At 65.9% G+C, this 113,753-nt stretch carries 112 protein-coding genes and 1 pseudogene (2 of these 113 cut by a window edge); 62 read left to right on the plus strand and 51 right to left on the minus strand.

The window, feature by feature from the left end; all coding sequences use genetic code 11:
* Positions 1-324: the 3' end of a helix-turn-helix domain-containing protein gene (locus ACQPYR_RS26050; RefSeq protein WP_433621562.1), read on the plus strand. Its footprint begins 543 nt before the window's first position; 324 of the gene's 867 nt are visible here — the last part of the coding sequence; its start codon lies off the left edge, out of view; it ends in the stop codon at positions 322-324.
* A 1-nt stretch (position 325) separates the two neighbouring features.
* On the opposite strand, the gene ACQPYR_RS26055 is transcribed toward ACQPYR_RS26050, so the two are convergent.
* The 8 genes from ACQPYR_RS26055 to ACQPYR_RS26090 form a co-directional block, all read right to left on the minus strand.
* On the minus strand, positions 326-1,321 hold the full coding sequence (locus ACQPYR_RS26055) for a TAXI family TRAP transporter solute-binding subunit (RefSeq protein WP_433621563.1): 996 nt from the start codon (positions 1,319-1,321) through the stop codon (positions 326-328).
* A complete protein-coding gene (locus ACQPYR_RS26060) occupies positions 1,318-3,381 on the minus strand; it encodes a TRAP transporter permease (RefSeq protein ID WP_433621564.1) in 2,064 nt (687 codons plus the stop codon). Before ACQPYR_RS26060 ends, ACQPYR_RS26055 begins: the two co-directional genes overlap by 4 nt.
* Before the next feature lie 86 nt (positions 3,382-3,467).
* Positions 3,468-3,884, minus strand: coding sequence for a nuclear transport factor 2 family protein (locus ACQPYR_RS26065; protein ID WP_433621565.1), 417 nt, complete (start codon positions 3,882-3,884; stop codon positions 3,468-3,470).
* An 81-nt stretch (positions 3,885-3,965) separates the two neighbouring features.
* Entirely contained in the window at positions 3,966-4,484 is a 519-nt protein-coding gene (locus tag ACQPYR_RS26070) for a hypothetical protein (RefSeq protein ID WP_433621566.1), read from the minus strand.
* 93 nt (positions 4,485-4,577) lie between these two features.
* The gene (locus ACQPYR_RS26075; protein ID WP_433621568.1) at positions 4,578-4,925 is read right to left on the minus strand and encodes a VOC family protein; all 348 of its coding nucleotides are present in this window, start codon (positions 4,923-4,925) and stop codon (positions 4,578-4,580) included.
* Complete coding sequence (locus ACQPYR_RS26080) at positions 4,922-5,869, minus strand: alpha/beta hydrolase (RefSeq protein ID WP_433621569.1); 948 nt, start codon at positions 5,867-5,869, stop codon at positions 4,922-4,924. Before ACQPYR_RS26080 ends, ACQPYR_RS26075 begins: the two co-directional genes overlap by 4 nt.
* A 2-nt stretch (positions 5,870-5,871) precedes the next feature.
* Positions 5,872-6,657, minus strand: coding sequence for a glucose 1-dehydrogenase (locus ACQPYR_RS26085; protein ID WP_433621570.1), 786 nt, complete (start codon positions 6,655-6,657; stop codon positions 5,872-5,874).
* Between the two features lies 1 nt (position 6,658).
* Positions 6,659-7,855 carry an LLM class flavin-dependent oxidoreductase gene (locus tag ACQPYR_RS26090; RefSeq protein WP_433621571.1) on the minus strand — a complete coding sequence of 399 codons (1,197 nt, stop codon included), beginning with the start codon at positions 7,853-7,855 and terminating at the stop codon, positions 6,659-6,661.
* A gap of 171 nt (positions 7,856-8,026) precedes the next feature.
* Here ACQPYR_RS26090 and ACQPYR_RS26095 point away from each other — a divergent pair, with 171 nt between their 5' ends.
* Genes ACQPYR_RS26095 through ACQPYR_RS26110 form a run of 4 tightly spaced genes read left to right on the plus strand, consistent with a single transcriptional unit; the run spans position 8,027 to position 12,010 of the window.
* Entirely contained in the window at positions 8,027-8,764 is a 738-nt protein-coding gene (locus tag ACQPYR_RS26095) for a glucose 1-dehydrogenase (RefSeq protein ID WP_433621572.1), read from the plus strand.
* Between the two features lie 14 nt (positions 8,765-8,778).
* On the plus strand, positions 8,779-10,446 hold the full coding sequence (kstD, locus tag ACQPYR_RS26100) for a 3-oxosteroid 1-dehydrogenase (RefSeq protein WP_433621573.1): 1,668 nt from the start codon (positions 8,779-8,781) through the stop codon (positions 10,444-10,446).
* 1 nt (position 10,447) lies between these two features.
* The gene (locus ACQPYR_RS26105; protein WP_433621574.1) at positions 10,448-11,179 is read left to right on the plus strand and encodes a glucose 1-dehydrogenase; all 732 of its coding nucleotides are present in this window, start codon (positions 10,448-10,450) and stop codon (positions 11,177-11,179) included.
* 15 nt (positions 11,180-11,194) lie between these two features.
* On the plus strand, positions 11,195-12,010 hold the full coding sequence (locus tag ACQPYR_RS26110; RefSeq protein ID WP_433621575.1) for an SDR family NAD(P)-dependent oxidoreductase: 816 nt from the start codon (positions 11,195-11,197) through the stop codon (positions 12,008-12,010).
* 446 nt (positions 12,011-12,456) lie between these two features.
* On the opposite strand, the gene ACQPYR_RS26115 is transcribed toward ACQPYR_RS26110, so the two are convergent.
* A complete protein-coding gene (locus ACQPYR_RS26115) occupies positions 12,457-13,434 on the minus strand; it encodes a helix-turn-helix transcriptional regulator (protein ID WP_433621576.1) in 978 nt (325 codons plus the stop codon).
* A 62-nt stretch (positions 13,435-13,496) separates the two neighbouring features.
* Between ACQPYR_RS26115 and ACQPYR_RS26120 the strand changes: the two genes are divergently transcribed.
* Complete coding sequence (locus ACQPYR_RS26120) at positions 13,497-15,773, plus strand: ATP-binding cassette domain-containing protein (protein WP_433621578.1); 2,277 nt, start codon at positions 13,497-13,499, stop codon at positions 15,771-15,773.
* Here the strand turns inward: ACQPYR_RS26120 and ACQPYR_RS26125 are convergent.
* On the minus strand, positions 15,717-16,112 hold the full coding sequence (locus ACQPYR_RS26125; protein ID WP_433621579.1) for a hypothetical protein: 396 nt from the start codon (positions 16,110-16,112) through the stop codon (positions 15,717-15,719). The two genes, ACQPYR_RS26120 and ACQPYR_RS26125, sit on opposite strands and share 57 nt — an antisense overlap.
* A gap of 42 nt (positions 16,113-16,154) precedes the next feature.
* A complete protein-coding gene (locus ACQPYR_RS26130) occupies positions 16,155-16,826 on the minus strand; it encodes an AraC family transcriptional regulator (RefSeq protein WP_433621580.1) in 672 nt (223 codons plus the stop codon).
* Between the two features lie 231 nt (positions 16,827-17,057).
* Here ACQPYR_RS26130 and ACQPYR_RS26135 point away from each other — a divergent pair, with 231 nt between their 5' ends.
* The 9 genes from ACQPYR_RS26135 (at position 17,058) to ACQPYR_RS26175 (ending at position 28,095) form a co-directional block, all read left to right on the plus strand.
* On the plus strand, positions 17,058-18,047 hold the full coding sequence (locus ACQPYR_RS26135) for a zinc-binding dehydrogenase (protein WP_433621581.1): 990 nt from the start codon (positions 17,058-17,060) through the stop codon (positions 18,045-18,047).
* A 216-nt stretch (positions 18,048-18,263) separates the two neighbouring features.
* The gene (locus ACQPYR_RS26140) at positions 18,264-20,468 is read left to right on the plus strand and encodes a pyruvate, phosphate dikinase (RefSeq protein ID WP_433621582.1); all 2,205 of its coding nucleotides are present in this window, start codon (positions 18,264-18,266) and stop codon (positions 20,466-20,468) included.
* A 4-nt stretch (positions 20,469-20,472) separates the two neighbouring features.
* The gene (locus tag ACQPYR_RS26145; protein WP_433621584.1) at positions 20,473-21,243 is read left to right on the plus strand and encodes a tyrosine-protein phosphatase; all 771 of its coding nucleotides are present in this window, start codon (positions 20,473-20,475) and stop codon (positions 21,241-21,243) included.
* A gap of 60 nt (positions 21,244-21,303) precedes the next feature.
* Positions 21,304-22,239: a hypothetical protein gene (locus tag ACQPYR_RS26150; protein WP_433621585.1), complete on the plus strand. Its 936-nt coding sequence runs from the start codon at positions 21,304-21,306 to the stop codon at positions 22,237-22,239.
* A 285-nt stretch (positions 22,240-22,524) separates the two neighbouring features.
* Positions 22,525-23,406 carry a glycosyl hydrolase family 32 gene (locus ACQPYR_RS26155; protein ID WP_433621586.1) on the plus strand — a complete coding sequence of 294 codons (882 nt, stop codon included), beginning with the start codon at positions 22,525-22,527 and terminating at the stop codon, positions 23,404-23,406.
* A 255-nt stretch (positions 23,407-23,661) separates the two neighbouring features.
* Positions 23,662-25,074: an L-fucose/L-arabinose isomerase family protein gene (locus ACQPYR_RS26160; RefSeq protein WP_433621587.1), complete on the plus strand. Its 1,413-nt coding sequence runs from the start codon at positions 23,662-23,664 to the stop codon at positions 25,072-25,074.
* The gene (locus ACQPYR_RS26165) at positions 25,071-26,555 is read left to right on the plus strand and encodes an FGGY-family carbohydrate kinase (protein WP_433621588.1); all 1,485 of its coding nucleotides are present in this window, start codon (positions 25,071-25,073) and stop codon (positions 26,553-26,555) included. The genes ACQPYR_RS26160 and ACQPYR_RS26165 overlap by 4 nt, the downstream gene beginning before the upstream one ends.
* A 59-nt stretch (positions 26,556-26,614) precedes the next feature.
* Positions 26,615-27,079, plus strand: a complete 465-nt coding sequence (locus ACQPYR_RS26170; RefSeq protein ID WP_433621589.1) for a thioredoxin family protein — start codon at positions 26,615-26,617, stop codon at positions 27,077-27,079.
* A complete protein-coding gene (locus tag ACQPYR_RS26175) occupies positions 27,076-28,095 on the plus strand; it encodes a glycoside hydrolase family 172 protein (RefSeq protein ID WP_433621590.1) in 1,020 nt (339 codons plus the stop codon). Before ACQPYR_RS26170 ends, ACQPYR_RS26175 begins: the two co-directional genes overlap by 4 nt.
* Here the strand turns inward: ACQPYR_RS26175 and ACQPYR_RS26180 are convergent.
* Positions 28,081-28,596 carry a hypothetical protein gene (locus tag ACQPYR_RS26180; protein ID WP_433621592.1) on the minus strand — a complete coding sequence of 172 codons (516 nt, stop codon included), beginning with the start codon at positions 28,594-28,596 and terminating at the stop codon, positions 28,081-28,083. The genes ACQPYR_RS26175 and ACQPYR_RS26180 overlap by 15 nt on opposite strands.
* Positions 28,597-28,664: 68 nt before the next feature.
* Here ACQPYR_RS26180 and ACQPYR_RS26185 point away from each other — a divergent pair, with 68 nt between their 5' ends.
* The 4 genes from ACQPYR_RS26185 (at position 28,665) to ACQPYR_RS26200 (ending at position 33,394) form a co-directional block, all read left to right on the plus strand.
* Positions 28,665-29,663: a zinc-dependent alcohol dehydrogenase family protein gene (locus ACQPYR_RS26185; RefSeq protein WP_433621593.1), complete on the plus strand. Its 999-nt coding sequence runs from the start codon at positions 28,665-28,667 to the stop codon at positions 29,661-29,663.
* Entirely contained in the window at positions 29,663-31,075 is a 1,413-nt protein-coding gene (gene xylB, locus ACQPYR_RS26190) for a xylulokinase (RefSeq protein ID WP_433621594.1), read from the plus strand. The genes ACQPYR_RS26185 and xylB overlap by 1 nt, the downstream gene beginning before the upstream one ends.
* Positions 31,076-31,230: 155 nt before the next feature.
* Positions 31,231-31,578, plus strand: coding sequence for a hypothetical protein (locus ACQPYR_RS26195; RefSeq protein ID WP_433621595.1), 348 nt, complete (start codon positions 31,231-31,233; stop codon positions 31,576-31,578).
* A gap of 88 nt (positions 31,579-31,666) precedes the next feature.
* Positions 31,667-33,394, plus strand: a complete 1,728-nt coding sequence (locus ACQPYR_RS26200) for an N-acyl-D-amino-acid deacylase family protein (protein ID WP_433621596.1) — start codon at positions 31,667-31,669, stop codon at positions 33,392-33,394.
* 134 nt (positions 33,395-33,528) lie between these two features.
* On the opposite strand, the gene ACQPYR_RS26205 is transcribed toward ACQPYR_RS26200, so the two are convergent.
* The gene (locus tag ACQPYR_RS26205) at positions 33,529-35,016 is read right to left on the minus strand and encodes an FAD-dependent oxidoreductase (protein WP_433621597.1); all 1,488 of its coding nucleotides are present in this window, start codon (positions 35,014-35,016) and stop codon (positions 33,529-33,531) included.
* Positions 35,017-35,185: 169 nt separating this feature from the next.
* Here ACQPYR_RS26205 and ACQPYR_RS26210 point away from each other — a divergent pair, with 169 nt between their 5' ends.
* Together ACQPYR_RS26210 and ACQPYR_RS26215 are read left to right on the plus strand one after the other, a co-directional pair.
* Positions 35,186-37,603 carry a PEP-utilizing enzyme gene (locus tag ACQPYR_RS26210; protein WP_433621598.1) on the plus strand — a complete coding sequence of 806 codons (2,418 nt, stop codon included), beginning with the start codon at positions 35,186-35,188 and terminating at the stop codon, positions 37,601-37,603.
* A 48-nt stretch (positions 37,604-37,651) separates the two neighbouring features.
* The gene (locus ACQPYR_RS26215; protein WP_433621599.1) at positions 37,652-38,584 is read left to right on the plus strand and encodes a tyrosine-protein phosphatase; all 933 of its coding nucleotides are present in this window, start codon (positions 37,652-37,654) and stop codon (positions 38,582-38,584) included.
* A 19-nt stretch (positions 38,585-38,603) separates the two neighbouring features.
* Here ACQPYR_RS26215 and ACQPYR_RS26220 read toward each other — a convergent pair whose 3' ends face one another.
* On the minus strand, positions 38,604-38,780 hold the full coding sequence (locus ACQPYR_RS26220; protein ID WP_433621600.1) for a hypothetical protein: 177 nt from the start codon (positions 38,778-38,780) through the stop codon (positions 38,604-38,606).
* 279 nt (positions 38,781-39,059) lie between these two features.
* On the opposite strand from ACQPYR_RS26220, the gene ACQPYR_RS26225 reads away from it, so the two are divergent.
* From ACQPYR_RS26225 to ACQPYR_RS26240, 4 genes are all read left to right on the plus strand, one after another.
* On the plus strand, positions 39,060-39,764 hold the full coding sequence (locus tag ACQPYR_RS26225) for a response regulator transcription factor (protein WP_433621601.1): 705 nt from the start codon (positions 39,060-39,062) through the stop codon (positions 39,762-39,764).
* 120 nt (positions 39,765-39,884) lie between these two features.
* Positions 39,885-41,105 carry a 3-hydroxy-9,10-secoandrosta-1,3,5(10)-triene-9,17-dione monooxygenase oxygenase subunit gene (hsaA, locus tag ACQPYR_RS26230; RefSeq protein ID WP_433621602.1) on the plus strand — a complete coding sequence of 407 codons (1,221 nt, stop codon included), beginning with the start codon at positions 39,885-39,887 and terminating at the stop codon, positions 41,103-41,105.
* The gene (locus tag ACQPYR_RS26235; protein WP_433621603.1) at positions 41,105-41,953 is read left to right on the plus strand and encodes an alpha/beta fold hydrolase; all 849 of its coding nucleotides are present in this window, start codon (positions 41,105-41,107) and stop codon (positions 41,951-41,953) included. The genes hsaA and ACQPYR_RS26235 overlap by 1 nt, the downstream gene beginning before the upstream one ends.
* An 88-nt stretch (positions 41,954-42,041) precedes the next feature.
* Entirely contained in the window at positions 42,042-42,557 is a 516-nt protein-coding gene (locus ACQPYR_RS26240) for a DinB family protein (RefSeq protein WP_433621604.1), read from the plus strand.
* 4 nt (positions 42,558-42,561) lie between these two features.
* On the opposite strand, the gene ACQPYR_RS26245 is transcribed toward ACQPYR_RS26240, so the two are convergent.
* Positions 42,562-44,835 (minus strand): helix-turn-helix transcriptional regulator, encoded by a 2,274-nt coding sequence (locus ACQPYR_RS26245; RefSeq protein ID WP_433621605.1) that lies wholly within the window; start codon positions 44,833-44,835, stop codon positions 42,562-42,564.
* A 79-nt stretch (positions 44,836-44,914) separates the two neighbouring features.
* The gene (locus ACQPYR_RS26250; protein ID WP_433635248.1) at positions 44,915-46,582 is read right to left on the minus strand and encodes a 2-isopropylmalate synthase; all 1,668 of its coding nucleotides are present in this window, start codon (positions 46,580-46,582) and stop codon (positions 44,915-44,917) included.
* Between the two features lie 240 nt (positions 46,583-46,822).
* Here ACQPYR_RS26250 and ACQPYR_RS26255 point away from each other — a divergent pair, with 240 nt between their 5' ends.
* From ACQPYR_RS26255 to ACQPYR_RS26270, 4 genes are all read left to right on the plus strand, one after another.
* Positions 46,823-47,494, plus strand: coding sequence for a FadR/GntR family transcriptional regulator (locus ACQPYR_RS26255; RefSeq protein WP_433621606.1), 672 nt, complete (start codon positions 46,823-46,825; stop codon positions 47,492-47,494).
* The gene (locus ACQPYR_RS26260) at positions 47,494-48,318 is read left to right on the plus strand and encodes an ABC transporter ATP-binding protein (protein WP_433621607.1); all 825 of its coding nucleotides are present in this window, start codon (positions 47,494-47,496) and stop codon (positions 48,316-48,318) included. Before ACQPYR_RS26255 ends, ACQPYR_RS26260 begins: the two co-directional genes overlap by 1 nt.
* Before the next feature lie 110 nt (positions 48,319-48,428).
* Positions 48,429-48,776: a YciI family protein gene (locus tag ACQPYR_RS26265; protein ID WP_387292548.1), complete on the plus strand. Its 348-nt coding sequence runs from the start codon at positions 48,429-48,431 to the stop codon at positions 48,774-48,776.
* Between the two features lie 8 nt (positions 48,777-48,784).
* A complete protein-coding gene (locus ACQPYR_RS26270; protein ID WP_433621608.1) occupies positions 48,785-50,041 on the plus strand; it encodes an RNA polymerase sigma factor in 1,257 nt (418 codons plus the stop codon).
* 60 nt (positions 50,042-50,101) lie between these two features.
* Here the strand turns inward: ACQPYR_RS26270 and ACQPYR_RS26275 are convergent, their stop codons facing one another.
* Positions 50,102-50,590 carry a hypothetical protein gene (locus ACQPYR_RS26275; protein ID WP_433621609.1) on the minus strand — a complete coding sequence of 163 codons (489 nt, stop codon included), beginning with the start codon at positions 50,588-50,590 and terminating at the stop codon, positions 50,102-50,104.
* Entirely contained in the window at positions 50,587-50,955 is a 369-nt protein-coding gene (locus tag ACQPYR_RS26280; RefSeq protein WP_433621610.1) for a hypothetical protein, read from the minus strand. The genes ACQPYR_RS26275 and ACQPYR_RS26280 overlap by 4 nt, the downstream gene beginning before the upstream one ends.
* A 21-nt stretch (positions 50,956-50,976) precedes the next feature.
* Between ACQPYR_RS26280 and ACQPYR_RS26285 the strand changes: the two genes are divergently transcribed.
* A complete protein-coding gene (locus ACQPYR_RS26285; RefSeq protein ID WP_433621611.1) occupies positions 50,977-51,570 on the plus strand; it encodes a TetR/AcrR family transcriptional regulator in 594 nt (197 codons plus the stop codon).
* 31 nt (positions 51,571-51,601) lie between these two features.
* Here the strand turns inward: ACQPYR_RS26285 and ACQPYR_RS26290 are convergent, their stop codons facing one another.
* On the minus strand, positions 51,602-52,255 hold the full coding sequence (locus ACQPYR_RS26290) for an HAD family hydrolase (RefSeq protein ID WP_433621612.1): 654 nt from the start codon (positions 52,253-52,255) through the stop codon (positions 51,602-51,604).
* A gap of 245 nt (positions 52,256-52,500) precedes the next feature.
* Here ACQPYR_RS26290 and ACQPYR_RS26295 point away from each other — a divergent pair, with 245 nt between their 5' ends.
* Positions 52,501-53,166, plus strand: a complete 666-nt coding sequence (locus tag ACQPYR_RS26295; protein WP_433621613.1) for a PaaI family thioesterase — start codon at positions 52,501-52,503, stop codon at positions 53,164-53,166.
* A 39-nt stretch (positions 53,167-53,205) separates the two neighbouring features.
* Here ACQPYR_RS26295 and ACQPYR_RS26300 read toward each other — a convergent pair whose 3' ends face one another.
* Genes ACQPYR_RS26300 through ACQPYR_RS26310 form a run of 3 tightly spaced genes read right to left on the minus strand, consistent with a single transcriptional unit; the run spans position 53,206 to position 56,318 of the window.
* Positions 53,206-54,369 carry a sulfotransferase family protein gene (locus ACQPYR_RS26300; RefSeq protein WP_433621614.1) on the minus strand — a complete coding sequence of 388 codons (1,164 nt, stop codon included), beginning with the start codon at positions 54,367-54,369 and terminating at the stop codon, positions 53,206-53,208.
* 9 nt (positions 54,370-54,378) lie between these two features.
* Positions 54,379-55,155: an SDR family oxidoreductase gene (locus tag ACQPYR_RS26305; RefSeq protein ID WP_433621615.1), complete on the minus strand. Its 777-nt coding sequence runs from the start codon at positions 55,153-55,155 to the stop codon at positions 54,379-54,381.
* Positions 55,155-56,318 (minus strand): hypothetical protein, encoded by a 1,164-nt coding sequence (locus tag ACQPYR_RS26310; RefSeq protein WP_433621616.1) that lies wholly within the window; start codon positions 56,316-56,318, stop codon positions 55,155-55,157. Before ACQPYR_RS26310 ends, ACQPYR_RS26305 begins: the two co-directional genes overlap by 1 nt.
* Positions 56,319-56,407: 89 nt before the next feature.
* On the opposite strand from ACQPYR_RS26310, the gene ACQPYR_RS26315 reads away from it, so the two are divergent.
* From ACQPYR_RS26315 to cysC, 3 genes are read left to right on the plus strand one after another with little or no spacing between them, the layout of a single operon-like run.
* Positions 56,408-57,295 carry a helix-turn-helix domain-containing protein gene (locus tag ACQPYR_RS26315; RefSeq protein ID WP_433621617.1) on the plus strand — a complete coding sequence of 296 codons (888 nt, stop codon included), beginning with the start codon at positions 56,408-56,410 and terminating at the stop codon, positions 57,293-57,295.
* A gap of 32 nt (positions 57,296-57,327) precedes the next feature.
* On the plus strand, positions 57,328-58,260 hold the full coding sequence (gene cysD, locus ACQPYR_RS26320; RefSeq protein ID WP_433621618.1) for a sulfate adenylyltransferase subunit CysD: 933 nt from the start codon (positions 57,328-57,330) through the stop codon (positions 58,258-58,260).
* Positions 58,260-60,098: an adenylyl-sulfate kinase gene (gene cysC, locus ACQPYR_RS26325; protein WP_433621619.1), complete on the plus strand. Its 1,839-nt coding sequence runs from the start codon at positions 58,260-58,262 to the stop codon at positions 60,096-60,098. The genes cysD and cysC overlap by 1 nt, the downstream gene beginning before the upstream one ends.
* Here cysC and ACQPYR_RS26330 read toward each other — a convergent pair.
* Together ACQPYR_RS26330 and ACQPYR_RS26335 are read right to left on the minus strand one after the other, a co-directional pair.
* Positions 60,095-61,024 (minus strand): MerR family transcriptional regulator, encoded by a 930-nt coding sequence (locus ACQPYR_RS26330; RefSeq protein ID WP_433621620.1) that lies wholly within the window; start codon positions 61,022-61,024, stop codon positions 60,095-60,097. The genes cysC and ACQPYR_RS26330 overlap by 4 nt on opposite strands.
* A gap of 58 nt (positions 61,025-61,082) precedes the next feature.
* Positions 61,083-62,240: an epoxide hydrolase family protein gene (locus tag ACQPYR_RS26335; RefSeq protein WP_433621621.1), complete on the minus strand. Its 1,158-nt coding sequence runs from the start codon at positions 62,238-62,240 to the stop codon at positions 61,083-61,085.
* Positions 62,241-62,352: 112 nt separating this feature from the next.
* Here ACQPYR_RS26335 and ACQPYR_RS26340 point away from each other — a divergent pair, with 112 nt between their 5' ends.
* From ACQPYR_RS26340 to ACQPYR_RS26350, 3 genes are all read left to right on the plus strand, one after another.
* Positions 62,353-65,175, plus strand: coding sequence for a helix-turn-helix transcriptional regulator (locus ACQPYR_RS26340; RefSeq protein ID WP_433621622.1), 2,823 nt, complete (start codon positions 62,353-62,355; stop codon positions 65,173-65,175).
* 67 nt (positions 65,176-65,242) lie between these two features.
* Positions 65,243-65,764, plus strand: a complete 522-nt coding sequence (locus ACQPYR_RS26345) for an AAA family ATPase (RefSeq protein ID WP_433621623.1) — start codon at positions 65,243-65,245, stop codon at positions 65,762-65,764.
* Positions 65,765-65,774: 10 nt separating this feature from the next.
* Entirely contained in the window at positions 65,775-65,981 is a 207-nt protein-coding gene (locus ACQPYR_RS26350) for a hypothetical protein (RefSeq protein ID WP_433621624.1), read from the plus strand.
* Positions 65,982-66,166: 185 nt separating this feature from the next.
* Here ACQPYR_RS26350 and ACQPYR_RS26355 read toward each other — a convergent pair whose 3' ends face one another.
* The 5 genes from ACQPYR_RS26355 to ACQPYR_RS26375 all read right to left on the minus strand — a co-directional run bounded on the left by ACQPYR_RS26355 (position 66,167) and on the right by ACQPYR_RS26375 (position 68,358).
* A complete protein-coding gene (locus tag ACQPYR_RS26355) occupies positions 66,167-66,379 on the minus strand; it encodes a hypothetical protein (protein ID WP_157110378.1) in 213 nt (70 codons plus the stop codon).
* 11 nt (positions 66,380-66,390) lie between these two features.
* Entirely contained in the window at positions 66,391-66,834 is a 444-nt protein-coding gene (locus ACQPYR_RS26360; protein ID WP_433621625.1) for a hypothetical protein, read from the minus strand.
* A gap of 134 nt (positions 66,835-66,968) precedes the next feature.
* Complete coding sequence (locus ACQPYR_RS26365) at positions 66,969-67,307, minus strand: hypothetical protein (protein ID WP_433621626.1); 339 nt, start codon at positions 67,305-67,307, stop codon at positions 66,969-66,971.
* Positions 67,308-67,768: 461 nt separating this feature from the next.
* Positions 67,769-68,026: a hypothetical protein gene (locus tag ACQPYR_RS26370; protein WP_433621627.1), complete on the minus strand. Its 258-nt coding sequence runs from the start codon at positions 68,024-68,026 to the stop codon at positions 67,769-67,771.
* A gap of 5 nt (positions 68,027-68,031) precedes the next feature.
* Positions 68,032-68,358, minus strand: coding sequence for a hypothetical protein (locus ACQPYR_RS26375; RefSeq protein WP_433621628.1), 327 nt, complete (start codon positions 68,356-68,358; stop codon positions 68,032-68,034).
* A 186-nt stretch (positions 68,359-68,544) separates the two neighbouring features.
* Here ACQPYR_RS26375 and ACQPYR_RS26380 point away from each other — a divergent pair, with 186 nt between their 5' ends.
* Positions 68,545-69,882 (plus strand): helix-turn-helix domain-containing protein, encoded by a 1,338-nt coding sequence (locus tag ACQPYR_RS26380; protein WP_433621629.1) that lies wholly within the window; start codon positions 68,545-68,547, stop codon positions 69,880-69,882.
* Here ACQPYR_RS26380 and ACQPYR_RS26385 read toward each other — a convergent pair.
* On the minus strand, positions 69,833-70,432 hold the full coding sequence (locus tag ACQPYR_RS26385) for a GNAT family N-acetyltransferase (RefSeq protein ID WP_433621630.1): 600 nt from the start codon (positions 70,430-70,432) through the stop codon (positions 69,833-69,835). The two genes, ACQPYR_RS26380 and ACQPYR_RS26385, sit on opposite strands and share 50 nt — an antisense overlap.
* Positions 70,433-70,582: 150 nt before the next feature.
* Between ACQPYR_RS26385 and ACQPYR_RS26390 the strand changes: the two genes are divergently transcribed.
* Positions 70,583-71,575, plus strand: a complete 993-nt coding sequence (locus ACQPYR_RS26390) for a 1-aminocyclopropane-1-carboxylate deaminase/D-cysteine desulfhydrase (RefSeq protein ID WP_433621631.1) — start codon at positions 70,583-70,585, stop codon at positions 71,573-71,575.
* Here ACQPYR_RS26390 and ACQPYR_RS26395 read toward each other — a convergent pair.
* Entirely contained in the window at positions 71,560-72,168 is a 609-nt protein-coding gene (locus tag ACQPYR_RS26395) for a QsdR family transcriptional regulator (RefSeq protein WP_364472630.1), read from the minus strand. The two genes, ACQPYR_RS26390 and ACQPYR_RS26395, sit on opposite strands and share 16 nt — an antisense overlap.
* A gap of 109 nt (positions 72,169-72,277) precedes the next feature.
* Between ACQPYR_RS26395 and ACQPYR_RS26400 the strand changes: the two genes are divergently transcribed.
* Positions 72,278-74,074 carry an acyl-CoA dehydrogenase gene (locus ACQPYR_RS26400; RefSeq protein ID WP_433621632.1) on the plus strand — a complete coding sequence of 599 codons (1,797 nt, stop codon included), beginning with the start codon at positions 72,278-72,280 and terminating at the stop codon, positions 74,072-74,074.
* A 3-nt stretch (positions 74,075-74,077) separates the two neighbouring features.
* Here ACQPYR_RS26400 and ACQPYR_RS26405 read toward each other — a convergent pair whose 3' ends face one another.
* The 4 genes from ACQPYR_RS26405 to ACQPYR_RS26420 are packed head-to-tail and all read right to left on the minus strand — an operon-like array spanning position 74,078 to position 77,802.
* Positions 74,078-74,623 carry a hypothetical protein gene (locus tag ACQPYR_RS26405; protein ID WP_433621633.1) on the minus strand — a complete coding sequence of 182 codons (546 nt, stop codon included), beginning with the start codon at positions 74,621-74,623 and terminating at the stop codon, positions 74,078-74,080.
* Entirely contained in the window at positions 74,623-75,741 is a 1,119-nt protein-coding gene (locus ACQPYR_RS26410; RefSeq protein ID WP_433621634.1) for a hypothetical protein, read from the minus strand. Before ACQPYR_RS26410 ends, ACQPYR_RS26405 begins: the two co-directional genes overlap by 1 nt.
* A 31-nt stretch (positions 75,742-75,772) precedes the next feature.
* Complete coding sequence (locus ACQPYR_RS26415) at positions 75,773-76,150, minus strand: hypothetical protein (RefSeq protein WP_433621635.1); 378 nt, start codon at positions 76,148-76,150, stop codon at positions 75,773-75,775.
* A gap of 59 nt (positions 76,151-76,209) precedes the next feature.
* Entirely contained in the window at positions 76,210-77,802 is a 1,593-nt protein-coding gene (locus tag ACQPYR_RS26420) for a hypothetical protein (protein ID WP_433621636.1), read from the minus strand.
* A gap of 476 nt (positions 77,803-78,278) precedes the next feature.
* Between ACQPYR_RS26420 and ACQPYR_RS26425 the strand changes: the two genes are divergently transcribed.
* The 6 genes from ACQPYR_RS26425 to ACQPYR_RS26450 are packed head-to-tail and all read left to right on the plus strand — an operon-like array spanning position 78,279 to position 85,043.
* The gene (locus tag ACQPYR_RS26425; protein WP_387292496.1) at positions 78,279-79,064 is read left to right on the plus strand and encodes a GntR family transcriptional regulator; all 786 of its coding nucleotides are present in this window, start codon (positions 78,279-78,281) and stop codon (positions 79,062-79,064) included.
* Positions 79,064-79,291 (plus strand): 4Fe-4S dicluster domain-containing protein, encoded by a 228-nt coding sequence (locus tag ACQPYR_RS26430; protein WP_040689749.1) that lies wholly within the window; start codon positions 79,064-79,066, stop codon positions 79,289-79,291. The genes ACQPYR_RS26425 and ACQPYR_RS26430 overlap by 1 nt, the downstream gene beginning before the upstream one ends.
* 16 nt (positions 79,292-79,307) lie before the next feature.
* Positions 79,308-80,735: an ABC transporter substrate-binding protein gene (locus tag ACQPYR_RS26435; protein WP_433621637.1), complete on the plus strand. Its 1,428-nt coding sequence runs from the start codon at positions 79,308-79,310 to the stop codon at positions 80,733-80,735.
* Positions 80,732-81,616, plus strand: a complete 885-nt coding sequence (locus ACQPYR_RS26440) for an ABC transporter permease (RefSeq protein ID WP_433621638.1) — start codon at positions 80,732-80,734, stop codon at positions 81,614-81,616. The genes ACQPYR_RS26435 and ACQPYR_RS26440 overlap by 4 nt, the downstream gene beginning before the upstream one ends.
* Complete coding sequence (locus ACQPYR_RS26445; RefSeq protein WP_433621639.1) at positions 81,613-82,359, plus strand: ABC transporter ATP-binding protein; 747 nt, start codon at positions 81,613-81,615, stop codon at positions 82,357-82,359. Before ACQPYR_RS26440 ends, ACQPYR_RS26445 begins: the two co-directional genes overlap by 4 nt.
* Entirely contained in the window at positions 82,356-85,043 is a 2,688-nt protein-coding gene (locus ACQPYR_RS26450) for a fumarate reductase/succinate dehydrogenase flavoprotein subunit (protein WP_433621640.1), read from the plus strand. The genes ACQPYR_RS26445 and ACQPYR_RS26450 overlap by 4 nt, the downstream gene beginning before the upstream one ends.
* A gap of 15 nt (positions 85,044-85,058) precedes the next feature.
* On the opposite strand, the gene ACQPYR_RS26455 is transcribed toward ACQPYR_RS26450, so the two are convergent.
* The 3 genes from ACQPYR_RS26455 to ACQPYR_RS26465 form a co-directional block, all read right to left on the minus strand.
* Positions 85,059-85,130, minus strand: coding sequence for a DUF6924 domain-containing protein (locus tag ACQPYR_RS26455; RefSeq protein ID WP_433635249.1), 72 nt, complete (start codon positions 85,128-85,130; stop codon positions 85,059-85,061).
* A 242-nt stretch (positions 85,131-85,372) separates the two neighbouring features.
* A complete protein-coding gene (locus ACQPYR_RS26460) occupies positions 85,373-85,738 on the minus strand; it encodes a hypothetical protein (RefSeq protein WP_433621641.1) in 366 nt (121 codons plus the stop codon).
* Positions 85,739-85,845: 107 nt separating this feature from the next.
* Positions 85,846-86,430 carry an NAD-dependent epimerase/dehydratase family protein gene (locus ACQPYR_RS26465; protein WP_433621642.1) on the minus strand — a complete coding sequence of 195 codons (585 nt, stop codon included), beginning with the start codon at positions 86,428-86,430 and terminating at the stop codon, positions 85,846-85,848.
* A 97-nt stretch (positions 86,431-86,527) separates the two neighbouring features.
* Here ACQPYR_RS26465 and ACQPYR_RS26470 point away from each other — a divergent pair, with 97 nt between their 5' ends.
* Positions 86,528-87,022, plus strand: a complete 495-nt coding sequence (locus tag ACQPYR_RS26470) for a phosphoribosyltransferase (RefSeq protein ID WP_433621643.1) — start codon at positions 86,528-86,530, stop codon at positions 87,020-87,022.
* A 25-nt stretch (positions 87,023-87,047) separates the two neighbouring features.
* Here ACQPYR_RS26470 and ACQPYR_RS26475 read toward each other — a convergent pair whose 3' ends face one another.
* Both ACQPYR_RS26475 and ACQPYR_RS26480 read right to left on the minus strand, forming a co-directional pair.
* Positions 87,048-87,587: a MarR family winged helix-turn-helix transcriptional regulator gene (locus ACQPYR_RS26475; protein ID WP_433621644.1), complete on the minus strand. Its 540-nt coding sequence runs from the start codon at positions 87,585-87,587 to the stop codon at positions 87,048-87,050.
* Between the two features lie 370 nt (positions 87,588-87,957).
* Positions 87,958-89,229, minus strand: a complete 1,272-nt coding sequence (locus ACQPYR_RS26480; RefSeq protein WP_433621645.1) for a wax ester/triacylglycerol synthase domain-containing protein — start codon at positions 89,227-89,229, stop codon at positions 87,958-87,960.
* Positions 89,230-89,920: 691 nt separating this feature from the next.
* Between ACQPYR_RS26480 and ACQPYR_RS26485 the strand changes: the two genes are divergently transcribed.
* Complete coding sequence (locus tag ACQPYR_RS26485; protein WP_433621646.1) at positions 89,921-91,117, plus strand: cytochrome P450; 1,197 nt, start codon at positions 89,921-89,923, stop codon at positions 91,115-91,117.
* A gap of 37 nt (positions 91,118-91,154) precedes the next feature.
* Here ACQPYR_RS26485 and ACQPYR_RS26490 read toward each other — a convergent pair whose 3' ends face one another.
* The 6 genes and pseudogenes from ACQPYR_RS26490 to ACQPYR_RS26515 all read right to left on the minus strand — a co-directional run bounded on the left by ACQPYR_RS26490 (position 91,155) and on the right by ACQPYR_RS26515 (position 96,086).
* Entirely contained in the window at positions 91,155-91,556 is a 402-nt protein-coding gene (locus tag ACQPYR_RS26490; RefSeq protein WP_433621647.1) for a hypothetical protein, read from the minus strand.
* A gap of 4 nt (positions 91,557-91,560) precedes the next feature.
* A complete protein-coding gene (locus tag ACQPYR_RS26495; protein ID WP_433621648.1) occupies positions 91,561-92,214 on the minus strand; it encodes a hypothetical protein in 654 nt (217 codons plus the stop codon).
* Between the two features lie 186 nt (positions 92,215-92,400).
* Positions 92,401-92,676: pseudogene (locus tag ACQPYR_RS26500) on the minus strand (polyphosphate kinase 2); the annotation flags it as partial.
* A 13-nt stretch (positions 92,677-92,689) separates the two neighbouring features.
* The gene (locus tag ACQPYR_RS26505; protein ID WP_433621649.1) at positions 92,690-93,022 is read right to left on the minus strand and encodes a hypothetical protein; all 333 of its coding nucleotides are present in this window, start codon (positions 93,020-93,022) and stop codon (positions 92,690-92,692) included.
* 261 nt (positions 93,023-93,283) lie between these two features.
* Positions 93,284-94,555, minus strand: coding sequence for a glycosyltransferase family 87 protein (locus ACQPYR_RS26510; RefSeq protein ID WP_433621650.1), 1,272 nt, complete (start codon positions 94,553-94,555; stop codon positions 93,284-93,286).
* Between the two features lie 391 nt (positions 94,556-94,946).
* Positions 94,947-96,086, minus strand: coding sequence for an acyl-CoA dehydrogenase family protein (locus tag ACQPYR_RS26515; RefSeq protein WP_433621651.1), 1,140 nt, complete (start codon positions 96,084-96,086; stop codon positions 94,947-94,949).
* A 96-nt stretch (positions 96,087-96,182) separates the two neighbouring features.
* On the opposite strand from ACQPYR_RS26515, the gene ACQPYR_RS26520 reads away from it, so the two are divergent.
* Complete coding sequence (locus ACQPYR_RS26520) at positions 96,183-96,767, plus strand: TetR/AcrR family transcriptional regulator (RefSeq protein WP_433621652.1); 585 nt, start codon at positions 96,183-96,185, stop codon at positions 96,765-96,767.
* A gap of 282 nt (positions 96,768-97,049) precedes the next feature.
* Entirely contained in the window at positions 97,050-97,652 is a 603-nt protein-coding gene (locus ACQPYR_RS26525; RefSeq protein WP_433621653.1) for a DUF3558 family protein, read from the plus strand.
* Positions 97,653-97,825: 173 nt separating this feature from the next.
* On the opposite strand, the gene ACQPYR_RS26530 is transcribed toward ACQPYR_RS26525, so the two are convergent.
* Positions 97,826-98,596, minus strand: a complete 771-nt coding sequence (locus ACQPYR_RS26530; protein WP_433621654.1) for a TetR/AcrR family transcriptional regulator — start codon at positions 98,594-98,596, stop codon at positions 97,826-97,828.
* On the opposite strand from ACQPYR_RS26530, the gene ACQPYR_RS26535 reads away from it, so the two are divergent.
* The 8 genes from ACQPYR_RS26535 to ACQPYR_RS26570 are packed head-to-tail and all read left to right on the plus strand — an operon-like array spanning position 98,546 to position 107,592.
* Positions 98,546-99,439 carry a metal-dependent hydrolase gene (locus tag ACQPYR_RS26535; protein ID WP_433621655.1) on the plus strand — a complete coding sequence of 298 codons (894 nt, stop codon included), beginning with the start codon at positions 98,546-98,548 and terminating at the stop codon, positions 99,437-99,439. The two genes, ACQPYR_RS26530 and ACQPYR_RS26535, sit on opposite strands and share 51 nt — an antisense overlap.
* Complete coding sequence (locus ACQPYR_RS26540; RefSeq protein ID WP_433621656.1) at positions 99,439-100,479, plus strand: PDR/VanB family oxidoreductase; 1,041 nt, start codon at positions 99,439-99,441, stop codon at positions 100,477-100,479. Before ACQPYR_RS26535 ends, ACQPYR_RS26540 begins: the two co-directional genes overlap by 1 nt.
* Before the next feature lie 18 nt (positions 100,480-100,497).
* The gene (locus ACQPYR_RS26545; protein WP_433621657.1) at positions 100,498-101,991 is read left to right on the plus strand and encodes an aldehyde dehydrogenase family protein; all 1,494 of its coding nucleotides are present in this window, start codon (positions 100,498-100,500) and stop codon (positions 101,989-101,991) included.
* The gene (locus ACQPYR_RS26550; protein WP_433621658.1) at positions 101,992-103,449 is read left to right on the plus strand and encodes a flavin-containing monooxygenase; all 1,458 of its coding nucleotides are present in this window, start codon (positions 101,992-101,994) and stop codon (positions 103,447-103,449) included. It begins immediately after the preceding gene.
* Complete coding sequence (locus tag ACQPYR_RS26555) at positions 103,446-104,309, plus strand: short-chain dehydrogenase/reductase (protein WP_433621659.1); 864 nt, start codon at positions 103,446-103,448, stop codon at positions 104,307-104,309. The genes ACQPYR_RS26550 and ACQPYR_RS26555 overlap by 4 nt, the downstream gene beginning before the upstream one ends.
* Complete coding sequence (locus ACQPYR_RS26560; RefSeq protein WP_433621660.1) at positions 104,306-105,280, plus strand: alpha/beta hydrolase; 975 nt, start codon at positions 104,306-104,308, stop codon at positions 105,278-105,280. Before ACQPYR_RS26555 ends, ACQPYR_RS26560 begins: the two co-directional genes overlap by 4 nt.
* Positions 105,281-105,292: 12 nt before the next feature.
* Positions 105,293-107,104: a fatty acid--CoA ligase FadD11 gene (fadD11, locus tag ACQPYR_RS26565; protein ID WP_433621661.1), complete on the plus strand. Its 1,812-nt coding sequence runs from the start codon at positions 105,293-105,295 to the stop codon at positions 107,102-107,104.
* On the plus strand, positions 107,101-107,592 hold the full coding sequence (locus ACQPYR_RS26570; protein ID WP_433621662.1) for an SRPBCC family protein: 492 nt from the start codon (positions 107,101-107,103) through the stop codon (positions 107,590-107,592). Before fadD11 ends, ACQPYR_RS26570 begins: the two co-directional genes overlap by 4 nt.
* Positions 107,593-107,692: 100 nt before the next feature.
* Here the strand turns inward: ACQPYR_RS26570 and ACQPYR_RS26575 are convergent, their stop codons facing one another.
* From ACQPYR_RS26575 to ACQPYR_RS26585, 3 genes are all read right to left on the minus strand, one after another.
* The gene (locus tag ACQPYR_RS26575; RefSeq protein WP_433621663.1) at positions 107,693-108,157 is read right to left on the minus strand and encodes a hypothetical protein; all 465 of its coding nucleotides are present in this window, start codon (positions 108,155-108,157) and stop codon (positions 107,693-107,695) included.
* Between the two features lie 521 nt (positions 108,158-108,678).
* On the minus strand, positions 108,679-109,674 hold the full coding sequence (locus ACQPYR_RS26580; protein WP_433621664.1) for a pyridoxal phosphate-dependent aminotransferase: 996 nt from the start codon (positions 109,672-109,674) through the stop codon (positions 108,679-108,681).
* An 86-nt stretch (positions 109,675-109,760) separates the two neighbouring features.
* Positions 109,761-110,036: a hypothetical protein gene (locus ACQPYR_RS26585; protein ID WP_433635250.1), complete on the minus strand. Its 276-nt coding sequence runs from the start codon at positions 110,034-110,036 to the stop codon at positions 109,761-109,763.
* A gap of 279 nt (positions 110,037-110,315) precedes the next feature.
* On the opposite strand from ACQPYR_RS26585, the gene ACQPYR_RS26590 reads away from it, so the two are divergent.
* The 4 genes from ACQPYR_RS26590 (at position 110,316) to ACQPYR_RS26605 (ending at position 112,540) form a co-directional block, all read left to right on the plus strand.
* Positions 110,316-111,164 carry an SAM-dependent methyltransferase gene (locus ACQPYR_RS26590; protein ID WP_433621665.1) on the plus strand — a complete coding sequence of 283 codons (849 nt, stop codon included), beginning with the start codon at positions 110,316-110,318 and terminating at the stop codon, positions 111,162-111,164.
* 48 nt (positions 111,165-111,212) lie between these two features.
* Positions 111,213-111,572, plus strand: a complete 360-nt coding sequence (locus tag ACQPYR_RS26595; protein ID WP_433621666.1) for a hypothetical protein — start codon at positions 111,213-111,215, stop codon at positions 111,570-111,572.
* Between the two features lie 93 nt (positions 111,573-111,665).
* A complete protein-coding gene (locus tag ACQPYR_RS26600) occupies positions 111,666-112,100 on the plus strand; it encodes a MarR family winged helix-turn-helix transcriptional regulator (RefSeq protein WP_433602661.1) in 435 nt (144 codons plus the stop codon).
* A 17-nt stretch (positions 112,101-112,117) separates the two neighbouring features.
* The gene (locus tag ACQPYR_RS26605; RefSeq protein WP_433520949.1) at positions 112,118-112,540 is read left to right on the plus strand and encodes an organic hydroperoxide resistance protein; all 423 of its coding nucleotides are present in this window, start codon (positions 112,118-112,120) and stop codon (positions 112,538-112,540) included.
* Between the two features lie 23 nt (positions 112,541-112,563).
* On the opposite strand, the gene ACQPYR_RS26610 is transcribed toward ACQPYR_RS26605, so the two are convergent.
* Positions 112,564-113,753 carry the 3' portion of an IS110 family transposase gene (locus ACQPYR_RS26610; protein WP_433621482.1) on the minus strand. 25 nt of this gene lie beyond the right edge of the window, so 1,190 of the gene's 1,215 nt are visible here — the last part of the coding sequence; its start codon lies beyond the right edge, outside the window; its stop codon occupies positions 112,564-112,566.

Raw genomic sequence — 113,753 nt, forward strand, 5'->3', positions numbered from 1 at the left:
ACCGATGATGCGGGCACGGTCGAACTCCTCGCCGACCTACTGAGCGCGATGGGGACCGAACTCGTGCAGCCGCACCTGCGCACCCGGGCTCTGCGCCGCCTCGCATTTCTCACTTCGCGGCCGTTCACCAAGGCAGAGCTCGACTCCGATGCCGAACTCCCGCTCAGTTACCTCGCCGCACCGGTTTTCGATGCGAAAGGTACGGCCGCGTACGAAGTCCAATCGGGACCGCTGCGGGCATCGACCACGAAATCCGAGCGCGACGAATTCATTACCGCCACAGTCGATATCGCTCGGGCGTTGACCGAAGCGTTGGCTTCCTGAGCTATTTCGTCAACGCATGCACCGCACCCCGGTGCAGGGGCACCGGTGCGGTAATCGTCGCGGAATCGCGGCTGATCCCTTTCGCGGCCGAATTGGCCTGTTCCAGTTGGGTTTTGCGGTCGAACAGCGTCTTGGTGAGTATGCACGCCAGGTTCGCGTCCAGATCCTCGCGCACCAGCAACAGGTTCGGCACGACGATGGTCTTCACATCGGCGGACAGTCCATAGACGGTGCCCGGAATCGTGCCTTCCTCGTAGACGGGGTTGACCGCGTGCATACTGCCGGTGAGTTCGGAGATATCGAGGAAACGCACCTTGCCCTTGTCGGAGGTCAACAGATCGGTGATACCGGGTGTCGGCAGGCCACCGGAGAAGAACATGGCGTCGATGGAACCGTCCTTCATGCCGTCCACCGTTTTGGTGAGATCCAGGCGCTGGGCCACGATATCGTTGTCCGGGTTCAACCCCGCTGCCTGCAGTATCCGCTGGGCGATCACTTCGGTGCCGGATTTCGGCGAGCCGGTGGAGACCCGCTTACCGCGCAGATCGGCGACCGATTCGATATCGGCGCCTGCGCGCGCGATCACCTGGGTGTAATTCGGATAGAGCCGCGAAAGCGCCTGCACCGGTTGCTTTTTGCCATCGAAACCGGCATTGCCGAGCACCGCGTCGGCGGCGGTATCGGCGAGCGAGAATGCGACCTGATAGGTGCCTGCCACCAATTGCTGGATATTCTGCACCGACGCACCGGTTTCGGCCGCCGTCGCTTTCACCTTGCCGCCGGTCGCCTGCGAAATCTGATCGGCGTAGGCATTGCCGAGCGCGAAGTACACGCCGGTCGAATTGCCCGTCGCGATGCCGACGCGGGTCTCGCTTTTCACTTCGCAGGTGACCTCGCCGCCGACGTCGGACTGCGGTGTGTCGCGGCGGCCCCCACATCCGGTCAGCAATCCGGCCGACACCACGGCGACGGCGAATCCTATGGCAACTCTTCTCAAGTCGTCCTCCTTCGTGAGAGCAGCGTTAGCCCGACGGCCGCGGTCAGCGCGGCCAGACCGACGACGAGCGCGCCGGGTTCCAGGTACAGCAGCGCTAGCCCGCCCACCGCGGCGAGCAGCCGGGCCGGGAGTACGGCCGGGCCGATGCCGAGGATCCAGCCGCCGGTCGCGGCGGCCAGTGCCGCAACGCCGACACCGGCCGCGACCGTGGTCCACAGCACACCGAGCACCGGCCCGTGCCCGAGCAGATATTCCCCGGGTCCGCTGAGCACGAACACGATCGGCACCAGGAAGGCGGGCAGCGCGTACTTCAATGCCTGCCACATCGTCGGCACCGCGCGCGCACCGGTGATGGCCGCCGCGCCCACGGCGGCCAGTGCGGTCGGTGGCGTCACCTCGGACAGCACCGAGTAGTAGAAGACGAACATGGCGGAGGCGGGCGGGGATACGTCGAGCGCGAGCAGCGCGGGACCGATGATCGCCCAGCCGATAATGAACGATGCGGTCACCGGAACCGCGAGCCCGAGCAGCGCGAGCGCGATCGCGGCGAGCACCACGGTGCACGCCAATACGACGGTGTGGTTGTCCGACAACGCCTTTCCCGCACTCACCAGCAGCGATGCCAGCTGCGCGCCGAGTCCCGTCTTGGTGGCGATCGCGGTGATCACGCCCGCCGACGTGCACACCGCGACCACCGGGAGCGCCGAACGCACACCGCTGCCGAGCATCTGGAAGATCCGTCGCGGTGAGCGGGCCTCGGCGCGGATGCGCGCATCGAGGAAGGCGAGCACGAAGGCCAGTGCGGTGGCGTACACCACGGCGCGCGCGGCGCTCACGCCGATCAGCAGCAGCACCACGATCGCGATCAAAGACAGGAAGTGGTAACCGAATCGGGCCAGCAGTCGCCACACCGAGGTGGTGCTGATCTCGACCGACTCCGCGCCCAGTCGGCGTGCATCGATCTCGACCGCGAGCAGAATTCCCAAGTAGTACAGCAGCGTCGGGATCATTGCCCACCCGAGCACCGTCACATAGGAGACATCGAGATATTCGGCGACGATGAAGGCGGCCACACCCAGCGTCGGCGGTGACAGGATCGCGCCGACACCCGCCGCCGCGAGCATACCCGCCGCATGCTCCGGCGGATATCCGGCGCGACGCAGGATCGGCCAGGTGACCGCGCCGACCGTGACCGCGGTCGCGGTGCCCGATCCGGAGACGGTGCCGAGCAGGAATCCGGATACCACGGTGGTGCGTCCGGCCGCGCCGCGCGAGCGGCGGAAGGCCGCGACCGATAGATCGACGAAGAACTGTGCCGCACCGGAGAATTCGAGTACGGCGCCGTAGAGGGTGAACAGCACGATGTAGCTGGCCGCGACATCCAGTGGCGTGCCGTAGAACCCGCTGCCGGAGTTGTAGAGCGCATCGATGATCTGCCCGAAGTCGAGTCCGGCGTGCGCGATGGTCCAGTGCTGTGGCAGGTATCCGCCGTAGTAGCCGTAGGCGATGAACACCAGGCACACCGCGGGCAATACCCAGCCCGTAGTGCGCCGACAGGCCTCCAGCACCAACACCACGAGCACGGTGCCCATGGCGATATCGACCGGATCGAACAAACCCTGCCGATCCAGGAATGCGTTGTACCCGCCCCCGCCGGACCCGATCACCATCGGCAGCACCGGATACAAGCACACCACCAGCGCGACTACGGCCGACAACCAGTCGAACGGCCCAGGACCGTCCCGTCGATCGAACCATCGCAACCCGGGCCGATAGGCAAGGAACACCACTGGCAAGGTCCCGGCCAGGAAGATCACCAGGTAGTACTGGCTCCCCTGCGCCAACGGCCGAAAAACCTGCCACAGCACCAGCAACGCGACCGCGAACGCGGCCGTCGCCACCACCCACTCGGCCCGTCCGCGCAATATCCGCGCGGGCTTCTCCTCGTCGTCGACCTCTACCCTGTCCGGTATTGCCCGCTCCGGATCAACCCCGGGCCGCACGACCGGGCGGTCGGTGGGAGGCTCGGCTTCGAGATGAGCGTCCCGCATATCCGACATTGCGCGACACTATCAACGCACGACCGTCCACATAGGGCTAACAAATATGTCGCCGAGAAAAGTGGAAAAGCGGTCGGTTTGTCACCCTAAGCCGACCTGGTCGCTCGCCCACCCAGCGGCAGCTTGTGCGCGATCACCCGCCGATACGAGATGCGCCAACCGGTTGCCACACGTACGACCGTATCGTCGTATTCGATGCTGCCGCAGGTCCCATCCGCATAGATCCCGATCCCCTTGGACCGCACCCGAACCGCGCCGTCCACCTCGGCGATGACCACATTCGTAATGTGATGCCCGACCGGATTCCCATTGCCGAGCGCGACCGCGGCCTCCTGCAGCGCCGGAATACCGTGTAGCTCACCGGCACCGAAATCACTGAGGTCGTAGGTGATTTCCGTGGTGAACAGCTCATCCATCCGGTCGAGCTCGCCCGCGTCCATCAGATGACCGTGCAGCGCGATCAGGTCACCGATTTCGAACCGATCCTGCGCCGACAATGCCATGGAAGCCTCCTGCCGCCCCACTCTCCTGCCGAAGATGAGGCCTAGTCCGGTTATCCGCGACAGTAACGGACGAGCGACTGGTCACGCCGCTGCTTTATCCGGGGTCCGTGCCGATGGGCGGCGCTTCATGATCCAGCGCAGGAAGTCGACCCACGGCGATGGGCGGGCCGGGGTGACGGGCGGGTGGCCGAGAGAGACCGCGGTCCGGTCGAGCAGCGCCTCGATCATCGCGTCGTGGATCCAGCGGATGGCAAGGGGCCACAACAGGTGGCCGATTCCGCGCAGGCGGCAGTCGATCTGGTGGCGCAGGATGCTGCTCTCCGGCCACGGGCCGTCGAGCACGTCGAGGCTGTGCGTGCCGACCAGGAAGGATCCGGGGGCGACGGTGAACTCCACACGGCGGCCCGGCACCCATTCGGTGCACTGATACCGGATGACGCCGTGTCCGCCGTCGGCCCCGACACCGAGTGGCCGGTCGAGGACCAGCGCGGGCCAGCCGGGCGGCCACACCGGACTGTCCGGCTCGGCGGCCCTGGCGAGCAGTGCGCCGAGCTGATCCGCGGGCACCGGGTACTCCCGCTGGTGGATATTTCGAACCATGACCCAACCCTCCATTCGGTCCCGTATGGAACACTGTCCATACGGTAGCGTATGGAGGGCGGCTCGCGAAGTTATCCGAACCACACCGACCGTTTATCCGGCGGAGGCGGGCTCGTACAGGACTATCGCCCACGGGGATTCGCGGGACGGGCGGACCGAGGTGCGTCGTTCGTGCGGTCCGGTGACCGGATCGTCGACCGGAAATCCGGCGGTGCGCAGGCGCGCGAGGGTCGCGTCCAGGTCGCCGACCTTGACGGCCAGGGAGGGGATATCGCGTTCGCCGGCACCGGCGAGCATGACTCGGGTGGGTCCGATATCGAATTGCGCCCACCGATCACCGTCCACGAACGTTGCGGTCGTGCCGAGTACCGCGGTGAGCAGATCTATTGCGGCGGTGAGGTTGTCGACCGGGAAGATGGTGCCGAGACGTTCGACGGTCATGACTTCTCCATCGCTCGGCGAATGGCCGAAAAGGCTTTGGCGGCAGCGGCTTCGGCATCTGACAGGTGGTCGGCCATGCTGAAGAAGCCGTGGAATTGGCCGTCGTAGCGAATCGTGACGGCCTCGACATCGGCATCCCGCAGCCGCCGACCGTAGGCCTCGCCCTCATCGCGAAGTGGGTCGAATTCGGCGGTGATGATGCAGGCGGGCGGGAGGCCGGACAGGTCGGCCGCGCGCGAGGGTGCGGCGTACGGGTTGTCGGCATCGGCGGCCGAGGCGAGATATTGCTCCCAATACCAGCGCAAATGGTCATCGGTGACGAAGTAGCCGTGGGCATTCTCCCGATAGGAGATGGTGTCACGGGCCGGATCGAGCATCGGGTAGACCAGCAGTTGATGGGTGATGGCCGGGCCACGGCGATCCCGGGCCAGCAGTGCGGTGACGGCGGCCAGGTTGCCGCCGGCGCTGTCACCGGCCACCCCGATGCGGGCCGGATCGCCACCGAAGGAACTCGCCTGAGCCGCAATCCATTTCAACACCGCGTACGCATCCTCCGCGGCTGCCGGGAACCGATGTTCGGGGGCCTGCCGGTAGTCGACCGAAACCACGATCGCACCGACACCAACGCTCATCGCACGACACAGCTGATCGTGACTGTCGAGGTCGCAGATCACGAAACCGCCACCGTGGCAGAACATCACGACCGGCAGGTCGGCATCGCACTCGGCGGGCCAGTACATGCGAACCCGAACCTCAGGTGCCCCGACGGGTCCCGGCGCCGAGCGCTCTTCGACCCGACCCACCGGAATCGGATCGACCTGGGCCGCCGGGCGCGCGGCAAGGATCCGGCGCGCCTCGGCAGCATCGAGCACTTCGGTGCCCAACGCGGGAAACGCCGCCGAGGCGACATCGACGATCGCCTGAGCTTCGGGCTTCAGCGGCATGCTCAGGCCCCGCCCACGGCTCCGACCGGCGGCAGCGCGTCCGGCGGAATGAACTGTCCCGCCGACAATCCGCCGTCGACGGCCAATTCCGCACCGGTGATATACGCGGCGGCATCGGAGGCCAGGAATGCCACCAAATCCGCTACCTCCGAGGGCAATCCGACGCGACCCAGCGGCAGCGAGGGAAAGCTGCCGGGCCCGGTGTTCAGCCCGAGGTGCCCGATCATCGGTGTCGCGATCGGCCCCGGATGCACCGAGTTGACCCGGATTCCGAGCGGACCCAACTCGAGCGCGGCCGTCTTCGTCAATCCGCGCAGCGCCCATTTGGACGCACCGTAAGCGGAATGTCCCATCAGGCCCTGCAATCCGGCCTGCGACGAGATATTCACGATCGAACCGCCCGCCGCCCGCATCGGATCCACCACGGCCTGGATGCCGAGGAACGACCCGATCAGGTTGATGCGCAGAATGCGTTCGAGTTCCGCGGCGGAGGTCTCTACCAGCGGTTTGGCGGTGTAGATCGCGGCATTGTTCACCAGCACGTCGATGCTGCCGAATTCGGTGACCGCGGTGTCGACGGCGGTAGCCCATTCGGTGGCGCTGCTGACGTCATGGCGGACGAAGCGGGCTGAGCCACCGATGGATTCGGCAACTGCCTGGCCTTCGGATTCGAGTACGTCGGTGAGGACGACGCGTGCGCCCGCCGCGGCGAACAGGCGGGCTTCCTGCTCACCCTGGCCACGAGCGGCACCGGTGATGAGGGCGACTTTGCCAGTCAGATCGGTCATCTCAGGCTCCCAGGAATTCAGTTGTCTCGGCACGCTCAGCTGCGCTGTTCTGCCCGATGCTTCCGGCTCGCTCCGCTGCCCGGAAGTGTGGAATGACCTTCTCGCCCCAATGCCGAATGGTCTCCAGACATGCCTCCTGCGGCACCGTCCCCATCTGGATCAGGCACAGGATCTCGTCGGCACCGGCCGCCTGCAGCCGCTCGACGTACGCGATGGCGTCCTCCGGGCTGCCGTACGCGTGCTCGGCATTGAAAACCGATGTGGCCCCGGTCTTCACCGGAATCTTCGCCTCGTGCAGATACGCCACATGCTCATCGGCGGCCTCGCGAATCTTGGCCACCTCGTCCACATTCGGATCGACGGCCTCGTCCGGCACCGGACCCGCGCCGTACCAGTGCTTGATGGACTGCGCGAAGAACCGCTGTCCACGCGCGCCGATCTGCTGCGCCTGCTCCCGGTCGTCGAGCACGATTGTCGGGCACAGTGCCGCGAAGTGATCGTTGACCACGGTGGAGACGAACTTCTGCCCCGTCCGCTCGGCAATGGCGGCGTCATAGGTGCGACGCAGCTCCGCGATCTCCTCTACACCCGCGAAACCCAGTACCAGCGCGCCGATTCCGTAGTCGGCGGCCAGCTTCAGCGTGTCCTTCTTGGTGCACGCCATGAACAGCGGCGGATGCGGCAGCTGCACCGGACGTGGGAGCATCGGGTGGGGATCGATATCGAGCAGCTCACCGTGCCATTCGAATTCGCCCTCCGGATCCTGCCAGGCCTTGCCGATAATGCGCAGCGACTCCTCGACCTCCTGATAGGTGCGGTCGGGATCGACACCGCACATAGAGGTCTCCTGCGGGGTCGCGCCGCGGCCCGCGCCGAGGTTCACCCGCCCGTTGGAGAGCACATCGAGCATGGCCGCGCGTTCGGCGGCGCGCACCGGGTGATTGAAGTTGAACGGCATGCACACCACGCCGTGGCCGATGCGGATCCGTTCGGTGCGCGCGGCCACCCAGGTCAGGAAGATCTCCGGGGCGCTCATATGCGCATACCACTTCAAGCCGTGATGTTCGACCGCCCAGACGGTGTCGAACCCCATTTCCTCGGCCAGTACCGCCTGCTCGACGCAGTCGCGCAATACCTGCTTTTCGTGATCGGCCGACGGGTCGGTCATCTGTGCCTCGAAGATCATCGAGAACTTCATGCATTGCCTCCATTTCCGAATATGCCTAGTAGAAATATTTCCGATGCTCTTGTTGAGGTCAGGTGCATGTCTCGGTAGATGGGACTATTCCGGTTCGCGCCGCCCGCGCGCCCATAGCGTCGATATCGCATACGGCGTTCGAACCGACGCCGGAGAAAGGACGGACCTGACGTGGGTCGACTCGATGACAAGGTCGCGCTGATCACCGGCGCAGCGCGCGGAATGGGCGCCGAACATGTCCGCCGCTTCGTTGCCGAGGGTGCGCGGGTGGTGTTCGGCGATGTGCTCGATGAGCAGGGTGAACAGTTGGCCGCCGAAACCGGCGCACGCTATCTGCACCACGATGTGACCAGCGAGGCCGACTGGGCGGCCGCGGTGCGGACCGCGGTGGACGAGTTCGGCAAGCTCGATGTGCTCGTCAACAATGCCGGCCTGCTGCGGTTCCAGCGCATCGCCGAGATGAGCCTGGCCGATTTCACCACGATCATGACGGTGAATGTCACCGGCACCTGGCTTGGCATCAAATCCGCCGCGCCCGCCATGACCGGCGGCGGCGCGATCGTCAATATCTCCTCGGTCGAGGGATTCGTCGGCGCGGCGGGCCTATCGGCTTACAGCGCAAGCAAATTCGCCATTCGCGGACTGACCAAATCGGCAGCGCGCGAGTTCGGCGCGAGTGGCATCCGGGTCAACTCCATCCATCCCGGCGGCATCGCGACGCCGATGACGGCGGCGGCCGGCTCGGGCGTCGACGGCAATACCTTCTTCGCCGGATTGCCGATTCCGCGCTGGGGACAGCCCGGCGAGGTCTCCGAGGCGGCCGTCTTCCTGGCCTCGGAGGCCGCGAGCTATTGCACCGGAACCGAGGTCGTCATCGACGGCGGCATGCTCACCGGCGCCGGTTACTAGGGAAAGGGAGCCAGATGTCCGAGGAATACACCTACGACGTCGTGGTCGTCGGCTCGGGTGCGGCGGGGATGACCGCCGCGCTCACCGCCGCCTATCGCGGGCTTTCGGTGGTGCTGATCGAGAAGAGCGGCAGCTTCGGCGGTTCCACCGCCCGCTCCGGCGGCGGCGTATGGATTCCGAACAATCCGGTGCTGGTACGAGAGGGCGTCCCCGACAGTCCGGATCTGGCCCGGGTCTACTTGAAATCAGTTGTCGGCGACCGCATTCCACAGGCCAAGCAGGATGCCTTCCTGGACAACGGCCCGCGCATGATGACCTATCTCGGCGCACGCACCGACCACCTCCAATTCGTCTACGACCGCGGCTATTCCGACTACCATCCCGAGCTGCCCGGCGGACTCGCGCAGGGCCGCAGCATCGAACCGGCGATTATCGACGGCCGACTGCTCGGCAAGGATCTGGAGCTGATCAACCGGCCGACCATGTCCGGCCCGAAGGGAATCGCATTCACCGTCAGCGACTTCCACGACCTGAACATGATCGCGCGCACCTGGAAGGGTAAGCGCACGGCGATGAAGGTCGCCGCCTTGGCGGTGTTGAACCGGATCCGGGGACGGCAGCCGCTGAGCCTGGGCAAGGCGCTCGTAGCGCGGCTGTGGCTGGCGTTGCGCGATGCGGGTGTGCCGGTCTGGTTGAATACTCCACTCACCGAACTGATTACCGACGACGATGCGGTAGTCGGGGTGCGTGCGGAGCGCGATGGTGCACCGATCGTCATCCGTGCGCGGCGCGGTGTGGTGCTCGCCGCCGGTGGTTTCGAGCACAACCTGGAAATGCGCAAACAGTTCTTCACCGAACCGGTCAGCACCGACTGGACCGTCGGCGCGACCGAGAATATCGGTGACGGCATCCGGGCGGGTGAAAAGCTCGGCGCAGCTTTGGATCTGATGGACGACGCTTGGTGGGGACCGTCGGTGCGCAATCCGGACGGGCCGCCGTTCTTCTGCCTGGCCGAGCGATCCCAGCCCGGCGCGATCATGGTCAATGATGCGGGCGAGCGGTTCACCAATGAATCGGCCAGCTATGTCGATGTGGTGCACACCATGTACGAGCGGAACGCGACCGGTGTGGGCCACGTGCCCGCCCACTTCATCATGGACCAGCGCTTCCGCGATCGATACCTGTTCCTCGGCACCTTCCCGAAACAGGCCATCCCGCAGAAGTATTTCGATGCCGGAATCATCAAGAAGGCCGACACGCTCGCCGAACTCGCCACCAAGATCGGTGTTCCGGCGGATTCCTTGATCGCGACGGTGCAGCGGTTCAACGGTTTCGCGCGCGCCGGACGCGACGAGGACTTCCATCGCGGTGAATCCGCCTACGACCGCTACTACGGCGACCCCACCGTGCAACCGAACCCCTGTCTGGCACCTATCGACCAGGGACCCTTCTACGCGGTCGAAATGGTGCCCGGCGATCTGGGCACCAAGGGCGGCCTGGTCACCGACGAGCACTCCCGGGTACTGCGTGAAGACGGCGCGCCGATCGCCGGACTGTATGCGGCGGGCAACAATTCGGCCGCCGTCATGGGCAACAGCTACGCGGGTGCGGGAGCGACCATCGGTCCCGCCATGGTTTTCGGCTATATCGCGGCCGAGCACATCGCCGATTCAGGAGCATGACGTGGACAGAGTGAGTGGCAAGACGGTCATTGTGACCGGAGGCGCGCGCGGTATGGGGGCGGCATTCGCCCGTCGACTGATCAGCGAGGGGGCCTCGGTGGTCGTGGCGGATGTGCTCGCCGACGAAGGTAAGGCGGTGGCCGCCGAACTCGGCGACCATGCGGTGTTCTGTCCCCTCGATGTCACCGACGAATCCGCCTGGGCCGCAGTGGTCGCCGAGGCCGAACGCGCCTTCGGGCCGGTCTGTGGGCTGGTCAATAACGCGGGCATCGTGCACGTCGACCCGATCGAGCGGCTCGCCGAGGCGGACTACCGGCGGGTGATCGACGTGAACCAGGTCGGGGTGTTCCTCGGCATGAAAGCCATTGTGCCGTCGATGCGCCGGGCCGGCGGCGGCTCGATCGTCAATATCTCCTCGATCGGCGGCATCATCGCATTCAGCAATATCCTCGGCTACGTCGCCTCCAAATGGGCGGTGCGCGGGATGACCAAGGCCGCCGCTCAGGAGTTCGGCGCCGACGGCATCCGGGTCAACTCGGTGCACCCCGGCGTCGTGGCCACCGAGATGACCTCCGATTCCGATCGCTCGCACTCGATGGTGCACGACCAGCCGCTCCCCCGTGCCGCAGCACCCGGTGAGCTGGCCGATCTCGTGCTGTTCCTCATCTCTGATGAGGCAAGTTTCTGCACGGGTTCCGAATTCGTCGCCGACGGCGGCTACACCACCAAATGACCAAGGACAGCTGCTGTGAAGAACTTTGAGGACAAGGTCGTCGTCATTACCGGCGCGGGTGCGGGCATCGGCCGCGCGCTCGCGCTGGAGCTCGCGGACCACGGCGCGAAGCTGGCGTTGTCCGGGCGAAATCTGGCCAATGTCACCGAAACCGCCGCGTTGTGCGAGCAAGCCGGTGCCAAGGCACGAGCATACAAGCTGGACGTCACCGACCGTGCCGCCGTCTACGCACATGCCGATGAGGTCCGATCCGACTTCGGCCCGGCCAATATCGTGGTCAACAATGCGGGCGTCTCGCTGACCGCCAATATCGAGGAGCTGACCTGGGAAGACTTCGAGTGGATCGTCGATATCAACTTCTGGGGCGTCATGTACGGCACGAAAGCCTTTCTGCCGCAGGTGATCGCCTCCGGTGACGGTCATATCGCCAATGTCTCCAGCATGTTCGGCCTCGCCGCCTGCCCGAGCCAAGCCGCCTACAACGCAACCAAATTCGGCATCCGCGGCTTCACCGACGCACTGCGCCAGGAGATGAAGATCGCGGGCCATCCGGTCGGGGTCAGCAGCGTCCATCCCGGCATGATCAAGACCGAAATCGCGTGGAAGGCTCGCGCGGGCGGTGACCGCGACCGTGACGCACTGGCCGCCAACTTCGACAGGCTGGCCAAGACGACACCCGAATCCGCGGCGAAGACCATCCTGCGCGGAATCCGAAAGGATAAGGCGAAGATCCTCATCGGGACCGATGCCCGCGTAATCGATTTGCTGCCACGAATCTTCGGCTCCGGCTACCAGCGCATCATTACCGCCCAGATGCGCAACGAGGTATAGACCGGTCGGCACTTTGTCGACGGTGAACCGGGCTTGACGGACCGGTTCACCGAATTTTTCGGAAGTGGTTGCTCTAAAACTGCTGTGCTGTCAGGATATTCCCCACGCGACGACTCCGGACTCGGAGGAAGTCGCCGTTCCACCGCGAATCGAGTTGTGTTTCAACCACTTCAAGGGAACACCTGGTGAAATATCGGCACCAACCGCGGCCCGCGCCATTCGGGTACGCACCGCGGTTCAGGACCAGATCCACGCGGCAAACCGGCCCATCGTGGGTACAGATCGCCCTAGCCCTGGGCAGCTTATTCGTACTGGCCGTCATCGTCGCCATGCTCTACGGCACCCCGAGTCCACTGGCCGAAACACCACGCGCCGTCACGGTTGCTACGACCGATTGCGCTGCCGTGCCCGGCTTTTACGCGCTATCTCGCTGATCGCACTCCGCATCATTTCCGTGTTCGACTCGCTCCGGCGGCGCGCAAAAATTTCGCGCCGAGGTCGGCCAGCATTTCCGCCATCTCCGGTGGTTCTCTGACCTCGAATTCCAGGCCGAGGTGGGCGATTCGCACGGCGGTCCATTCCAGTGCGTCGGCGGAGGTGCGGAGTAAACAGGTTTTGTCGTCGATGGGCTCGATTTCCTCGGGGCGGACTCGGAAGGTTTCGATCAGCTGCGGGGCCGAGGCGTGAACGAGGAAGACGACTCGGCGCAGCGGGCGGGAGTGGGCCAGCGACCTGGTGACGAAGGCGGCCGCGTCTTCGGCGGGTAATTGCCTTGGGGTGCTGCGTATTCCGATCGCTTGCGGGACTTCGATGCGGTCTACGCGGAAGGTGCGCCAGTCGATGCGGTCGATGTCCCAGGCGACCAGGTACCAGCGGCGGCCCGCGGAGACGAGGCTGTGGGGTTCGGTCAGGCGGCGGGTTTCGGTATCGCCTTTATCGCGGTAGTGGAAGCGGACGCGTTCGTGGTCACGGCAGGCGGCGGCCAGGACGACCAGTGTTTCCGGTTCGACCATGGGGCCGGCGGCGGGGCCGCCCAGCGATACCGTTGCCGACCGCACCGCCTCGACTCGGCGACGCAGCCGGGCGGGCAGCACCTGTTGCAGCTTCACCAGCGCCCGCGCTGATGACTCGTCGATGCCCTCGACCGCACCCAGCGCCGCATTGCGCAGTCCGAGCGTGATCGCGACGGCCTCTTCGTCGTCGAGCAGCAGCGGCGGCAGCGCGGTCCCGGCCTCCAGCCGGTAGCCACCGATCGAACCGAGGCTGGCATGCACCGGATATTCCAGTTCCCGCAGCCGCTCGATATCGCGGCGCACCGTCCGGACCGTCACGCCGAGACGCTCGGCCAGCTCGGGGCCGGTCCACTCGCGGCGCGTCTGCAATAGCGAGAGCAGTTGCAGCAGGCGGGCGGCGGTTTCGGTCACAGACTCCAGTATCCGCCGAATGAGGACAAATCCTGACCTCATTGGCCCCTACCGTGGCGAATGTGAACGCAGACCGAGAAACCATCCAGATCATCGGGGCACGCGCGAACAACCTGCGCAATATCTCCCTGGCCATTCCCAAAGGCAAGATCGTCGTCTTCACCGGCGTATCCGGCTCCGGCAAATCATCGGTGGTCTTCGGCACCGTGGCCGTCGAATCGCAGCGTCAGCTCAATGAGACCTTCACCTGGTTCATCCGCAATCGACTGCCCAAATACGAGCGACCCGAGGCCGATGTGATCGACAATCTAGCCCCCGCGGTAGTGGTCGACCAGAAGCCCATCGGCGGAAATTCCCGCTCCACCGTCGGCACCATGACCGACATCCAGTCCATCATCCGGGTACTGTTCTCGCGGTACAGTGAGCCGAGTGCCGGTGAGGCGAGCCGTTATTCGTTCAACGATCCGTTGGGCATGTGTCCGGAGTGCGGCGGGCTCGGCCAAGTCGTACGGCCGGATCTGGACAGGCTGCTCGACACCTCGAAATCGCTCAATGAGGGCGCCATCAACTTTCCGTCCTTCGCGGTGGGGACATTTCAGTGGCAGATCTATGCGGAGTCCGGCCTCTTCGATCCGGACAAGCCCTTGGGCGACTTCACCCAGGAGGAGTGGCAGTTGTTCCTGCGCGGCAACGGATTCCGAGTGCCGCGTCTGAACAAGACCGGTTCGATGGGCAGCAATGCCTATGAGGGACTGTTGGAGCGCTTCGACCGGCTCTACATCAAACGCGACCTCGGTGCGCTGAGCGACAAGATTCGCGCAGCGGCAATGGAGGTGGTGCACGCCGAGACCTGTCCGCAATGCGATGGCGCGCGATTGAATTCCGCCGCACTGACGAGCCGGATCAACGGGCTCGGCATCGCCGACTTCGGCCGCATGGAGGTATCCGATCTCATCGAAGAGCTCGGCCGGCTTGCGGAGACCGTCGCCGCACCGATCGCCGATGCCGCCATCGCACGGCTGCGCCGGATCGAGGAGGTCGGCCTCGGTTATCTGTCACTGGATCGCGAGACAGCCACGCTTTCCGGTGGCGAAGCACAGCGACTCAAAGTCGTTCGGCATCTCGGTTCCAGTCTCACCGGGATGACCTATATCTTCGACGAACCCAGCGTCGGCATGCATCCGCGTGATATCGGCCGTTTGAACAAATTGCTGATCCAGTTGCGCGATAAAGGCAATACGGTGCTGGTGGTCGAACACTCCCCCGATGTCATCGCCGTCGCCGACCACATCGTGGATATGGGACCGGGCGCGGGCGGACACGGTGGTCAGATCGTCTTCCAGGGCAGCGTCGAAAAGTTGCGCACGTCTGGCACTTCGACAGGTGAACGGCTACGGCGAGTGCAACCGGTCAAAAGCGCGAGCCGCACCCCGACCGGCTGGCTCACCGTCACCGGCGCGGATTCCTACAACTTGAAGAATCTCACCGCACGGTTCCCCACCGGCGTGCTGACGGCGGTTACGGGTGTGGCGGGTTCGGGTAAGAGCACGTTGGTGTCCGGTGCATTCGCACACGCCTACCCGCAGGCGATCGCGGTGGACCAGTCCGCTATCGCTGCCTCCCGACGGTCGAGCCCGGCCACCTATATCGGCATCATGGACCCGATACGGCAGTTGTTCGCCAAGGAGCACGGCGTCAAACCGGGACTGTTCAGCTTCAATTCCGCGGGAGCGTGCGCCGAATGCGGTGGTGCGGGCATCATTTTCACCGATCTGGCGTATATGGATCCGATCACCACGGTGTGCCAGAGCTGTCACGGACGCCGGTACCGGCCCGAAGTGCTCGGCTACGCCGTGCGCGGAGCGAGCATCGCCGATGTGTTGGATATGACCGCCGAGCAGGCGCTGGACTTCTGGAATGGCAATGCGGGCACCAAGATTCGCACTCCGCTGCGGGCGCTGAACGAAGTCGGTCTCGGCTACCTGACGCTCGGTCGCTCGCTGAGTTCACTGTCCGGCGGTGAACGTCAACGCATCAAACTCGCCGATCACCTGCACCGCAGCGGTGGCATCTACGTACTCGACGAGCCGACCACCGGACTGCACATGGCCGATGTCGACGCTCTGATCGCCCTGCTGGAGCGGCTGGTCGACGCGGGCAATACGGTCATCGTCATCGAACACGATCTCGAGGTCGTCAAACGGGCCGACTGGGTGATCGATCTCGGACCGGACGGCGGCAAGCACGGTGGCGAAATCGTCTTCACCGGAACACCTTCGGCACTACTCGACGATCAGCGCTCCATTACCGCCGACTATCTGCGACGCAGCGTCGCATGATGCTCGATCGCGATCGCTCGACGCGACCATGCCGCCGCGGACCAGATTTCGATACGACAACCGCATCCAGAGCTTGCCGACGCCGCCACCGGACAAGCGCGGCATGACAACCGAGCGGCCTGTCGTCAGCAACAGCAGGTCGGCGATGCGACCACATACCTCGTCTCCGGCGCCGACCACCCAGTCGGCGTCGGTCGCGACGAGCCGAAGCCCCTCGAGCCGGCGCTTCGCCCAGAATGGCCACCCCATGGTCGACACCCGCGTGGCCGCCGTCGCCGCGGCTTCGATCGGGATGTCGATCTGTCTGCCGGTCGGGATCGCGATGTCCTGACCGTGCACCAAGATGTCGTAGCGGATATTGCGATAGCCGGGGTCTGCTGATCAGGTCATTCGGGTGCTACGGCCGGGTCGACCGGTTCGGTAGCGGCCCGGGGTGGTCCCGATGATGTCGGTGAAGGCGGTGATGAAGCCGCTGGGGTTCGCCCATCCGCAGGCGTGCGCGACGCGGGTCGTGTCGTGGCCGTCGGCGAGCAGGACGAGTGCGTGATAGATCCGTAGTTGGGTGCGCCATTGATAGAAGGTCATGCCGAGTTCGTTGTGGAACAGTCGGCTGAGAGTGCGGGCGCTGGCTCCGATCCGCTGCCCGAGTTCGGCAAGTGAGCTGTTGTCCGCGGGCTCCTGGTACAGCACCTGTGCGATGGCTTGCAACCGATCGTCGTGTGGTTCCGGCAGTTGCAAAGGCTGCTCGTGCGCTTCGTGGAGTTCATCGACGAGGACTCGACGGAGCCGCGTGAGCGCAGCGCGGTCGCGCTCGCGGGGGCCCGTGAGGGTGAGCAGGATTTCGCGGGCGAGGTCGGAGACCGTGAACACGGCGGGATGGTCCGGTGCGAGCCGGGCCAGGGATGGCGGTAGGAACAGGATCCGCATATCGGTGTGGCTGTGCGCGCGGTGGTAATGCGCGAATCCGGCTGGGGTCCATGCGACTCGGTTGGCTGGAACGATCGAAGTGCCGCGTTCGGTGTGCACCGATAGGACGCCATGAGCGGCGTACACGAGGTGTCCACGTGGATGGGAATGCACCGTGCTGGTTCCCCCCGACAGCCACAGATGTACGCCTCCGGATGGCCAGAGACGTGACGTCTGACGGGTCTGAACAAGTTGGCGGCCAACGGGCATGAGTTGGCATTCTATCGGTGGTCGGCCACACCGCCTTCCGGCGACAGTGAACCCATGCGCGATGATTTTCACTCGGCCGGCACTACGACCTCACACCGTCGAGGCGGCGTGAGTACGACAATGCGAGCTGCGGTCTGTGTCAGGTCCGGTGGTCCGGAGGTACTCGAGGTCCGCGAGCTACCGGTACCAGCGGTTCGAGACGGCTGGAGCCTCGTGCGGGTGCAGGGCGCGGGCTTGAACCGTTCGGAGCTGAGGACCCGTCAGGGGCATTCCCCGAACGTGACGTTCCCGCGTGTGCTCGGTATCGAATGTGTGGGAACCGTGGCCGCCTCGACCGATCCGATGTTGCCGGATGGGACGACCGTTGCGGCGGTGATGGGTGAGATGGGCCGGGAGTTCCACGGCGGCTACGCGGAATATGCGCTGTTGCCGAACTCGCTACTGATGCCTGTCACCACAACGTTGCCTTGGGACGTCCTGGCCGCGCTACCTGAGACGTACCTGACTGCGCAGGGTTCGCTGGATGCGTTGGGGGTTGCGCCGGGTGACCAGGGGCGGTTGCTGATTCGCGGCGGGACCTCCTCGGTGGGGATGGCTGCCGCGTCGATCGCGGCCGGCTATGGCATCGAGACCGCGGCCACCACTCGGCGGCAAGGCAAGATCGGCGCATTGACCGCGGCCGGAGTCGACCACGTACTCCTCGACACCGGTGCATCGCTGACGGCGAGCGTGCACGCGATATGGCCCGAGGGACCGGACCATGTGCTCGATCTCGTCGGAGCGAGCACCGCGGTGGACTCGCTGCACCTCGTCCGTCGAGGCGGGACGGTGTGTGTTACCGGCTCACTCAGCGGATGGCTGATCTCGGACTTCGAACCGATAGCGATGATCCCGTCCGGAACCAAGCTCACGGCTTTCCACAGCGACGACTTCAAGGGCGGCGCAGGCACCACTGTTTTGCAGCGCGTCATCAACCAGGTCGAAGCGGGCGTTTATCGGCCCAACATCGACCGTGTCTTCGGCCTGGACGACATCGTCGCGGCCCATCGCTACATGGAGAACAACCAAGCCACCGGAAAGCTTGTCGTGGTGCCCTAGCCACGGCCATTGCCGGGGAGCGTCGAGGTCGGCGCATCCTGCTGACCGGGACGTCCGGTACGCCAGGGCCGAGCGGGGCGGCAGGCTGAAATCGGGCTCCCCGCGGGTGCACGCTGAGGGTTGCGCCAATTGCCAGGGCTTTCGGGCCCGCGGCCCGGCGATCTGCCCGTGTCATGCGCGGTGTGCGCGGTGGCTGTCGATGATCAAAGGAGTGTTATGACGATCGGAGTGGAGCCGGTGCAGCGACCGGGGGCCGCCTTCGGGAGGGCCGGTGCCGATGGTTCGGTCGTTGTGGAACTCGATGGGGCATGCGGGCTTTCGCGGGAGCGGATCGGGGGAAAGGCGTGGAGCGTTGATCATATGCGCGGGTTGGGGTTGCCGGTGCCGCCCGCATTCGTGCTGACGACCGAGGCATGGGCGGAATTCGGGGCCAACGGCGGGACCCTCGGCGACGAGATCTGGGCGGGAGTGCGCGACGGTATCGCCGCGTTGGAGCATGGGACGGGCCGGCGCTTCGGGGCCGCGGAACATCCGTTGCTGGTGTCGGTGCGGTCCGGGGCTGCGGTGAGTATGCCGGGGATGATGGATACCGTGCTGAATCTGGGGATGAACGACTCGGTCGAGCGGGCGCTGACCGCCGAGACGCGAAATCCCGGATACGCCGGCGATACTCGGCGGCGGTTCGTCACCCAGTATCGGGAGATCGTGCTCGGCGATCCGAATGACATAGTGCCGGAGGATCCGTGGGAGCAGTTGCGTGGCGCGATCACCGCGGTGTTCCGTTCGTGGGATTCCGCGCGCGCCAAGACCTATCGGCGCAGCCGGGGTGTTTCCGACTCGCTCGGTACCGCGGTCACGGTGCAGGCCATGGTGTTCGGGAATCTCGACGCACTCTCCGGGACCGGCGTGCTGTTCAGCCGGAATCCGAATACCGGTGCGCGTGCGGTCTTCGGCGAATGGCTGGTCGGCGGGCAAGGTGAGGATGTCGTCTCGGGACGCACCACCCCGCGCCCGCTCGACGAACTCGCGGTGACGCTGCCGGAGGTGCACCGCCAATTGCTCGCCGCCGCCGAGCTGCTCGAGCGTGACGGTCGCGATATCCAGGACATCGAGTTCACCGTCGAATCCGGTCGCCTGTGGCTGTTGCAGTCTCGACCGGCGAAACGCTCTGCGCGCGCGGCGGTTCGCGCCGCCGTCGCCATGGTCGATGAGGGCCTCATCGATGCCGATGAGGCATTGCGCCGCGTCGCGGCCGACCAGGTGCGCACCGTCCTGCTGCCCGCATCGGGCGACAACACCGGGCTGAGCCCGCTCGCCCAGGGTGAATCCGCATGTCCGGGACTCGCCACCGGCATTGTGGTCACCGATCCCGACGAAGCCGAAACCCGTTCGGCCGCAGGCGAGCAGGTGATCTTGGCGCGCCCGACCACCAGCCCGGACGATGTGCACGGGATGATCGCGGCGCGGGCCATCGTCACCGAACTCGGCGGCGCCACTTCACATGCCGCACTGGTCAGCCGGGAGCTCGGCCGTCCGTGCGTAGTCGGCTGCGGCGCCGGGGTTGTCGAGGCATTGGCCGGTCACGTCGTCACCGTCGATGGTGGGGCGGGCACCGTGTGGCCGGGACAAGTGAGCGGAAAGGCGGTGGATGCCTCGGTAATCGAGGATGTCGAGCGACTCGCACAATGGGCGCGGGTCGACTCGGCCGAGCTGCCCGAGTTCCTGTCGAAATCGAACGAAGATCGCTCAGCGGCAACTGATTCCGACGCGGTGAATTTGCCGGTTCCCCGAGAAGTCCACGGCAACAACGTCTCCGAACTCGCGGTACTTCGCCTGATCGGCATCAAGGGCCGAGTACAACCGGACGCCATCGCCGCCAGCCTCACGATCGCCGAGGCCGAAGCCGCCTCACGCACTGCTGATTTCGTTACGCGTGGGCTATGCGCCAGCACACCCGTTGGCGTCCGTCTGACGCCACAGGGCCGCGAACAACTGGGCCGACTTCTCGAACACGAGCGCGCCGATCTCGACCGGAGCGACCTCGCCGCGGCCTACGATGAATTCTGCGAGTTCAATGCCGAGCTGAAAGCAGTCATCACGGCCTGGCAGATGAAGGACGCGAGCACGGTGAACGATCATTCCGACAACACCTACGACGCAGCGGTTTTGGCGCGCCTGACCACACTGCACCACGGCGTCGCTCCCCTCGTCGAACGTATCGGCACCATCGCGCCCCGCCTCGTGCCGTACACCGATCGCCTGGCCCGCGCCGTCGAGCGGATGAACGGCGGCGACCACAGCTGGGTGGCTCGGCCGATCATGGACAGCTACCACACGGTGTGGTTCGAATTACACGAAGACCTCATCGGTCTGTGCGGCCTGAGCCGCGCCGACGAGGCCGCCGCGGGCCGAGCCCACTAGCGCGATGTTCACCGACAGCACCCAGCGGCGATGGGTAGAGTTCGCCGAGATCGATAATGTCCGCGACCTCGGCGGGCTCCCGGTGGTCGGCGGCGGCACAACCAGATTCGGCGTCGTCTACCGCTCCAGCACACCCCAGCATCTCACCGAGGACGACCTGGCCATCCTGACCGGACCGGTCGGCCTGCGCACGCTGATCGACCTACGCAACCCGGACGAGGTGCTGCGCGAGGGCTACGGCCGACTGACCGACAGCGCGGCGGTGCGCATGGTCAATCTCCCGGTGCGCAAGGCGACGAACGTCGTCGCCACCCCCGCCGAGCTGGTTCCCGACGGCAGACAGTACGACCTGGTCGCGCTCTACCGCGAACTGCTCACCGGCAGTGGCGAATCCATCGTGGCGGCGGCCCGGCTCATCGCCGATGCCGAACGTCACTCGGTCGTCTTCCACTGCGCCGCAGGCAAAGACCGCACCGGCATCCTCGCGGCGATGGTGCTGGATGCGGTGGGCGTCCCGGCCGAGGCCATCGCCGCCGATTACGCACTGACCGGCGAACGCCTGGACCGCATCCGTGAACGCTTGGACGCGCTGCCGTCCTATCACGGGCTGCCGCCGGTCCGGACCGGCATCCTCGCGGTCGATCCGGATGTGATCATCCGGTTCCTCGACGAATTGCATACCGCCCAGGGCGGCGCGGCCGAATGGCTGCGCGGCAACGGACTATCCGGCGCAGAACTCGCCCAACTCCGCGCGGTGCTGGTGGACGCCGCGTAGTCCCCGCCGTGGCGACTGTTCGTCCGGAATTACCGCCGAAGGTCCAGTATGGTCACCAGCGTGCACGACGATGTCGACTACACGAAGCTGGCCACCCCCACCGAGAAGAAGAAGTACGCCAAGCAGAACAGCTTGATGTACGGCGGCCTGATCGCCATCGGCGTCGTCATCCTGCAGGGTTTCCTCACCGCCTCGCCGCTGGGCGTCTCCGGTCGGATCTCCATGATCGCCTTCGCGATCTCGCTGCCACTGCTCGCGGTGCTGCTGATGCTCGACGAATGGCAGTCCGGCGAACAGGCGCCGAGCCCGAGCATGACCGATGATGCGGCCAAGGCCATCGCCCTGCTCAGCTCGCTCGTCGGCGTCGTCGCGGCATTCTGGCATATCGACTGGAGCGCGGGCGTCGCGGTGATCGCTGCCGGAGTGGTCGCGCTCGGGGTCTACGGAACGCATTTCACCAGTACGAGCTTCAGCCAGGCGGTATTGCGGCGTAACCAGCAGCGGTCCGCCGCCTCCCAGGCCGCACCTGCGACGACAACGCCGCAGCCGACGGCGCCCCAACCGCCGGCTTCGCAGCCGCTGGCTCCGCCACCAGCAGCTCAATCGAGTGCTCCCCGGCCGACACCGGACCAGCCTGAGATGCCCCGGACAGCAACCCCCGAGCCAACGACGCCCGAGCCGACAGCTCCCGGGCGGGCAACGCCCGAGACAGCAGCTACGGAGCCAACGACGCCCGAGTCCACAGCGCCGGAGCCAACGACACCGCAGACCACACCGCCCGAGGCAGCGACACCTGCGTCCACAGCGTCCAAGCCGACGACGCTCGAGCCGACAACGCTCGAGCCGACCGCTCCCGAACCCACGGCGACCGAGCACACAGCGCAGGAGTCAACGGCATCCCCGGCCACAGCGCCCGAAACAACGGCACCCGCGTCCGCAGCGTCCAAGCCGACAACGCCCGAACTCCCGGCAACTCAACAGCCACCGGCACCTTAGTCCACTGCTTCTCAGCCTCCAGCGGGACAAGCCCGAGGCGGCACAGACTGCAGCGCCTGAGCCATCGACACCCATGTCCACAGGCCTGAGCCGACACCGGCATGCGAGCCCGCAGCTCCCGAGCCGGCCTCGGAGCAGCGGACCACCGTCCTCGAGCAGAAGCCCGACAAACATCACCTGATCTCTCGAAGAAACGCCCGCGGCGCCCACGAACGCCGTGACCCGCGACATCCCAATGCCGCAGACCTGACCTCAGCGAGGTCCGCGCACGTCATCATGAGCTGTATGGCAACGCGCGAGGTGGTGAGGGCAGGCGCGTTCACGAGGATCTACAACCCCGGCGACGGCGAATCACGCCCCTGGTACATCAACGACCACACCCTTGTCCGCGACGAATCCGGCCGCTGGCACCTCTTCGGCATCACCCATCCTGAACCCGCCGACCCGTTCCACGAAACAGAATTCGCCCACGCCACCGCACACCAACTCCACGGGCCGTGGACCAAGCGACCATCTGCCCTGACCGCCGATCCCGGCTACGGCGAAACACATCTGTGGGCACCGCATGTCATCGGCGTCGACGGCCGCTATTACATGTTCTACGCGGGCGGCGGCGCCGACCGCACCACCGCCGCCATCAACCTCGCCACCTCCACCGACCTGTTCCGCTGGACCCGCAGCCGTGCCGGACCGCTGTTCCTCGACGGCTACGACGCGAGAGATCCGATGGTCATGCGCATCGGCGAGAAATGGGTCATGTACTACTGCGCCACCAGTACACCGCGCGGCGGACACCACATCGTCGCCTACCGCACCAGCGGCGATCTCGTGCACTGGGGCGACCGCCATATCGCATACACCGACCCCACGATCGGCACCGAGGCGGGCAATACCGAATCTCCGTTCGTCGTGCACCACGGCAGCTGGTGGTACCTGTTCATCGGTCCCCGCCCGCACTACGTCGGCACCGACGTATTCCGCAGCGACAACCCCTTCCGGTTCCGCATCGGCGACAAGGTCGGCCATATCGCCGCCCACGCCGCCGAACTCGTGCGCGACGACCACCGTTGGTGGATCACCAGCGCAGGCTGGGCCCAGGGCGGCGTCCACCTCGCACCACTCACCTTCCCCACGCCACGCCCCGTCACCGCGGCCGTTCCCCGCTGAGCGATCGCCGAACTGATCGACCATCCGCCGATCGAACCGCTCGCCGCCTTCCGACGTCGCACGCGACTCGCCTTGGCGGGCAAGGACTTCGATGCGGTCCGCGCTCGGCGGCTCGATGCGCTCGCGGCCGAATCGGTCGACGGCCGGGTCACCGGCGGATAACGACATCGAACCCGCTCGCCCGAAGCCGACCACCGGCGGACCTGTTCGGATAGATAATCCTGGAGGGGGCCTGCGCGTTGGGAGGCGGTCGCGATGGCGCGGATCGGGGTTATGAGCGTGTCCGACGGGCGTGATTATGTGCACGCCGGGATCGCGGAATTCATCGAGTCTGCCGAGGATCGGCTGGTCGCCGGGTTGCGGGCGGCCGGGCACGAGGTGATCCGGGGTGCGGCGCAGATCAGTACGAACGCACTGGCCGGTTCGGTGGCACGCGAGGTGGCCGCCGCCGGTGTGGATCTCACGGTGCTGCACTATGCGGTCTGGGCGTTCCCGCACTTCACCATGCTGGCCGCGGGTGCGACACCGGGTCCGCTGCTATTACTGTCCAATATCGATCCGGTGCAGCCGGGCATGGTCGGCATGCTGGCCGCGGGCGGTGCGCTGGATCAGATCGGCCGCACGCATACCCGGTTGTGGGGCGATCCGGCCGACGCCGAGCTGATCGAGGCGATCGGCAGTCGGGCGAGCGCGGCAGCCGCCGTATCGAGCTTGCGCGGCTGCACTTTCGGCCGCTTCGGCGGCCGGCCGATGGGGATGAATACCGCCGTCGCCAATACCGATCAGTGGCAGCGCCTGTTCGGCATCGATGTCGAGGAGATCGACCAGTGGGAGATCGTTCGCCGCGCCGAGCAGGCCGATGCCGGTGAGGCGAAAGGGGCGCGAGAGTGGTTGGAGCGCAATACCGCCGGTGTGCACTACGACGGCGTGAAACTCACTCCGGAATTGCTGGAACGCCAGATTCGCTCGTATCTGGCCGTGCGTGAGCTGATCGATGAATGGCGGCTGGATTTCTCCGGTATCAAGGGCCAGCCGGAGCTCACCCAGTACATCGCCACCATGGATATCACCGAGGCGTTCCTCAACGACCCCTACGATTGGAACGGCCCCAAACAACCCCATGTGTGCGCGACCGAAGCGGATATGGACGGCGCACTCACCATGCGGCTGCTGCAGCAGATCGCCCACACCCCGGTGCTTTTCGCCGATGTACGGCATTATCACGTCGACCGCGATATCTGGGATCTGTGTAATTCGGGTCAGCACGCTACCTGGTTCGCCGCGCGCAGCGACGAGCCGACCGAGAATCTCGCCAACGTACATCTCTATCCGGAGGTCTTCTTCTTCCCGGCGGGCGGTGCGTCGGTGCACCATCTGGCCGCGCCCGGCCAAATGACCCTGGCCCGCCTCACCCGCAAGGACGGCGACTACCGAATGCAGTTGATGCTGGGCGATTTCGAGACCTATGACCAGGCGACCAATGAATCGCTGATGAAACAGTCCACCTGGGAATGGCCGCATGCCTTCGCCCGGTTGGACGCACAGGCCGATGATTTTCTGTCCCGCTTCGGCGCCAACCATATTCACGCCGTTCCCGGCGACCATCGCGCCACCGTCCGGGCCGCCTGCGATCTCCTCGACATCACCCTCGACGAGTTCACCCGATGACGAGCGCATTCCTCGGCGTCGATATCGGGACCTCCAGTTCCAAGGGCGTCCTGGTCCGCCCGGACGGCACCGTTATCGCCAGAGCCGATCGAACGCACGGTGTTTCGACACCGCGGCCGGGTTGGGTCGAACACGATGCCGAACACATCTGGTGGGCCGAGTTCCGCGCGATCACCCGCGAACTCCTCGACGCGGCCGACGGCACGACGCTCGACGCCCTCGCCGTATCCGGCATCGGCCCGTGCCTGCTGCCCGCCGACGCCGCCGGAAGTCCGCTGCGCCCGGCCATCCTCTACGGCGTCGACACCAGGGCGACCACTGAAATCGCCGAACTGAACCAGGTATTCGGTCCCGCCGCCGTACTCGAGCGCGGCGGTTCACCGTTGACCAGCCAGGCGGTCGGCCCCAAGTTGCGCTGGCTGGCCCGGTACGAGCCGCAGGTCGCGGCGCGTACCGAGATGCTGTTGATGGCGAGTTCATTTCTGGTGCACCGGCTTACCGGACGTTATGTGCTCGATCATCAATCGGCCAGTCAATGCGTCCCGATGTACGACCTGCGCCAACGATATTGGGCGCACGACTGGGCGGCCATGGTTGCTCCCGGTCTGAAGCTGCCCGAATTGGCCTGGCCCACCGAGATTGTCGGCAAGGTGAGCGCGGCGGCGGCATCGGCGACCGGGCTCCCCGCCGGGCTGCCCGTCACCACCGGAACCGTCGACGCCTGGGCCGAGGCCGCCAGCGTCGGTGTCCGGGCACCCGGCGACGCCATGATCATGTACGGCACCACCATGTTCCTCGTACAGGTGCTGACCGATCCCCGCCCGCATCCCGGCCTCTGGCTCACCTGCGGCGCCTGGCCCGGCACCTACACATCGGCGGCGGGCATGGCGACCTCCGGCGCGGTCACCGATTGGCTGCGCCAGCTCGTCGGCGGCGACTTCGCCGAACTGGTGGCCGAGGCCGCCGAGGTGCCGGCGGGCAGTCGCGGCCTGCTCGCGCTCCCATATTTCGCGGGCGAGCGCACACCGCTGTTCGATCCGGATGCCAGGGGCATTATCGCTGGCCTCACCCTCGGACACGGACGTGCCGAGCTGTATCGGGCAGTGCTCGAAGGCATCGCCTACGGCGTGCGGCACAACCTCGAAGCCATGGCGGGCGGACAGGCCCCGCGACTGGTAGCCGTCGGCGGCGGGACCAAGGGCGGGCTCTGGACTCAGATCGTCAGCGATGTGACCGGCCTGCCGCAGCAACTACCGGCCGATACCGTCGGCGCCTGCCTCGGTGACGCACTGCTCGCGGCGGCGGCCGTCGGCGTCGATACCGCGGGCTGGAATCCGATCATCGGCATGGTGGAGCCCGATGCGGATCGCAGCGCGAGCTATGCGTCGTACTACGGCCGCTACCGCGAGTTGTACGAATCCACGGCGGACATAGCGCATTTTCTGGCGGCGGAGCAACACCGATCCGCTCAGCTCCCGTAAAGCCGCCGCCTATGCGAGGATGCAGGGTTGCGTACAGAACAGTTATCGCGAGGACCTCGATGCCGACAATGACCGTGACCCGAAATAATTTCGATGCGACTGTCGCGAACAGCCATATCGTGCTGATCGATTGGGGTGCGCAGTGGTGTGAGCCGTCGCGCCGGTTCGCCGAGGTCTTCGCGGCATCCGCGGATCTGCACCCCGAAATCGTGTACGGCACAGTCGATATCGATGCCGAGAAGCAGCTGACCGAAATGGCCGGAGTGTCGGCCTACCCGACGCTCATGGCCTTCCGCGAGGGCCTGCTGGTCTATTCGGAGGCCGGTGTCCTGCCCGCCGAAACGATGGAGGAATTGGTGCAGCAGATCCTGTGGCTGGATATGGACCAATTCCGGCGCGAACTGGCACAACTCTCGGCGACTGTGTCGGTCGGCGCACCCGAGCAGCCGCCGACCACCATCACCTATCAGAAGCGCGCGGGCCACGCCGCGGTCACCGATCGATACGGCTGGCCGGGGCTGTGACGGCATCCGAACTCTGGCGGCTCGACGCCGCACGGACCCGCTCGATCAGTGCGGAGAATCCGACCGGCTCCCCCGGTGCCGGGGCGCGCGCGACCGAGGGCACCGGGGCACATGCGGCGCGGCTACTCGGACCCGGCTGGAAAGTCTCCCCCTCCATTCGCCTCGATGCCGGCGAAACCGTAACGCTCGCAGATGTTTCCGGCTCCGGCATGCTGCGCCACTGCTGGCTCACTACCGACCGCACGGTGCTGAGACAGCTCACCCTGCGCATGTACTGGGACGACGAACCCGAGCCATCGATCGACCTGCCACTCGGCGATTTCTTCTGCAACGGCTGGGACGAACTGGCACTTGTGCAGTCCGAGATGGTGGTGGTTGCTCCCGCCGGTGGTCTGAACAGCTTCTGGCCCATGCCTTTTCGTGAACATGCCAGGATCACCCTGCACAACGGCAGCGACCGTGCGGTGCCGGTCTACTACCAATTCACCTATACCGAGGAAGATGTCCCCGACTCCGCCGGATATCTGCACGCGCTGCGCCGCCACAGCACGCCACTCGGCGCGCCCGCCGTGCACACAATTCTCGACATGGCGCCGGGTCCCGGCCGATATGTCGGTACCTACCTCGCGATTCGGCCCGGCGCACCGGGCTGGTGGGGCGAGGGCGAGCTCAAGTTCTACCTCGACGGCGACACCACCCACCCGACCGTCTGCGGCACCGGCACCGAGGATTACTTCGGCGGCGCATGGAATTTCGATCTCGACGGCGCCTACCGCGTGTATTCGACGCCCTATCTCGGCCTGCACCAGGTCCTGCCGCCCGATGAGATCTACCAGCCGCATCAGCGATTCGGCATGTACCGCTGGCATATTCGCGATCCGATCTGCTTCCAGCAGGAGTTGCGCGTGACGATTCAGGCGCTCGGCTGGCACGACGAGGGCACCTATCTGCCGCTGACGCAAGCCGATATCTCGACAACGGCGCTGTGGTACCGGAGCCGCCTAACCTCGGTCTAACTCGTCGTCATCCGGAAGTTCCATGGCGAGCAGCTCGTCCGCGCGGCTCAACGCGTCGTCGAACGCCGACTCGATGCCGTCCATGGCCGAAAGTCCGTCCAGCAGACCCGACAACTCGCGTCGGGTGGCTTCCAATTCCGCGACCGCCGGATCGACGCGATACCACCCGACACTCGAACGCCACCAAACGTTTTCGTCTATCCACGCCCACATGACGTCGCGCACGAACCTGGCATCGGGGGTGTACATCTGGAAACACTCGTCCGATGCGGCTGCACGGTGCTCGAGTTCGTACACGCCGTCGGGCAGCAGGCGTGCCTGGATGTAGGCGTGCTCGCCGCGTTCGACCACGATCGCCGGATATTTCGGATCGGGTGGTTCGCGCAGCAGATCGTCGAGCAGCGGATCCGTCAGAGCGGGCAGTGTGGTTCCGTCGCCCGTGCGGACGTGCACCTCGGCGTGCCGGTCCGGGTCGTCGTTCACCGCGACAGTCTGCCTCATCCGAAAATCCGCCATGCGGGCGGAGCGAAATGTGGCGCAGCGGCCGGGGTGGGGTGCAAGGTAGTGCTATGCGCGCGGTCGTGATCGAGACGCCTGGGAAAATCGCCGTGCAGAACGTGCCGGATCCGACGCCGGAGCCCGGCGAAGTCGTCGTGCGGGTGGATGCCGTGGGGATCTGCGGCACCGATGTGCATATTGCCGATGGCGAATTCCCGCCCACGCCGTATCCGATCGTGCCAGGTCACGAGTTCGCCGGTTCGGTGGTGGCGCTGGGCTCGGGCGTCGATGGTGTGCGGATCGGCGACTCCGTCGCGGTGGATCCGTCGTTGTTCTGCGGGGCGTGTCATTACTGCGCAATCGGGCGCGGGAATCTGTGCGAACGGTGGGGCGCGATCGGCGACACCGTCGACGGCGCTATGGCCGAATACGTCGCGGTGCCTGCCGCGAACTGTTATCGGCTGCCCGAGACGCTGTCGACCGCGCACGGCGCCCTCGTCGAGCCGTTGTCGTGTGCGGTACACGCGTTCGACGTGCTACCGCGTGCGCTGGGCGCGCACTATCTGCTGTACGGCTCGGGCACCATGGGCCTGCTGATGTTGCAACTGGCGCGGGTCGCGGGAGCCGCGTCGGTGTCGGTGGTCGACATCAATACCGCGCGACTCGCGGTGGCCATCGACCTCGGCGCGGATGCCACCGCCACAACCGCCGACGAATTCGACCGCCCGCAGGGTTGGGAGGTGGTGATCGACTGTACCGGCGCGATCGCCGCCATCGAGGACGGACTCGGCCGGGTGCGCCGGGGCGGGGTGTTCCAGCAGTTCGGGGTGGCGCCCGGCGCGGCGACCGCCTCGATCTCACCGTTCCGGATCTACAACGACGAGATCACCATTGTTGGCTCGATGGCGGTACTGCACAGTTTCGGCCGTGCGGTGGAACTCATGGACAAGGGCGTGATCGATGCGAACACCATGATTACCCACGGCTTCGGATTGGCCGAATTCCCCGATGCGCTAAAGACTTTCCGAGCAGGCACCGGCCGCAAGATCCAGCTCAGGCCGGATGCCTGATGGCCACCGTCGCGGGAGTGGACAGCTCCACCCAGTCGTGCAAGGTCGTGCTGTGCGATGCCGATACGGGCGAGATTCTGGACGAAGCGCGCGCCCCGCACCCGGACGGCACCGCGGTACCCGCCGAATCCTGGTGGCAGGCACTGTGTTCGGCGGGCGACGGGTTGTTGGATCGGGCCGATGCGGTCGCGATCGCGGGCCAGCAGCACGGGTTGGTCGCGCTGGACACCGAGGGTCATCCGGTCCGGGATGCGTTGCTGTGGAACGATATCCGATCCGCCGCGGCGGCCGAGGAGTTGATCACCGAACTCGGTGGCCCGCAAATGTGGGCCGATGCCGTCGGCAGTGTGCCACTGGCGGCATTCACCGTCGCCAAGTTGCGGTGGCTGGCCGATCATGAACCCGAATATGCCGACCGCACACACCGGGTACTGCTTCCGCACGACTATCTGACCTGGCGATTGCGGGGTGGGCCGTCCGATCACACCGTCGAACCGACCACCGATCGCGGCGACGCTTCGGGCACCGGCTACTGGTCACCTGCGACCGGCCGGTACCGCACAGACCTACTCGTCCATGCGTTCCGCGGTCGGAACCCGGAATTGCCCCGCGTCGCGGGACCCGCCGAGGCGGTCGGACGCACACCCACGGGCGCACTCGTCGCGGCAGGCACCGGCGATAATGCAGGCGCCGCACTGGGTTTGGGCATCGCAGACGGTGACGTCGTCATCTCACTCGGCACCAGCGGCACCGTCTACACCCGTGCTGCCGCACCGAGCGCCGATGCCACCGGAGCCATTGCCGGATTCGCCGACGCGACCGGCGCATTCCTGCCACTGGCCTGCACACTCAACGCCGCCCGCGTATTGGACGCCACTGCCGCACTGCTCAGCGTCGACCTCATCGGCCTGGAAACCCTTGCGCGCCAGGCACCTCCGGGTTGCGATGGCGTTGTCATGCTCCCCTACCTCTCCGGCGAACGCACCCCGAACCTGCCGCACGCCACGGGAAGTCTGCACGGTCTACGACCGGAAACCTTGCGCCCCAGCCACCTTGCGCGCGCCGCCGTCGAGGGCATGCTCTGCAATATGGCCGACGCGCTCGACCATCTGCGCACCTCCGGAATCCCGATCCACCGTGTGCTGCTCATCGGCGGTGCCGCCCGCTCCGCCTTGGTAGCCGAACTCGCCGCCCAGATCTTCGGGCTCACGGTCACGGTCCCGGAGCCGAACGAGTACGTCGCGCTCGGTGCCGCCCGACAGGCGGCTTGGGCCCTGGGCGGCACCGCACAGCCCCCGAGTTGGGCCGCACGCACCATCGCCGAGATCCGCGCCCCCAGCGACGGTGGCGCGATCGGACGGCAGATCCGGACAGCGTACGAGAACGCACGGCACGCCCTCTACGCTCGATGAATACGGTGCCCTAGGCCCCACCGGTGGACGTACGGCATGCACGATGTCGGCGTCGGCAGGGTTCGCGGATTCGATTGGATCCGCCCGGCGCACGCACGCTCCAGGTGCGCTACTTGGCATCCTCCTCACGGCTGAGGCCGGGGGGATTCCAACCTTTGACGGTTGGGCCACGGGATCGATGCGGTGACCCACGGCTGAAACCCCGCGTTCGCCCGCCACATTCTCCGAACAAGGCCGGACACGGCGCGGCTCTTGTCGGCAAACGCCTGCCCGGCGTCGTCGGATATGTCCACGACGGCGCGGCGCCCTGCGAAGCCGACCATGCCACACCGGGCAAATTCTTCGAGCTGATGTCGCGTTTCGCGCCGGTCGCGACCTGGTTGGCGGGCGGGGCGCTGATCGGCCTCGGCTGGCTCTCGGTCGCCATGCTCGGCCCGCTGGTCGGCCTCGGCACCATGGCCGGAATGCTGGTGGCGACCTACCTGGCACTCGAGGTCGCCTGACCTTTTTCGAGAGGCCGCCGCCGACCCGTGCGACGATGGAGGAGATACCGGTACTACCGGTATCTCTTACATGGATGTGAGGGCTGAGATGGCTCGGTGCGATTTGGTGATTCGTGGCGGATCGGTATTCGACGGGCTCGGCACACCGCCGCGCCTCGCCGATATCGGAATCACCGGCGGGCGGGTCACCGTGATCAGCGCCTCGGCATTGCCCGACGGTGCCCGGACGGTGGATGCGGCGGGCAAGTGGGTGCTGCCCGGAATGCTCGACGTGCATACGCACTACGACGCGGAGGTGCTCGGTAACCCCGGTCTCGGTGAGTCCGTACGGCACGGCGTCACCACCGTGGTGGTCGGGAACTGTTCGCTGTCGACGGTGTATTCCGAGGCCGAGGACTGTGCCGATATGTTCGCCCGGGTGGAGGCTTTGCCGTGGGATGCGGTGCATGCCGCGGTCAAGGAGCACAAGGACTGGGACGGTCCGCATGCCTATGCTCGCGCCCTCGCCGCACGCCCGCTCGGTGCGAATGTGGCTGCGCTACTGGGACATTCGGATATGCGAGTCGCGGTAATGGGGCTGGCTCGGGCCGTGGACGCGGCGACGCGGCCGACCGAGGTGGAACTGGACCGCATGCGTGAGATGCTGTCCGACGCACTCGATGCCGGATTCCTCGGACTGTCCACCATCCGCAGTTCATTCTCCAAATTGGAGGGCGTGCGCTTCCCGACCAGGCAATTGCCATCGACCTATGCCACCTGGCGAGAATATCGAGCGCTGAACGATATTCTGCGGCAGCGCGATCGGATCCATCAGAGCACACCCAACCTGACGGCCCGCGTCGAGCTGGCGCGCTACTTCGCCGAGAGCGCGGGCCGACCGTTCCGCAAGCCGCTCAAGACCACGCTGATCGCGGGGATGGACGTCAAGGCGGACCGCACCGTCGCGCGGGCCGCCACGACCGCCGCTTGGATCGCGAATACCGTTGGCGGAGCGCAATTCCGGTGGCAGCATCTGCCGGTGCCGTTCGAGGTGTATGCCGATGGCGTCGATCTGGTGGTGTTCGAGGAATTCGGCTCCGGCGTCGCGGCACTCAATATCCGCGATGTGATGAAGCGCGGTGAACTGCTCACCGACGAGTCCTACCGGCGACAGTTCCGCAAGGACCTCAGCAAGAAATACGGTCCCCGCGTGTGGCATCGCGACCTCTACGACGCCCAGATCGTCGCCTGCCCGGATCCCGAGGTCATCGGTAAGTCCTTCGGCGAGGTGGCCGACGAGCGCGGCATCCACCCGGCCGATGCCCTGCTCGACCTCACCGTCGAGCACGGTGCCCAATTGCGTTGGCGCACAGTCATCGCCAATGATCGCGACGAGGTGATGGATCGGCTCCAGTGCTCCCCCGTCGTCCAGGTCGGCTTCGCCGATTCCGGTGCCCACCTGCGCAATATGGCCTTCTACAACTTCGGCCTGCGCATGCTCGAGCGCGTCCACCGGCGCGCCTTCATGCCAGTGGAGACCGCGATCCACCGGCTGACCGGCGAACTCGCCGACTGGTATGGCCTGGATGCGGGCCGACTGACCGAAGGCGCCCGCGCCGATATCGCGGTCATCGACCCCGCCGGATTCGACGGCTCCAGCGCCGCCTACGCCGAAGCCCCCGTTCCCGGTATCGACGGCCTGGAGCGCATGGTCAACCGCAACGACCGCGCGGTCGCCGCGACCATCGTCGGTGGTCACCTGCTGTACGAATACGGCGACTTCGCACCGGGTTTCGGCACCACGATCCAGGCGGGCACCTTCCTCGAAGCCCGGTGACCTACTCGGCGGCCGGAGTCTCGTGCACCGAACGCCACAGATAGCCGTGGTCGGCAATGATCAAGATCGCGGTCACCAGGCGGCGGGTCCGCAGATCGCCCATCTGGTTCTCCGCCACCAGTGCCACTTGATCTTCAGGGCATCGGTGGCCGCGCGGCGGCGACACCTGCTTTGCGGCCGAAGAAGGTGGCGTCGCCCAGGGAGGTGCCGCTGATGTAGCCCTCGCCGTGGAGGCCGGAGCTGGCGCGGCCGGCTGCGAAAAGGCCGGGGATGGGGAGGCCGTCGAGGTTGCGGACTTGGCCGTCGAGGGTGGTGTGCAGGCCACCGAGGGTGAAGACAGAGGCGCCGGTGCCGCGACGGTTGCCGGATTCCGAGGGTGGGCGAACGCCCGCTTTCACGTCGATGGCGGCCAGCGGGGGTATCAGTGGGCGCAGCCAGCGCGGTGCTTTGTGGAAGTCGGGATCGGTTCCGCACGAGGCGAATTCGTTGTAGCGGTTGATGGTGGCAGCGAGTGCGCCGGGCGGCAGGGCGAGTAGTTCGTCGAGTTCGTCGATGGATTCGGCGACGTGGGTCGGGCGCACACCCCAGCGTTCGCGTTCGGGCACCTCGTCGTAGCCCTGTTCGTCGAGCACCACCCAAACGTTCATATCGTGAGCGAAGAGCGCGGCCTGGCCGATGCGGCCGGGATAGGTGTCCTCGTTGACGAAGCGCTGGCCGCGATGGTTGACGATCATGCCGCGTGCGGCGAAGCCCGGAATCAGCGAGGCGCCGACCTGACCGGCCGACATATGCCGCACGGCCGCGCCGGCGGCCTGTGCGATACGGATGCCGCTGCCGTCATCGGTGCCCGCGCTCACCTTGGTGTGGCCGAGCAGACGCGGCGCGTGGGCGGCGAGCATATCGTCGTTGTCGACGAAACCTCCGGTGGTGAGCACACATCCGCGTCGAGCCCGAATTGTGAAGTCCTCGCCGTAGTGTCGAGCCACCACGCCGACGACCGAGCCATCCTCGCCCAGGATCAGATTCGTCGCGTAGGTGTCGTATTTCGCTGTCACACCGGCAGATTCGGCTGCCGAAACCAGGCAGTCGAGCAGCAGCCTTCCGCCGAAGTCATTCGCGGTAGGCCGGTGCCCGCGCGGGGCGGGAATAGCGACTTCGGTGAACGGCCAACTGTTTTCGCCGAGCCACATCAGCCCGTCATCGGTCGGCGGCACCCAGGCGGGAGCATCCCAGAGGCTGGGTTTGAAAGGCACACCGCGATCGACGAGCCAGTGGAAATGCCCCACGCTGTGCTCGCTGTAGTGCACGATCTTCGCCACATCCGCGCCCGGCCCGAGCGCCGCCACCAGGAATGCCGCCATCTGCTCGGGACTGTCGTCGAACCCGCACGCCCCCTGAATCGGCGTACCACCGCCGAGGTATATCTCGCCACCTGACAACGCCGAGGCACCACCCGGCCCACCGGCCCGATCCAGCACCACAACCTCGGCGCCGGCCGTCGCGGCCTCGAATGCGGCGCAAGCGCCCGCACTGCCGTAGCCGACGACCAGCACGTCGGTCTCGATGTCATAGGACTTCACCTCGGCGGCGGCACGCGGCACGACCGATCTACGGACCGTCATGGCATCGAGGCTGCGCGCGTCCACCGGATCACGGAATCGATCATCTCGGTGGTCGAGCCGGGTACTCCCGGTCAGTGGGACTGGCACCGATCGCGGCGCCCCGCACTCGCGATGGTGTGTGAACGGCGTCACGTTCGCGTATCCCGGCGCCAGTGAGGAGAGGAAATCGATGCGGGTCCTGGTCACCGGAATCACCGAACCGAGCGGTCGCGCGGTGGCGCGCATGCTGTTGGCCGCCGGGCACGAAGTGGTCGGGCTGGACCAGCGGCGGCATCGCTACATCGATCCGCGAGTGCGGTACACGACAGACCACACCGACGCTGTCGAAGGCTGCGCGAGCGTCGTACATCTGGCGGCAAGCGGGCTCGCCGAAATCGCCGCCGCCGCACGCGAAGCCGGTGCGCGGGTGGTGGTTCCAGTCGGTCCTCGCTCGACACGGCTTTCGGACGACAAGGCGATGGCGGTGCTGCGCGCCTCGGGCGCGGATAGCGTGCTGGTGCGCACCGCGCCGATCGCCGGTCGCCGGATCGGGCACGAAACCCGCCGGGTACTCGAGCCGATTCTCGGCTCGAAGTCCGACGACGGATTCCAGCTGCTGCACAGCGACGACCTGGACCGCTTCCTGGTACTGGCCGCCACCGCGCCGCGATCCGGTCATCGCGAAGATAGGGTCGAGATCGTCGAACTCGCAGCTTCCGGCGTGGTGACCGCCGCCGAGGTGCGCCGCATGATGCGCGAAGCGGGACTACGGTACTCGGCCCGGGTGCCAGGCTGGTCCGCCCGCCACGCTCTCCTGGATCCCACTGTCGCACAGCAGGAGTGGGGCTTCCGCTGCGGCTGGACGGCGCGCGAGGTCATCGCCGATCTGGTGCGCGGGATGATCGGCCGCAAGCCCGACGGCGGTGGCTTCCGCACGCGCAAGGGTGCAATCCCGTTGCCGTCACACGTGATTCCATCCCGCGCCGCCACGTCGGATAACCATCCGCTCACCGATGTCGCCCTGGAAGGTCTCGAAGGCGAATTCGACGATCGGGTCGACGAGCGCTACCCGGTACACACCGCGACCAATACCTCCGAGGCGCTGCCCGGCCCGATGACACCGCTGACCATCGACCTGCAGGCCGGTGCCATTCGCCTCAGCAACGAGGCCATGGGCGAGATGATCGCCCTCGACGGAATCGCCTTGGAACACTGGACGAGTCGGGTCACCACGGTGCTCGGCCACCACATCTACATCAATGCCTCGATCGGCGTGCTGGCGGCCGAGAATATGCCGGGCTGGGATGAGGAAAGCATCCGCCGCGACGCCTATGGCAATATCCCGGCCGAAATCGCCCTGCAGCCGCACGGCAAGCCGCCGATGCCGACCGGGCTCGCCAGCACGCTGGCGACAGGACGCGCGACCTCCCGCGTCATCGCCACCGCCCGCCGTTTCGGCAAGACAGCCGAGCTGATCAACGCCGCATCTCATGCGGAAGCGTTGAACGCGAACGAGATTCGTGAACTTTCCGATGAGCAGTTGCATGTGCGCGCCCTGCTTTGGCGCGATCGGCTGCACCAGGCGTGGCAGGCCGCGGCGATCGGTGTGATGATGACCGGCGCCGCCACCGCCATCCACGCACGCGGCAAGGACGCGGGCGAGGTTCCGATCGACCTGACCCGGTTGGAATCGGCGAAACCGATGCTCGCGGTGGAACGCCTGGCCGAATTCTGCCGCGCCGACGCCGATCTCGCCGAGTTGGCGCGCGCCGGTGATATCGATGCGGCGCGGGCGAAATCACCTGCTTTCGCCGCCGCGCTCGATGAGGAGCTGGCGAAGGTCGGGCACCGAGGTCCCGGTGAATGCGAGCTGATCAACCCGACATTCGGCGACCGCCCCGCCCTCTTGGTGAGCGCCGCCGCCCGCGCCGCGCAGATGCCTGCGCCCAAGCGCGACTCCGTGGATACGTCGCCGAGTCGCACGGCTCGCATGGCGGCCGGAGCCACCGTGGCCCGGGAACGCGCACGCGACGGCGTCGTCCGGATCACTCACTGCCTGCGACTCGCCGTGCGTGAGCGGGCCGATCGGCTCGTTCGCGCCGGTCGATTGCGCGAGATCGACGACGCCTGCTATCTCACGCTGGACGAAGTCTTCTGTCTCCCTGCGGATGCGGCCGACAAGGTGGCCCGCAGGCGCGCGGAACGCACTCGACTGCAAACCATCAGGATGCCCGATGTCGTTGCCGGACAATGGGAACCGGTGCCCGACGCGGCCGCACTCACCGCCGACGAGAGCCTGACCGGCATCGGTGTCTGCGCCGGTGTGGTGGAGGGCAGGGTGAAGCTGGTGCTGTCGCTGGATGACGATATCGAGCCCGGCGACATCCTGGTCGCCGCGGTGACCGACACCGGCCACACCGCCATGTTCGCCTACGCCGCCGCCGTGATCACCGATATCGGCGGGTCCGCATCCCACGCCGCGATCGTCGCCCGCGAATTCGGCATTCCCTGTGTCGTCGACACCAAGACCGCGACCACGAGCCTGGCCGACGGCCAGCGCGTGCGCGTGGACGGCGCGGCCGGGACGGTCACGCTGCTGGCCGACTGAGCGCGGCCCGATCTCGGGTCGCAGACTTTGATGAAAGGAACACCCCTCGTGAAGAATTCGCGCGCTTTCCGCGGCACGATCGCGGCCGCGGCCGCTGTGCTGGTCGGCGTTCTCCCGGCGCTGGCCGGGCCGGCGTCGGCGGGTCCGGCGCTCTCGGGGCCTGCCGTGCCGGTGCTGCGGTCCCCGGGCCAGGCCGATCGGCCAGTGGGTCTGGCGCATGCGCCGAATGCCCGTGATATCGGCGGCTATCCGGCCAAGGGCGGCCGCAAGCTCGCGACCGGTGTCGTGTACCGCTCCGACGCGCTGGCCAAACTCGACGCGAGCGAACAGCAGAAGCTGGTGTCGTTCAACATTACTCAGGTCATCGACTTCCGCAGCCCCACCGAAACCGGCCGCGATCCCGATAAGCTCCCAGCATCGATCCGCCGCACCGAACAGCCGGTCTACGATCCGGCCAACGACTTCTACCTCATGGTGGCGCGACTGATCCAGGCTGGACCGGCCGCCCAGCAGGAGGCGCTCGGCGACGGCAAGGCCGCCAAGATCATGCGCGACTACTACGCCTGGTTCGTGTCGAACCCCACCGCGCGCGCCCAGTTCGCCCAGGCATTCAAGGACATAGCGACCGCGCAGGGCGCGGTGCTGTACCACTGCACGGCGGGTAAGGACCGCACCGGCTGGATGACCGCGATCCTGATGAGCGCGCTGGATGTCCCGAAGGGGCAGATCTACAACGACTTCCTGGACTCCAACGACAACTTGGCGGCCGGGAACAAGGCGCTGCTGGACGGGCTCGTCGCCCAGGGCTTGATCACCGATCGCGCGCTGTGGGAGCCGATCCTCGGCGTGCAGCGCGAATTCCTGGACGCGGCATTCGACCAGGTCCAGGCGTCTTACGGCGCGTTCGACAGCTTCCTCAGCGATGGGCTCGGGATCGACGGCACGACGCTGGAGGCGCTGAAGGCGAAGATGCTGACCTAGCACCGAGGTTGTGCCGGTGTCACCGCGAAGGTGGCACCGGCTCCGTGAATCGCTCGGCCGCATCGCCGCGCAGACTTCCCGCGGGCAGCGTCCGGCCGCACAACACCAGCAGCAGATCCTGGGCCGAACCCGCGAGCACCGAACCCGAGCCGTAGGTGAAATCGAGATCATCGGCCCGCACCTCGGTCTCCGTCATCCCATCTCCTCCAACCCATAGCCGCCCCCTCCGCTACCTACGACGAACCGCTGCCCCCGAATTCATCGGTCGCCCCGAAAATCAATCGAGATCAGGTGGCACTGGTGGCGCGGACTACTCGCGTTACCCGCCATGGTTTCCCCGTGATCACTTGTCCAACCGAGGGCGCGGAGCGCTGTTTCCCAAGGGTGGCAAGGGAATAACTTTGCGTGGTCGGGCGGGGGCGGCGACCATGCAGGTTCGCTGCTCTTCGGCGGATCGTGCGGGAAGGTGAGACGGATGCGGCTGATCATGATCGATGGTGCGGCCGATGGCGGCGACGCCCTCGCACAGGGGCTCGAACTGCACGGTCATCAGGTCGAGCGCAAGCATCGCGGGGCCGATCTGCTCTTGGCGCACCACGGCTATCACGCCGTTATCCTCGACATGGGCCTGCCGGACATGGACGGATTGCAGGTGTTGCGCAAACTGCGTGAGGTCAGCTCGGTGCCGGTGGTGATTCTCGGCGAGCACGCCGATGAGCGTTCGATTGTGCTCGGGCTGCACAGCGGCGCCGACGACTATGTTGTCAAACCCGCGCGCATCGGTGAGCTGGCCGCACGGCTGGAGGCCGTCACGCGCCGGGTCGGCGTTGCCAGCGCCGCCCGGGGCAAGACGGTGACCACCGAAGATGTTCGCGTAGATCTCGCGGCGCGGCGGGTCGAGGTGGCCGGGGAACTGGTCCCGCTCACCCGGCTGGAGTTCGAGTTGCTGCGGGTCCTGGCCGAGCGGCCCGGAATCGCGGTCAGCCGTGAGCAATTGATGGACTGTGTCTGGGGCGACTCGATGCTGGCGGTATCGCGGAAACTGTATGTGCATATGGCCTCGCTGCGCGCGAAGTTGGACCGCCCCGGGCTGATCACGAATATCCGCGGCTACGGCTATCGGTGGGGTCCGGACCCGTACGAGACCACCGCCGAATCGAATTTGCTGCACGCGGTATAGAAACCACCTCCGAGCGTTCCGATCACCGGGACTTCTCCCCGACGCGCCGCCACGGCCGCCATAGCGTCACAACTATGGCGGCGTCCGGCACACCGGTCGCGAGAACATAGGAGGACTCCCATGAACCCAGCATCGCGCAGCGATTCGATGAGGGGTGGTGGTCGGGTGACGGGCGGGCCCGATAAGGTGCTCGATCGGGTTCGGGATCTGCTCCCGGCAATCCGGGACCGAGCCGCGGAGACCGATCTGCAGCGGCGGGTTCCGGTGGCGAGCATCCGGGAACTGACCGAGGCGGGGGTGTTCCGCATGCTGCAGCCGTCGCGATTCGGCGGCGACGAAGTCTCCCCCGTGGCTTTCTACGAGGTCATTCGCACGATCGCGTCGGCCTGCCCGTCCACCGGCTGGGTGTCGTCGGTGCTGGGCGTGCACCCCTGGCAGCTGGCACTTTTCCCATTGCAGGCGCAGGAAGAGGTGTGGGGCGAGGATTCCGACACGCTCATCTCCTCCTCGTATGCCCCGACCGGCCGACTCACGCCGGTCGAGGGCGGTTACGAGGTCAGCGGACGGTGGAGTTTCTCCTCCGGCTGCGACCATGCCCAGTGGGCATTCCTGGGTGCACTGGCCCCGGACGAGCACGGCAATCCCAAGGACTATCTGACAATCCTGGTGCCGCGCAACGACTATCGCATCGATGACGTCTGGCACGTGGTCGGCCTGTCCGGCACCGGCAGCAACGATATCGTCATCGAGAAGGCCTTCGTGCCGCATCACCGCGCCTACAGCGCCACCGAACAATCACAGCTGCGCGGACCCGGCCAGGAAGCCAATCCGGCTGCGCTGTACAAGATTCCGTTCGCCGGCGTCTTCTCCAACACCATCACCGCCCCCATCATCGGGGCCGCACAGGGCGCGTACGAGGCGCATATCGAACGGATGCGCGAGCGGGTCCGGCTGTCCTACGGCGGGCAGAAGGTGGCCGAGGACGCATTCGCCCATGTGCGGGTCGCGCGCGCGGGCTCCGAAATCGACGCGGCCATCCTGCAGATGGAACACAACATTTCCGAGCAACTGCGTTATGCCGAAGCGGGCGAAGAGATTCCGTACGAAACCCGGCTGCGCACCCGTCGCGATCAGGTGCGTGGCACCGAGCGCGCGATCCAGGCGATCGAGCTGCTGTTCGACAACTCCGGCGGCCACTCGATCCGCAAACCCAATCCGATCGAACGACATTGGCGCGACGCACACGCGGGCAGTGTGCACGTCATCAATGACGTCGAGCGCGCCCTCGCCATGTTCGGCCGCGGTGAATTCGGGCTGCCGGTCGAAGATCGGATGGTCTGATGGACGCGGCGGATACCAGTCGCCACATCACCGTCGACGGGCTGAAACTTCGCTACCACGAGGCAGGTTCGGGTCCGCCGCTGGTGCTGCTGCACGGATCCGGCCCTGGGGTGTCCGGCTGGGCAAACTTCGGCGCGAACCTGCCGGTACTCGCCGAACACTTCCGCTGCCTGATCCTGGATCAGCCGGGCTTCGGTGCGAGCGAACGACCCGAGGTGTACCAGCGCAACTATCTGCGCATCGCCGCCGACGCCGTGCTCGGACTGCTGGATCAACTCGAATTGCCGACGGTGCACCTGCTCGGCAACTCCATGGGTGGTGCGGTGGCGACGCTCGTAGCGCTCGAACACGGCCGGCGCATCGATCGACTCGTGCTCATGGCGCCGGGCGGTGTCGGCGTAAATGTGCTGGGACCCGAACCGTCCGAAGGGATTCGGCGGCTGCTCGACTTCACCGGCGAGCCGACCCGGGAGCGGGTACTCGCCTGGCTGCGGACCATGGTGTTCGACGAGGCGGTACTCACCGACGAGCTGGTCGAGAACCGATGGGCCGCGGCGGCGGATCCGGCCGCCATCGCGGCGATCCGCGACGCCTACGCGACCTTCGCGAATCCCGCCTTCGCGGAACCGATTCCGCTGTGGGCACGGCTGCGCGCATTGCGCAATGAGGTGCTGCTGCTGTGGGGCCGCGATGATCGGGTCACTCCGGCCGAGGATGCGCTGCTGCCGTCACGTCAGCTGCCGAATGCCGATCTGCGGCTGTTCGGACGCTGCGGGCACTGGGTGCAGATCGAGCGCAAGGACGCCTTCGAGCGCGCGGTCATCGACTTCCTGAACTCGGGCCTGTAGCGCCGAGGCGACATAGGCATCACTATGTTCGGCCGATGTCGCATTAATTCGCGAGATCCGGGCGCGGGTTCGGAGTTACAGTCGGCCGGTGACGTGGACCGCACCCGAGATCACCAGAACCAAGCCGCCGCTGGTCGCCGACGAGCGGACCATGCTGCAGACCTGGCTGGACCTGCACCGCCGCACCCTGCTGTGGAAATGCGCCGGGCTCGAGGCCGAGCAGCTGAAGCGGCGCTGCGTCGCACCCTCGACGCTGTCGCTGCTCGGCCTGGTCCGCCACCTCGCCGAATGCGAACGCGGCTGGTTCCGCATCGCCACTTGCGGCGAACCGCTGGATTACCTGTACTGCAGCGAAGACAACCCGAACGGCGATTTCGACGATATCGCCAATGCCGATGCCGCCGCGGATCTGGCGACGCTGCACGCGGAGATCAAGTCGGCCGACGCCGCCGTCGCGGACCTATCCCTGGACCACGTCTTCACTCACCGCAGCATCGAATTCAGCCTGCGCTGGGTCTATGTGCACATGATCGAGGAATACGCGCGACACAACGGCCACGCCGACTTCCTACGCGAACGCATCGACGGCGCGACCGGCGACTGACGCCTCAGATCTGCTTGCGGCTGACCCACGCGGCGATCTGTGTCCGCGAGGTGAAGCCCAATTTGGTGAGAATATGGTCGACGTGGCTCTCGACGGTCCGAATCGAGATCACCAACTCACTCGCGACGCTCTTATTGCTGTAACCCGCCCCGATCAACCGCGCGACTTCACGTTCGCGCCGGGTAAGCACATCCGCCGCAACGGTTTTCACCGGCGCAGCAGGCAGCGGGGTGCCGAGCGCGAAAGCGACCGCCTCCGCCAACCCCAAGGCCGCGCCCGCATCGAAGGCCGTCCGAAACTCCTTCTCGCCCATCGCATCGCGCACCTGCAGGCGCACCTTGTCGCCGACGAATTCGGTCATCTCATGGGCGAGCCGCTGGGTACTGCCGCGCCGCACCGTCGACGCCGCACCCATCAGTCGCGCCGCACGGTTCAGATCGCCATCGGCCGTCGCCACCCACGCGAGTCCGTCGAAACCGGACGCCGTCCACACGCACCGGTCGAAGAGACTGAACAGCTCGACCGCCTTGCATAGCTCCGCAATCGCCGCGTCCTGCTCGCCTTTGCTCCAGCGGTCGGTGCCCACCGCCCAATGCCCCAGCCCGCCCAGCAGGTGCGAGCCGTACTCCTTGGTCTTGGCGAGGAAGCGATCCGCGATCGCGCCTGCCCGGTCGTCGTCCAACACCAGCGCACACACATACGCGAAGGCCAGACTCTCCATCTCGACGCCGTGGTGGGCGCAGGCACGCGCACGGTCCGAGGCGGCCTCGGCGATATCGAGTGCCTGTCGCGGCTCGTCGTCGGCGAATGCCAGTAGCGCGGCGAGCAGTGCATGTTCGACGAGGACATCTTCGGCGTCGAGTTCGGTTGCGATGTACAGACATTCGTCCGCGAAACGGCTGGCGGTCTCCGGATCGGACAGCATGGCGGCGATCACCGAAGCGGCGGCCAGTGCGCGGGCTCGATCCTTCGTGTGGTCGAGATCCTTCTCCAACGCCTCCAGGAGCCAGCGATAGCCCTCCAATAGAAAACGGTAATGCTCCCAGAACGGTCGTAGTTCCGTAGCGAGCTCGAGTGCACGATGGGCGCTTTCCGGATCGGCGAGCGAGAACTGCAGTGCCGCACGCATATTCGGATGTTCGCGGGTGACATCACGGAACCAGGTGACATCCTCGCTGCCCCAGTACGCGGTGCGACCCTGCGCGGCGATCCCGTGGTAGTAATCGCGATGACGCAGCCGCACCGCCCGCTCACCACCGCGGGCGACCAATCCCGCCAACGCGAACTGACGCAACGGTTCGAGCATGGTGTAGCGCCCGGTACCGTCGCTGTTCTGCCGGTAGCCGAGCACCGACTTGTCCACCAACCCGGTCAACGCGTCCAGCAGCACATCCGGGACCACGCAGACCGCCTCAGCGGCCTCCAGATCGAAACCACCCGCGAAGACCGACAGCTGCTCCCACAGGTGCTGTTCATCCGGCGTGCACAGGTCGTAACTCCACCGGATCGCGGCCTCCAGGGTCTGCTGCCGCTCCGGCGCGGTGCGCAACCCGGCGGTGAGCAGCCGTATCGCATCGTCCAGGCGTGCGAGCACCTGATCCGGTGTGAACATCCGCAACCGCAATGCCGCCAGCTCGAGTGCCAGCGGTATACCGTCCAGGCGACGACAGATCGCCGCCAGCGCCCCGCGATTGGTATCGGTGACCTGGAAATCGGGGTTCGCGGCGACGGCGCGATCGATCAGCAGCCGCAGCGCATCGCTGTCGACGTGCGCCGGAGGTGCCTCATGCTCGTCCACTTCCGGCACCGTGAGCGGCGGCACGGGCATGACCTGTTCCCCGGAGACTCCGAGCGACTCGCGGCTGGTCGCGAGAATCCGCACGTCGGTGGTCGTCGGAATCAGCCGGTTCACGAGTTCGGCACACGCGCCGATCAAGTGCTCGCAGTTGTCCAGGATCAACAGCAGGGTCTTGTCGGACAGGAATTCGGTCAGGCCGACGACGGGTGAGGAGGTGTCGTCGCGCAGACCGAGCGCCTGCGCGACGCTCAACGCCACCAGATCCCCGTCGTGCACATGCGCGATCTCGACCAGCCACACACCGTCGGGAAAGGCGCGACGCACCGTCTCCCCCACCCGCCGGCTGAGCCGGGTCTTCCCGACGCCGCCAGGCCCGGTCAGGGTGAGCAGCCGCGTGCTGGACAGCAGCTTGCGCGCCGTGGCGACCTCGGCGTCACGACCTACGAAGCTCGTCACCTCAGCGGGGAGGTTCCCTGTCACGTGCCGCACCACGCTGCATACCTTTTCATGCGCGGCCGCCGTCCCGGGCATTTTGACCGAGATGTCGTATCGGTACTCCTTAGGAGACTATCGCGTTCGCGGCTCGGATGACGGCGGCCAGCGATGCGGTGAGGACCGAATCGCTGCGTCCGCAGGCCCATCCGGTCCGCGCACCGATGCGGTATTCGAGATAGGTGATCACGGTCCTGTCATTGCCTGCACCGATCGATTGCTGGGTCGATCCGAGCACCTCGACCGGATGACCCACCCTGGCCAGCGCCGAGGTGAGCGCCTCGATGGGACCGATATCGCGATATTCGCTGCGCTCGGCGACACCACCGATGCTCAGCGTGACCTCGATGTATCTGTCGGTCGTCCGCCATTCGACCAACTCGATCGACGCCGTCTCGGTGTGCAGATATGTCGCCTCGAACAGCTCGTGCAGTTCGGCGGCGGTGATCTCGAGACCGGTGTCATCGGTACGCGCCTGCACGTGCCGCGCGAAATCGATCTGCAGTCTGCGCGGCAGTTCCAGGCCGTATTCGGACTCCAGCAGGTACGCGATCCCGCCCTTGCCGGACTGGGAATTCACCCGGATCACCGCGTCATAGCTGCGTCCGATATCGGCCGGATCGATCGGCAGATATGGAACATGCCAATCGAGTTCGCGTTCGTCGATACCGGCCGCGGCGGCGCGTTCGCGATGTTCGGCCATCCCCTTCTTGATCGCGTCCTGATGTGTGCCGGAGAACGCGGTGTGCACGAGATCGCCTACATACGGATGTCTTTCGTGAATCGGCAGGCGCGTGCAGTACTCGACGGTCCTGCGGATCTCGTCGATATCGGAGAAGTCGATCATCGGATCGATGCCCTGCGCATGCAGATTCAGCGCCAGGGTCGCGATATCGACATTGCCGGTGCGTTCGCCATTGCCGAAGACACAGCCCTCCACGCGCTGCGCTCCGGCGAGTACCGCCAGTTCCGCGCATGCGATACCAGTACCCCGGTCATTGTGCGGGTGCACGGACAGGATGACGCTGTCGCGGCGGGTCAGGTTCTTGTGCATATATTCGATCTGGTCGGCGTACACATTCGGTGTCGCGACCTCCACCGTGGCAGGCAGATTCAGGATGACCGGCCGCTGCGGGGTGGCATCCCACAGGGTCGTCATGCGGTCGCAGATATCGAGTACCAAATCCGGTTCGGTCAGGTTGAACACCTCAGGCGAGAATTCGAACCGCACATTCGGCAGCTCACCGGCGAATTCGAGGACGTCGCGGCCACCGGAAACGATCAGCTCGCGCAGTTCGTCCGTGTCCCTGCCCAGCACCACGTCTCGCCATACCGGCGCGGTCGCGGTGTACATGTGGATGACGACCTCGTTGCCGATACCGCGCACCGCTTCCACCGTGCGCTCGATGAGATCGCGTCGGGCCGGGGTGAATACCACGATCGTGACATCCTCCGGCGCGATATCTGTGCGCGCGATCATCCGGACGAAATCGAAATCGGTCTGCGATGCGGACGGGTAGCCGACCTCGATCTCCTTGTAGCCCATGGCAACCAGCAGTTCGAAGAACCGCTGCTTGCGTACCGGATCCATGGGTTCGGCCAGCGCCTGGTTGCCATCGCGCAGATCGACCGGCACCCACAGCGGCGCGTGGGTGAGCCGGGCATTCGGCCAACTGCGTTCGGCGAGTGGTACTTCCACGCGATCGTAGACACTGCGATAGCGATGCGAGGGCATCTGTGAATGCCGCTGCCTGTTCCACGCCGAGACGGCGCCGGCGGGCGTGGCAATGGTGGGGAACATGGTCATGATTGCTGCTTCCTGGCCTTCGCGGCCGTCACGAAAACGGTGACCGGCCACGACGAAGCCCCACGGCGGGCGGCCGGTCGTCAGGCCCCGCCGTGGCGACTAAGCAGAAGCATGGTGCGCATGATTGCTAGACTATACACAACTCCTCAGACAAGTAGAGAGGTTCGGATGGTCTCGCAGGTACGGCGACATCCCCTCGCGGCACAAGCGGCGGAACTGCTGCTCACCCGCATCCGCGATGGGGAATGGCCACTGGGACATCGCCTTCCGGGCGAAACAACCCTGGCCGCACAGCTCGGCGTCGGGCGCTCGACGGTGCGCGAGGCGATCCGCGAATTGGCGGGCAAGGGCGTGCTCGACAGCCGTCAGGGCGCGGGTGTGTTCGTGACCGCGCTGGATGTCACCGAGGACTGGGATGTGGTGCTGCGCCGCGCCACCATCGCCGCCGTCATCGAAGCCCGCATCGCGATCGAGGCCGAGGCCGCCGCCCTGGCCGCACAGCGCCGCACCCCGGCCGACCTGCGCGCTATCCGCCGGGCACTGGCCGCACGGGAGGCGCAAGGCGAACCGGTCGCCAACCATGTCGATGCCGATATGGCGTTCCACCGCGCCGTCATCGTCGCCGCCCACAACGACGTGCTCACCCAGCTCTTCGACAGCTTTCTGCCCCGGCTACGGGTGGCCATGATCGATATGCTCGAGATCCGCCCGGTGCCCTCCGAGCCCGCCGACCACGACGCGCATATTCGACTCACGGATGCGATCGCACATCGAAATCCCAGTGCCGCAGCGGAATTCAGTCGAATGCATCTGACAGCTCTGAAAGACGCATTCACCTGATGACCGAATGGAGATCTCCCGTGCCCGAAACCCCAGTGCTGCAACTGAGTGACGTCACCTTCCGCCGCGAAGGCAAACAGATCATCGACGGCATCTCGCTGACCGTCCACGCGGGCGAACACTGGGCGCTGCTCGGACCCAACGGCGCGGGCAAGAGCACCCTGCTCGGCTTCTGCGCCGCGGTCACCTTCCCGACCTCGGGCACCGTCGATATCCTCGGCCAGCGGATGGGCCGGGTCGACCTGGCCCCACTGCGCCACTCGATCGGGCATGTGAATCCACGCCATCCACTGCGGTATCCGCTGACCGTCCGCGAGGTCGTGCTCACCGGCATCACCGCCACCATCGACACCCCGATGCGCTGGACGCCTGCCCCGGAGGATCTGCGCCGGGCGGACGCCATGATCGACACCGTCGGCCTCAAAGGCAAGGCCGAGGAGATCTGGCCGACGCTGTCGCAGGGCGAACGTGGCCGAACCCTGATCGCGCGTGCCCTCATCGCCGAGCCGCGCCTGCTACTGTTCGACGAGCCGTCCACCGGACTCGATGTGGCGGCTCGTGAACAACTCCTGGAGACCATCGACGCGCTCGACGAAACCCATCCCGAGGTCGCCTCGATCCTGGTCACCCATCATCTGGAGGAACTGCCGAGTACCACGACCCACGCGCTGTTGATCGCCGACGGCCACACAGTTGCCGCTGGCCCCGCCGCCGAAACGGTCACCACGGACACCGTGAGCGCGGCCTTCGACCATCCGGTCGCGGTCCGCTACGACGACGGCCGCTGGACCGCGCGCGCCGCCGTGCGGGCCTGGCCCGCGTAACAAATGTGGGTTCCGGAAGAATCTTCCGGGAGAATGTCGATTCGAGCCGATGCCGTTCGATGCGTTGAGTGAGGGTCGGACAAGCCGACCACCGAACCGAGGATGGCCAGATGCGACACATGATGCTGATCCGAGTCGACCCGACGAATGCGCCGGTTCCCGACGAGGCGCTGATCGAGCAGGTCAACAAGGTGATCGAGGAGATGACCAAGGCCGGGGTGCTGTTGGATACCGCAGGTCTGCATTCGATCACCGAGGCCACGAAGATCACCCAGACCGGCGGCAAGCAGACCGTGCTCGATGGTCCGTTCACCGAGTCGAAGGAGGTCGTCGGCGGGTACTGCCTGCTGCAGACGAAAACGAAGCAGGAGGCGGTGGAATGGACCTCGCGCTTCCTGAGCGTGCACGGGCCGGAGTGGGATATCGAGATCGAGATTCGCCAGGTCGTCGAGGGCTGATCCGATAGATGAGCCGGTCGCCCGAGCAGATCCGCGATGCCGTCGAAACCGTGTGGCGAATGGAATGGCCACGCCTGATAGCCGGGCTGACCCGGATCGTCGGCGATATCGACGCCGCCGAGGAACTCGCACAGGATGCGCTCGTCGCCGCCCTGGAGCAGTGGCCGCACGACGGTGTGCCGCCGAATCCGGGCGGCTGGCTCATGCTCACCGCGAAACATCGGGCGATCGATCGGGTGCGCCGCAATCAGAACCTCGCACGCAAGCTGACGCTGGTCGGTCAGGAACTCCGGACCGGTCCCGAGCCCGAGGCGGCGGAGGATATCGAAGACGATCTGCTGCGCATGATCTTCACGGCCTGCCATCCGGTGCTGTCGCAACCGGCCCGGGTGGCATTGACGCTGCGGTTGCTCGGCGGATTGACCACCGAGGAGATCGCCCGGGCCTTCGTCGTACCGGAATCGACTGTCGCCCAACGCATTGTGCGAGCCAAACGCACCATCGCCGCCCGGCGGGTGCCATATGCGGTACCACACGGTGACGAGCTGACAAGGCGTTTGGATTCGGTGCTGGAGGTCGTCTACCTGATCTTCAACGAAGGCTATTCGGCAACGGCGGGCGATGATTGGATCCGGGTCGAATTGTGCGAGGACGCCCTGCGCTTGGCCCGGATGCTGGCGAATCTGCTGCCCGACGAACCGGAAACACACGGCCTCGCCGCACTGTTGGAATTGCAGGCATCGCGCTCGGCCGCACGGATGAGCCCCACGAAAACCGTTGTCCTGCTGGCGGATCAGGAGCGTTCCCGGTGGGATCAGCTGCTGATCCGACGCGGTTTCGCCGCACTCGGCCGCTCCCATGCGGTCAGCCGCAATCGCGGGATACGGCCGGGCCGCTATGCGCTGCAAGCCGCGATCGCCACACTGCACGCCATGGCTCCGAGCGCCGAGGCGACCGACTGGCGGCGCATCGCGGGCCTGTATGCGGTTCTCGCCGAACGCTTTCCGTCCCCGATCGTCGAATTGAATCGAGCCGTCGCGGTCGGCATGGTGCACGGTCCCGCCGCGGGTCTCGAACTCGTCGACGCGCTCGTCGCCACCGGTACGCTGGACAACTATCACCTGCTTCCCGCTGTCCGCGGCGACCTGCTCGACCGGCTCGGTCGACCCGACGAAGCGCGTGCCGAATTCGCCCGCGCGGCGGAGCTGACCGGGAACAATGCCGAACAGGCGCTACTACTGGACCGCATCGCCGGATGTGAATAACCGCGTAATCACCTAGAGTCAGCGTTCACGCGCGGCGGATGGCTTCTGCGCCGGGCCCGGCTATCGGGATACCTCGGCCTCGGCCAGTTCCTTCAGTGTCAGCAACTGCTTGCGCATCATGAGCACATCGCCGAGTGCCAGCACACGGGCGATGAGCCACGGTGCCCCGCAATGCATTCGGACCGTCAGGCGGGTACCGCGTCTTTCCGGTCGTACCGCGTAGGTGACGCAAACCCTGCCGGAGGTCAGGGTGATATGGCGGCACAGCACGAATGAGACGAGGGTGAACGCGGACATGAACCGCTGTCCCACTTCGAGTTCGGTGAGCGCCGGATCGCGGTGGCGCGGGCTACGCCTGCCGAAGTTGTCGAACAGGTCGTAGCTGTACGGCGCGACCCGCAGTTGGCACAGCCAGCCATAGACCACACTGGGCGGCGCGTCGATGCTGATGGCCCGATCCGCCTGCACCCCACGGGGTTGCACCTCGTCACAGGGCAGCGGGAGCTCGCATTCGGCTTCGGTGGCACCCCAGACCAATCCCGGGATCATGCCGCGGCCGCGATTCGGCGAAGCATATCGCGCACCACTATCTTGTGGCCGCCGGTGCCGATGACCAACGCGCGGTAGATCTTTCCGTGCAGACCGGGGAATTCGGCCCAACTCTGTGCTCGCACCAATGTTCGGCTCGGCCCTTGCTCGTCGAGTTCGAAGACCAGCGCATAGCGCGCGAACCAGTGCCGCCCCCGAAGTGCCAGCCGAGCGGGCTCGTCGGCCGCGTCGAGCACGAACCCGGTCGGCGCCTTCGACGGATCGTTCGGATCCTTGCAGACAACTTTCAGCAAGGCTTTCCACGCCCGATCGCGATTCGCGTCCACCGATCTGGCATGCTCATCTATGTAGGGCAATCGCTCCATATAGAAGGAACGTACTAGTAGATGGCGCCTCCCCGCAAGCACGACACCGACGTGATCCTCGACGCAGCGCGCACCCTCGTGCTCACCGACGGTCCCCGCGCCGCCAGCGTCGCGGCGATCGCGGCGGCAAGTGGTGCACCCGTCGGCACGCTCTATCACCGTTTCGGCAACCGCAACGGTGTGCTGACGGCGGCCTGGCTGCGTGCGCTCGAACGCTTCCAGGACCGAGTCAAGGCCGCAGCCGCCGAATCGGACCCGGTCGAGGCCGGTGTCGCGATGGCCGTGGCGAGCGTTCACTTCGCTCGCGAATTACCAGACGACGCAAAGCTTTTGCTGAACCTGCGCCCCAGCGATCTACTCGACGGCGGACCGGATGCGGAATTCCGTGCCCGCCTCGACCAGATGAACGCACCGCTCATCGACCACCTGCGCAGCATCGCAGTCGCCCGCTTCGGCCGCGACGGCGACCGCGAAATCGACGCCGTCAGCCGGGCCGTAGTCGACCTCCCCTACGCCGCCCTGCGCCGCCACGCCCATGCCCCTGCCCTCCCCGCCTGGCTCGAAGCCGACCTCACCGCCGCCGCCCGCGCCCTGCTCGAGTCCTATCACCCATGACACCGCACCTGTTGGCAAAGCCGCGATGGAGTTACTCCCCGGCGACGAGTTCGGGGGTGAGTTTGTCGAGGGTGTCGATCACCTCGGCGGCCAGGGCCAGGGCGTCCGGGGCGGGTGGGTATTCCGGGCGCGGGGCCGCGATAACGCGCATCCCCGCGGCATGCGCCGCCCGCAGTCCGTTGCTCGAATCCTCGACGGCCGCGCATTCGGTGGACTTGTGCCGTAGGAAGGCGGCCGTCGCCACGTACACATCGGGGGCGGGCTTACCTCGATCGACCTCCTCGGTCGAGAAGGTGACGCCGAAGAATTCGATCAGACCGGTGCGGCCGAGCACGGTGTCGATCAGGCTCCGTGGCGACGAACTGGCCACCGCGAGCGGCCAGTGTTCGCTGATGCGCTGCACCGCCTCGACCGCCCCCGGCAGCAGCGGCACCGATTGCTCGTACTGCTGCGCCATGCGATCGATCACATCGTTGGCCACGGTATCCGGCGGCGCACCCACTCCGAGTTCACCGCTGAGGTAGTCCGACCACTCCCCCGTACTCATCCCCATCAGCCGCTGCTGCGTATCGGGTAGCCAGCGCCCGCCCCGCTCCGCCACATACGCGCGGCGCACCTGCTCCCACACCGGCTCCGAGTCGATCAGAACACCGTCCATATCGAAGACAACAGCCGCAATGTGCATATGGGACAAAGCCTTTCGCCGGGCAACACCGTTCGGCGACGACCCGATGGCCGACCCATCGACCCGCCCCGCGGTGGGGGTTTCGGAAGACCTGATGAACAACGAGTACTCCACACTAGGCCAGGCAACCCTGCCCTCGCATCCCACCACTATTTCACCGCCCCATTCGGCGGCTTCGCCCGATTCCAGCACATCACGCGGCCCCGCCGAACGAGCATTCGAGCGGCAACCGATAACGTGTTCTTATGAACGAAGAGCAGGTCGGCAACTCGCTGCCGAGCGAGGAGCACCACGAGGGCGGGTTCCGGCCGATGTCGGAGCTGATCGAGCTGGACGACCTGGATATTTCGCGCGGCGGCCCGCACTACGGCGCATTCATCGAAGAGGTGCGCCGTCTGATGGATCGGGCCCGGCTGGCCTGTCCGACCGACGAGCTCGCGCTGGAGACGATCGGCGTCCTCAAACAGCTCAACGACAAGCTGGACGCCGCGATTGTCGACGAATGGTCCGCGCCGACCTGGACCCGGGCCGACCTGCCGTCCCGCGGCAATATCACCCTCCCGCCGTTCGTCGTCGACAAGGCGAGCCGCGACGGCGTCGATGCCCGCATCACCTTCCGCACCTTCCACCTGGGCGGCAATAGGGCCGCCCACGGCGGACAGGTCGCGGTCGCTTTCGACGACCTGCTCGGTATGGCCGCGGCAATGCACGCGGGCGAGGTGACCCGCACCGCTTCGCTGACCATCGACTACCGCTCCATCACTCCGCTCGACACCGAACTGCGGGTGCATGCGTGGACCGAACGGCAGGAGGGCCGCAAGGTCTACGTCCGGGCCACCCTGCACGACGGCGAACGCCTCTGCGCCGAGGCACAGGGGCTGTTCATCGTGCTCAAACCGGGACAGCAGTGAGTGCCGAGATCAGGTGATCGCACCTGATCTCGGATGTCCCTAGCTCGTCGGGAAGTGTTTGTCGCGGTATTCGGCGAAGCGGTCGTCGACCTGATCCGCACTGAGGCCGAAGTCCTCGAGCGTGTAGCGATGCACCGGACGGGCCGCGCCCGCGGTGCTTTCCGCATGCAATGCCGTCATCGCCGCTTCGGCCTCGGAGCTCAGGGCGATATCGAAGTGTCGGTAGATCGATCCGACGGTGCCGATCGGGTCGGCGAGGAAATCGTCGTAGTACACATCGCAGAACTGAGCGGCATTGTGCCGCTTGCGATCCGCGAGGAACTTATCCGCTCCCCTGGCCCACAGATCCAACTGTGCGGCACCGACGACCGGACCGCGGAACTTCTCCGACCACCCCGCCGAGGCCTGCTCGTTGAGACTGCACACCGAGGCGATGATGGTGCGCGGATCCCGGTGCATCTGGATCACCAGCGCATCCGGATACACCTCGAAGATCGCGTCCAGCGCGAACAGATGGCTCGGGTTCTTCAATACCCACCGCCGGTCGGCATCGGGCATTCCGATCAACTGCAGGTTGCGCCGATGCCTGCGATAGGCATCGGTCCAATCCTGTTCGCGCAACCATTCGGAATAGCCGGGCAGATAGCCGAGGCATTCGTAGGACACCGACATCAGTGACTGCCGCAGCAGCTGCCAGCACTCCTCCACCTGGTCCGCCGAAATATGGTGCACGCCCATGAATTCCGGATGCTCCACGTGATGCTGCTCGAATGCCGCCTCGATCCGCTGATACACCGGATTGTCCGGCCAGGTCTCGCGCGGCGGTCGCGGCTGCGGCATCTCGGTGAGCCACATTTCCAGGCCCTGATGCGCCGGGTCCGCATTGAGCAGCCGGTGCACCGCCGTGGTACCCGAACGCGGCAGGCCGGTCACGAAGATCGGGCGCTCGATCGCGACCTCGGCATGTTCCGGAAAGCGTTGCCACGCGGCCTCACTCAGCAACCGCGCAATCAGCGCACCGCGCAGGAAGGCCCGGTTGACCTTATTGCCGAAGGGCGTCAGCTCGGCTTCCTTGGCATAGGACTTGAGCAGCACTGCGAGCCCCGCGCGGTAGCCGTCGTCGCCGAAATCGGTCAATCCGACAACCTTGGTCGCCGAGGCGTGCAGATCGTCGATGGTGCCGACGTCGTCTCTGCCGATCACAGTCATCTCCTAGTGGTGGTATTCGCCGCCGTTGACATCCAGGCACGCGCCGGTGATCGCCCGCGCCAGATGCGAGGCGAAGAAGACCACGGCGTCGGCGATCTCATCGGGTTCGGGCAGCTTGCGCAGATCGATGGTCTCGGCCGTTTCGGCGTACACCTCTTCGGGGGTGATCCCGCGCTGTTTGGCCTGATAGTTGAAGTACCACTTCAGGTTGTCGGCCCAGATATAGCCGGGCGCAATGGTATTCACCCGAATGCCCTGAGGCCCGAGTTCGGTGGCCAGGCTCTGCGCCAGCGCGAGCAGACTCGCCTTGGCCATCTTGTACGGCCCGAAGGTGCGCCGCGAATGCCGCAGCACCGCCGAATTGATCATGACCACCGAGCCCTTGGACGCGGTGAGCGCGGGCACGAACAGACGCGTCAGCCGCAGTGCGGCAAGCACATTCGTCTCGAAACCGGCGCGCACATCATCGAGGTCGACATCGGCCAGATCGGTGATCGGCGGAATCGCGAAGGCATTGTTCACCAGGGTGTCGACATGACCGAAGGCGCTCTGTGCCGTCTCGACCAGATTCGTCGCGGCCGCTTCATCATTGATATCGGTAGGCACCACCACCGCGCGCCTGCCGAGTTCGGTGATCTCCTTGGCCACCTCGGTCAGCCGCGATTCAGTCCGCGAGGCCAGCACCACATCGGCACCGGCGCGCGCACTCTGCACCGCGATGGCCCGGCCGAGCCCCGGACCGACTCCGGAGACAACAACCACTTTGTCCTGCAACAACATCAGCCGAGCATCCTTTCCGCCACGGCAACCTGACGCGCCGCGATCCGCGCCTTCCATTCTTCGGGCGTGACCCGAGCTTCCTGGTAGTACGGCAGCCGCTCGGGCAATTCGGCGACCGATACCACCTCCACCCTCGGCCCGTCCTCGGGCTTCAGATCCCGCGACAGCTGTTGCCAGCGGAACTGCAGGTACCCGCGCGCGTGCCCGGTGCGCTCGATCCAGTTGGTCAGTCCGGGGTCGCGCTCGCTGATGACCAGCCGGATCATCCCGTCCGGATCCGCGCGCGCCTGGTCGGCGGTAAGGCTGGTCTGGTGGTTGATGTAGTCCAGCGACAGGTACCACATGCTGCCGAGTTGGAAACCCTGGTACGGCGCATCCGATTTCGGCACGGTGAGGATCATCGCTTGATCGTCGTCGAGTTCGTAGTGGCCGACGGAGGAGAACTGGGTGGTGAGCCCGCCCGGAGTGGAGCGCGGTTCGGTCATCGTGTTGACCGGCAGGTTGAGATAGAACCACTTCGGGAACGCCAGGAAGGTATTCAGCCGCGAGACCAGCATTTTCCCGGCGATGTCGTACCGCTTGCCCATCAGGTCCCTGGTCGGCGGCGGCGGTGCGTCACCGATCCGGTCCACCCGCTGGATGCGGATCGTGCCGGACTTCTCGGTGGCCCAGTCGCTGTGTACCTCACGCACCACGAGCATCGCGGAGTCGGGCGCGAGATGAACATAGCCGCGGCGCGCCTCGCCCGGTCCGAGACGGAGCTCGTAGGACCCGTCGGCCGCGATATCGAGGGCGCGGGCGTCGAAGGCGGTCTCGCTGTCGGGGACGTCCACCGGCGAGTAGTTGCCGTTGAGCACCTGGAAGCTGAGGTCACGAGTGGTGCCGCGGGTTCCGGTCACCACATACTCGGCGTCGGGACGCAGATACGAATGGAAGTAGAGGGTGTCCGGGTTGTCCAGACCCATCTTCGTATACGGGCCGGTGGACATGACGAAGAACGGGAAGTCCCGCTCGAAGGCCCATGCCATCTGGATGGAGGCGCGAATACTGCCCGCGAGGTAGTCGTAGCCTTCGACGAGGTCCTGTTCGGTTCGAATATGCGGTGCGCCGGTGATGATTTCCTCGGCGGCGGCGATGGCTTCCGCGAACGGCTGTGTCAGCAAGATGCTTCTCCGAAGTAGCTGTTCCAAATATGTACCGCTCTGGTACATTTCGATATGAGCAAGATTAGAACCTGTTCTAGGAGTTGTCCATGGTTGCCCGCAGATCCGCCCCGACCGCACGGGTGGTCCAAGTGCTGGATTTCTTCGTCGAGCGGCGCGGCAAACGCTTCGGACTCTCCGAACTGGCCCGCGAACTCGATCTGGCCAAACCGACCTGCCTGGGCATCCTCACCGAACTGACCGCGGGCGGCTATCTCATGCGTGACGCGAACACCCGCACCTATGGCCTCGGACCTGCACTTATCGCCGCGGGCCGGGTCGCGCAGGACAGCTTCGCCATCGCCGCCATCGCGCGCGCCGAGCTGGAGAAACTCACCGCGCTCTACCGCACCACCTGCACCGCATCGGCCGTGGTCGGCGAGCAGATCATGGTGCTGGAGAGCACCGGCCCGGGCCTGGTCAAGGTGGGTGCGGCCTACCATTTCGCACCGCCGGTGGGTCTGATGTACGTGCTCTGGGATACCGACGCGGCCTTCGACGCGTGGTTGCGCAAGCCGCCGACGGTGCCGCTGCGCCAGGACGAGGCCCGGCTGCGCCGGATCGTCGCGGAGTGCCGCGAGCGCGGCTACCTGGTCGAAAGCCTGACCGCGGCCGGTCGGCGACTGTACGCTTTGCTGGCCGGGGTCGCGGCCAGCGACCTGCCCAATGAGGTGCGCGAACTCGTCGGCGAACTGGTGACCAGCCTCGGGGAGCGGGTCTATCTCGGCACTGATCTGCGCCCGCGCAAGGAACATCCGGTCAGCCTGCTCGCGGCTCCCACCTACGGCGGCGACGGCAGGCAGAACATGGTGCTGACCATGTACGTCGGAGCCTCCATCACCGGCGCCGAGATCGACCGTCGCGGAACCGCACTCATCGCGGCCGCGGATCGGGTGACCGCCGAATCCGGGGGTCACAAGCCGGATTCGAACCATTGACCAATCACCGAAACGTGTTCTAGTTTTGGGGCGTGAGCCAGTACGCGAAGTCGACGGCGAGCACCTACGAGCTGCCTCATCTCGAGGCGCTCGAGGCCGAGTCGGCACATATATTCCGGGAAGTCGCCGCCACCTTCGAACGGCCGGTGCTGCTGTTCTCCGGCGGCAAGGATTCGGTGGTCATGCTGCACCTGGCGGCCAAGGCCTTCTGGCCGGCGCCGCTGCCGTTCCCGGTGCTGCATATCGATACCGGACACAATTTCGACGAGGTCATCGAATACCGCGACCGCACGGTCGAGCGGCTCGGACTGCGACTGGTGGTCGGCAGCGTGCAGGACGATATCGACGCGGGCCGGGTGAAGGAGGAGAGCGGACCACGCGCCTCCCGAAACCGTTTGCAGACAGCCACTTTGCTGCGTTCGATCCGCGCGGGCGGATATGACGCGGTATTCGGCGGCGCGCGCCGCGACGAGGAGAAGGCGCGCGCCAAGGAGCGCGTGTTCAGCTTCCGTGACGAATACGGGCAGTGGGATCCGCGCAATCAGCGACCGGAGCTGTGGAATCTCTACAACGGTCGGCACAGCAAGGGCGAACACATACGAGTGTTCCCGCTGTCGAATTGGACCGAGCTCGATATCTGGCATTACATCGCCGCCGAGGACATCGAGCTGCCGCCGCTGTACTACGCGCACCGCCGAAAGGTGGTGCAGCGCGACGGAATGTTGTTGGCGCACACACGATTTCTCACCCTGCTCGATGGTGAGCAGCCCTATGACAGTACGGTGCGATTCCGGACGGTCGGCGACGCGACCTGCACCGGCTGTGTCGAATCGACCGCGGCGACCCCCGCGGACGTGGTCGCCGAAGTCGCCGCCACCCGAATCACCGAGCGCGGCGCCACCCGCGCCGACGACCGCATTTCCGAGGCAGGCATGGAAGACCGCAAGCGGGAAGGTTACTTCTGATGACGACCACCACCCTGTTGCGCCTGGCCACCGCGGGCAGCGTCGACGACGGTAAGTCGACGCTGATCGGCCGTCTGCTGTTCGACTCCAAGACGATCTTCACCGATCAGCTCGCCGCGGTGGAGGCGACCAGCAAGGCGCGCGGTGACGACTATCCGGATCTAGCTTTGCTCACCGATGGCCTGCGCGCCGAACGCGAACAGGGCATCACCATCGACGTGGCGCACCGCTACTTCGCCACGCCCCGGCGCAAATTCATCATCGCCGACACCCCGGGCCATATCCAGTACACCCGCAATATGGTGACCGGCGCCTCCACCGCCGATCTCGCGCTGATCCTGGTGGACGCACGCAAGGGCATTGTGGAACAGACACGGCGGCACGCCTTTCTGGCCAGCCTGCTCGGCATCCCGCACCTGGTGCTGTGTGTGAACAAGATGGATCTGGCCGGATGGTCGCAGGACCGGTTCGAGGAGATCCGGGAGGAATTCACCGGCTTCGCCACGAAACTCGATGTCACCGATCTGTCCTTCATCCCGATGTCGGCGCTGCACGGCGACAATATCGTGCATCGCGGTGCGAGCATGCCCTGGTACGAGGGCTCGCCCCTGCTGCATCACCTCGAGGAGGTGCATATCGCCTCCGACCGCAACCTCATCGATGCGCGATTCCCGGTGCAATATGTAACCCGCAGGCACGCAACCGATTTCCGTGGTTACGCCGGCACCGTGTCCGGTGGCGTCTTCAAGCCGGGCGACGAAGTCGCGGTACTGCCTTCGGGATTCACCACGACGGTCGAGGCGATCTGGGGTCCGGGCGGGACGCCCGTGGCCGAAGCCTTTCCGCCGCAGGCCGTTACCATCCAGCTCGCCGACCACCTCGACGTTTCTCGTGGCGATCTGATCTGCCGCCCCGCGAACCGGCCCCACGTCGGACGCGATCTGGACGCGATGGTGTGCTGGTTCGCCGAGGATTCCGAACTCACCCCCGGCGCCACCTACACCGTCCGGCACACCACCCGCACCGCGACGGCCGAGGTGCGCACCCTGGACTACCGGCTCGACGTCAATACCCTGCACCGCGACGAGAGCGCGAATTCGTTGTCGCTCAACGAGATCGGACGCATCCAGCTGCGCACACGCCAGCCCCTGCTCTTCGATCCGTACCGCCGCAACCGCACCACCGGCAGCTTCATCCTCGTCGACGACACCACCAACAACACCGTCGCCGCGGGCATGATCACCGGACCGACCCTGCCTTCCTCTCGTGTCGTCTGGCATTCGACCGCCGTCGGCCGCGACGAGCGCCCGACCGCAGGCATGACCGTCTGGTTGACCGGGCTGTCCGGCTCCGGAAAGTCTTCTGTCGCAGTGGAGCTGGAGCGTCGCCTGGTCGCGGCGGGCCGCCCGGCCTTCCTGCTCGACGGTGACAATCTGCGCCACGGCCTCAATGCCGACCTCGGTTTCGGCGCCGCCGACCGCGTCGAAAATATCCGCCGCGTGGGCGAAGTGGCGCGGCTGTTCGCCGAAGCCGGTGTGGTCGCGGTGGTTTCCCTGATCAGTCCCTACGCCGCCGATCGCAACAAGGTTCGTGCCGTGCACGAGGCCGCGGGCATCCCCTTCGTCGAAGTCTTCGTGGATACGCCACTCGAGATCTGCGAAGCCCGCGATCCCAAGGGCATGTACGCCAAGGCCCGTGCCGGTGAGATCCGCGGTTTCACCGGCATCGACGATCCCTACGAGGCACCCACCCGAGCCGAGCTGGTGCTGCGTCCCGAGGACGGCGATCCCGCGGCCATGGCCGCGGCCATCCTCGCCGAGCTGGCGGATCTGGACTAATCGCTCCGCAACGCGGCACCGAACCAGTCGAATACCGGACCGAGGGTCGGCGGGACCGGCCAACCGTTGATGATCGAGAGGAGTTGCCAATAGCGTTCGGCGCGTGGGTCTCCCGCGACCTCCAGGCGGGTCAGCAGCCAGTGCCGTAACTCGGTGTCATCGGGACGGCCGAATGTCGTCGCGTATGCGGCGGTCAGCTCATCGACAATGGGTTGGGCCGCAGCCGAGGACGGCGCTGTTCCAGCTGCGAGCGCCTGGCCGACTCGCTCACGCACGAGTTCGGTCAGGTCGTGGTGCAGGCCGGTGGTGTCGCCTTCGGCGCGCTGCGCGGCCTGGTATTCGGCCATGCGGCGCACCGATGCGCGGAAATCCGGATCTCGGGTGAGTTCGGCGAGTTCCACCCAAGCCCGCACCTGTACGGGTTCGGGGTCGTCGGGCAGTTTCGGCATTGCCGAGCGGATGAGGTCGACGAATTCAGGGTTGGCATCGGTGCCACCGAAGGTGTCTTCGACGAATTCGGTAATGAGGCGGCGCTTTTCGGTGTCGGAGAGTTCGACGAGTTTGTGCATGAGTTCCATCTCCTCGGGCTTCGTGCCCCGCTCGGCTATCGCTCGTAACACCGTGCGCCGCACCCGCAGTGTGCTGATCTGGAACTCCAGCGCATCGGCATGTGCGGCCGCGACCTCGGGCACCGTCAATTTGCGATCGAGCACCTGTCGGATGGCGGGCAGATCGATGCCGAGTTCGCGCAGGGTGCGCACCAGTTGCAGGCGGGCGAGCGCAGCGTCGTCGTAGAGCCGGTAACCGGCGGGGCTGTGGGTGGTCGGCGGCACGACACCGGTATCGGCGTAGAAGCGGATGGTCTTGACCGAGAGGCCGGTCCGTTCGGCCATCGTGCCGATCGGATAAAGCGTGTCGCCGTCCATACCCCTACCCTCCCGTCTCCACTTGGTGGAGACGCAAATCCCGGCGTGCTGCTACAGATCAGCCGGTGGTGCGGAAGAACTCGCGGATATCGCCGATGAGCAGGTCGGGGACCTCGAGTGCCGGGAAGTGTCCGCCGGAATAGAACTCCGACCAGTGCGTGATGTTGTGTGCCTTTTCCGCGAAGCGGCGGATCGCGTAGTCACCGTCCTTGAAGACCGCGACACCGGTGGGCACGGTGCCCTTCGGCGCGGGCGCGAACATCGCGGCATCGTGGAACCGCTCGTAGTAGAAGTTGGCCACGCTGCGGGCGGTATCGGTGAACCAATAGATGCTCACATTCGCCAGCATGCGATCCCGATCGATGCCCTGTTCCGGCAGATCGTGCGACTGGTCGATCCACTCCTTGTACTTCTCGACGATCCAGCCGAGCTGACCTGCCGGGGAATCGGCCAGTAACTGCGCGATGGTGTTCGGGCGCGAGCCGTTGAGGTTCATATAGGCCGAGCCGTCCTTCTGGAAGTTCTGCATGCGTGTCAGCCGCTGCTGCTCGGCCTCGGTGAGCGCGGCCATATCGGCCGGATCGCCGGTCGGGAAGGTGACCAGCGCATTGACGTGCACGCCGAGCACATGCGCGCCATCGAGCCGGGCCAGCCGCGGGGCGAGAAACGCACCGTGATCGCCACCGTGCACCCCGTACCGGTCGTAGCCAAGGCGAGCCATCAGCTCAGCCAGCGCCGCCGCGACCCGGCCGTCGTGCCGGCCCGCCTCGGTGATCGGACCGGAGAAGCCGTGCCCCGGCAGCGAGGGAATGACCAGGTGGAAGGCGGGCGCGTCGGCGTGACCATGCGCCTTCGGATCGGTCAGCGGGCCGATCAGGTCCAAGAAGTCGACCACCGAGCTGGGCCAGCCGTGCAGCAACAGCAGCGGGGTGGCATCGGCTTCGGCGGCCCGCACGTGCAGACAGTGCACATCCTGCCCGTCGATGGTGGTGCTGAACTGTGGGTATTCGTTGAGCTCCGCCTCGACCGCGCGCCAGTCGAACTTCTCGGCCCAGTAACCGGCGAGTTCGCGCAGGTAGGCGGTGGGCACGCCGCGCTCCCAGCCGGTGCCGGGCAGGTCGTCGATCCAGCGGGTGCGGGCCAGCCGCTCGCGCAGATCGTCGATATCGGCCTGGGGGATCTCGATGCGGAAGGGGCGGATGTCGTTGTTCGTCATGCGATCGACTCTGCTGGTAACAGGGGTGCCGACGAATCACGAGAATTCGTTATCTTCGGGGTCCCGGATCTTTACGTTGGCGCCGGGCCCATCGTCCAGGCATGATCGCGTGGTGTCGAGCGTTCCCGACCGCGGTGCCTTCGTCGGGCGAGCAGCAGAGATCTCCGCGCTCCGGCGTGCGTACCACGACGAGTCGGTGCATACCCTGCTCATCGCCGGTGAGCCCGGTCTCGGCAAGTCGCGGCTGGTCACCGAATTCACCTCGCGGCTCGGCTCGGATGTGCTCGTACTGACGGGCCGGTGTCCGGAGTTCGGCCCGAGCGGGATGCCGTTCGCGCCGTTCGTCATGATCATGCGCGTTCTGGTGCGGCGGATCGGCGTCGACGAGCTGACCGCGCTACTTCCGGTCGCGCGCCCCGCGCTCGCACGCTGGCTGCCCGAGCTGGCAACGCGGACTGGGGCGGCCGAGCCCGAATCGGATCGGATCCGGTTGTTCGGCGAGATCCTCACGGTATTCGAGCAACTGGCGATCTCGCATCCGCTGGTGCTCGTCCTCGAGGATCTGCACTGGGCCGATGATTCGAGCCGCGACCTGCTGGCCTTCCTCATCGCGAATCTCACCCAGCGCGATCTGCTGCTGATCGGCACCTACCGGCCCACCGGTTCGGAACCGCTGCGTCGACTCGTCACCGGGCTGCGACGCGATCCCGGTGTGCGTGTACTGAATCCGGAGCCGCTGACCAAACACGAGGTGGGGCGCCAACTCGCCGCGGTGCTCAACCGCGAACCCGAGCCCGGGTTGGCCAACCGAGTCTTCCAGCGCAGCAAGGGGATTCCACTTTTTGTCGAGGCGCTGGGGCGAGCGCTGCAGGAGGATCCCGACCGCGTACCCGCGGACCTGTCCGACCTGCTGCTCGGCTATCAGGCCGGACTGCCCGAGGACGCCAGGGCGCTGCTGCGACTCGCAGCCACCGCGGGTTCGCCGGTGCGGGCCGGGTTACTGGAATCCGCGACGGACCTGCCCGACGACGCGCTGCACCTGGCACTGCGTCGGCTGACCGACCAGCGGTTACTGCACGCCACCGACACCGGCTACGAGTTCCGGCACAGCCTGATTCGCGATGCCGTCTACGACGATATGCTGCCGATCGAGCGAAAGCGCCTGCACACCAGGCTTTCTCAGGTGCTACTGGCCGAAGACACACTGCATGCCGGTGATCGGCGGATGGGCGAGCTGGCTTACCACGCCTACGCCGCAGGCGATCTGCCACACGCCCTCGTCGCGTCCTGGGGTGCCGTCACGGAATCCGAAGGGGCACAAGGCGAACGCGTGCAGCAGCTGGATCGAGTGCTGGAGCTGTGGGATCGAGTGCCCGACGCGGCGAGGCTGATCGGGGCCGATCGGCTCACCGTGCTGGAACGCATTGTCGAGGCATGCTTTCACGGCAGCATCGTCGAGCGCGGTGTCACGGCGGCCGACGAGGCGCTGGACCTGATGGACGCGGCGGCCGCACCGGAGCGGGCCGCACGCCTGTACTACTACCGGGCAGGTCTGGAGAACCAGAGCAGCAGCGGATCCGTCGACGACCTCACCCGGGCATTGGAGTTATTGCCCGCACAGCCGCCGAGCGTGCTGCGTGGCGAGGTGCTCGCAGCACTGGCCGCATCTCGCGTCTTCAACGGTGACGCCGACGGGGCCGCGCGCGATGCCCGCGCCGCCGTGGACCTCGCCGAGCAGACCGGCACACCAGCGCTCGCCGCGCGCGGCTACGCCTATCAAGGTCTGGCGGCCGTCGCCGGAAATGGTTCCGCCGTTGCGTATTTCGAGCAGGCGCATGCCGCCGCGGACGATCCGCAGACATTGTTGACCGTGGTGCTGTGGGAGTCGGCGGCACTGGTCGCGGCGGGCGAATACCAGGCGGCCATCGACGCGATCCAACAGGGATTGCGAGCCGCCCACGAAACCTTCAGTTTCGCCGATGCCGGGCCCATCCTGTTGGTGAAATGGGCCCAGGCATTGGCCGCGCTCGGACGCTGGCCGGAGGCGCTCGGTCTCATCGACGAATCGCTCACCGAACAACTGCCGCCGCTGAGCAAAGCCGCGCTGCTGCTTTGTCACGCGAGAATCGCACTGGCTCAGGGCTCTTCGGCTGCGGCAACGAGCAGTGCCGATGCCGCCGCGGAACTGTTGAGCGACGGACCGTGGGCGCGCCAATACCAACTCCAATTGCATACGGCGCGAACGGATATCGCAATCGCGGACGGACAATCCGGACGTGCGCGCGAGATCGTCGCCGAAGCGCTGGCAGCCGGCGACCTCATCACCTACCACCATGAGGTGTGGCCGCTGCTCGCGAGCGCAGCCGGGATCGCGGACGTGGACCTCGCATCCACCGCCGACCGCTTGCCGGTGACCACGGCGGTCGATACGGCCTACCGTTCCGTCTTCACCGCCACCAGGGACAACGATCCCGCCACCTGGCACAAGGCCGTATCCACCTGGCGCACCATCGATCAGCGCTACGACCTGGCCCGCAGTCTCCTCGGCGCCGCCCAAGCCGAATTGGCGGTCGGCAATCGCGCCGCCGCCCGCGAGCCCCTGCGCGAAGCCGCCGAAATCGCGGCGGAATTGAGGATGCCGCCGTTGACCGACGCAGCCGAGCAACTGGCCGAGCGCGCCGGGGTCACACTCCAGGTAACCCGGCCGGAACCGTTGAAACAACCGCCCCGCACCTTCGGTTTGACACCACGCGAACTCGACGTATTACGTCTGGTCGCACGGGGATTGAGCAACCGCCAGATCGCGGCCGAGCTGTTCATCAGCGGCAATACCGCGGGCGTACATGTATCGCGCATCCTCACCAAACTCGGTGCCGCGACGCGAACCGAAGCCGCCGCCGTGGCCCGCAAACACGGCCTCATCGAGCCCGACTGAGGCGGCTGTTCGGGACTCGCAGCATGACGCGAACTGCTTCAACCGCCGCTACCACTGGGTCACGCGAATGGTCAACGACCGCAGGGCCAATCACGGACTCACCGCAGCCGACTGGAACGACGCCATGTCCATCGAAGTACGGCCCGCCGGCATAGACCGACGCACCGGGGACGACAGGGCCTGGCTGGAACGCGCCCTCGATCCCGACCTCCTCGTCCTCGGCCCCCTCTACAAGCTCCACCGAATGAACCCGAACGAAGAACAACCCGTCCGAGGCGTCGTCTGGGTACTCGACGGACTCCGCGAACGCTACGGCTTCGCGCTCCTCACAGAAGCGCACGCAGGCAAAGCAACCACCGGTGACGGTCGCCGCAACATGTCACCGATTGGCGCTAGCCTCTGGCTCCGATGGAGCGAATTCGGATTCGGGCTCGCCCGCGCCGCAGAGGACCCTGGCAAAGGGCGCGCCGAAATCGTCGACGTCGTGTCCTGGCGTGGATCCCGAGAAGAGCGCGACTGGCCCTCGAACTTCAGCACTCGCCGATTCTCCCGTGGATGCCCGCAGACCCGGACTACTACGACCAGGTAAGGAAGTCGCAGTGAGCGTCGCGCCACCGCCCAACGACGGGCACACCATCGTCCGCGTCGTCGAAGCCTTCGCGCGCAACTGGCCCCACCTGAAACCGCCGAATTTCCGGGCCGCGGACGTTCTGCCGCTGCTGCACGGCGACGACCGTGAATACGCCGCAGCGTCAGCGCTGTTAGAGGCAGGCCGCGTCTGGTACCCGGACGGAGAACAACCCTGAGACGTTCACCCGACCAGCACTCCGGCTATTCAGCGCAGCCATCGGTCACCACCGGCACCGGAACCTACGTGCGCATCACCTGACACCAGACACGCTCAAACAGCAACGCGCGTCATTCATTTCAGGACTGCGCGGATGGTTGCCAGTCGGTGTGACCGGCTCCCAGCCTTGCTCTCGGTGGGTGATCACGCAGACTTCGGCTCGTAGTCTGCATAACGGCGTGGCGAATTAGCCATCGCCGTTGCGGTGATCTCATCTGCGGCCTTCATCAGCAGGGCAATCGCTGGATGCTTCGGCGTACCCGCGATCGCGTGAAGATCCTCCACAACCGCCTGTATCCGGTCACACAGGTCGCGCGACTTATCCATATCGAGGCCATTGGCCTGACTGTCGGACATGTTCGCCTCTCTCATCTGCTAGGGCATTGACTGGACGGTACCTCGCGCACCGTCGAGTAGTCACTGAACGCGAAGGGTGTCCCCTGAAGGCGGCCGAGGATGCTCACAGCCATTCGCCAGCGCCCCGCGTAGCAGGCGGCGGAGACTTCGTAGGTGGTGAAGCCCGGCGCGCTCGGGGGGATGCTGCTGTCGGTCTTGGAAGAGGCCGTCTCCCATCGCCCGTTGTTGTCGTATTGCAGCGCGAGGGTCAGGGTGTGCTCCTCGGGCGGTGCGTCGCACTGCACCAAGCCTCGCCCGGTGATCTGTGGTGTCAGCACCATCGGCAGGGACCGCGAAAACTCGAACCCGCAGGACTTCGCTGATGCGTTCGCGGGACCGGTGCCGTCGGTCAGGTTGCCCGCGCCCATGGTCAAGACGAGGGAGCACGCCGCGAGCGCTGCTCTGATGATCTTCATTTTCTTTCCTCCATCAGGGATTCCAAGAACACGGCCCGGCCCTCACGCACGAGGGTCGGGCCGCTGCTGTTGTTAGAGCTGCTACTTGTGCCCCTTGGTCACCTCCCTTCAAGCGTCGTTGCGTTGACAGGGAGTTATGCGCCGTCCACGTCGACAAACCGGAACGGGCCGTGCGGTGCGTAGGTTGCTTCGGGGTTCACGGTATTCAGCTCGCACTGCCGCACAAGCCGTTGCGGCACGTCGCCGCCCAAGTGTTCGATGCTCGGCGCGATCACCGCATCGACATCGAGCGCCTGGACCACGTTCACCAACCGCCCCTCCGGGTCGATGGTCTCGGCACTGAACGTCACGGTCTTGGCAAGGTCGTAGCCGAGACGCTTTGCGCGGCTGCGGATTTGAATTTCGTCCCAGTCTTGGGATATCCCCGAGACGTCCTTGCGCAGGTAACCGATCGCGGTAGGTGTTGCCCTCATTGGCTTTCCTCGTTCGTGCTCACGGTGGCGCCGTTGCGCGGCAGGAATTCTCGGTATGGCTGTGCATTGATCAGCGACCGCCCGCGGTCAGTGATCCGCCATCCGACAGGCCGGGGATCGTGCCGTCGCCGATGCACGCCCACAAAGTGGAGGTGGGCATCTCGTGGTAGCGGGCTCTGATGGCGGCGGTGTCTGCGAATTGCACAACCGGCGGCCGCGGGAACGGGTTGCCGCCGGGACCCATGCGTCGATGCACGCCATCGACCAACCGGGATGGTCGCCGACTTGAATGTCGGGTGAGGGCACCCAGGTGTGGGTGCTGTGCCGCCAGGCCGACAGCTTCGACGCGGGTACGCGAGCGACCAGGGCGAACTGGATGAGACCGGAGTAGCGGCGGATTCCGGCGTCGCGCGAGTCCGGCCGGTAAGCGGTGGCCGTCGGCATCCGGCTGGCGGGCATCCTCACTGATCGGCCCACTCGCGGACCGCGTCTGCGATGCGCTCGACCAGCTCGACTGGCAGATCCACGGGCGCTGTCGGCCCGACGAACGGGATACGTTGCGCCAGTGCGGTATCGATGACAGACGCGGCGTCGATGTCGATGAATCCCACCCCAAACGCGGCAGTGGTTTCCAACTCAGGGGTCTCGATGGCGTCGAATTCGTCGACCCATCCATCGTCACCGAGGAATCCGAACGTGCCGTCGCTGAACTCGATCACCCCGCTCACCGGACGGCTTCCCGCGTGGGCTGCAGCTTGCCCGCCTCAGCGCGGATCCAGTAGGCGGTGTTCTTCGCGTCGCAGATCTCGCGGCTGCACTCGAGGTGTTCTTGCAGGACGTAGCCGGCTTCGTCGACGGTGTACCCGCCCGGCGGTGCAGGGTGGATACGCGAGGACTCACTGGTGACTCGTTGGAGGATGTCGGTTGCCGGGACCGCATCGTCCGGGACGGCATCGGAGCCCAGCAGGTAGGGCAGGGCGTAGAAGACGAGCCACAGGAAGAACATCACTGCGGCGGCGACAACCATGGCTGTGACAAGGTCAGCGGGCATTGAACGATACCCCCGGGTACGTAGTTCCGTATTGGTGTGCGCCCGGTGCTGGGGCGGGATACACCCAGCACCGGGTGCCGGTTCTAGCGTCGCCGCCGTTGGGTAGGTCGAAAAAGTGCCCCAACTGTGCAGAAAGCGGTACTTTTGCCCGTGTAGTCACTAGCTGCGGTGGAAGCGGGGAGTCCGGTGCCGGAGATTGAGTGGACGGCTGGGGAGGTCGTTGCGTTGCGAGAGGCGTTGCGCCTGAGTCGGATCGAATTCGCCCGAAAGCTGGGGGTCACTCGTCGGACGCTGGTCTGCTGGGAGACCGAACGGACAACGACCCTCCGAGCGGCCAGCCGACGGTTGCTGTATCGGGTGCTGTCCGAACTCGACATCGATCAGCGGGAGCGATTCGATGCGGCACTTTCTGTCGCTATCCATGCACCGATCGGGCGCGAGTTCGACGCGAAGGAGGTCGAATCAAATACTCGCGCAGCACATGTGGAAGGTCTACCGTTTGACATTGTGGAGCGACGAGAATTTGTTCGGCTGATGGGCATCGTCGCCGCTCAGATATCCGCACCTGTCGCGACCGAGAACATCGTCATGGACAAGCCGATCCTGGGCCGAGCGGACCTCCGGGTTGATGAAGAGGTCATAGGCGGCATAGAGGCGATGCTGGCGAAGGCTATGGACACTGACGATCAGTTCGGCCCATGGCTTGTGCTCCGCTCGGTGCTGACTCAGCGGAGCCTGGTCGCGTCGCTGCTGCCAGATTGTCCGTCGCAGTTGCGTCCGAGACTGCTGTCAGTGTTCGCGAACCTGACGCGTTTCGCTGGCTGGCTTTACTTCGACATGGGCGATTTGGCTTCCGCCTGCAAGCTTTACGAGGAGGCGCGCACCTCTGCCCATGAAGCCAGGGACGTGAAGTTAGCGGCGTTCACGCTCTCGCACCTAAGCCATCTCGCCCTATGGCGGGGATGCCCGCGACTTGCGGTCGATCACGCCACTGCCGCATTGAACTGGGCGCGACAGACTGATGATCGACTGCTGGTAGCAGACGCGGCGGAGATGGCCGCTCGTGCCTATGCAGAAATCGGCGAGAAAACCGACTGTCTTGCGGTCTTGGATGAGAACTCGGCGGCGGTTGCCGATTCGGTCGGACCGCATCAGCCCGTATCTTCGCTCGCCTACTTCTACGGTCCCGGTCTCAGCGCAGCAGCCCGAAGTCACTGCACGCGTCGACTGGGCGATTCCACGAAAGCTGAAGCAGCAGCTCAGGAGTCGCTGAAATTGATCGATCCGACGTTTGTGCGGGACCGCGCGTTCTCGGTGCTTGACCTCGGCAATGCCTACATCGTCCAGCGGGAAATCGAAGCCGCATCGGCTGCGATCGCAGACGCCGCCAACCTGGCCAAGAAGAACCAGAGCGGCCGTCTGGTCGAAGCGTTGCGCAATGCCCGATCCGACTTGGCTCCGTGGCAGGATTCGATCACGGTTCGGGAGTTGGACCAGGAACTCGCAACTCACGGTTTCCTCTGATCGGTAGCGGCAGCGTATAGAACTCGAGCAATTCGATCGGCGCCTCGGGCGGGAAGTATCGATAGCCAACTGGTTCTGTCTCCGGTCGCCCGATCAGTGAGTGGACACCGGTCGCCCCGGGCAGCACCGAATACGCAACTCGCTGCTCAGTTCGATCGGCGAGAAGGCGCTGAATCACCTTCCGCCCAATGCCTTTCCGCTGCCAATCCGGATCGACCGCCAGACCACTTATCAGGAAGGTTCGACCGCCCGACTCCGCAGTGACCTCGGGCGACAGCGCCTCTATCTTGTCCCACCAGCCGTCCGCCGACTCGAGCGGATACCCATACGCCGCGCCGACCACGACATCGTCCATCTCGGCGGTCACCAGGACGAAGCCTGGCCTGGCGAGCAGCGATGTGAATACATCGCGGTGTCGCACTGACTCCGCCGTGGACCACCGATGTGGGGGAAGGGCAAATGCTCGGTCGAACAGCGCACACACCGAGTCCTCCAACATCATCGCGCGCGGGGTATCGCAGCGATTGACTTCCGGCAGGTCCACCAACATGTGCTCCCTCGCTTCGCCCGACCCCTACTTTCCGTCACGCTTGCTGCGCGTGTCCAGCTATCTCGGCACGGGCGATCCGTCCCAGGTCTGTGCTGCCCGCCGCGACCAAACTCCTTCCGAAGGGAGCTGAACCCCGATAATGGTCGGATTATGACCGCACCCCTACTCCACCAGCGCTTCCCCGAACTGGCCGGCACACTGCCGTTCGCCCGACTCGGTATCGCGCCGACGCCGGTCCGCCCGCTGGACCTCGGCACCAACAGCGCTGTGTGGTGCAAGGACGAAAGCGGGTACGGCTCCGGTGGCTGGGGTGGCAATAAGATCCGCAAGCTGGAGTGGCTATTGCCAGAGGCCCGACGGCGCGGTGCCCGCACCATTCTCACCTTCGGCGGCACCGGAACCAACTGGGGTCTGGCCACGGCGCTCTACGCCCGGGAATTCGGCATCGACACCGCGCTGGCGCTGGTCGACCAACCGGTGGACGGCCACGTCCGCGCGCAGCTGCGGCGACTGGAAAACTCCGGCGCCACTCTACATTTCACGCACAGCAAGTTGCGCACCGTCCTGGCCGCACCGTGGCTGCTGCTGCGGCATATGCACGGGCGCACCCCACCGTATGTGCTGCCCGTCGGCGGATCGTCGCCGATCGGCGCGCTCGGCTATGTCGAGGTCGCATTGGAACTGGCGGCGCAGATCGCGGCGGGCGAACTACCGCAACCGACACATCTGGTGACCGCCGTCGGATCCGGTGGCACGGCAGCGGGTTTGGCCCTCGGCTTACGGCTTGCTGGACTACGCACCCGCGTCGTCGGTGTCGTCGTCAACGACTCGCTCCCCCTCGACGCGCGACACATTGTCGGGCTGGCGAACCGCGCCGCGATGGTGCTGCGCGCACGCGGCGCGGAATTCACCGCGCCCGAGTTGCGCCCCGACGACGTGACGATGGTGCGCGACTGGCTCGGTCCCGGCTACGGCCATGAAACCCCGGCCGCCATTGCCGCGAAGAAGCTCGCCGCGACCAACGGGCTGGAATTGGAAACCGTCTACACCGCAAAGGCTTTGGCCGGACTCCGGGAGATGGATACCCGCGGCGACTTCGGCGACGGACCCGTTCTGTTCCTCGATACCTACGGGCCGCGCTGATCCGGGTCCAGTCCCAGGATCACCGCCAGCACCGCGCGCAACCGCTCCACATCGCCGCGAAGGCCGGTCACCGCATCCTGATAGAGGAAGGCCTCGATGAGCCGGACCAGCGCATAGGCGAAGGTCTGGGTATCGACCCGGTTCTGGTAACCCTCCACCATCGCGGTATCCAGAATTTCGGCGACCACCCCGACCACCTTCGGCTGGACCGGTCCATCGCTGGTGGTGATGATGCGGCCCGCGGTGGCCTGTTCGGTCGCGATGAAATAGCGGTAGGCCTCGCTGCGCGTCATCCACTGCGCCACCCGGTCCAGCAGGGCGAGTACCCGCGGCGCGCCGGTGCCGTCGTCGCGCGTCTGCGCCGCCACGACCATCCGCTCGAATTCCGACACCATGACCGCGCCGAGCAGACCGTCGCGCGAACCGAACCAGCGGTAGATGGTCGCGCGCGACAATCCGAGTTCCGCCGCGATCGCCTGCACATCGACCCGCTCACAGGCCAGGAACTGGGCACTGGCGGCGGCGAGCACCTGGTCCTGGGAGGCGGCGGCGGGACGGCCGACGGGACGGGCGGCACCTGAGGTTGTGGTCATCCCAGCCCTGGGATCGATTCGCGACACATGCGTAGTAACGTACCAAATTGATCCGAGCGAGTACCGCGCCCCGTCTGGGCCAGTGCTCCCCGACCGAGAGGATGTGCCCGTGCGCTCGACCCTGATCTCCCGTAGAGACCTGGACTTCCTGCTCTACGAATGGCTGCGGGTCGAGGAGCTCACGGCGCTGCCCCGGTTCACCGAACACTCCCGGGATACCTTCGACGGCTTCCTCGACCTCTGCGAGGATCTGGCCGCCCGGCACTTCGCCCCCCACAACAAGCACAACGACAACAATGAGCCGACCTTCGACGGTGAGAAGGTCACGATCATCCCGGAGGTGAAGGCCGCGATCGAGGCCTTCACAAAGGCCAATCTCATCGGCGCCGCGATGGACGAGGAGATCGGCGGGCTGCAGTTGCCCGCCACCGTGGAGGCCGCCGGATTCTGCTGGTTCCAGGCCGCCAATGTCGGCACCAGCGGCTATCTGTTCCTGACCGTCGGCAATGCCAATCTGCTCGCCGCGCACGGCACCCCGGAGCAGATCGACCGCTTCGTCAAGCCCATGGTCGAGGGCCGGTTCACCGGCACGATGTGCCTGTCCGAACCGCAGGCGGGCTCATCGCTGGCCGATATCGTCACCCGCGCGGAACCGCAGGCCGATGGCACCTACCGGCTGTTCGGCTCGAAAATGTGGATCTCCGGCGGTGATCACGAACTGACCGACAATATCGTGCACCTCGTGCTGGCCAAGATTCCGGGCGGACCGGCCGGAACGAAGGGCATCTCGCTGTTCGTCGTGCCGAAATTCCTGGTGGCCGAGGACGGTTCGCTCGGCGCGCGCAACGATGTGGTGCTGGCCGGGTTGAACCACAAGATGGGATATCGGGGCACCACCAATACGGTGCTGAATTTCGGCGAGGGCAAGCACAATCCGGACGGCGCGCCCGGCGCGGTGGGTTACCTCGTCGGCGAACCGCATCGCGGCCTGTCCTACATGTTCCACATGATGAACGAGGCGCGCCTCGGCGTCGGTCTGGGCGCGACGGCGTTGGGCTACACCGGATATCTGAAATCGCTCGATTACGCCCGGGAACGCCGCCAAGGTCGCGCGGTCACCACCAAGGATCCGTCCGCACCGCAGGCGCCGATCATCGAGCATGCCGATGTGCGACGAATGTTGTTGGCGCAGAAGGCCTATGTCGAGGGCGCGCTCGCTCTGCTGCTCTTCTGCAACCGCCTCGTCGATCTGGAACGCACCACCACGGACCCTGCGGCCAAACGCGAGCACACGCTGCTGCTGGAAATTCTCACAGGCGTCGCGAAGAGCTGGCCGTCGCAATGGTGTCTGGAGGCCAACAGCCTCGCCATCCAGGTACACGGCGGCTACGGCTACACCCGCGAATACGACGTCGAACAGCACTACCGCGACAACCGCCTCAACCCGATCCACGAAGGCACGCACGGCATCCAGGGTCTGGATCTGTTGGGCCGCAAGGTGATCCAGCACGACGGCGCGAGCCTGCGGCTACTGGCCGCACAGATCGAGCGGACCGTACTCGCGGCCACCGAGGCGGGCGGCGAGTGGACCGAGTTCGGTGGCCAGCTCGACGCGGTCTGGCAGCGGCTGCTCACCGTCACCGGCTGGATGTTCGCCTCCGGCGATATCGCCGCCGCCATGGCCAATTCCAGCATCTATCTGGAGGCCTTCGGGCACGTCGTGGTCGCCTGGATCTGGCTGGAGCAGGCGCTGGCCGCGCACGGCAAACAAGGCGACTTCTACGACGGCAAGCGCGCGGCGGCCCGCTACTTCTTCCGCTACGAATTGCCCAAGACCACACCGCAATTGGATCTGCTGGAGCTGATGGACCGGACCACGCTGGATATGCGCGACTCCTGGTTCTGACCGTCAGACGACCAGTGGTTGCCGCCCGGGTCGGGTGCGACGCCAGGCCACCATGAGAAAGACCAGCAGGCCGACCAGCGGCAGGGTGCCGATCGTCCAGCTCAGCGGCAACGGCGGTCCGGGCTGGTCGAGCACCGTGACATTGCCGAGGGTTCCTTCGCCGTGTCCGAGCGGTCCGTCGATCACGAAGGTGAAGGTGTAGGTGCCGGGTGCGTCGAAGGCCCTGACGTCCAAACCCCAGGAGTCGCGTTTGCGCGGATGGCGGACCAGGGGCGTGGCGCGGCGACCGGGCCTGATCGCTGGTCCGGTCAGGTGCAGCGTCCCGGATTTGTCGGCGATGCCGCCATCGGGCATGAAGGTGAAGTCCAGCGATTTCATCGCGCGGATGGGCCAGGTGGAGAAGCCGACGGTCACGCCGTACGGACCCACCTGGACGCGCTCGGTGTGCACGATTTCGACCGGCGCATAGGCTGAGGCGGGGGCGACAGCGACGAGCGACAGGGTGACCACGGCCAGCACGGTCACGGCGAGCCTGCGGAGTACCGACATCACGCATCCTTCGTTGCGGGCAGCATGGTGGTGAACCGGCCGCCGAGGAATCCGGCGAGCAGGCCGAGCGGAATGCCGAGCAGCGAGATCGTCACGATGTCGCCGACCGCGATATGCGAGGTAGCGCGGACGAGGTTCAATTGCAGCGGGAACGTCACGCCGATGATGACACCGGTCACCACACCGGCCAGCAGCACGATCTTGCGCGCGTCGAAACCACGGGTACGGGACAGCCAGAACAACCCCTCGACCGCGATCGCCGCGACAATCAGGAACATCGGCATCATGACGGGCAGATCCGGCGGCCGTCCGGTGAGACCGTCACGCAGCGGCAGCCCGATCGCCGACGCATAGATTTCCGCGGCCCAGGGCGAGAACCACCAGAGGAATGCCTGCATCGCACCGAGCGAAAGCGCGATGGCAATGGCCGCGCCCGCACGGGCCGACAGTGCGGCGCCCAGTACGAGCAGCATCGGCCCGAACAGGACGATGCCGAGGATGGTCGGGTCGACGGGCAGATGCAGGTTGTTCAACGCATTGGTGGGAATCGGGGCGAAGGTGATCAGGATCGGAATCGCGACGGCGATGCCGATCCGGCCCCAGCGGTGATCGCGGTGGGCGGCGAAAACGATGATGCTGCCGATCATGGTGAGCGCGTTGGACAGGAACAGCGCCACATGCGACGGGGTGTTGAGCACCGCGTCGAAGCCGTAGATCGAATGCCACTCCAGATCGAGCAGGCCGTAGAGCAGGAATAGCGCCGCACCGGCTCCGGCGACCATAAAGCCGAGCGGTGCGGTCAGGTTGCTGCCGAAGACTCGAATGGGGGTGCCGCCGAGGCGGGGCACGGGCCTACCAGCCCGTTGGGCGGAGGTCGCGATGAGCACCATGGCCAGGCTGGCGAAGCCGGATATCGCGCTGCCGGAGTACAGGAACAGATGCGGCAGGGTGAAGAAGGTGTCCGGACCGACCTCGTTGTGCCACTGGATATCCCAGCTCAGGCCGACCAATGTCACCGCGGTGCCGAGTAATACACCCCAGGCGCCGATGCGGGCGGCGGCGCTGTCATCGGAAATCTCGGATCCGGTGTCAGCTTCGGCCGGTGCTGCCGTGGTCATGGTGATCATTCCTCCTGATCTGTGCATGGTTTCAGCCGCCGACCCAGATCGGCACCGCGAGTTCGTCGATGCCGTCGTGCTCGTCGATCGACAGTCGAAGCTCCCATGGGCCGGTCATCATCAGTGGTACCGATGCAACGTGGAAGTGTCCCGAACCGGTGGCTGTCGCAGCGATCGGCTGTCCGGCGTGGCCCATGAGCGGCTGGTTTGCCTGAATACATACGGCGGCATGCTCTTTCGTCACGCCAGCGCGGTCGGTGACAGCGATATCGATTGCGGTGCTGCCAATTCGGACGCTGTCGATGGAGATGGTGACGAGGTGCTGTGGACTGCCGGTTTTCAACACCAGCGGACCGGGCGGGCGGGGCCAGGCGAACCAGGCGATGACGGCGAGCACGATGATGATCACCGCTCCTGCGGCGAGACGAACGCTTTTCCGGGATGTGGCTGGGTTTCTCGCGCGCTCGGTCATGGTCGCGCTCCCGTCGCGACATCAAGGACGACGGGGACGGTAAGTACGGTGTAGCGCCGTTCGACCTGAATCCAGAGGCGATAGCGGCCCGCGAGTGGGAAGGTGTAGGTGAACGGCACGTCGGGTCCGTATGCGGCGACCGTCTCGTCGGGCGCGCTTTCGCCATTGGCGGGTGGCATGAGCATGGTGCCGCGGCTCGCGGCGGACTCGGTCATATCCATGCCGGGCATATCCATCCCCGGCATATCGGACACCCTGTGCATGGATGTCGCGCCCATCGAATGGCCGTGCCCCCAGATGGGTGAGTTCTGTACGGCCGCGGCAATATCCGCGTCGCCGGGTAGTGGACCCGCCATGATCAGGTGGCCGACCATGCCGAGCCACGGTTGCAGATCGGCGGCTTCGCCGAATTCGGCGGTAATGGTGGTCGGTGCCCCTGCTACCGGAGTAGTCGTCCTGACGATGACCGGGTTACCGTCGATGACAGTCGACGCGGTCTTGTCCGCATCACCGAGACGCACTGTGGTGCTGGAGGTTTCCGATGCCGCGGCACCAGGGACGGTGAAACCGCTTGGCGCGCGTACCATTTGCACACCACCGCCGCGCCGCGCCAACTCCGCGGACAGCGCATACCGACCGGCCTCGGGCGCGGCCAGATGAACCTGAAACCGTCCGGGCCCGATGCGGATCGGATGCAGATGCGACAGGCGGCCGGTGGGGCCGACGATCAGCAGATGCATTAGCGCACTGTCGTGCACGACCAAATCGTCGACGGGAGCACCGGTGGCGGCATCGATCAGAACAAGGTCGAGATCGCCTGGCTGCCCGGCGTTCCCGGGCCCACCCGCGACTGTGAGCAGTACCGGCGGCCGCGAAAAGTCCGAAATCAACGGCTGATGCACTGCGTACGGATCGGTGACATTGTCGAGCGTGGGATCGAGCTGACCGCCGGGTTGCGGTGGCAGCGGCAGCGATGCCGAAAGCAGTGCGGCGGTCACCGAGACCGCCACACCGGCTACCATCCCGGCGGCCGGAACCAGCGCCCACACGCTGCGTCGAGCACGAATCGCGATCACCACCGCGACGGGCAGCAGTACGCCCGCCACCAGAAATCCGCCGTAGACCAGGCGCTCGGGTGGCGAGGTCACCTGCGCGGGCACGATGAACGGAATACGTGCCACTCGCATACCGTCGCCGACCGCCAGTTCCCATGGCCCAGCACGGTCCATTCGGACCGTCGCCGAGTACATCCCGGGATTGCCGCCGAGATCGACAACGGCCTCGGTGGTCGGCACTCCAGGTGCAGGCTGTGTCGACTTCTCGGACACCCCCGTCGGTGTCGCCGCGAGCGAGAGTTGCCCCGGCGCGGTGCCGGCATGGGTGACCACATCCACCCGCAACGGCCCCGGCACGCTGGTCACCCGGCGCAAGATGATCGTGAGCTCGCGATCACCGAGCGACTGCGCGACCGAAATATCCGAACCGGAGGACGCCGAATCCGCCGACACGGAACCCACCCCGATCGACACCAACAACGCGCACACCCCCGCGACCAGCAGAGCGCGACCAACACCGGCGACAACAGCCACGCCCGCCATGGTAGGGATGCGTGCCTACGAGAACATCACCCCCAGAGGGGATTCCGCCTCCCCCGCCGGAGTGATGGCGTCCTATTCCGGCATCCGGACAATCCCCCAGCTCGCCGCCGAAGCCACCTGCTGCTTCAATCGCCGGCCGACGTGCGGCGAATGGGCCGCCAACGACAATGGCTGCAGCACCGGCGTGGACACGCTCGATAAACGCGACCGTAGTGGCCGGACCGCGGCACGTAAAAGCTGTCCCGGGATAGCCGAGCGCGGCGTTGTACCTGCACCACCTCACTCAACCCGTCATTCGAATCTGTGTGATCGAAACTCGTCGGCCGCGAACAGGGTGGCGCAATGGCCACTCCGAGCCCCATCCGCCCAGGTCAGAGCCGGTAGGGGGCGGCGCAATAACATCCCCTGATTTGTGGCGCTCGCTTGCGCGCATGCAGGCGTCCGAGCGCCAACTATCGTCGCTGTCCATGCAGGTCAGCGAGAGAAAGGTGGCGGAGGTGGGAGCCGAGGCGACGCCCGTGCGCCGGTTGCGGGCCGACCAGGCGCGCCGGATAGCCGACGTGCTGCGTCATCAGATACATGCGGGTGCGTTCGACGATGTGCTGCCGAGCGAGCAGGAATTGGTCACCGAATACGACGCATCGCGCAATACCGTGCGCGACGCACTCGCGCTGCTCAAGGACGAAGGGCTGATCGATCGAGTGCCGAAGGTGGGCACCCGGGTCGCTCGGCGCAAATACGATCACGGGCTGGACGCACTGCTCGGGCTGCAGGAAACCCTCAAGGGCCACGGCACGGTGCGCAACGAGGTGCGCGCGGCAATGCATATCACCGCACCACCCGCCGTCGCACGCAAGCTCGGGCTGAATCCCGGTGAGCGCGTGGTCTATATCGAACGACTGCGCTATCTCGCCGACCTACCGCTGAGCCTGGATCTGACCTATCTCGCACCCGATATCGGCACCGAGGTCCTCGGCCACGATCTCGAGACCAACGACATCTTCGTACTCATCGAACAGATCAGCGGCGGACCGCTCGGCTCGGCCGACCTCGCGCTGGAAGCGATTACCGCCGACGCCCACACCGCGGCCACCTTGGAAGCACCCGAGGGCGCGGCGTTACTGATGCTCGAACGGCTGACCCGGCTCGACGACGGCCGACCGGTGGATCTGGAATACATCCGGATGCGCGGAGATCGAATCACCATGCGCGGCAGCCTGATCCGCAGCACATCCGAATGGAAGGTCATCTGATGGCACTTGCGAACCAACGCACCGACATTCCGGTGACCATCGACGAATCACTGTGCATCCAGGGTTGCACGCTGTGCGTGGAAATCTGCCCGCTGGACTCGCTGGCCATCAATCCGGAAAACGGCAAGGCCTTCATGCACGTCGACGAGTGCTGGTACTGCGGCCCCTGCGCCGCCCGGTGTCCCACGGGCGCCGTCACCGTCAATATGCCCTATCTGTTGCGCTGAACGATCCGGAAGTCCCATGAAGAAACGCCTCGCTCCCCTGCTCCTCGCCGTCGCACTCGCCGCGGCGGGCTGCTCACTGCAGAGTTCGGACAACACCCCCGAAGGCACCGTCAAGGTCGTCGTCGGCTACCAGTCCAAGACCATCAATACCGTCACCGCGGGCACCCTGCTGCGCGCCCAGGGCTATCTGGAACAGCGGCTGCAGAAGATCACCGACAGCGGCGGTGCCAAGTACCAGGTCGAGTGGCAGGACTACGACACCGGCGCGCCGATCACCGCGCAGATGCTGGCCGAGAAGATCGATATCGGATCGATGGGCGATTATCCGTTGCTGATCAACGGTTCTCGCACGCAGTCCAATGAGCGGGCCAAGACCGCGCTGGTATCGGTGACCGGCTACAACCCCAAGGGCGCACTCAATATGGTTGTGGTGCCGCAGGATTCGACGGCGACCGGAATCGCCGACTTGGCCGGGCAGAAGATTTCGGCCAGCGTCGGCTCGGCCGGACACGGCACCCTGGTGCAGGCGCTGTCGCGGGTGGGTGTCGATCCGGCCAAGGGCGTCGAGGTGCTCAACCAGCAGCCACAGATCGGGGCGACCGCATTGGAATCGCATCAGGTCGGCGCGCTCGCGCAATTCGTGGCCTGGCCCGGACTGCTGGTCTTCCAGAATAAGGCGAAATTGCTCTACGACGGTGCGGAATTGGGTGTGCCCACCTTTCACGGCGTGGTCGCGCGACGCTCCTACAGCGCCGATCATCCCGAGGTGCTGCAGGCCTTCCTCGCCGCTCAGCTCGATGCCACGAAGTTCCTGAACGAGAAGCCGTTCGAGGCCGCCAAGATCGTCGCCGACGGTTCCGGATTGCCGCAGGAGGTCGTGTACCTCTACAACGGACCCGGCGGAACGTCTTTCGATACCACCCTCAAGCCCAGTCTGATCGGCGCGTTCAAAGGCGATGTGCAGTACCTGAAGTCGATCGGTGACTTCGCCGAACTCGATATCGACAAGTTCATCGATCCCGCGCCGCTGCGCAAGGCCTTCGCCGATAACAGCATTGGCGACTACGACCAGGCGGTGGCGTCCACCGTCAATCCCAGCCGCGTCACCGGCACCGACCCGGTCTGCGCACGTCCGGTGAGCAATGCCGCGCTTGCCGGTGAGCTGTGGCTCGACGGTACGGAGCGACCGCAGCCCGCCGCCGATCCGACCTGCCTGCTGCGCGCGGTCCAAGCGGCCAAGGCGCAGGGCAAGGTCATCCGCGCCGCCTATGTGCCCGATGCCGAACTCGGCACGCGCTGGTTCGCCGATAAGGCGGTGTGGCTGCGCGATGGCGACAACTTCCTGCCGTTCACGACACAAGCTGCCGCCCAGCGCTACCGGCAGGCGCACCCGGCCGCGACCGCGATCTCCTATGACCAGGCCGTCACGGAAGTCCGGCCGTGACCGCATCGCACAGCGCCTCGTTGTTGGAGAATGGCCCGGCAACGGGTGAGCGCACCACAGCACTTGCCGTGGCCACCGATGATGGAACCGCCGAAGTACGTGGCAGTTCCGTGTGGCGCACCCGAGTGCTCCAGGTTGCGTCGGTCGCGACCGCGATCGGACTGTGGCAGCTGCTCACCGCCAATAATGTGCGATTGTGGCTGCGCTTCGACACGCTGCCAACGGTCACCGAGATCATCCGCGAATTCGGTAAGCAGCTGCAGTCGGACCAGTTCTATGTCGATGTCGCGCAGTCGCTGATCCGTATTCTGACCGGATTCGGACTCGCGGCGGTGGTCGGTGTGATCGCGGGCATCGCCCTCGGCCGCTCCGGACTCTTCGCCGCGGTACTCGGACCGCTCACCGAATTGGCCCGGCCGATTCCGGCCATCGCGCTGGTGCCGGTGGCGATTCTGCTGTTCCCGAGCGACGAATCGGGCATCGTCTTCATCACCTTCATGGCATCGCTGTTCCCGGTGCTGGTCAGCACCCGGCACGCGGTACGCGCGCTGCCGACCATCTGGGAGGATGCGCTGCGCACCCTGGGTGCGTCGCGCGCTGATGTCCTTGTGCGAGTGGTGTTTCCGGGCATCCTGCCGGGCGTATTCAGCGGTCTGTCGGTCGGGATGGGTGTGGCATGGATCTGCCTCATCTCAGCCGAGATGATCTCGGGACGGCTCGGCATCGGCTACCGGACCTGGCAGGCCTACACCATCGTCGACTATCCGGCGGTATTCGTCGGCATGATCACCATCGGCATCCTCGGCTTCGGCACCTCCGGAATCGTGGAATTGGCCGGACGCCGGATCACCCGCTGGCTGCCGAGGGAGGTCGCCGAATGACCACGACAACCGCACCCGCCACCCCGACCACAACCGGAATGCGGCTGAGCCTGGACGGAATTCGCATCGCCTACGGCGGAAAAACGGTGCTCGAGAACTTGGAGCTGGCCATCACGCCCGGCGAAATCCTGGTCGTGGTCGGTAAATCCGGTTGCGGCAAGTCGACGCTGCTGCGGGCGATCGCCGGACTGCGCAAGCCGGACCGCGGCGTGATCCGCGCCGACGGCATTGCAGTGACCGGGCCGTCCGCTGACCGCGCCCTTGTCTTCCAGGACGATGCGTTGCTGCCGTGGCGCACTGTGCGCCAGAACATCGAGCTCGCACTGCAATTGCGCAAAGTGCCGCGCACCGAACGCAAAGCCAGCGCCCAGCATTGGGTGGAGGAGGTCGGACTCACCGGCTACGCCGATTATCTCCCGCGCGATCTCTCCGGCGGCATGCGACAGCGAGTCCAGTTGGCGCGCAGTCTCGCCGGATCGCCGCGCGCGGTGCTGATGGACGAACCGTTCGGCGCACTCGACACCCAGACCCGGACAACCATGCAGCGCTTGCTGATCGACACCTGGCGCGCTCACCCCACCACCGTCGTATTCGTCACCCATGACCTGGACGAGGCGCTACTGCTCGGCGACCGCATCGCGGTACTCGGCGGCGGCGTGCTGCACACCCTGGTCGATGTGCCCGAGCCCCGCACACCGGCGGATCGCCGGTCGGTGAAGGCCGAAATCCTGGAGAAGTTGTGAATATTCCCGAGCTATCCGATCGGATCCGGCTCGACTGCGATGTGCTCGTCATCGGCGGCGGCACCGCGGGGACCATGGCCGCACTGACCGCCGCTGAGGCAGGCGCCGACGTGTTACTGCTGGAGAAGGCGCATGTGCGGCACTCCGGTGCCTTGGCCATGGGCATGGACGGGGTCAACAATGCGGTGATTCCCGGCAAGGCCGAACCCGAGGACTACGTCGCCGAAATCACCAGGGCCAATGACGGAATCGTCAACCAGCGCACCGTATATCAGACCGCCACCCGCGGCTTCGCCATGGTGCAGCGACTCGAACGCTACGGCGTGAAGTTCGAGAAGGACGAGTACGGCGAGTACGCGGTGCGCCGGGTGCACCGGTCCGGGTCGTACGTGCTGCCCATGCCCGAGGGCAAAGATGTGAAGAAGGCGCTGTATCGCGTACTGCGCCAACGCAAGATGCGCGAGAAGATCCGCATCGAGAACCGGCTCATGCCGGTGCGGGTGCTCACCGCTGCGGGCCGCGCGGTGGGTGCGGCCGCATTGAATACGCGCACCGGCGAGTTCGTGGCGGTGGGTGCCAAGGCGGTAATCCTGGCGACCGGTCCGTCCGGCCGCTTGGGGTTGCCCGCATCGGGTTATCTGTATGGCACTTACGAGAATCCGACCAATGCGGGCGACGGGTATTCGATGGCCTATCATGCCGGCGCGGAGCTCAGCGGTATCGAATGCTTCCAGATAAATCCGCTCATCAAGGATTACAACGGTCCGGCCTGCGCCTATGTGGCCAATCCGTTCGGCGGGTATCAGGTAAACGCGAAGGGCGAACGCTTCGTCGACTCCGATTACTGGTCCGGACAGATGATGTCGGAGGTCAAGCGCGAGATCGAATCCGCGCGCGGGCCCATCTATCTCAAGGTGTCGCATCTGCCCGACGAGACCCTCACGACGCTCGAAGGCATTCTGCATACCACCGAACGCCCGACCCGTGGCACCTTCCACGCCAATCGCGGCCATGACTATCGCACCCACGATATCGAGATGCATATCTCCGAAATCGGTTTATGTGGTGGACATTCCGCATCCGGCGTATGGGTCGACGAACACGCTCGCACGACCGTGCCCGGTCTCTACGCGGCCGGTGATCTCGCGTGCGTGCCGCACAACTACATGATCGGCGCTTTCGTCTTCGGCGATCTGGCTGGCGGCCATGCCGCATCGACACTATCCGAAGTCGCTGCACCCGTCGCACTTCCAGAAGACCAACTGACCGAGGCACATGAACTGATCTATCGACCGCTGCGGCAGCCGGACGGCCCACCGCAGCCGCAGGTCGAGTACAAGCTGCGCCGATTCGTGAACGACTATGTGGCGCCGCCGAAGACGGCCGCGAAGCTGTCGATCGCGGTCGAGACCTTCGAGCGGATGCGCGGCGAGATCGCCGAAATCGGTGCCCGCACACCTCATGAGCTCATGCGCGCGGTCGAGGTCTCCTTCATCCGCGACTGCGCCGAAATGGCGGCGCGCAGTTCACTGACCCGCACCGAATCACGGTGGGGCCTCTATCACGAACGCGCCGACCTGCCGCAGCGCGACGATGACGAGTGGCGATACCACCTGAACCTGCGCAAGAACTCCGATGGCACGATGGAATTCCTGAAGCGGCCGGTTGCGCCGTATCTGGTACCGGTGCCCGGTCTCGATGACCTGCCTTCTACCGACACTACTGTGGTCCCGATCGCGCAACCGGAACTCATCGGTGGGCGCGCACCGGCCGATGCACCGCGCACCGTCCGCACATCGACGACCCCGCCGTCACCGCGGCTGGTCAGCCTGCTAGCCCTGGATTCGCCTACGGTGCAGGACCTTTCGACCTATCTGTCCGATGCCGATGCCGGTGTTCGAGTGGCGGCGCTGTCGGTGCTGACCGAGAACACCCCTGAGGGATTCACATCGGTATTGATCGGCGCGCTCGACGACGACGCAGCATCCGTTCGCGCGGCAGCCGCGGCGAGTCTGCGCGAACTCGTGGAGGTGCTTCCCGATTCGATCGGCCTCGCCGATCGACTCGACTCCCCCGACCCGGTCGTCCGGGCAACCGTCGTGGATCTGTTACGCGCGCTGCGTGCCGGAACGGCAGCACAATTCGTTGCGGCACTGACCGATTCAGACCACCGGGTGCGCATCGAGGCCGTACGGGCTCTGGTATCGCTCGACGACTGGCAGGCCGTCTCGTCGGCGGCGACCGATGAGAACCGTGAGGTGCGCATTGCCGTCGCGCACGGGTTGTCGGCGATCGGCGGGCATGGCACCGAAACGGCGCGCGCTCTTGCCGAGGATCCGGATCCGCTCGTGCGTGCCGCCGCCCTGGCTTCCTTCGCGAATCTCGGTGTTGCGCAAGATGACACGTCGCTACTTGTCGGCGCGCTCGCACACTCTGCCTGGCAGGTCCGGGTGGGTGCCGCCCGGGGTCTCGCGGGCGCGGACCCCGATTTCGGCGTCAACCCGCTTTCCGAAGCCTTGCACGATCCGCACCTCGATGTGCGGAAGGCAGCGGTACTGGCGCTGGCCACCTGGCCACGCAGCGGGGCGGCGCACGATGCGCTGAAGCTGGCGATCGATGACAGCGATGCGGATGTGCGCGCCTATGCGCGCCGCGCGTTGGACAGCGTGCACCCATTGTCCTAGCCGCGCATTTCCGCATCAGAAGCCGCGGAACACCCCATCCGCGTCGACACTGGCGGAGAAGTCCTCGAAGTCCATGTTCGACCGCACGAGCGGGAAGCCTACTCACTCTCCGGAGACCGGCCGCGCGGCCGTGCGAATAGCGACATCTCCCGATAGCGGCCGAGGTCTCCGGTCAAGAATTCGGCACCTGCCACGGCCACCGCTAGGGCCTGCTCCTGCTCGTGAGATCTGCACTGCTGGAGGCAAACTACGGAGCTGCCAACCAGGAGAACACCACGCACTGTGACGATGCCGTCACGGCCGCGCTCCAGGCCATGGGTCGAAATCGGTTATGCGCAGCGGAATTGGAAAGCAGCGACGGGTGTCGTGCCGGGTGCCACATCGATCTGAACGTAGGCGATGCTCGCCAGCTCGCAACCGGAGGGCACGGAGGTGACCTGCGCCTGGTAGCAGCCGTGCGGGAAGGTCTGCGTCACGGTTCCATCGCCGCCGGTCGTCAAGGTGGCCAGCACCGGACCGGCGGCGCACGTGGTGATGCCGACTCCGACACCTGTCACCGGCAGTTGATCGGTGCCGGTGGTCGCCTGCACCTTCAGCGAACCATCGTCCGCTGGCTGCGCACCGGCCGCGCCAGCGGGCAGCATCGCCACCAGTGCGGCACCGAGTACGGACGTGACGAGCAGCATGTTGCGCAAGCGGGTCTCCTTCGGTGGAGGTGAGCTGATCCGGGCGATCGCCCCTGCCACCGTATTCCAAACCGACCGGCACGGCCACGACCCGAAGCAGCCAGTCGCGCCCAGGATCAGGCGGGATCCGCGATGACCACCACACCACTCGGCGCGTCGACCAGCGAAACCGTCCGCGCGGCAGCATCATCCACGTGCACGCGCGGATGATCGGGCAGCTCGGATTCGTAGTACGTACCCGGTCCGTAGAATTGGCCGTACTTGACGACCACGCCGCCGATGTCGAGCACCGCGGCCTCATGCTCCTGGATGACGGCACCGCGGCCAGCCGGCGGCTCCCACGCAATGCTCTGGGCGACAAAGCGTTTCGCGCCCGCAGCCTGCGCGGCGGCGATCAGATTGCGAGTGCCCTCGGAACGGATGCGCGCATTCGCACCGGCGAGTTCCGGGAGCAGCGCGGCATCGTCGGGGAGATCGGTGAGCTGATGCATCACCAGATCGGGCCGGAAAGCGACGACCGCCGCGGTGAGCGCGTCGAGGTCGTACACATCGCAGACCACCGGTTCCGCGCCGGCGGACCGCACCTGGTCGACCTTGGCCGCAGACCGGGTCATCCCCGCAACCTCGTGTCCGGCCTCGATCAGCAAGGGCAACAACCGGGTTCCGATAACGCCGGTCGCACCGGCCAGATAGATCCGCACCCGACCCAGCCTAATTCCCGGACAGAGAGTGGGGAACGCCGTCGCGTAGCTGGTCGTATGCTCTATGCCCAGCGGTATCGAGGGAGATGGAGGATCCATGGCGGATCGGGAAGTGCTGACCTGGGAATTATTCGGGACGGCGAGTCGCGAGCTCTCCACCGAAATCGCCAAGGACGGGTTCGAACCGGATCTGATCCTCTCGATCGCACGCGGCGGCCTGTTCGTCGCCGGAGCGCTCGGTTACGCACTGGACGTGAAGAACCTGCACGTGATGAATGTCGAGTTCTATACCGGCATCGATCAGCGCCTCGATCTCCCGGTCATGCTGCCGCCGGTCCCACAGGCGGTCGATCTGGCCGGTGCGACGGTCCTGATCGCCGACGATGTGGCCGATACCGGCGCCACCCTCAAACTCGTGCGCGACTTCTGCATCGACCATGTCGCCGAGGTGCGCTGCGCGGTCGTGTACCAGAAGCCGCATTCCGAGGTCGATTGTGAATACGTCTGGCGGCGCACCGACCGCTGGATCAACTTCCCCTGGTCCACCGAACCGCCCGTCGTCGATCGGCAGACCCGAGTGCTCGACGCCTGAGCCACCCGACTCGGCGACCCGGTTCTTATCGGCCAGAACGCTCGGCGACGGCGGCGTCGAGGCGGGCGCCGAGCGCGTTGACCTGGTCGCGCAGCCGGATGAGATGCTCGATCGGATAGCCGACCTCCGCCATGACCGCCTCGATCATCTGCCGGGCCTGCGGTTGCAGTGCGCGTCCGGCTTCGGTCGCACGCAGTTCGACAGCGCGGCGGTCGCCGGCACGCCGGACGCTCTCGACCAGACCATGTGCCTGGAGTCGCTGGATGAGCGGTGACACCGTGCCGTAGTCCAGCTGCAGTTGTTCGCCGAGTTCCTTCATGGTCATCGCAGGCCGTGCCCATAAAGCCAGCAGGGCCAGATACTGCGGGTAGGTAACACCCATCGCCTCGAGAAACGGCCGATATGCCGCGGTCATCGAGCGGGATGTGGAGTACAGAGCAAAACACAGCTGTGATGCGAGCGAGAGCAGGTCGGCATCGGTTCCCCCGACGGTTGCGCAAGCACCATCGGACCCCGCGGCCGCTCCGACACGCACCACTGGTGTGGGATGCGCTTCTTCGGGCATTAGGACACTGTATCCCAGCGAATTCGCTCCATAAGTTGTGCTGTTACGGGGTAACGGCACGGGAAGCGAACGGTGGCGATGACACCCGATTTTCTGATACCTGTTCTACCGGGCAAGGCTGAGAGGAGCACCGGGACCGTCCGGTCACCGAACTGTCCGCGCGACCCAGTGCCGCAGCCGCAGTGGCGGTGCGGCAGCCGCCGGGTCGACGTCAACGGCCGGGTCTTGGTGCAGGATTGCGAGACGGCGTCGGGCGGGGATCGACGGTGCCGACTTTCGCCGAGTATGTGCCGCTGGTGTATGCGGCCATGCCCGCGACCCCCACGCGGGACTGCCCCGCATGCCGTTGGCCTATGGCGCAGACCCTGGCCTAGGACCGACTCAGCGTGGCCGCGTTGCTCTGCCATGAGAGCAGCGTCTGTTCCCACTTGCGGTGTATTTGGTCGAGGCCGGAGAATCCGGCGTTCGTTCTGAAGCATGCCGTGGCGCTGTCTCCATTGACAAGGAGGAGCACGCTCAGCGGAATTCCTCCGAGACTGGTCGTGATCGGATCGATCGCGGTGACGGGATCGCCGTGCAGCGCGAGGGGATGACGCAATACGACATTCGACAGCGAGGCCGGAGCACGTCGTGGATTCGAGAGAGCGGAAAGTGTTGTGCGCATGAGCCATGCGGGCGTGGCGTCGAAGTTGCTGCGAAACGCTGCCCGGACAATTGGTGATTTCAACGGCGGGGTGGCGCGGATGGTGCTGGTCAGCCGTTGGTCGAAGGGGAGCAGCGCTCCCGGCAGTCTCAGGTAGGCGGTGGCTGTCCTGTTACCCGCCAGGGCGATCTCATCCGGGCGGCGGACGTTGGCCGGCACCAGTAACGGTATGTCGGGCAAGTCGGCGTTGCCGCGAATCTCGCTCTGCCAGTGAGTGAGCACGTGGGCGAGCGATGCGATATATACATCATTGCGAGTGCCGCCGAAAGCGCGGGCGACGGAGGTGAGCGTGCTGGTGGGCACGCGGCCCCACGCGAATCCGATCTCATCTGTGGCCCGACACCCCGGCAGGTCCCAGGCACCCAGACTCCGAAGGCTCTGCAGACCCATTGCGGCGCACTGCACTCGCGTGCGGGCCGACGTGCGCGGGTATTGAGCGAAACCGTGATATGCCGCCGAGGATTCGCTCTCGGGGATACCAGGTGCGAATAGCGACTCCAGTGTTCGAAGCGTTCCCGCGGCGTCTTGTACGCTATGGTGCACCAGGTACAGCAGGGCGTACCGATCCGGCGAGTAACCGCGCAGCAACCACATCCGCCAGTGCGGCGCGTCCTCCGGCAGCGGAGTCCTCGCCAACGCGGCAACGACCTGCTCCAGATCTTCCTGAGGGGGAACAACACGCTCGACGACATGGCTGGTCAGGTCCACTTCGTCGGCCACCGTCCAATGCCGGGCGCCCGGGGTCATCCACGCAGCCAACGCCGGCAGAGCGGCCAGCCGGGTAGCGATGTAGTCCCGGATGTCACCGAGATGCGGCGGTTGTCCATCCAAGTGCAGAACTGCACCGATATTCAGCTGAGTTTCGGGAGAGCCTAAAACGCGCATCGCCCGATCCATTGCTGTAGTGGGCATGTCGACGGTGTTCCGGAGTGCGCTCATCGTGCAGTTTCCTTCAATTGTGCGGCTTCGGCGGCATCGCCTCGTCAGCGGAAGTTTTCCATGAAAGTCAGTGAGACTGTAAGGCAGGACAGTTGTATTTCGTTGTGTGGTAGCCGGTTTCGTTGGTATCAGGTCTGTCGGGCGTGGGTTTGGTGGTGTTGTCGCCATTGTGCGGCAGCGAGTGCGTGGGTGAGGGTGCGGGCTGGGTGGAGCACTACCGCCAGGAGACGGCGGATTTCGGCGACTGTGATCGAGCCCAGCCCGCGTGGGCTTTTTGCGAGCCCTCGACCATATCGGAAGCCATCCGCACCGTTGCGGTGATCGATCGACTACCACGCTCGCGGAATGGCTTGCTACTGCACCGGAGAAAGACATCAGCGGCTCACCCAGCCACGACGGGCCAGGTCGTAGGCGGCGAGAAAGCACGCCATCGCGACGGTCAGGCCTGCACTAACCGGGTTCGACGCGCGATACTTCGAATCGACTGCCGCCGATGCGGCGCGGAAGGATTGGCACGAAATACCCTTGGACAGTAGGCTTCTCGCAGTAGCAGTGGTTGTTCGGCGGCCGAGGGCAGGGATGCGCGGATGACCGCGTCCCCCAGAACACGCGAAAATCTGGAGTTCCATTCTTGAGTACCACACAGTCCCGACCGGACACCCCGACCTGTCCAGTCGTCCACGGCTCGCCGATGACTACCGAAGGTCCGAGGGTGTCGCTGTACTCGTCGGAATTCGCCGCGGATCCGCAACGTGTTTACGACGAAATGCGAAGACAATATGGCTCTTTGGCTCCGGTTGAGCTGGCGCCGGGCGTGCCGGCCACGTTGGTGGTCGGGTATGACACCGCGCTGCGGATCCTCAACGATCCCGAGCACTTCCCTGTCGATCCGCGCACCTGGCAGCAGAACATCCCGGCCGACTGCCCCGTCCTGCCGCTTATGGAGTGGCGTCCCACCGGGAGTCGAAGCGACGGAGCGGCCCTCCAGCGCTACCGGCAGGCAATCACCACGAGTATCAACGCGGTAGATCTGTACGCTCTCGATGCCACCGTGGAGAAGATCGCCATCCCGCTGGTCAACACCTTTTGCCAGGCCGGTACAGCCGATCTGATCAGTCAGTACGCGTTGCCGCTCGCATTCGCGGTCACCGATGCTCTGCTGGGCTGCCCGCCGGAGATCGGACAGCGGGTCGCCGCAGGCATGGCCGCGATGTTCGAGGGGATCGATGCCGAGGACGGCAACAAGATGATCGTCGAGGCGCTGCTGGAACTGCTGGCCCTCAAACGGACCCATCCTGGCAACGACATCACCTCGCTACTACTGCGGCATCCGGCCGAACTCGATGAACTGGAGATGATCCACCAACTGAACAGCGTCTACGGCGCCGGGATCGAACTGCAACAGAACCTGATCGGCAACACCCTGCTGCTGATCCTCACCGACGAACGCTTCGGCGGAAGTGTCGTCGGCGGGAACCTGTCCACCCGAGACGCCTTGGACGAAGTCTTGTTCAACAACCCGCCGCTGGCGAACCTCCTCACCACCTACCCCCGTCAGCCGATCCTCATCGACGACGTCTGGCTGCCCGCGCACCAGCCGATCCTCATCAGCATGGCCGGCTGCAACAACGACCCCAAGATCCGGACCGAGACTCACACAGGCAATCGCTCGCATCTGGCGTGGGGCATCGGCCCACACGCCTGCCCCGCGCAGTCGCTGGCCTACCTGCTCGCTCAAAACGCCATCGATCAGCTTCTCGATGCGCTGCCCGAGATCCAGTTGGCCATACCGGCCGACGCACCGGCCTGGCGGCCTGGCCCCTTCCACCGGTCCTTGGCGGCTCTACCGGTAACCTTTCCCCCCTCTGCTCCGTTGAACGAGTACTGAGAATCTCGCAATCTCCCGCGCGCGATAGAACGGAGATTCAGATGGGGTCGGGCTCGTGTGGCCCGTAGGTCAGTGGTTCGAATGCCGTGGTCTGTGGATCGGTCGGGGGCGGGGTGCTGCGACGGATCCACAGTCCGGCAAGGAACGCCACAGTGGTGATGATCGCGATGTGCACCGCCATCAAGACGAAGAAGGGCAGGACGAATCCCTCGTCGGTGACCGCGCCGCGGTCGGTCACACAGTAGAGGGTGTAGTTGACCGAGGTGCCCTCGGAGTCGTGGAAGGTGTCCGATACCACCACGGGTTCGTGGTAGGGGTCTGAACAGAACAGTGGCGCGGTGAGTTTCGCTTCACCGGGCCAGATCGATACGGGCACCACGGTGCTGAACATGCCGACGCCGACACCGGTCGACAATGCGGTGGTGAGCAGTCTCGCCATGGCCTCACACCTGCTGGATTCGAAGAAATGCGCCGGTGCGGTCGAACTCGGCGACCATATCCGTCCGCGGCGAGCTGACGTTCGCGACGATGCGGATCTCGCGGCTGAAGCGGCTCACGACGATCACGGTGACCTGGCCGTCGGCGAGTTCGCTGCGAGCCAGGGTGGTATCGACGATGTCCTCGATATGCGCGAGTCCCGGCACCTCACTGACCATGAAGCCCTCGCTGTCGATATCGTCGAACGCCGAAACCCGCACCGGCTGTGGCGCGCTCAGTGCACCGAGCGTGAACGAGTAGTCGTCGAGCCGACGGGAACCGTCCGGGTCGCGCACCCGCAATCGCACGACGGCCTGCCGTGCGGTGGGATCGGGCCACGCGGAGAAGAATCGAGTCACCTGGTCCGGCTGATCGGACAGCACCAGGCGGAACCGCATGGATTCCGGAGCGGTCAGCAGAATGACATTCGCCTGAAAATCAGTGGTTCCCAAGCGCTCTCGCACCACGGTAACCGCCGAATTCGTCAACCCGTTCACCAGTCCCCCGCCCCGCGCCCGCAAACTCTGTTCGAAGTCGCCGCGCTCGACCGCCCCGAAACAGCCGCCGGCGCTCAGTACGACCAAACACAGTGCGGCCCGTAGCCACCTCCGACGGCGCATACCGGAATGCTAAACGTTCATTGGTCGAATGCCACGTCGGTCTCGTTTGTCAGAGAATCGGGCAACAGCGGCAGGCGGGGATCTCGCGTCACAGCTTCAAGTGCTCATGCCCTCTGGATGGGGTTGCCGCGCATGGGAATTCAGCGGCCCGACGGCTGGGCGAGCGGCGTCCGTCGCGGGGTGAGAGCCGATGACGTCGCAAGCGCGCCCTACGAGGAATGGGTCGGCCGGGGTGACGATCTCGGGGTCCTTGTTGTCGTAGTCGAACAGACCGAGGACGTGGCGCATCGCGTTGAGGCGGGCGCGTTTCTTGTCGTTGCTCTTGACCACGATCCAGGGCGCGTAGTCGGTATCGGTGTGCTCGAAGTTCTGTTCCTTGGCGGCGGTGTAGTCGTCCCATTTGTCGAGCGAGGCCAGGTCCATCGGGGACAGCTTCCACTGGCGGACCGGGTCGACTTGGCGCGGCCCGCGCGTATCACCTGCGGCGTGGACCTTTCCTGGTCATGCGCAGACCCCATACCTCGAGGGTTGTCGCGATCGCCATGTATTGCAGGTAGGCGGCGATGACAAGCTCGGCGCCGTAGTCGTGCAGCCATCCCCGCAATGGCAGCAGCGCCGCCACACCGAGGCAGATCAGCAATGCACCCAGCACCAGTGCCGGGATCCGCAGGGGCGCGAGCTGCTCATCGAGGAGAACGTGGGCGGACCGCGCCGAACCTGCGGCGGACCGCGAGCCCGGCTGGGAGGTGGCGGGACCACCGGTACGGCGTGTCTCGAATAGGTTGGGTATTGACGCTGGATTAGCCATAGCGTTCTCCGGGCCGACACTGCGATCGACCGAGGTAGCGATTCGATATGGAAATGGCGCAACACGGGTGATCACCGTGATCGGCGACCGATCCGTCCTGTCATGCGGCGCGATTGCCGCTCCCCGACGTTTATGAAGGCTAACTACTAGCCAGCGATAGCGTGACAGTAATTGAACGTCGAAAAAAGACCCATTCCTTACCCGACTCCGTACATACGCGCGTGACCGAATCGTGACCTAGATCGCGGATATGGTCCTGAACTAGGGAAACAACTGTCCAGATGGCGGAATTCGCACCTGACCAGGAGGGCGCGCAGGCCCACTGACGTTACCGAACCGATATCCACTGGTAAGTGGGCCGAGCGGTGATCTCGGATGATCGAGACCGTTGCGGCACAGCCGGACGATTGACCACATAGTCGCGTACAGCAGCATGCCGTTGCGGACTGTCAGCACCACCACTCCCGGCCGGCTCCCGGTGGCTACCCGGTCGTAGAGGAAGGGGAATTCCACTTGGCTCATGAACGCGATCGCCAGCACCAGCGGCAGCACAGGCCGCTGTGTGCTGCGCGAGTCGAGCGCGCAGACCGACGCGACCGCCACTGCCCACACCAGGTACTGCGGGCTGAGTACCCGGCTGGTCACCAGGGCGAGCAGCACTGCGGCCAATACCAGATCCGTCGCTGGAGGCCGCGCACGCCACCAGATGACCAGCAACACCGCGCCGCCCACGAGCGTGGCCACCACGCACGCCGACGCCACCGCGGACACCACGGGCCCGGACAACTCGTCGGCCCCATAACGGTGCACGATGGTCCAGCGGTCGTTCAGCAGTCGAGCGATCAACAGTGGCGTGGCAGCCACGGATTCGATCTGCAATCCACGCTTCGACTGGAACTTCAGGAACGACCACGCCCCCGGACCCAACGCCGTCAATCCCACGATCGCGGCGATACCGACACCGGCCGCGCCCGCACTCATCCGCCGCAGCGTTCGCCAGCGCAAACCCAGCACAACCAGCACCGGCCAGACTTTCAACAGCACACCAGCGGCAGCGGCCGCGCCCGCCGCCGCTGGGCGGCGCGTCGCCCACAGCAGTGCCGCGACCACGGTCGCGGCCACGATCAAATCGAATCGGCCGTAGCAGACTCTGCCCAACAGCGCCACGCCCACCGCCCACACCCACGGCCCGGTCTGCGCTGTCTGCCAGCCGTCGCGCCGCGCGGCCCGGATCAACAAGCCGAGTACGCTCGCATCCGCGGCGGCGACCAGCGCGAAGAACAACCAGTTGTAACCGAGGCCGCCGCCGAGCAGTCGGGGTACGACGAGCAGTGCACCGGCCCCAGGCGGATACTGCCAGCGCTCGTCCGCCATCGGGAAAATGTTCTGGTACGCGATCTGCTCGGCCCATCCGCGATACAGCGTCAAGTCCGCGGCCGAGGCATCCCAAACGCTGTGTGGCAGCACCGTCACCCCGGTCAACGCCACCATCAGCGTCCGCGTAACCACCCACACCAACCACAATTTCGACACCGACGACAGCCTGCGCACAAGGCCGCAGCCTAACCATCGCGACCCTCATCCGACACCGGGCGCGAACATCGTCACGCACAGCCCAGCACGGATCGGTCCGGCGCTACCGCCGATACACGCTGCTGCGCGCTTGACGAGGACTTGATCGCACGCGCGGCCGTTCGAGCGAAACCGTCAGGCGCACAACCGGAATCACAACAGTCGGGCCACAAACCGTACGACTACGACCAGAATCGACAGAACTACGGCGGATATCGCTGATCCGGCGTTCACACGGCGGAGCCCGACTCGTCCTTGCTATCCACCCGCCCAAGTCCGGGGCTCGGCCGAGTCGGGCGGTCGGCTTGTATCGGCAGTCCCGACAGTTGGCGGCGGCGCGGAATCCGACCGGTCACTGCGCGAGGCTGCGTGCGATGACCAGTCGCTGAATCTGGTTGGTGCCCTCGAAGATCTGCGTGATCTTGGCTTCGCGCATATACCGCTCGACCCGGAAGTCGCGGGTGTAGCCGTAGCCACCGAATACCTGAACAGCGTCGGTGGTGACCTTCATAGCCGCATCGGTGGCGATCAGTTTGGCCACACTCGCCTGGCGTGAGTACGCCAGCCCCGCATCGCGTCGCCGCGCGGCATCGAGGTAGGTGGCGCGGGCCGAATCGACCGCGGCAGCCATATCGGCCAGCAGGAACCCCAGACCCTGGTGGTCGATGATCGGCTTGCCGAATGCCGTGCGCTCTTTGGCATAGGCGACGGCTTCGTCGAGCGCGGCCTGGGCCAGTCCGGTCGCGACCGCGGCAATGCCGAGTCGGCCGGAATCTAGTGCGCTCAAAGCGATTTGGAGACCCTGCCCCTCCGCACCGATCCGTCGCTCGACGGGCAGAAACGCGTCGTCGTAGTGCGCGGTCGTGGTGGGCACCGCATGCAGCCCCATCTTCTGCTCGGGCTTACCGAAAGTCAGGCCGGTGGTCTCACGGGCCACCAGGAAGCAGGAGATGCCGCGCGACCCTTCGCCCGTGCGCGCGAAAACGTTGTAGAAGTCGGCGATGCCGCCATGGGTGATCCAGGCCTTGGTGCCGTTGACGAGATATCCGCCGTCGACGGGAGCTGCCTTGCATGCCACCGCGGCGGCATCCGATCCGGCCTGCGGCTCGGACAGGCTGTACGCGCCGATCGTATTGCCGCCCAGCATCTCCGGCAGCCAGCGCTGCTTCTGCTCCTCGGTGCCGAAGGCCAGTAACGGATGACAGGACAGGCTGTGCACGCTGACCGCCACCGCGACGGCCGCCCACCGCGCGGCGATCTCCTCGAGGACCTGCAGGTACACCTCGTATGGCTGGCCACCGCCGCCCCATTCGACCGGGTACGGCAGGCTCAGCAACCCGGCCTCCCCCAGCGTGGCGAACACACCGCCGGGATAGGTCTCGGCCCGTTCGTGTTCGTCGACGATCGGTGTGAGGACTTTGTCGGCGATGTCGCGGGTGAGCTGGATCAATTCCCGGGCTTCGGTGGTGGGCAGCAGACGTTCGACGGCCACAAGACTCCTCGCCTACAAATAACAGTACTGAATTACCGATCACAGTACTGTGCGCAGCCCAGTACTGCAAGCGCCTCACCAGTACTATTCGCTGATATGGAGCAGCTCGCACGCGCAGGATTCGCCACCCGACGGCGTACCGAACTCTTCGACGCGCTGGTCGACCTGTTTCTGACCGAGGGATTCGGGCATCTGACCCTCGACGAGATCGCCGCGCGGCTGCGCTGCTCCAAATCGACCCTCTACACCCTCGCGGGCAGTAAGGAACAGCTGGTCCGGGCCGCCACCGTGCACTTCTTCCGCCGCGCCACCGACGATGTGGAGACCGGCATCGCGCCGATCACCGATGCCCGTGAGCGCATCACCGCCTACCTGTCCGCGGTCGGTACCGCCCTGGCCGCCGCCTCCGACCGGTTCATGGCCGACTTGAGCGGTTTCGCGCCCGCGCGGGAGATCTACGAGAAGAACACCAGGATCGCCGCCCGACGGGTCCGCGAACTCATCGATGAAGGCGTCGCGGCGGGCGAATTCCGTGACGTCCACGCCGCCTTCGCCGCCGATATGGCCGCGACCATGATGGTCCGCATCCAGCAGGGTGGAGTGCGCGAGCACACCGGACTAGACGATGCCGATGCCTACCGCGAGTTGGCCGCCATCCTCACCGCGGGCATCAGCGCCTAGCCTCACCCAGGGCTGCCACAGCCGCTCCACCGACGCCACCACTCGCTCGATACTTCGAAAGACGAGGGCGCACAAGGGATGCGGATCTGCGCGACTACCACCCGAACTGTTTGCCGCCCTCGACGAGGTGACCGCCCTCGCCAGTACGGCCGTCGGCATAGCCGCACTGCGCCGGTGCTCAATGATGAGCTGGAACTCGCGCCTCGGCCCGGAGCGCGCCGCCGGTGTGATGTGGCGGCCGGACGCGAAATCTGGTGTGATCGTTTTCCGGAGGGATGCCTGATGCCGAGTTCAGCATGTGATCGCCGCCGGCCGACGATCGCAGTACTCGGCGGCGTCGTTGCCATCGCGACGGCGGCCGGATGCACAAGCAACGACCCGGCCCCGTCACCAGCAAGGTCGTCAGGCAGCGTCACCACATCGCCCGTCGCGCCGCCGCCATGGACACCGGCCGATCTGACCTACCATCCGTGCAGCGTGCTGACTTCGGACGATATCGCCCACTACCTGCTCGCATTCGACGGCAGCGCCGCCACGCCGCCACGGGAACTGCCCCGCTGCTCCTGGTCCTCCATCCAAACCGCGATCGCCGGCAGTTTCACCGTTTCGTTCGCCCCGCACAACACCGACCTCAGCGATCTCGAGCAGCGCCAGGTTCGTAGTCCACTCGAGCGGACGGCCACTATCGGAGGCCAGCGCGCCGTCGTGCAGCCCGAACTTCGTCCCGACGGCCGCAACGGCAGCTGCTCGGTCTACGTATCGGTCCCCTCCGGCGGATCGTTCTACCTCGGGATCGCCGCCCCCGGCGTTGCCACTGGAGTCGACTGGGACGTCTGCGCCAAAACCATCGACATCGCTACCACCATCGCGCCACGCCTGCGCTGACCCGCGCGCCTTATCGTCAGTGCCGCGGACGACCCGATGCTGCCGCCGCCGGATCCGAATCTCGTTGCCCAGCAATCGGATCCGGCATCATGGCAGCGGAGGCAACCTCGGTAACGCGCTTGAAGACGATCGCATGCTTTCTCCGAGTGGGCATCAGCCGCAGCACGAGAGCGTCAGCCGCGGGCGTTGGTGACGACCGGCACCAGATACCCGCGCGCGAACTCGGCGAGCTCGTCGTCGGACCGCAGCGGTGTTGTGCCGTGCGGGGCGAGGATGAGGGAATGGACTACGCGGCAGACGATTTCAGCTCGGGTCAGCAAGTCGTCGGAGTCGGCGAGCAGTCCGCACTGGACCGCGCGTTCGAGCGTGGTGGCGGTTGCGGTGACGCACATGGCGAAGGTGGTGGCGCCGTCGACCGTGAGTTTCATGATCACTCGCTCGGGTTCGATCGCCAGCATCCGTTCGACCATGGGATGCGTGCGCCAGCGCATGACGACCGTGACGAATATGTCGGCGACGAGATCGTCGATGCTGTCGTGCCGTTCGGGCATCGCGGCGAGTTCCGTCAGCAGCGTCGCGACTTCGCGGCTGATCACGGCTTGTACCAGATCATCGCGTGAGCCCACGCGCCGGTAGACCGTGACACGATCCACCCCGGCCTGCCGGGCGACGTCCTCGATCGTCGTCTTCTTGACGCCGAACTTCGCGAACTGCACGAGGGCGGCGTCGAGGATCCGCGTCTCGAGATCGTCCGCATCATCGCGGCTCAGGGCTGCTTTCGACGCCGTCTTCACCCGTTCGACGCTAGCAGACAACACGCGCCGTGCAACAATCCAAGCAAAAATGTGGCTCGCAACATTGCAATGGAATTTGTGGCGCTGTACGGTCTGGGCATGGCTGACACCGCTGGCGCGACGAAGCGCACCTACGGCGACGACGCGCATGCGATCAATGCGCGCGATGTCCATTTCGAGTTCGATTCCGTGCCGATGCACTACATCCCCGGCGAGGTGCTGGCCACCCACATCGTCAACGTCATGCATCTGGTGCTGCCCGAGGGTGAGCGGGCCATGGCGCAGGCCCTGTCCGAGGCACTGCCGCATATTCACGACGAGCGGCTGCGGGAGGAAGTGATCGGGTTCGTCGGGCAGGAGACCATGCACGCCAACAGCCATGAGGCCGCGCGCATGCATCTGCAGTCCATCGGCCTGGACGTGGACTCTTATGTCCGCAAGGTGGCGTGGCTGGTCGACCGTATTCTCGGTGATCACGGCCTGACCGGACGAGCGAAGGACGAGTGGCTCAAGGAACGCCTCGGCCTGTTCGCCGGGATGGAGCACTACACCGCCGTGCTCGGCGAATGGCTCCTCAACGCCGACATTCTCGAGGAGAAGGGCATGCATCCGGCCATGCTGGATCTGGTCCGCTGGCACGGTGCGGAGGAGGTCGAGCACCGCAGCGTGGTCTACAACGCGTTCATGTACGTCGACGGCAGCTACGCACGCCGGGCACGGACCGCGATCCTGGCGAGCCTGACCCTGCTGCCGCTGTTCATCGTGTCGACGGCGTACATGTACCGCAAGGACCCGGAGGCCGATAAGGGCAAATTCTGGTTGCGACAGTTCGCCAGTGCCACCCGCCGCGGCGTGATCCCCAGTTGGACAGTGTTCCTCACCGAGATCCCGCGCTATCTGCGGCCTGGCTTCCACCCGTCGCAGCTGGGCCCGATGGACAAAGCGCTGCGGTATCTCGGACACTCGCCGGCCGCACGGGCGGTGGGTCACTGATGGACAAGCCTGCCGATGCCGCGCCGGTGAGTCTGCGGATGCTCAACGGGATCATGGACGCCTACAAGAGCGTCTTCGTCAAAGGCGGCGCCGCGCCGCTGCTGTCGCGACCGAAGCCGGTGCGGCGCACGGGATTCGAGCTGGACGTGCGCGTCGAGAGCATCGAACGCCAGACAGCCGATGTGGTGAGTCTGACCCTGCGCACGGCAGCCGGTGGCCCGCTGCCGACCTGGCGGCCGGGTTCTCATGTGGATGTATTTCTGCCCACCGGACGGCAACGGCAGTATTCGCTGTGCGGAGACCCGTCGGATCGCTTCCGCTACCGGATCGCGGTGCGCCTCATCCCGGACGGCGGCGGAGGCTCCCGGGAGGTACACGAGACGCTGCGCACCGATGACCGGCTGCGAATTCGCGGCCCCCGCAACGCATTCACCTTCGTCGACGCTCCGTCGTATCTGTTCCTGGCCGGTGGCATCGGCATCACACCGATCCTGCCGATGGTCAAGGCGGCGGGATCCCGCGGTCGGCTGGTGTACCTCGGCCGTTCGCGCGACACCATGCCGTTCCTGCACGAGTTGCCCGGCGCGGATATCCGTCCCGACGACGAATTCGGTGTCACCGACATCGCCGAACTCATTGCTGGTGCGGAGCCCGGTGCGGCCGTCTACGTCTGCGGACCGCCACCGATGCTGGCGGCGGCGCAGCGCTGCATGTTCGAGCTGAATCCGACCGGGTCGCTGCACACCGAGCGATTCTCGGCGCTACCGGTCACCGATGGCCGCGCATTCGACATCTCACTCGCGCGCACCGGCGGCACCGTTCGCGTCGCCGCGGACGAGACCGCCCTGACCGCGCTGCGCCGTCGGCTCCCGGATATCGCCTACTCCTGCCAGCAGGGCTTCTGCGGCACCTGCAAGGTCGGCGTCGCCGCCGGACCCGTCGAGCACCGCGACCGGCTGCTCACCGAATCCGAACGAGCCGATCACATGCTGGCCTGCGTATCGCGCGCCGCCGGCGATGCCCTCGTGCTCGACCTCTGAACGGCCGGAGACCAACTGATGGCTACATCGATGAAAACCCCTGGAGCAGTGACAACCTTCGAGGTGCGCAATCCGGCCACCGGTACCACGGCAGGCCACTACCCAATCCACCGGCAGACCGAGGTCGACCACGCTGTCGCCACCGCGCACCAAGCGGGAATCTGGTGGGCGGCACTCGGATTCACCGAGCGCGGTCGACGACTCGACGCCTGGCGCGCCGAAATCGCCAAGGGCCGTGACGAATTGGCCCGGATCATCCACGAAGAGATGGGCAAGCCGGTCTCGGACGCGAAACTAGAGATCGGCATGGCGCTCGAACATCTGCGCTGGGCCGCGCACAACGCCGAGCGTGTGCTCGGCCGCCGCGGCGTGCGGTCGAGCCTGCTCACGCTCAACCATGCCGCGCAGGTCGAGTACCGGCCCTTCGGCGTGGTCGGGGTGATCGGCCCGTGGAACTACCCGGTCTTCACACCGCTCGGCTCGGTGTCGTTCGCGTTGGCCGCCGGGAACGCCGTGGTGTTCAAGCCGAGCGAGTACACCCCCGGTGTGGGTGTATGGCTCGCCGATGCCTTCGCCCGCACCACTGCGGAGCGACCGGTGCTGCAGGTGGTCACCGGTCTCGGTGAGACCGGAAACGCGCTGTGCCGCAGCCGGGTCGGCAAGATCGGGTTCACCGGTTCCACGGCCACCGGTAAGAAGGTCATGGCGGCCTGTGCCGAGAATCTGACCCCGGTGCTGATGGAGTGCGGCGGCAAGGACGCGCTCGTCGTCGATGCCGATGCCGATCTGGACGCGGCCGCCGAGGCCGCGGTGTGGGGCGGGTTGTCCAATGCGGGCCAAACATGCCTCGCTGTGGAGCGCGTCTATGTGCACGCCGAGGTATACGACGCTTTCGTCGCGAAACTGGTGACGCTCGCGAGCACGATCGACGCCGGTCGGCCCGAATCCAAGATCGGACCGATCACCATGCCCGAGCAACTCGACGTCATCCGACACCATCTCGAGGACGCGATAACTCGGGGCGCTCGCATCCTGCTCGGCGGAATCGACACTGTGCCAGGGCAGTTCGTACAGCCCACGATCCTGGCCGATGTGCCCGACGATGCCGCGGCCATCACCGAGGAGACCTTCGGCCCGACACTCACGGTCACCCGCGTACGCGATATGGACGAAGCGATCGAGAAGGTGAACGCGGGCGCCTACGGCTTGGGCGGCACCGTGTTCTCGCGGAGCAACGGCCGCGCCATCGCGGATCGCATTCGCGCCGGCGGCGTTTCGATCAACTCGTTCGTCACCCATGCCACCATCCCGACGCTGCCGCTCGGCGGAGTCGGCGACTCGGGATTCGGCCGGGTACACGGACCCGATGGGCTCAAGGAATTCACCTACGCCAAAGCGACCACCAGGCAGCTGTTTCCATCGCCGCTGCCACTGACCACCTTCCGGCGCACCACCCGGGTAGACGCGGTGGCCGACCGGCTGGTGGCACTGCTGCATGCAAGGAGCCGATAAATGAACGCGGAACACACCCATATCGCGGTCGTCGGCGCGGGATTCGGCGGTATCGGGCTCGCGGTGAAACTGCGGCAGGCCGGATTCGAGGATTTCGTCATCCTGGAACGCGCCGACGATCTGGGCGGAACTTGGCGCGCCAATACCTATCCGGGTTGCGCCTGCGACGTTCCCTCGCAGTTGTACAGCTACTCGTTCGCGCCCAATCCGGACTGGTCGCGCACCTACGGGAAGCAGACCGAGATCCTCGAATACCTCCGGTCGGTGGCCGTCGACCACGATGTGGTCCGCTTCATTCGCTTCGGCGCGGAGGTGCTCGACGCCGGCTGGGACGAGACCGCATCGCTGTGGCGCATCGAGACCACGCAGGGTTCGCGCACCGCGGACTTCCTCGTATCGGCGGCGGGCATCTTCGCCGAGGCGAAGTATCCCGACCTGCCGGGTCTGGAGACCTTCGCGGGCAACAGTTTTCACTCGCTGCACTGGGACCACGACCACGATCTCACCGGCGAGCGCGTCGCGGTCATCGGCACCGGAGCCTCCGCTGTGCAGTTCGTTCCCGAAATCCAGCCCCGGGTCGGCAAACTGCTGTTGTTCCAGCGGTCCGCGCCGTGGATCGTGCCACGCATGGATCGCAGGACACTGCCCGCCGAGCGGTATCTGCTGCGCAGTGTCGCCTTGGCACAGAAGGCCGTTCGCGGTCTGTGGTACTCGGCCATCGAGGCTTTCGGACTGATCTCGCTGGTGGACCAGCGCTTCCGGCATCCCTACGAGGGGCTGGCACGGCTGCAGCTGATGCGGCAAGTGCGAAACCCGCTGTTGCGCAGGACCTTGACGCCAGACTATGTGATCGGCTGCAAGCGCGCGATCTTCTCCGACGCGTATCTGCCCGCGCTCGACCGGCCCAATGTCGAGGTCGTCACGCAGGGTATCGCCGAGGTGCGGCCGCATTCGATCGTGCTGCGCGACGGCACCGAACACGAAGTCGACACCATAATCCACGGCACCGGGTTCACCTCGATTCCCACCGCCTACGAACGGCTCATCGGCCGGGACGGGATCTCGCTCGCCGAGCTCTATCACAAGCAACCGCAGAGCTACCTCGGTGTGGCCGTCGCGGGATTTCCCAATTTCTTCTGCACGCTCGGTCCCTTCGGTGCGGCCGGAAACCAGTCGGCCATCTACATGATCGAATCGCAGATCGCCTACATCATCGACGCTCTGAAATCGGTGCGCCGCAACGGGGTTCGCCGCGTCGAGGTGCGGCCGGAAGCCCAGGAGCAATTCCTCGCCGAAATGGCGCAGCGCAGTTCGACCAGTGTCTGGCTCACCGGCGGCTGCACAAGCTACTACACCACACCCGACGGGCTCAATGCCGGGCTGTATCCGAACTGGAGTTTCGAATACCGCCGTCGCACACGCGCTTTCGACGCCGACGCTTACGAGGTGACCACATGACGATCGGAGCGACGCCGGGCCGCCTCGACGTGGACGGCAAAGTCGCGTTGATCACGGGGGCCGCACAGGGGATCGGGCGTGAGCTGGCGGATGTTCTCCACGCCCGCGGCGCTTCGGTCGTGCTGGTCGACATCGACGGCGCGGGCGTCGCCGCGGCCGCGGCTGCCCTCGGCCCGCGCGCCCTGCCGGTCGCTGCCGATGTGGCGGATCGAGAAGCCATGCGCCAGGTGATCACCGACGCGGTCGATTACTTCGGCTCTCTGAACGTGGTTGTCGCCAATGCCGGTGTGGTGCCGCGCCCCGCTACCCTGCGCACCCTCGAAGGGCGGGACTTCGACCGCGTCATCGATATCAACCTGACCGGCGTGTTCAACACTGTGCGCCCGGCACTCGATCACATTGTCGCCGCCCGCGGCCATGTTGTGGTGGTGTCCTCGTGCGCAGCCTTCGCACCGGGGATGGCGGGTGCGCCGTACATGATCAGCAAGGCGGGCGTGGAGCAACTGGGACGCGCACTGCGCGTGGAACTTTCACCGTTCGGCGCGACCGCGGGTATCGCCTATTTCGGCATCGTCGAAACGGCCATGACCCATGACACCCTCGACGGTGACGATCTCGGTCGTGCCCTCGACGATCTGCTTCCATGGCCGCTCAACCGACGGATCACCGCGCCCGAGGCTGCGCGGTCGGTGGCCGACGGTATCGAACGACGTGCCCCGCGCACCATCGCACCCGCGACCGGCTGGAGCGCGTACGCGCTGCTGCGTGGAGCGGTGAACGCGGTGCTCGACACCCGCCTCACCCGCGACGCGCGAGTGCACGACCTGGTGCGCGCGGTGGAAGCGCGGGTTCGGATATGAGCGAGCGCAACGAGCGATCCATCGACACAGCCGCCAAAGCGGTCATGAGCGCCGAAACCGCGTCCCGCCGGGCGCGCGCTCTACGGCAGATCTCGAGTCACACGCTGCGTCCGGCGCTGGCCGCCCTGCCGGTCAACGCGCACACGCTACCGGCGGCGCGGATGGTTATCGACCAGGTAATGCGTGCGGTCGCGCCGGTGCTGAGCGGCACGGCGATCGAGGCCGTCGAGGACGGTCCGGTTCGCGCCGAGTGGGTGCGCGGTCCGCGCGCGACCCGCGACGATGCCGCAATCCTGTATGTGCACGGCGGCGGTTTCATCACCGGATCCGCACGCTCGTATCGCGGCGTCACCTCACGGCTTTCCACCGCGACCCGGCTGCCCGTATTAGCGGTGGACTACCGGCTGGCTCCCGAAAATACCTACACCGCAGCGGCCTCCGATGTCTCAAAGGCCCATCGTCTACTGCGCGAACAGGGATTCACCCCGGACCGGATAGTTATCGCTGGCGACTCCGCGGGCGGCTACCTGGCCACCGATTTCGTGATCGACAGCGCCGATCGCGGTCGTAGGTGCGTGGCTGCCCTGCTCTTGTTCTCGCCCATGGCCGACCTCGCACTGGAACTCGCGCACCGCAGCGGTCGCCGCGATGCCCTGCTCGACCTGGCCACCGCGCACGCCGCCATCGCCCACCTCACCGACGCGCCGCAACAACTGCGTCCCGGCTCGGGAACGCCATTGCCGCCCACGCTGATTCATGCCAGCAGGGATGAACTCTTCGCCGCCGACGCGATCGCGCTCGCCGACCGCCTCAGCGCCGCGGGCGCACCCTGCGACCTGCGCTTGTGGCCCGACCAAATGCACGTCTTCCACACTCTCGCGGCGCTGGTGCCCGAATCCCGAACCGCATACCGCGCGTCCGGTCGGTTCGTCATCGAAGCGCTCGAATCCCCTGCCGCACAGGCAATCTGAAAGAAGTATCTTATGCGCTCCGATACCCTCTGCGCCGCCTTCCAGCACACCGCCGCCATCGACCCCGACGCTGTCGCGGTGCGCACCGTGGGCGGCACCCAGGAACTCACCTGGGGTGAATACGCCGCCAAGGTGCGTCGCATCGCCGCCGGCTTCGCCGCTCTCGGCATCGGTCGCGGTGACACCGTGGCCCTGATGATGGGCAACCGGGTGGAGTTCTACCCGATCGACGTCGGCGCGCTGCACACCGGAGCCACGTCCTTCTCCATCTACAACACGCTGCCGCCGGAGGGGATCGCCCATGTGCTGAGCAACGCGGGCGCGTCGGTGGTGGTGTGTGAGGCGCAATATCTCGACCGCATCCAGGGCTCCGGCGCGGCTCCCGCGCACATCGTCGTACTGGACGGCGACCCGGTCGAGGGCACAATGACCCTCCAGGAGCTGCAGACGCTCGGGACCAGCGACTTCGATTTCGAGAAATCCTGGAAAGACACGAAGCCCGACGACGTTGCCACCCTCATCTACACCTCCGGCACCACCGGCAACCCCAAGGGCGTCGAAACCACCCACGCCAATCTGCTGTTCGAGGCCTCCGCGTTCGCCCAGGTGCTGCCGATCGAATTCGGCGACCGGATCACCTCATTCATGCCCTCGGCCCATATCGCCGACCGGTTGACCGCGCTCTACCTGCAGATAGTGTTCGGCACGCAGGTGACGGTAGTGTCCGAACCCGCACTCATCGCGGCCGCGCTGCCGGACTGCCGCCCGACCATCTGGGGTGCGGTACCGCGGGTGTGGGAGAAGCTGAAGGCCGCCATAGAACTCGGCGTCGCCAACGAACCCGCTCCCATGCGTGCCGCGGCCATGCGCTGGGCCCTCGACACCGCACGCAAGCGCATGGACTTGCTGCGCGCCGGAGAGCCCGTTCCGGCCGACCTGACCGCCGAATTCGAGAAGGCCGATGCCACTGTGCTGTCGGCTCTGCGCGCGAAACTCGGCTTCGACGAGCTGAAATGGGCCGTCTCCGGCGCGGCGCCGATCCCCGCCGACACCCTCGCCTTCTTCGCCGCACTCGGGCTACCCATCTCCGAAATCTGGGGCATGTCCGAACTCACCTGCATCGCCAGCGTATCCCCCTATGCCCCAACTGAACTCGGCACCGTCGGGCGTCTCGTACCAGGTATGCAGATGCGGCTCGCGGACGACGGTGAGCTGTTCGTGCGCGGCCCGCTGGTCATGAAGGGCTACCGCGCCGAACCGGAGAAGACGGCCGAAGCCATCGACGCCGACGGCTGGCTCGCCACCGGCGATGTGATGACCCGCGACGACAACGGCTGTTTGCGCGTCGTCGACCGCAAGAAGGAACTCATCATCAATGCGTCGGGAAAGAATATGTCTCCCGCCAATATCGAGAACGCGGTACGCGCGGCCTCCGGTCTGATCGGAACCGTCGTCGCGGTCGGCGACGCACTCCCCTATGTCACCGCACTGGTGACGCTGGATCCGGACACCGCGGCGAGTTTCGCCGCCGAGCACGGACTGCCGGTCACCGCCGACGCACTCGTCGAGCATCCGGACATCATCGAACGGGTCTGCGCCGCCATCGATTCCGCCAACCAGGTCCTGTCCCGCGTCGAGCAGATCAAACGCTTCCGGCTGCTGCCGACTTTCTGGGAGCCCGGCGGCACCGAACTCACCCTCACCATGAAGCTGCGGCGCAAACCCATCAACGAGATGTACGCCGCCGACATCGAGCTGATCTACACCGACCCGCAGCCCGCCGGAGTGCACACCCCCGCCGCGAAGGAGACCGTCTCCCGATGACTCGCTGGTTCCCCCTCGCCGACAGCGACGACACCCTCATCCAGAACGGCCCGATCCGATTCCGCCACAGCGTGATCGTACCCGCCGAACCCGAACGCGTCTGGCAACTGCTCACCGCCGCCGACGCCCTGGTCTCCTGGGCTCGCGGCATTACCGGCGTCGACTGGATCACCCCGCGCCCCTTCGGTATCGGCACCCGTCGCGAGGTCACCGTCGGCCGCGGCGCCGCCGCACTACGGGAACGCTTCTACCGCTGGGACGAGAACAAACGGCTGACCTTCACCGTCGAAGCCGCCAACCGACCGGGCTTCCGCCGCTTCGCCGAAGACATCACCCTTGAACCCCACCCCGACGGCACCCACCTGACCTGGACCTTCGCCGCCGAGGCCGAACCCTGGTTCGCCGCACTTCTTTTCCCCGCCCGCCCGCTCATCCACCGGGTGACACGGTCGTGGACCGAAGGGATCACCGAACGGGTGAAGCACTAGACCCCTGCCCGGGTGCCGGTTTTGTAGGCGGTGAGGTCCACGCGGCCGGTGGCGAGTGCCCCGGCACCTGCGAGCGGTGCCAGGTGGAGCGGGCGCGTTGCTAGCGCTCTGCCGTGCCCCCGGCGTTGTCGCGGGTTTCGATAGCCTTGACGGTCTTGTCGAGGGCCTGTTTCAGGACGCGTTTGCCGACGGTCCCGACCACGGCTCCGAGGACCCGGCCCTTGAGGTTCTTGCCCTCGCGCACCACGACCACATCCACATCGGTCTTCCCGTCGGTCCGGCGCGTGAAGGTATAGGTGTGACCCGAGTGGCCGCCCCATACGTTCGAGTCGGTGGTGGTCATGACGACGCGGTCGGGGTTCGACCAGTCGTAGTGCAGGCGTTCCCAGATGCCGCGCGAGCCCTCCGTGACGTCGGCATCACGTCGGCCCCGGTCGTGCACCTCGAGATACGCGTCGGCGCTGTTGCCGAACACCTGCGAGCGGCCCGGCCCGAAATCGGTCAGCGCCGCCACGAACTGCTCCGGTGTCGAGGTCGTGGTCTCTTTGAAGTGGAGGGTAGACATCGTTGCTCCTTTGCTTCGGGGGTGACGGGTCGCGGTTCGATCCAGGAGGTGAGAACTAGCTGAGCGAGGTCCTCCTCGGGGGTATTTGCGCACGCCGTAGAGCACGCCGGCGGCAGCCGCTAGCACCGTCCGCCGGAGTCGATTCGGCGAAGATCGCCCTCAACGTGCGCGGTGTTCCTATTTATGAAGCATGAGCTTCGGCACATGCCTGCGCAAGGCCGCCGGCGAGCGCATCGAGCCAGCATGCGAGGAGGCCACCGTCCGGGGGCGGTCGGCCCGTCGTGCCGGTCAGCGGTCGGCAGTTGTCGAATCGCCTCCCGCGGCACGCACTCCACGGATCGGGGGTCGACGCGTCCAAGCCGTATCGACAGGCACGGATCCGAATGGCGGCGGCCGCCGCGGCTGTCTCCCTTACGCAGTGGAATCGAACTTTACGAGTGCCACTATGGCTCGCAACCGGATGTCCGTCATGGGACGAAAGCCCCTAGCTCGGGTGACCTCGGGCCACCCCGGCACCGGACTCAGCGTGACGCGGCAAGCACCGCATCGGTGGCCGCTGCATCGCCGACCGTAATCCTGATACCCGTGCCGCAATGCTTGACCGCTATGGCGTCCCGCGCGAAAGCCGTACGGAGCCGGTCGATTTCGGTGGCACGGCAGCGACCGAGGTACACGAAATTCGCCGCACTTGTCGGCACCGCGAAGCCGAGTGTGCGCAACCCCTCGGTGAGCCGACCGCATTCGCGGGCGATCTCGGCGGTGCGCACCGCCAACTCCGCCTCGGCGTCATAACATGCCCGCACCCCGGTCTCGGCCAGCGCGGTCACCCCGAACGGCAACTGCCACCGTCGAATTCGCGCGATCATCGGGACCGCACCGATCGCATACCCGACCCGCGGCGCCGACAACCCGTGCGCCTTCGAGAAGGTCCGCGTCACAACCAGATTCGGATACCGCGCCAACAGACCGACCGTGTCCACCCGATCTGCCACGGCGACGAAGTCGATGTACGCCTCGTCGAGCACGACCGTGACCGACGGATCGATCCGATCGAGAAACCCTTCGAGTTCGGCCTGCGCTATGCAGGTGCCGGTCGGATTGTGCGGACTGCACAGCACAACCACCCGCGTGCGCGCATCGAAGGCATCGCCCATCGCGTCGAGATCCTGATGGCCGTCCGCGGTGAGCGGAATCTGCACCGCCCGGCCGCCGATGGTCTCGGTCAGCAACGGAAATCCGTCGAAGGTCGGCGTCGCCATCACGACGCCGTCGCCGGGCGCGACGAACTCCCGCAGGACATACGTGATGACCCCGGTGGCACCCGCTCCGACCACTACCTGGTCGGGCGGCACGCCGAGCCGTTCGGCGATCATCCCGGGCAGCCTGCGCGGCAGGTATTCCGGATACCGGTTCGCCGCCATCCGCGCGCCACGCAGCGCGGCACGCACGGATGGTAAAGGGCCATAAGGGTTTTCGTGGAGCGCGAGCCGATGCTCCAGTTCCGAGGTCGGCGACATATCGAATCCCCTCGCTCAGCGTCGATGAGTTCGCCCGCACGACTATTCGTACGGGCGCTCGATTCGAACGGATACTCGGGCGGTCGCTAGAGCACGGCATTCATGATCGTGCCCGCACTGGTGGCTACTGCGCCACCAGCCATCGCACTGGCAATCATCTTCGGCGACTGCAGCCCGCCTCCGGACCATTTCTCCCAGGCGAACCGTCCGCCGCCGTAGGTAATGGCGGTAACCCCGGACAACTGAATCATCCAGGTGAAATACCGGCCCATTTGCATCAGTTTGTCCGCCATCGGCGGCGCCTCCGGTTCCGGATTACTGACCTCGGCTAGCACAGTGTCGTGTAACGCGGCGAGAATCATGCTCACTTCATGCTCCTTGTCGCATGCCGGTGCTGGGAGAAGAACAGACTTCGCAATGAACCGCTGCAGCGCGTTGACCTCATGATTCAACCTCATCAAGATCACGTGACGCAGCCGACACACCGGAATCGATCCCCTAATGCGGTCCGAATCCCGGCCTGCCGGACATTCGCCACCCCTATCCTGAGCGAGGAAAATTCGACGGAGCGGGCCGCCGACCGTGGGCGGCTCGGCGGTTGCGGGCACCCGACGGCCCGCCCGCCACAGGAGGGAATCGTCATGCCGGATAGCAGGGCTGAAACCGCCACCGGATTGCCGACCAAAATCGACACGAGTGTGGCTCATGAAGCTCGTGTTTACGATTATTGGCTCGGCGGAAAGGATAATTACCCGGCCGACCGGGCACTCGGCGACGCGATAGCCACCCATATTCCGGCAATCCGCAGTATGGCCCGCGCCAACCGGGCCTTCCTCGGCCGCGCGGTGCGCTACGTCGTCGATGCGGGCGTCACCCAGTTCCTCGATATCGGCACCGGAATCCCCACCGCGGGCAATACCCACGAAATCGCCCAGGGCATCGCATCGGATGCGCGCGTGGTCTATGTGGACAACGACCCCATCGTCCTCGCGCACGCGCGGGCACTCATGTCCAGCACCCGTGCGGGCAAAACGGCCTTTATTCATGCGGATCTGCACGATCCGGCCTCGATATTGCGCGATCCGTCCCTGACCGCGACCCTGGACCTGAACCGTCCGGTCGCCGTCATGCTGGTCGCGATCATGATGTATTTCCGCGACAGCGACGGTCCGCACGCCATCATCGAGAACCTGCTGGAATCGATTCCCGCCGGCAGCTTTATCGTGATCACCCATCCCACCGCCGATTTCGACGCTCGCGCCATGGCCAGGGTGGTGGCCTCGGCTGAATCCGCAGGCATCACCTTCAATCCGCGCAGCCGCGCCGAAACCGAAACTCTGTTCGCCGGAACCGAAATCGTCGAACCGGGCGTTGTCCCCGTGGTCACCTGGCATCCGGAGTTGATCGGCGACCAATCGGGTCGGATGCATGCCATTCCGGCGGATCCGGAGTCCGCGTGGTACTGGGCGGGTGTGGGACGCAAGGCCTGACGTTTGGGTTTGTGCCGGTCGGCAACTCCACCCATGAGGTGATCGATCATGGTCAACGATCTGGAGAAGCGGTGGACGGCGGACGAGCGGACCTTTCGTCGGGTGGCGATCTATGTGGCGGCGGTGCTCGCGGTGGCCGCGCTCGTCTTCGTGATCACCGCGATATGGGCGGCCCAACGGACGGCCTGCGCGGCCGCGGAGACGATGCTCTGTGATACGGCGGCGAAAACCGCGATCCTGACCGGACCGACCGTGGTGCTGATGCTCGGCGGTATCTGCGCCTTTGTGCAGACCTATCGCGTGTGGCGGCGCGGCCGGAGTTGGCCGATCTGGCAGGGCGCGGGCTGGTTCCTGTTCACCATGATGATCGTCTACCTGGGCATCGGCGGCGGCAGCGTCGCTGGCTGAGCCGCAGGCTGAGCCGCAGGCGACGATCAGGCGTGAGGTGAAGCACAGCCAAATTGGTTGTGCACAATTTAATTGTCCACTACTGTTACGGACATGACCGATCACCTCACCCTCGACGAGCAGCTGTGCTTCCGGCTCTATGCCGCGTCGCGGGCGATGACGGCGGTCTATCGCCCGAAGCTGGAGCGCCTCGGGCTCACCTATCCGCAGTACCTGGTGATGTTGGCATTGTGGGAACGTGACGGCCGCAGCGTCGGCGACCTCTGCGAAGCACTGCTACTCGACTCCGGAACACTGTCGCCACTGCTCAAGCGGTTGGAGGCGGCAGGCCTGGTCGAACGGCGCCGGGCAGCGGCGGACGAACGTCGCGTCGATATCCAACTCACCGAACGCGGCCGCGAACTGCGGTCCGAAGCCCGATGTCTACCAACGGAAATGGGCGAAGCCAGCGGCCTGACCCCCGACGAATTCATCGTCCTGCGCGAAACCCTTCGGCGACTTGCCGATGCGCTGATGTCCCACCCCTGATCGAAAGAGAGTCAGTCATGACCGTCCTGTACACCGCCGAAGCCCTCGCGACCGGCGACGGACGCAACGGCCACGCCCGCACCTCCGACGGCAAGATCGACGTCGCACTGGATATCCCCAAGGAGATGGGCGGCAGCGGCGTGGGCACCAACCCGGAACAGCTCTTCGCGGCGGGCTACGCGGCCTGCTTCCACAGCGCGCTGCGCCTGGTCGGCAAGCGCGAAGGCGCGAATGTCGACGATTCCGCCGTCGGCGCGAAGGTCGGCATCGGCCCGAACGACGAGGGCGGCTTCGAGCTGACCGTCACCCTCGAGATCTCGCTGCCGCACCTGTCCCCCGCCGAGGCGCAGACCATCGCCGACAAGGCGCACCAGGTGTGCCCGTACTCGAACGCGACCCGCGGCAATATCGACGTCCAGGTCACCCTCGCCGACGACTGAGGAAAGGACTCTCAATGACCGTGTCAAGTCGTAGCAGTGACGGGAGTCGGTGTGTCGAGGGTGAATTCGCGGTTGTCGCGCAGCAGCGCCCAGAGCACGTCGACCAGGCGCCTGGCCAGGGCTAGGAGTGCTTGGGTATGGATGAGTCGTTCACCACGTTTTCGGTCGTAGAACTGTCGCGAGGGCCCGTTCTCGTAGCGCAGGCTCGACAAGGCTGCCATGAAGAACACGCGCCGCATGCGCCGGTTGTAGCGTTTCGGGCGGTGCAGGTTGCCGCTGACCCGGCCCGAGTCGCGGGGGACCGGGACGAGGCCGGCGTAGGAGGCCAAGCGGCCCGCGCTGGCGAAGCCGGCCAGGTCACCTCCGGTACCGACGAGGAACTCCGCCCCCAGACTCGGACCCATGCCGGGCAGGGATTCGATGATGCGTGCCCACGGGTGTGCCCGGAATCGGGTCGTGACGAGTTTGTCGGTGTCCTTGATCTCACGGTCCAGATCCAGCAGCTTGCGGGCGATGCGTTTGACCAGCATCGCGGTGTCTGCCTCGCCGGGCAGGGCCAGGCTCTGGCGTCCGGCGGCGTCGAGGGCGGTGGCGGCCGCTTTGGCGATGCCTGGTTTCCAGGCGCCGTTGTCGGTGAGATGTGTTGTGACACCGTCGATTCCGGCTGCTCGAATCTCGGCGGGGGTGCACATTGCAGCGACGAGGATCAGCGGGGTCCGGTTCGAGTAGTCGAACGCGGCCTCCAACGCGGGGAAGATCGACCCGAGCAGGGCGCGCAGCCGGTTGACCCCGGCCACCCAATCCGCCATCAGATCGGTGCGGTAGCTGGTCAGCTGGGTCAGCCCGACCACGAGTTCGTCGGGCATCACGACCTGGTTGAGATCCTCACGCAGGCGGGCGCTCTGGGCGATCACCCGCGCGTCCTTGGCGTCAGTCTTGCCCTCGCCGCGGAAGCCGCCGGTCATCGAATTCACCACCCGGCCCGGCACATACGTCACCGCCTGATCTGCGGCCAACAGCACTGTGATCAGCAGCAACGCCATCGGGCTGGTCAGATCGATCGCCCAGCGCACCCGCTCGGCACCGCGCTCGGCGCGGGCGATCAACGCTTCGATCGCGGCTTGGTCGTTTCCGAACTTCTGGCTGAACACCGTTTTTCCGGTCTCGTCGACCCCGCACGCGTGATGCGCGTGTTTGCCGACATCGATCCCGA

Source organism: Nocardia sp. CA-120079, assembly GCF_050955745.1.
Classification (GTDB): domain Bacteria; phylum Actinomycetota; class Actinomycetes; order Mycobacteriales; family Mycobacteriaceae; genus Nocardia.

Coding starts and splice junctions, on each gene's coding strand:
- ACQPYR_RS26475 (WP_433621644.1), bottom strand. CDS start 87,587: ATGCCCGAAGAAGCGCATCCCACACCAGTGGTGCGTGTCGGAGCGGCC.
- ACQPYR_RS26485 (WP_433621646.1), top strand. CDS start 89,921: ATGACTACCGAAGGTCCGAGGGTGTCGCTGTACTCGTCGGAATTCGCC.
- ACQPYR_RS26435 (WP_433621637.1), top strand. CDS start 79,308: ATGAAGAAACGCCTCGCTCCCCTGCTCCTCGCCGTCGCACTCGCCGCG.
- ACQPYR_RS26280 (WP_433621610.1), bottom strand. CDS start 50,955: ATGGAGCGATTGCCCTACATAGATGAGCATGCCAGATCGGTGGACGCG.
- ACQPYR_RS26395 (WP_364472630.1), bottom strand. CDS start 72,168: ATGACCACAACCTCAGGTGCCGCCCGTCCCGTCGGCCGTCCCGCCGCC.
- ACQPYR_RS26590 (WP_433621665.1), top strand. CDS start 110,316: ATGCCGGATAGCAGGGCTGAAACCGCCACCGGATTGCCGACCAAAATC.
- ACQPYR_RS26290 (WP_433621612.1), bottom strand. CDS start 52,255: ATGCACATTGCGGCTGTTGTCTTCGATATGGACGGTGTTCTGATCGAC.
- ACQPYR_RS26170 (WP_433621589.1), top strand. CDS start 26,615: ATGCCGACAATGACCGTGACCCGAAATAATTTCGATGCGACTGTCGCG.
- ACQPYR_RS26075 (WP_433621568.1), bottom strand. CDS start 4,925: ATGACCGTCGAACGTCTCGGCACCATCTTCCCGGTCGACAACCTCACC.
- hsaA (WP_433621602.1), top strand. CDS start 39,885: ATGAACCCAGCATCGCGCAGCGATTCGATGAGGGGTGGTGGTCGGGTG.
- ACQPYR_RS26210 (WP_433621598.1), top strand. CDS start 35,186: ATGCGGGTCCTGGTCACCGGAATCACCGAACCGAGCGGTCGCGCGGTG.
- xylB (WP_433621594.1), top strand. CDS start 29,663: ATGGCCACCGTCGCGGGAGTGGACAGCTCCACCCAGTCGTGCAAGGTC.
- ACQPYR_RS26260 (WP_433621607.1), top strand. CDS start 47,494: ATGACCGAATGGAGATCTCCCGTGCCCGAAACCCCAGTGCTGCAACTG.
- ACQPYR_RS26140 (WP_433621582.1), top strand. CDS start 18,264: ATGACGATCGGAGTGGAGCCGGTGCAGCGACCGGGGGCCGCCTTCGGG.
- ACQPYR_RS26265 (WP_387292548.1), top strand. CDS start 48,429: ATGCGACACATGATGCTGATCCGAGTCGACCCGACGAATGCGCCGGTT.
- ACQPYR_RS26575 (WP_433621663.1), bottom strand. CDS start 108,157: ATGTCTACCCTCCACTTCAAAGAGACCACGACCTCGACACCGGAGCAG.
- ACQPYR_RS26065 (WP_433621565.1), bottom strand. CDS start 3,884: ATGGCATTGTCGGCGCAGGATCGGTTCGAAATCGGTGACCTGATCGCG.
- ACQPYR_RS26315 (WP_433621617.1), top strand. CDS start 56,408: ATGGTTGCCCGCAGATCCGCCCCGACCGCACGGGTGGTCCAAGTGCTG.
- ACQPYR_RS26530 (WP_433621654.1), bottom strand. CDS start 98,596: ATGCGCGTCGTCGCCGTAGGTGCGCTTCGTCGCGCCAGCGGTGTCAGC.
- cysC (WP_433621619.1), top strand. CDS start 58,260: ATGACGACCACCACCCTGTTGCGCCTGGCCACCGCGGGCAGCGTCGAC.
- ACQPYR_RS26145 (WP_433621584.1), top strand. CDS start 20,473: ATGTTCACCGACAGCACCCAGCGGCGATGGGTAGAGTTCGCCGAGATC.
- ACQPYR_RS26270 (WP_433621608.1), top strand. CDS start 48,785: ATGAGCCGGTCGCCCGAGCAGATCCGCGATGCCGTCGAAACCGTGTGG.
- ACQPYR_RS26185 (WP_433621593.1), top strand. CDS start 28,665: ATGCGCGCGGTCGTGATCGAGACGCCTGGGAAAATCGCCGTGCAGAAC.
- ACQPYR_RS26470 (WP_433621643.1), top strand. CDS start 86,528: ATGGCGGATCGGGAAGTGCTGACCTGGGAATTATTCGGGACGGCGAGT.
- fadD11 (WP_433621661.1), top strand. CDS start 105,293: ATGCGCTCCGATACCCTCTGCGCCGCCTTCCAGCACACCGCCGCCATC.
- ACQPYR_RS26305 (WP_433621615.1), bottom strand. CDS start 55,155: ATGTTGTTGCAGGACAAAGTGGTTGTTGTCTCCGGAGTCGGTCCGGGG.
- ACQPYR_RS26275 (WP_433621609.1), bottom strand. CDS start 50,590: ATGATCCCGGGATTGGTCTGGGGTGCCACCGAAGCCGAATGCGAGCTC.
- ACQPYR_RS26490 (WP_433621647.1), bottom strand. CDS start 91,556: ATGGCGAGACTGCTCACCACCGCATTGTCGACCGGTGTCGGCGTCGGC.
- ACQPYR_RS26425 (WP_387292496.1), top strand. CDS start 78,279: ATGCAGGTCAGCGAGAGAAAGGTGGCGGAGGTGGGAGCCGAGGCGACG.
- ACQPYR_RS26600 (WP_433602661.1), top strand. CDS start 111,666: ATGACCGATCACCTCACCCTCGACGAGCAGCTGTGCTTCCGGCTCTAT.
- ACQPYR_RS26535 (WP_433621655.1), top strand. CDS start 98,546: ATGGCTGACACCGCTGGCGCGACGAAGCGCACCTACGGCGACGACGCG.
- ACQPYR_RS26520 (WP_433621652.1), top strand. CDS start 96,183: ATGGAGCAGCTCGCACGCGCAGGATTCGCCACCCGACGGCGTACCGAA.
- ACQPYR_RS26375 (WP_433621628.1), bottom strand. CDS start 68,358: ATGCCCGCTGACCTTGTCACAGCCATGGTTGTCGCCGCCGCAGTGATG.
- ACQPYR_RS26385 (WP_433621630.1), bottom strand. CDS start 70,432: ATGTTGGTGGACCTGCCGGAAGTCAATCGCTGCGATACCCCGCGCGCG.
- ACQPYR_RS26365 (WP_433621626.1), bottom strand. CDS start 67,307: ATGAGGGCAACACCTACCGCGATCGGTTACCTGCGCAAGGACGTCTCG.
- ACQPYR_RS26255 (WP_433621606.1), top strand. CDS start 46,823: ATGGTCTCGCAGGTACGGCGACATCCCCTCGCGGCACAAGCGGCGGAA.
- ACQPYR_RS26605 (WP_433520949.1), top strand. CDS start 112,118: ATGACCGTCCTGTACACCGCCGAAGCCCTCGCGACCGGCGACGGACGC.
- ACQPYR_RS26205 (WP_433621597.1), bottom strand. CDS start 35,016: ATGACGGTCCGTAGATCGGTCGTGCCGCGTGCCGCCGCCGAGGTGAAG.
- ACQPYR_RS26585 (WP_433635250.1), bottom strand. CDS start 110,036: ATGATTCTCGCCGCGTTACACGACACTGTGCTAGCCGAGGTCAGTAAT.
- ACQPYR_RS26580 (WP_433621664.1), bottom strand. CDS start 109,674: ATGTCGCCGACCTCGGAACTGGAGCATCGGCTCGCGCTCCACGAAAAC.
- ACQPYR_RS26070 (WP_433621566.1), bottom strand. CDS start 4,484: ATGGTTCGAAATATCCACCAGCGGGAGTACCCGGTGCCCGCGGATCAG.
- ACQPYR_RS26330 (WP_433621620.1), bottom strand. CDS start 61,024: ATGGACGGCGACACGCTTTATCCGATCGGCACGATGGCCGAACGGACC.
- ACQPYR_RS26570 (WP_433621662.1), top strand. CDS start 107,101: ATGACTCGCTGGTTCCCCCTCGCCGACAGCGACGACACCCTCATCCAG.
- ACQPYR_RS26595 (WP_433621666.1), top strand. CDS start 111,213: ATGGTCAACGATCTGGAGAAGCGGTGGACGGCGGACGAGCGGACCTTT.
- ACQPYR_RS26285 (WP_433621611.1), top strand. CDS start 50,977: ATGGCGCCTCCCCGCAAGCACGACACCGACGTGATCCTCGACGCAGCG.
- ACQPYR_RS26200 (WP_433621596.1), top strand. CDS start 31,667: ATGGCTCGGTGCGATTTGGTGATTCGTGGCGGATCGGTATTCGACGGG.
- ACQPYR_RS26505 (WP_433621649.1), bottom strand. CDS start 93,022: ATGGCTAATCCAGCGTCAATACCCAACCTATTCGAGACACGCCGTACC.
- ACQPYR_RS26235 (WP_433621603.1), top strand. CDS start 41,105: ATGGACGCGGCGGATACCAGTCGCCACATCACCGTCGACGGGCTGAAA.
- ACQPYR_RS26060 (WP_433621564.1), bottom strand. CDS start 3,381: ATGTCGGATATGCGGGACGCTCATCTCGAAGCCGAGCCTCCCACCGAC.
- ACQPYR_RS26410 (WP_433621634.1), bottom strand. CDS start 75,741: ATGACCACGGCAGCACCGGCCGAAGCTGACACCGGATCCGAGATTTCC.
- ACQPYR_RS26540 (WP_433621656.1), top strand. CDS start 99,439: ATGGACAAGCCTGCCGATGCCGCGCCGGTGAGTCTGCGGATGCTCAAC.
- ACQPYR_RS26220 (WP_433621600.1), bottom strand. CDS start 38,780: ATGACGGAGACCGAGGTGCGGGCCGATGATCTCGATTTCACCTACGGC.
- ACQPYR_RS26550 (WP_433621658.1), top strand. CDS start 101,992: ATGAACGCGGAACACACCCATATCGCGGTCGTCGGCGCGGGATTCGGC.
- ACQPYR_RS26250 (WP_433635248.1), bottom strand. CDS start 46,582: ATGCCCTCGCATCGCTATCGCAGTGTCTACGATCGCGTGGAAGTACCA.
- ACQPYR_RS26335 (WP_433621621.1), bottom strand. CDS start 62,240: ATGACGAACAACGACATCCGCCCCTTCCGCATCGAGATCCCCCAGGCC.
- ACQPYR_RS26155 (WP_433621586.1), top strand. CDS start 22,525: ATGGCAACGCGCGAGGTGGTGAGGGCAGGCGCGTTCACGAGGATCTAC.
- ACQPYR_RS26160 (WP_433621587.1), top strand. CDS start 23,662: ATGGCGCGGATCGGGGTTATGAGCGTGTCCGACGGGCGTGATTATGTG.
- ACQPYR_RS26445 (WP_433621639.1), top strand. CDS start 81,613: ATGACCACGACAACCGCACCCGCCACCCCGACCACAACCGGAATGCGG.
- ACQPYR_RS26345 (WP_433621623.1), top strand. CDS start 65,243: ATGGTCAACGACCGCAGGGCCAATCACGGACTCACCGCAGCCGACTGG.
- kstD (WP_433621573.1), top strand. CDS start 8,779: ATGTCCGAGGAATACACCTACGACGTCGTGGTCGTCGGCTCGGGTGCG.
- ACQPYR_RS26180 (WP_433621592.1), bottom strand. CDS start 28,596: ATGAGGCAGACTGTCGCGGTGAACGACGACCCGGACCGGCACGCCGAG.
- ACQPYR_RS26355 (WP_157110378.1), bottom strand. CDS start 66,379: ATGTCCGACAGTCAGGCCAATGGCCTCGATATGGATAAGTCGCGCGAC.
- ACQPYR_RS26165 (WP_433621588.1), top strand. CDS start 25,071: ATGACGAGCGCATTCCTCGGCGTCGATATCGGGACCTCCAGTTCCAAG.
- ACQPYR_RS26495 (WP_433621648.1), bottom strand. CDS start 92,214: ATGCGCCGTCGGAGGTGGCTACGGGCCGCACTGTGTTTGGTCGTACTG.
- ACQPYR_RS26090 (WP_433621571.1), bottom strand. CDS start 7,855: ATGAAGTTCTCGATGATCTTCGAGGCACAGATGACCGACCCGTCGGCC.
- ACQPYR_RS26560 (WP_433621660.1), top strand. CDS start 104,306: ATGAGCGAGCGCAACGAGCGATCCATCGACACAGCCGCCAAAGCGGTC.
- ACQPYR_RS26555 (WP_433621659.1), top strand. CDS start 103,446: ATGACGATCGGAGCGACGCCGGGCCGCCTCGACGTGGACGGCAAAGTC.
- ACQPYR_RS26085 (WP_433621570.1), bottom strand. CDS start 6,657: ATGACCGATCTGACTGGCAAAGTCGCCCTCATCACCGGTGCCGCTCGT.
- ACQPYR_RS26405 (WP_433621633.1), bottom strand. CDS start 74,623: ATGTCGGTACTCCGCAGGCTCGCCGTGACCGTGCTGGCCGTGGTCACC.
- ACQPYR_RS26360 (WP_433621625.1), bottom strand. CDS start 66,834: ATGAAGATCATCAGAGCAGCGCTCGCGGCGTGCTCCCTCGTCTTGACC.
- ACQPYR_RS26480 (WP_433621645.1), bottom strand. CDS start 89,229: ATGAGCGCACTCCGGAACACCGTCGACATGCCCACTACAGCAATGGAT.
- ACQPYR_RS26225 (WP_433621601.1), top strand. CDS start 39,060: ATGCGGCTGATCATGATCGATGGTGCGGCCGATGGCGGCGACGCCCTC.
- ACQPYR_RS26545 (WP_433621657.1), top strand. CDS start 100,498: ATGGCTACATCGATGAAAACCCCTGGAGCAGTGACAACCTTCGAGGTG.
- ACQPYR_RS26390 (WP_433621631.1), top strand. CDS start 70,583: ATGACCGCACCCCTACTCCACCAGCGCTTCCCCGAACTGGCCGGCACA.
- ACQPYR_RS26080 (WP_433621569.1), bottom strand. CDS start 5,869: ATGCCGCTGAAGCCCGAAGCTCAGGCGATCGTCGATGTCGCCTCGGCG.
- ACQPYR_RS26525 (WP_433621653.1), top strand. CDS start 97,050: ATGCCGAGTTCAGCATGTGATCGCCGCCGGCCGACGATCGCAGTACTC.
- ACQPYR_RS26430 (WP_040689749.1), top strand. CDS start 79,064: ATGGCACTTGCGAACCAACGCACCGACATTCCGGTGACCATCGACGAA.
- ACQPYR_RS26295 (WP_433621613.1), top strand. CDS start 52,501: ATGAACGAAGAGCAGGTCGGCAACTCGCTGCCGAGCGAGGAGCACCAC.